This is a genomic window from Nitrospirillum viridazoti CBAmc, from assembly GCF_000730165.1.
GTDB lineage: Bacteria > Pseudomonadota > Alphaproteobacteria > Azospirillales > Azospirillaceae > Nitrospirillum > Nitrospirillum viridazoti.
Genome location: NZ_CP022111.1, coordinates 1,489,393 through 1,604,735, shown reverse-complemented (window position 1 = coordinate 1,604,735; position 115,343 = coordinate 1,489,393). Strand labels below are relative to the sequence as shown.

Below are 115,343 nucleotides of genomic sequence, written 5' to 3'. Positions count from 1 at the left end.
AGGACCTGCCGGCCGGCATGCTGGACGACATCGAGGCCTACGCGGCCAAGTTCGAGAAGTTCGTCGACGACGTGGAAGGCCTGCTGACGGCCAACCGCATCTTCAAGCAGCGCCTGGTCGACATCGGCATCGTCTCGGGTGACGAGGCGCTGGCCTGGGGCTTCACCGGCCCGGTGCTGCGCGCCTCCGGCATTCCGTGGGACTTGCGCAAGGCCCAGCCCTACGACACCTATGCCGAGTACGACTTCGACGTCGCCGTGGGCAAGACCGGCGACTGCTACGCCCGCTACCTGGTGCGCGTGGAGGAGATGCGGCAGTCCAACCGGATCGTGCAGCAGGCCGTGGCCAAGCTGCGCCAGACGCCGGGCCCCATCAAGGTGGACGACCGCAAGATCGCCCCGCCGCCGCGCGGCGACATGAAGCGCTCGATGGAATCGCTGATCCATCACTTCAAGCTGTACACCGAGGGCTATCACGTCCCCGCCGGCGAGACCTACACCGCCACCGAATCGCCCAAGGGTGAGTTCGGCGTGTACCTGGTCTCCGACGGCACCAACCGTCCTTATCGTTGCAAGATCCGGCCGACGGGCATCGCCCATCTGCAGGGTGTTGATTTCATGTCCCGGGGCCACATGCTCGCTGACGCCGTCGCGATCATCGGCTCCATCGACGTCGTGTTCGGAGAGATCGACCGATGAGCGCTTCCGAGACCCCTGCCGGTCCGGCGACCTTCGAATTCACCGCCGACAACCTGGCCCTGGCCCAGCGGATCATCGCCAAGTATCCGGAAGGCCGCCAGGCGAGCGCCGTGATGCCCCTGTTGGACCTGGCCCAGCGCCAGCACGACAACTGGCTGCCCCGCGCCGCCATGGACTACGTCGCCGGCATGCTGGGCATGGCCCCCATCCGCGTGTACGAGGTCGCCAGCTTCTACACCATGTACAACCTGAAGCCGGTGGGTAAGCACTTCGTGCAGGTCTGCACGACAACCCCCTGCTGGCTGCGCGGGTCGGACGAGGTGCTGGCGGCGTGCAAGCGCAAGCTGGGCATCGGCCCGGGCGAGACCACGGCCGACGGCCAGTTCACGGTGGTCGAGGTGGAGTGCGCCGGCGCCTGCGTCAACGCGCCCGTCATCTCGCTCAACGACGTCTATTACGAGGACCTGGACGGCCCCTCCACCGAGGCGCTGCTGGATACCCTGATCCGGGGCGAGACGCCCAAGCCCGGCCCGCAGAACGGCCGCATCAATTCCGCGCCCATCGGCGGTCCGACGACCCTGACCGAGATGGCGCAGCGTAACGGCGTCAAGCCGGCGTCGCAGGAGTAAGGCCGATGTTGCGCGACGAAGACCGCATCTACACCAACCTCTACGGCTATGAGGACTTCCGCCTGGAAGCCGCCCGCAAGCGCGGCGACTGGGACGGCACCAAGGACATCCTGGCCCGTGGCCGCGACACCATCATCGAGCAGGTGAAGGAATCGGGCATGCGCGGCCGCGGTGGCGCCGGTTTCTCCACCGGCCTCAAGTGGTCCTTCATGCCCAAGAAGGTGGACGGTCCCGTCTACCTGGTGATCAACGCCGATGAGGGCGAGCCCGGCACCTGCAAGGACCGCGAGATCCTGCGCCACGATCCGCATAAGCTGATCGAAGGCTGCCTGATCGCCGGTTTCGCCATCGGCGCCACCGCCTGCTACATCTACATCCGTGGCGAGTTCTACAACGAGGCATCCAACGTCCAGGTCGCCATCGACGAGGCCTACGCCGCCGGCCTGATCGGCAAGAACGCCTGCGGCAGCGGCTACGACTACGACATCTACCTGCACAAGGGTGCGGGCGCCTACATCTGCGGCGAGGAAACCGCGCTCATCGAGTCCATCGAGGGCAAGAAGGGCCAGCCGCGCAACAAGCCGCCGTTCCCCGCCAACGCCGGCCTGTACTCCCGCCCCACCACGGTCAACAACGTGGAAAGCATCGCGGGCGTTCCCACCATCCTGCGCCGCGGTCCCGCCTGGTTCGCCGGCATCGGCCGCCCCAAGAACGTGGGCACCAAGCTGTTCTGCATCTCCGGCCACGTGAACAAGCCGTGCAACGTGGAAGAGGAGATGGGCATCCCCCTGAAGGAGCTCATCGAGCGCCATGCGGGCGGCGTGCGCGGCGGCTGGGACAACCTGCTGGCCATCATCCCCGGCGGCTCCTCCGTGCCGGTGATGCCCAAGAGCATCTGCGACACCGTGCTGATGGATTTCGACAGCCTGCGCGAGGTCGGGTCCGGCCTGGGCACGGCGGCCGTGATCGTCATGGACAAGTCCACCGACATTGTCCGCGCCATCGCCCGGTTGTCGAAGTTCTACATGCATGAGAGCTGCGGCCAGTGCACGCCCTGCCGCGAAGGCACCGGCTGGCTGGCCCGCGTCATGGACCGCATGGTCCGCGGCCAGGCCCGCCTGGAAGAGATCGACATGCTGCAGGACGTCACCAAGCAGATCGAAGGCCGCACCATCTGCGCCCTGGGCGACGCCGCCGCCTGGCCCGTGCAGGGCCTGATCCGGCACTTCCGTCCGGAGATGGAACGCCGCATCGCCGATTATCGCCAGAGCATCGCTGCCGAGTGATCGGTGGAAGGATTTGAGACATGCCGAAACTGACCATCGACGGTATTGAGCTTGAAGTGGCGCCTGGCACCTCCGTGCTGCAGGCCTGCGAGCAGCTGGGCATCGAGGTTCCGCGCTTCTGCTATCACGAGAAGCTGTCGGTCCCGGCCAACTGCCGCATGTGCCTGGTGGAGATGGAGAAGGCCCCCAAGCCCATCGCCAGCTGCGCCATGCCCTGCGGCGAAGGCATGGTGATCAAGACCGACACCGACACCGTGCACAAGGCGCGCAAGGGGGTGATGGAGTTCCTGCTCATCAACCACCCGCTGGACTGCCCCATCTGCGACCAGGGCGGCGAGTGCGACCTGCAGGACCAGGCCGTGGGCTACGGTTTCGATCGCGGCCGCTATGGCGAGGAAAAGCGCGCGGTCAAGGACAAGAACCTGGGCCCGCTGATCAAGACGATCATGACGCGCTGCATCCACTGCACGCGCTGCATCCGTTTCAGCGACGAGATCGCGGGCGTGTCCGTGATGGGCGCCACCGGCCGTGGCGAGCATATGGAGATCGGCACCTACGTCGAGGCCGCCGTCTCGTCCGAGCTGTCGGGCAACCTGGTGGACGTGTGCCCGGTGGGCGCGCTGACCTCCAAGCCCTACGCCTTCACCGCCCGCCCCTGGGAACTGCGCAAGACGGAATCGGTGGATGTCCTGGACGCCGTCGGGTCCAACATCCGCATCGACACCCGCGGCGGCGAAGTGCTGCGCATCCTCCCCCGCCTGAACGAGGCGGTGAACGAGGAATGGATCAGCGACAAGACCCGCTACGCCCATGACGGCCTGAAGCGCCAGCGTCTGGACCGCCCTTACATCCGTGAGAACGGCAAGCTGCGTGCCGCCTCCTGGGAAGAGGCCTTGGCCCTGACCGCCGCCAAGCTGAAGGGTGCCGCGCCGGAGAAGATCGCCGCCATCGCCGGCGACCTGGCCGACGCCGAAAGCCTGTTGGCCCTGAAGGACCTGCTGGGCGGCATGGGTGTGGCCAGCCTGGAAAGCCGCCAGGACGGCAGCGCCATCGACGCGGCGTCCCGCGCCGGCTACATCTTCAACAGCACCATCGCGGGCATCGAGCAGGCGGACCAGATCCTCCTGATCGGCACCAACCCGCGCTGGGAAGGCGCGCTGGTCAACGCCCGTATCCGCAAGCGCTACCTGCAGGGCGGCCTGACCGTCACCGTGCTGGGCCCGCGTGTCGATCTGACCTTCCCCATCGAGCACCTGGGCAACGACGCCACGCTGCTGAATGCCATCGCCGACGGCAGCCACCCCTATGCCGAGACGCTGAAGGCCGCCAAGAAGCCCCTGCTGATCCTGGGTTCCGGCGCCCTGGCCCGTCCGGACGGCGCCGCCGTCTGGGCCGCCGCCCGCGCGGTGGCCGAGGCCTGCGGCCTGGTGCGTGAGGACTGGAACGGCTTCAACGTCCTGCACCGCGCGGCCTCGCGCGTCGGCGCCCTGGACCTGGGCTTCTTGCCCGCCAAGGGCGGTCGCGACCTGGCCGGCATCCTGGACGGCGCCCGCAAGGGCGAGGTCGAGGTGGTCTACCTGCTGGGTGCCGACGAGATCGACGCCCAGAACTTCGGCCGCGCCTTCGTGATCTACCAGGGCCACCACGGCGACCGGGGCGCCCATCGCGCCGACGTCATCCTGCCGGGTGCCGCCTATACCGAGAAGAACGCGACCTACGTCAACACCGAGGGCCGCGCCCAGCATACCCGCCAGGCCACCTTCCCGGTGGGCGAGGCGCGCGAGGATTGGAAGATCATCCGCGCGCTGTCGGGCGCCCTGGGCAAGCCCCTGCCGTATGACACCCTGCAGCAGCTGCGCAAGCGGCTGGCCGACGCCAACCCGGTGTTCGCCCAGGTCGACCGCGTCACGCCGGCCGCCTGGGGTGCCTTTGGTACCGCCGGTGCCGTGGCCGCCGCCCCCTTCACCCTGCCGGTGGAGAACTTCTACATGACCGACGCGATCAGCCGCGCCTCGGCCACCATGGCCGAATGCACGGAGGCCTTCGTGTCGCCCGCCGTTGCCGAGAGGACCGGTACCCATGGCTGATTTCCTCGCCCTGCACCTGGGCCTGCCCCTCACCTGGGCGACCCTGGTGGCGATCATCCTGAAGATCCTGGTGATCACGGTGCCGTTGCTGATCGCGATGGCCATGATGACCTACATGGAACGCAAGGTGCTGGCCGCCATCCAGCTGCGCCAGGGCCCGATCCTGGTCGGCCCCTTCGGTCTGCTGCAGCCGTTCGCCGACGGCCTGAAGCTGATGACCAAGGAGACCATCATCCCGGCCGGCGCCAACCGCGCCGTGTTCCTGGTGGCGCCGATGATCACCTTCATCCTGGCGCTGGTGGCCTGGGCGGTCATCCCCTTCGGTGAGGGCCTGGTGCTGTCCGACATCAATGTCGGCGTGCTCTACCTCTTCGCCATCAGCTCGCTGGGCGTCTACGGCATCATCATGTCGGGCTGGGCGTCCAACTCGAAGTACGCCTTCCTGGGCGGTCTGCGCTCCGCCGCGCAGATGGTGTCCTACGAGGTCTCCATCGGCTTCGTCATCATCACCGTGCTGCTGTGCGTCGGCTCGCTGAACCTGTCGGACATCGTCCGGGCGCAGACGCACCTGTGGTTCTGCATCCCGCTGTTCCCCATGTTTGTGGTGTTCTTCATCTCGGCGCTGGCGGAAACCAACCGTGCCCCCTTCGACCTGCCGGAAGGCGAGTCCGAACTGGTGGGCGGTTTCCATACCGAATACTCGGCCATGACCTTCGCCCTGTTCTTCCTGGGCGAGTACATCAGCATGCTCCTGATGAGCGGGATGACCTCCATCCTGTTCCTGGGTGGCTGGCAGCCGTTCCCCTTCCTGGGCTTCATCCCCGGCCCGCTGAACCTGATCATCAAGATTTGCCTGCTGATGTTCGTGTTCATCTGGGTGCGCGGCACGCTGCCCCGCTACCGCTATGACCAGCTGATGCGCCTGGGCTGGAAGGTCTTCCTGCCGTTCTCCCTGGTCTGGGTGATCCTGACTTCCGGCTTCCTTGTCTACTTCGACAAGCTGCCGCACTGAGCGATGCGTCCCAGCCCCGGGGCGGGACTTTGGTACTGACTTGTGACCGCGGGGGGAGCCGCCCCCCGCATCAAGGAATGAGGTGACGACATGGCCTGGCTCGACCGCACGGCGCGCGGCCTGTTCATGACCGAGCTGGTGAAGGGCTTCGCCCTGACCTTCAGCTACATGTTCAAGCCCCGGGTGACCCTCAACTACCCGTATGAGCGCAGCCCGCTCAGCCCCCGCTTCCGTGGCGAACACGCGCTGCGCCGCTATCCCAACGGGGAAGAGCGCTGCATCGCCTGCAAGCTGTGTGAAGCGGTGTGCCCGGCCCTGGCCATCACCATCGAAGCGGAACCCCGTGAGGACGGCTCACGCCGGACCACCCGCTACGACATCGACATGACCAAGTGCATCTACTGCGGTCTCTGCCAGGAGGCTTGCCCGGTGGACGCCATCGTCGAGGGGCCGAACATCGAGTTCGCTACCGAGACGCGTGAGGAGCTTTTCTACAACAAGGAAAAGCTGCTGGCGAACGGCGACCGGTGGGAGCCGCTGCTGGCGGCCAACATCGCTGCGGATGCGCCCTACCGCTGAGCCTTGAGTGCGCCTTTAACGCCTTTTGACGCCTAACCCCGTGACACCCGCGCGCGGGATCGCCCGCGCCCCCGACGTCGAGTCAGGGACCCAGACGATGGGCCCGGTTACCGGAGAGAAATCTTGATCGCCAACGTCCGCAACCCGCACCGGAAGGAGAGCCGCCGATGATACTGCCCGCTCTCGCCTTCTATCTGTTCGCCGCCGTGCTGGTGCTGGCCGGCATGCTGGTGATCACGGCGCGCAACCCGGTGCACTCCGTCCTGTTCCTGATCCTGGCCTTCTTCAACGCGGCCGGCTTGTTCGTGCTGATCGGGGCGGAATTCGTGGCGATGATCCTGGTCATCGTCTACGTGGGCGCCGTGGCGGTGCTGTTCCTCTTCGTCGTCATGATGCTGGACATCAACTTCCAGGAACTGCGCAAGGGCTTCCTGCGCTACCTGCCGGCGGGCCTCGCCGTGGGGGCGGCCCTGCTGGCGGAACTGGGCCTGGTGATCTCCGGCTGGGTCTATGCCGGCCCGGCCGACAGCGTCCGCGCGGCGCCGACGCCGGAAAGCGTGGGCAACGCCCAGGCGCTGGGCGACCTGCTCTACACCCAATACGCCTTCATCTTCGAGGCCTCGGGCCTGGTGCTGCTGGTCGCCATGATCGGCGCCATCGTGCTGACCCTGCGCTCGCGCAAGGGCGTGCGCCGCCAGGTCATCGCCGACCAGCTGGCCCGCCGCCGCGAGGACGTGGTGGCCGTGGTCAAGGTCCAGACCGGGGAGGGCGTGTAAACCATGGAAAACATGATGGATATCGGTCTGGGCCACTACCTGTCGGTGGCGGCCATCCTGTTCATCCTGGGCGTGTTCGGCATCTTCCTGAACCGCCGCAACGTCATCATCATCCTGATGTCGATCGAGTTGATCCTGCTCGCGGTCAACATCAACCTCGTCGCCTTCTCGGTCTTCCTGCACGATCTGGTGGGACAGGTCTTCGCCCTGTTCATCCTGACCGTCGCGGCTGCCGAGGCCGCCATCGGCCTCGCCATCCTCGTCATCTACTTCCGCAACCGTGGCTCGATCGCGGTTGAGGACATCAACCTGATGAAGGGTTGAGGGCCATGGCCGTTATCGCTGCAATCTTCCTGCCGCTCCTCGCGGCGTTCATCGCCGGCTTCTTCGGCCGCCGCATCGGTGACCTGGGTTCCCAGCTCGTCACCTGCGGCGCCATGGTGGCCGCGCTGGTCCTGTCCATCATCCTGTTCATCGACGTGGCCGTGAACGGTCATGCCACCGTGGTTCCGCTGGCCAACTGGGTTGCCAGCGGCGACTTCCACGTCGATTGGGCCCTGCGTGTCGATACCCTGACGGCGGTCATGCTGATCGTGGTCAATGGCGTGTCGACCATGGTCCACATCTACTCCGTCGGCTACATGAGCCATGACCCGGACAAGCCCCGGTTCATGTCCTACCTCAGCCTGTTCACCTTCATGATGCTCATGCTGGTGACGTCGGACAACCTGGTGCAGATGTTCTTCGGTTGGGAGGGCGTCGGTGTCGCCTCCTACCTGCTGATCAACTTCTGGTTCGAGAAGAAGAGCGCCAACGACGCCTCCATGAAGGCGTTCCTGGTGAACCGCGTGGGCGACTTCGGCTTCGCGCTGGGCATCTTCTCGATCTTTATCATCTTCGGCAGCGTCGAGTTCGGCACGATCTTCCCGGCCGCCGCCGGCAAGGCGCACGCCACCTTCAATTTCCTGGGCTGGCACGTCTCGGCGCTGGACTGCGCCTGCCTGCTGCTGTTCGTCGGCGCCATGGGCAAGTCGGCCCAGCTGGGCCTGCACACCTGGCTGCCCGACGCGATGGAAGGCCCGACCCCGGTGTCGGCCCTCATCCACGCCGCCACCATGGTGACCGCCGGCGTGTTCATGCTGGCCCGCATGAGCCCGGTGTTCGAATACGCCCCCACCGCCCTGGCCGTGGTGACCGTGCTGGGCGCCCTGACCGCCTTCGTCGCCGCGACGATCGGCATGACCCAGTTCGACATCAAGCGCGTCATCGCCTATTCGACGATGAGCCAGCTGGGCTACATGTTCTTCGCCATCGGCGTGTCGGCCTACCAGGCCGCCGTCTTCCATCTGATGACCCACGCCTTCTTCAAGGCCCTGCTGTTCCTGGGCGCCGGTTCCGTCATCCACGCCATGTCGGGTGAGCAGGACATGCGCAAGATGGGCGGCATCGCCAGGCTGATCCCCTTCACCTATGTGGTGATGTGGATCGGCAACCTGGCCCTGGCCGGTGTCGGCATCCCCGGCGTGTACGGTTTCGCCGGTTTCTACTCCAAGGACATCGTGCTGGAGGCCGCCTACGGCTCCGGCACCGCCGTCGGCCACTTCGCCTACTGGCTGGGCATCGCCGCCGCCTTCATGACCGCCTTCTACTCCTGGCGCCTGCTGATCATGACCTTCCATGGCAAGCCGCGCGCTTCGAAGGAGGTTATGGACCACGTGCACGAGAGCCCGCTGGTCATGACCGGCCCGCTGACCGTGCTGGCCATCGGCGCCTTGGTCGCGGGTATCGGTGGCTACGAGTGGTTCGTCGGCCATGCCGCCCGCGCCGAGTTCTGGCGCGGCGCCATCCAGGTGCTGCACGCCCATGACAGCATCCACGCCGCCCACGAGGGGCCGGAGTGGGTGGGCCTTCTGCCGCTGTTGGTGGGTCTGGCCGGCATCGCCCTGGCGTATGTCTGCTACATGTTCGTGCCCGGCATCCCGGCGACCTTCACCAAGATCGTGAAGCCGCTGCACGTGCTGGTCTTCAACAAGTACTTCTTCGACCAGATTTACGACGTGCTGTTCGTGAAGCCGGCCCAGGTCCTCGGCTTTGGCCTGTGGAAGGCCGGCGACGGCGCCATCATCGACGGCCTCGGCCCCGATGGCGTCGCCAAGACCACCCGCGGTGTGGCCGCCGGCGTCAGCCGTCTGCAGTCTGGGTACGTCTACCATTACGCATTCGCCATGGTGATCGGCGTGGTCGCGCTGGTCGGCTGGTTCTACTTCAAGCCCTGAGCAGGACGAGGCATCTAAGATGGCTGATTGGCCGATCCTGTCGCTGACGACGTTCCTTCCGTCGATTGGCGCCCTACTCATCCTGCTGGTGCGCGGCGAAGAACAGGCCGTGGCGCGGAACGCGAAGGCGATCGCCCTCGCGACCTCGCTTCTCACCTTCATCGTTTCGCTGTTCATCCTGGTGAAGTTTGACCCCTCCAGCGCCGGTTTCCAGCTGGTGGAGGAACACAGCTGGATCCCGGCATTGGGCATCCAGTACCTGCGCGGCATCGACGGCGTGTCCGTCTGGTTCGTGCTGGCCTCGACCTTCCTCACCCCCGTCTGCGTGCTGGCCTCCTGGGACAGCATCGAGAAGCGGGTGAAGGAGTTCATGATGTCGCTCCTGCTGCTGGAGACCATGCTGGTCGGCATGTTCACCGCGCTGGACTTCATCCTGTTCTACATCTTCTTCGAAGGTGTCCTGCTGCCGATGTTCCTGATGATCGGCGTGTGGGGTGGTCCGGGCCGCATCTACGCCGCCTACAAGTTCTTCATCTACACCTTCATCGGCTCCGTCCTGATGCTGCTGGCCATCGTCGCCATGTACCTGCAGGTCGGCACGATGGACATGCGGGTGATGCTGGACCACACCTTCGATCCGTCGATGCAGAAGATCCTGTGGCTGGCCTTCTTCGCCGCCTTCGCGGTGAAGACCCCGATGTGGCCGTTCCACACCTGGCTGCCCTTCGCCCACGTGGAGGCGCCGACCGCCGGCTCCGTCATGCTGGCCGGCGTCATGCTGAAGATGGGCGGCTACGGTCTGATCCGCGCCAACCTGCAGATGCTGCCCATCGGCTCGGCCACCTACACCAACCTGGTGTTCGTGATGTCGGTCGTCGCCATCATCTACACCTCGCTGGTGGCGCTGGCGCAGACCGACATGAAGAAGATGATCGCCTATTCCTCCGTGGCCCACATGGGTTACGTCAGCATGGGCATCTTCTCCGCCAACGCCCAGGGCCTGGACGGCGCCATGTTCCAGATGCTGTCGCACACCGTGGTGTCGGCGGCCCTCTTCCTTTGCATCGGCGTGGTCTACAACCGCCTGCACACCCGTGAGATCGCGCGCTACGGCGGCATGGCGCACAACATGCCCAAGTACGCCGTGGTGTTCATGCTGTTCATGCTGGCCTCGGTCGGCCTGCCCGGCACCTCGGGTTTCGTGGGTGAGTTCCTGTCCATGCTGGGCGCGTACGAGGCCAACACGTGGGTGGGCCTGTTCGCCTCCACCGGCCTGGTGTTCGGCGCCGCCTACATGCTGCTGCTCTATCGCAAGCTGTTCTACGGCAAGCTGGAGAAGCCGGACGTGATCGCCATGCCCGACCTGAACGCGAAGGAGATCCTCTACTTCGCCCCGCTGGTCGCCATCGTCATCATGATGGGCGTGTATCCGAAGAGCTTCAGCAGCGTGTACGCCGCGTCGCTGGACCACATCCTGTCGCACCACCGCGAGGCCCTGGCCGCCGAGGGTCTGACCCCGCCGGTCGCCAACCCGGCCTCCGCCTTCGTCCCGGCCGCCAACGCCGGGACCCTCTCGGCCCACCCGGCCACCAGCGAGACGCCGGGCACCGAGCCGGCGGCTGAGCCGTCCACCCCTGAAATGCCCGCCGAGGCGCCCGCGCAGAGCGAGCCCAAGGCGGATGCCAGCCCCGACGCCGGCCACTGATCCAGCGGGAAACGATCCATGCAACCTGTCCTTACCGATCTGATCCCGGCCCTGCCTGAGATCTTCCTGGCCGTGGCGGCGCTGGCGCTGCTGATGCTGGGTGTGTTCAGCGGCAAGAATGGCACCCGCCTGGTCAGCGGCCTGTCCGTGGTGGCGCTGGTGGCGACATCCGTGCTGCTGTTCCGCCAGGAAGGCTACGACGTGGCCTTCTCCGGCCTGTTCATCACCGATGGCTTCGCCGTCTTCTCCAAGCTGCTGGTCCTGCTGGGCACCGGCCTGTCCATCATCATCGCCCAGAACTTCATCGCCCGTGAGGACATGGACCGGTTCGAATATCCGGTGCTCATGCTGCTGGCGACCGTCGGCATGATGATGATGGTGTCGGCCAACGACCTGCTGACCCTCTATGTCGGCCTGGAGCTGCAGAGCCTGTCGCTCTACGTCATCGCGGCCTTCCGCCGCGATTCCGCCAAGAGCACCGAGGCCGGTCTGAAGTACTTCGTGCTGGGCGCGCTGTCCTCCGGCATGCTGCTGTACGGCATCAGCCTGATCTATGGCTTCGCCGGCACCACCAACTTCATCACCATCGCCCAGGTCCTGCAGGCCGGCCCGGCGTCCCTGGGCGTCATCGTCGGCCTGGTCTTCGTCGCCGCCGGCCTGGCCTTCAAGATCTCCGCCGTGCCCTTCCATATGTGGACGCCGGACGTGTACGAAGGCGCCCCCACCCCGGTCACGGCCTTCTTCGCCGTGGCGCCCAAGGTGGCCGCCATCTGCCTGTTTATCCGCGTGCTGGAGGGCCCCTTCGGTTCCCTGCTGCCGCAGTGGCGCCAGGTGATCGAGTTCTGCTCCGTCGCCTCCATGGTGGTGGGCTCCCTGGCGGCCATCCGCCAGAGCAACATCAAGCGCCTGATGGCCTACAGCTCCATCGCCAACATCGGCTACGCCCTGGTCGGCGTGGCGGCCGGCACCGCCGATGGCGTGCAGGCCGTGCTGATCTACATGGCGATCTACCTGGTGATGACCGTCGGCACCTTCGCCATCATCATCGGCATGCGCCAGAAGGGTAAGGCCGTGGAAGAGATCGCCGACCTGGCGGGCCTCTCCAAGACCAATCCCATGCTGGCCTTGGCCCTGGCCGTCTTCATGTTCTCTATGGCGGGCGTCCCGCCGGCGGCCGGCTTCTTCGGTAAGCTGTTGGTGTTCATGGCCGCGTGGAAGGCTGGGTTGTACCCGCTGTCCATCATCATGGCGCTGACCAGTGGCATCAGCCTCTACTACTACCTGAAGGTCTGTAAGGTCTCCTGGTTCGACGATGTGAAAGAGCCGCTGGACCGCCCCGCGGCCGGCCTGTCCTGGGTCGTCACCGCCACCGCCCTGGTGGTGTTCCCGGTGGCCCTGGTGATCGGCACCCCGGTGCTGAACAGCGCGGCCGCCGCCGCCGCCAGCCTGTTCCATTGAGCGGGCGGGCGCTGAATCCCGGCGCCCCGTCCCACCGTCTGCCGGAATGGATCCGGCCGACGGTGCTGGAGCGCTGCGGCAGCACCAACGACATCGTCAAGGACATGGCCCGTGCCGGTGCGCCGGAAGGCACGCTGGTACGGGCCGTTCGTCAAGAGGCGGGCCGGGGCCGGCGCGGCCGGTCCTGGACCTCCGAGCCCGGCAATCTCTACTGCACCCTGTTGCTGCGCCCCGGTGGTATGCCCCAGCGGGCGGCCGAGCTGTCCTTCGTCACCGCGCTGGCGGCGGGGGAGGCGGTGGACGGCCTGGTCGCCGCGGCGCCCAAGCTGAAATGGCCCAATGACGTCCTGGTCGGCGGCGCCAAGATCGCTGGCATCCTGCTGGAATCCGAGGCTGAGGCGGACGGCGGCGTCGCCTGGGTGGCCGTCGGCATGGGCATGAATGTGCGGCACCATCCGGACACGCCGGGCTACGCCACCACCTCGCTGCTGGCCCAGGGTGCGGATGTGGAGCCGGACCTGGTCATGGCCGCCTACGCCCGCGCCTTTGACCGCTGGTACCGCCGCTGGCAGGACTATGGCTTCGCGCCCGTGCGCGCCGCCTGGCTGAACGCCGCCCAGGGCGTCGGCGGCCCCGTCACCGTCCGCCTGCATGACCGCGCGTTCGAGGGCCGCCTGGTCGATCTGGACGCCGATGGCGCCCTGCTGGTGGAAACCGCCGGTGGCACGGTGAGGGTCACAGCCGGTGATGTGTTTTTCCCTCATGCTCTTCAGCCGATCGCCTGAGACAGGGAGCCCGCCCCATGCTGCTCGCCATCGACGCCGGCAACACCAACGTGGTCTTCGCCATCTATGATGGCGACACGCCCCGGGGCCGTTGGCGCATCTCCACCGACAGCCGCCGCACCTCCGACGAGTACGCGGTGTGGCTGACCTCGGCCATGGCGCTGAAGGGGCTGGCGGCCCAGGATGTCAACGCGGCCATCCTGTCCTCCGTCGTCCCGGCGACCACACCCGACCTGATCCGGCTGTGCAAGGATCATTTCGGCTGCGTGCCCATGCGCATCGGCGACCCGGCGGTGGATGTGGGCATCGAGATCCGCATCGACAATCCGCGCGAGGCGGGCGCCGACCGCCTGGTCAATGCCGTTGCAGCCACGGAACGATATCAGGCGCCGCTGGTGGTGCTGGATATCGGCACCGGCACCACCTTCGACGTGGTCGATGCCGATGGCGCCTTCGCCGGCGGCATCATCGCCCCCGGCCCCACCCTGTCGCTGGACGCCCTGCACCGCGTGGCCGCCCAATTGCCCAAGGTGGACATCGCCAAGCCTGACCGCGTCATCGGCCGCGGCACCGTGGGCGCCATGCAGTCGGGCATGTATTGGGGCTATACCGCGATGATCGAGGGCCTGCTGCGCCGTATCAAGGCGGAGCTGTCGCCCACCGGCACGCCCCCCGTCACCGTCATCGGCACCGGCGGCATGGTGCGGGTGTTCGCGGAGGAGACGGGCATGGTCGACCACATCGATGCCGACCTGACCTTACGCGGGCTCTTGCTCATCTACCGCCGCAACGCCAAATCAGGGGGCTGACGCCCCGTTCGCCCGTCCCGCCGTTTCCCGTTTTTTAGGTTTCCATGATCGACGATTTGCTGTCCCCCGACGCCCTGTATTTCCTGCCGTTGGGTGGGTCCGGCGAAATTGGTATGAATCTCAATCTCTACCATCACGCCGGCAAATGGCTGATGGTCGACCTGGGCGTCAGCTTCGGCGATGACGCTGCGCCGGGCGTGGACGTGGTCATGCCCGACCCCGAGTTCATTGCCGAGCGGCGGGAAGACCTGGCCGGCCTGGTGCTGACCCACGCGCATGAGGACCATTTGGGTGCCGTGCAGTACCTCTGGACGGAGCTGCGCTGCCCCGTCTACGCCACCCCCTTCACCGCCGCCGTGCTGCGCGCCAAGCTGCGCGAGACGGAGTTCAGCGGCCTGGTGCAGATCATCGAGGTGCCGCTGTCCGGCCGCTTCCAGGTCGGCCCCTTCGATATCGAGCTGATCAGCCTCACCCATTCCATTCCCGAGCCGAACGCCCTGGTCATCCGCACCGCCGGCGGGACGGTTCTGCACACCGGCGACTGGAAGCTGGACCCCGACCCGCGCGTGGGCGCGCCGGTGGATGAGGCGGCGCTGATCGCGCTTGGACACCAGGGCGTCACCGCCTTGGTCTGCGACAGCACCAATGCCACCGTGCCCGGCACGTCCGGTTCCGAAGGCACCGTGGCCGTGGGGTTGGAGGAACTGATCGGCCGCTACCCCGGCCGCCGGGTGGCCGTGGCCTGCTTCGCCACCAACGTCGCCCGTCTGCATTCCATCGCCAAGGCCGCCGCCGCGCACGATCGCCAAGTGGCCTTGGTGGGCCGCAGCCTGCGCCGCATCAACGAGGCTGCGCGCGCCACCGGCTATCTCAAGGACCTGCCGCCCTTCGTCACCGAGCATGACGTGGGCTATCTGCCGCGCGAGGCCCAGGTGCTGATCTGCACCGGCAGCCAGGGGGAGCCGCGCGCCGCCCTGGCCCGCATCGCCGACGGCGACCATCCCGAGATCGACCTGGAACCGGGCGATGTCGTCGTCTTCTCCTCCCGCGAAATCCCGGGCAACGAGAAGGCCATCGCCAAGGTGCAGAACGGCCTGATCCGCCGTGGCATCGAGGTGGTGACGGCCAGCGACGCCGATGTCCATGTCTCCGGCCATCCGGCGCGGGACGAGCTGGCGCAGATGTACCAGTGGGTGCGCCCCTTCCTGGCCGTGCCGGTGCATGGCGAGCAGCGCCACCTGAAGGCCCACGCCGACCTGGCGCTGGAATGCCAGGTGCCACGCGCCCTGGTGCCGGAGAACGGCGTCGTCATCCGCATCGGCCCGGGCGAGCCGGAGATCATCGGTACCGTGCCTTCGGGCAAGTTGTGCCTGGACGGTCGCCGCCTTGTGCCCCTGAGCGGAAATCTGCTGCGTACCCGCAACCGCATGGTCTTCAACGGCGCGGCGGTCGTCACCCTGGTGATGGACGATACCGAGCTGCTGGCCGACCCGAAGCTGTCGGTCATCGGCCTGCTGGATGGGGAAGAGGACGCGCTGTTCATCGAGGGGCTGGTCAAGGGCATCGGCCAGGCGGTCGACAAGCTGGCCGAGGCGGAGCGGCGTGATGACGCGGCCGTGACCGAGGCCGCCCGGCTGGCGGTGCGCCGCACCTTCCATGCGGCGCAGGGCCGCAAGCCGGTGACTGAGGTGCACCTGGTGCGGGTGTAAGCCGGACAGGGGAAGCGGCGCCCCTGGGACGCCGCCAAAACGGCCCGTGCGCGCGTTACTTTGCGCTGATCACGGGCCCAGGGAATGGGAAGCGTCATGAGCCTGGTCACGCTGGTCGCGGTCTATTTCACGCTGTGGTGGGTGGTTCTGTTCGCGGTGCTGCCCATTGGCGTGCGGCGCGATGACAGCCCGCAAAAGGGCAACGATCCCGGCGCCCCGGTATTTCCCGATCTCAAGCGCAAATTCATATGGACGAGCCTGATTTCAGCGGTAATTCTCGGGCTCGTCTGGGCTGTTTTTCATTTTGGCCTCATTAACTACGATCAGCTGTTCGATCCCCCGGGGAACGCCCCTTCTTGAGGCGGGCGGGGTTGGTGCGGCCGGTCGGCGGTTGGTACGGGCCGGTTTGGTCGTCTGGGGAATGCTGATCCAAATCCTGATGGGGTTTTCCGCCCTGCTGCTGCTGGCCGCCATTCTGCTGTGGCTGTGGCGGCAGACCGTGGAATTGCGCCTGCGCAAGTCGCTGGGCTCCTCCACTGACAAGATGCGCGCCGTCTCCAACGAGAAGACGCAGGTTCTGTCCTTTCTGGAGCAGCAGCGCATGGCGCTGGGTTCCAAGCGGGCGGATGCCGCCAAGATGCGCATGGCCATTTCCCAGCTGCGCGTCGACAACAACGAGATGCGCGCCCGCGACTTCTACGTCCTGCACCAGATCGGCGAGCCCTCGAAGGACAAGGAGGAGTACGCCTGCAACCTCATGCCGTCGGCCACGGTGGAACCGGGGCGCGAGCTGCCGCCCGCCCTGCGCGGTATCGACCACCGCGGCAGCATCTGGGCTGAATCGGAAGCCGCCGCCCGGCGCCAGATTGAAATGCACTTCCCGGAAAAGGGCCCCTTGCGCCCTACCGGCTTCCGTCGGGGGGCGTGATGGAACTGGGTTGGTTGATGCTGTTGATGATCGGCCTGCTGGCGGCGCTGCTGTTCCGCCAGTGGCGGGAACTGACGGTGCGCCGGCTGGAACTGAGCCGCCAACTGGAGAAGCGCGAGGCCCTGGTGGCCCAGTTCCGGCAGGAGATCGACGGCACCTCCGGTGAGCTGGAGCAGATCACCAACACCATGGACACGGTGACCGCCACGCTGGAGGAACTGCGCGAGGAACTGGACAACCTGGACAAGGAGCGCAAGGCCCTGCGCGAACGGCGGCTGCAGCCCCTGGTCCTGCTGGATCGCCAGACCCTGAACGCCCAGCATTTCTGGGAACTGACCATCTCCAACCCCGATTTCGGCGAGACGGCGACCGCCCGCATGGCGCCGTCCGATTATGTCGACGATTGGGTGTCCGGCCGTGTCTACCTGGTGGGGGCCGACACGGCGGAGGAGGCGACCAAGCGCGCCACCCAGCGCTTCAGTGCGTCCATGGGGTACCGGGTCCTGGGCGCCGTCGCTTTCCGCCGCCGCTGAGGCTTGGCCGAGGGCATGGAAAAGAGGGCATGGAAAAGGGCGGCACCGGTCTGCCGGATGCCGCCCTTTCTCATTCAGCCGTGGCTGTCGTCAGCGCCAGTGGCCCTCGACCCACATGTGGCGGCCGTCGGGGCGGGTCCGCCAGTGGCCGGGCACCCAATGGGCGTGGGGATGGGGCGGGGCGGCGTAATGGCCTTCCTCCCAGTCCCAGCGGTCATGCCAGGCCCAGTGGCCGCCCACCCAGACATGGCCGGGCTCCGGCGGCGGGGGAATCACCTCGTGGCGCGGTGGCGGCGGGGCCTCCCGCACCCACAGGTCGATGCCCACCTGGGCGTTGGCTGTGCCGGCACCGGCGATGAACAGGCCACCGGTCAGGGCCACGGCCAGGGCGGCGGCGCTGACGGTGGCGCGGGCGGACTTCATGACGGACTTCATGGGGTCACCTCTTGGTTTGATTGGGCCGATATCGTTGGCGCCACCGTTGTTACGAAGAAGACGGTAAGGTCCCGTCGCACTTAACGCAGGTGAACGCCAATCGCTCGGCCCTCATCGCCAATGAGGCCAAGGATTGATGGCAAAATGGTGTCGCCGCGAGCTCCACATTTTGTCCGCTCTACTGGAAAATATTCATATATCGGTGGGCGGTTAGGTCGTCCGTGCTATCCTGTCCGGCTGAGGCGTTTTGCCGCCATGTGGATGATTCAGGGTGCGGTCCAGGAAAACTGCTGTGCCACCTGAAGCAGCATCAGGGCGCCCAGCACCGCCACACCGCCCAGGCAGCCCAGGATGATGGCGTAGCCGCCATAGAAGAAGGGGTGGGGCGGACGGCCGTTGCGGATCATTTGGCGCGCCAGCAGGAAGAACATCCAAACCCCGGAACACAGTGCGCCAATGCCGAATACCAGGCGCAGCACCAGCACCACGGCCATGGTGCCGCCGATAAGCCCCGCCGCCACGCAGACGGCGACCAGGGTGATGAAAAAGGCCAGGACGTTGCGCAGCAGGCGGCGACGGGCGGCGGGCGACAGGGTCGGTGTCATGGTCGGAGGGGACGCTCTCTCAAGGGATCAGAGGACGGCGCTATAGAGGGCCACGGCGTCGTCCAGGGTGACGGGACGGGGGTTGTTGACCAGCAGGCGCTGCACCTTCATCGCGTCCGCTGCTAGCAGGGGGATGTGGCCGGCGGTGACGCCCACGTCCGCCAGGCGCCGGCCGAAGGGCATGGCGCCGACCAGGCGGGTCATGGCGTCCACGAAACCGTGGGAGGCGGCGGTGTCGTCGGCGCCGCTCAACGCCGGGTCGATCAGTCGGCCCAGCTCGGCATAGGCCTGTTCCGCATGGCTGCGGTTGAACGCCAGGACGGGGGCCAGCACCAGGGCGTTGCTGTGGCCGTGCGGCACATGGAAATGGCCGCCCAGGGGATAGGCCAGGGCGTGCACCGCCGCCACCGGCGCGTTGGCGAAGGCCATACCGGCCAATAGGGAGCCCTGCAGCATGGCGGCGCGGGCCGCCACGTCGCGGCCGTCGGCCAGCACGCGGGGAAGGTTGGCATACAGCAGCGTCAGCGCCCGGGTGGCCAGGCTGTCGGACAGGGGGTTCTTCTTCAGCCGGCTGGTGTAGGCCTCGATGGCGTGCACCATGGCGTCGATGCCGGTCATGGCCGTCACCGCCAGGGGCAGGCCCAGGGTCAGCGTCGCGTCCAGCACGGCGGCGTCGGGGTAGAGCAGGGGGCTGACCACGCCCTTCTTCTCATGGCTGGGCGTGGTGACGATGGCAATGGCCGTCACTTCCGAGCCCGTGCCCGCCGTGGTCGGCACCTGGATCAGCTTCAGCCGGGGGCCGCGTGCCAGGTTGATGCCGTAGATATCGGCCAGGTTCTGCGGGTGGCCGGCCAGCAGGGCCACCAGCTTGGCCGTGTCCAGGGAACTGCCCCCACCCAGGCCGATGACGGCATCCGCCTGGGCCGCGCGGGCGGCGGCCACGGCGTGCAGCACCACCGCCTCCGGCGGGTCGGCCTGCACCTCGGTGTACAGAACGGTCTCGATGCCGGCGGCACGCAGGCCGGCCAAGGCCGGCTCCACCACCCCGGCCTTCACCAAGCCAGGATCAGTCACCACGAAGACGCGCCCCACCCCCAGGTCGCGCGCCAGCTCACCCAACCGCGCGGCCCCACCCACCTGGGCCAGGATGCGGGGCGTGGTCTCGAACGTGAAGTCGCTGTGATGGATGTCGGTGATCGTTGGGGTCATTTGGGGTTTCCTCCTGCCGCGTCCCCTTCTAGCATCCGCCCGCCTCATCCTCCTACCCTTCACCACAGGATTACAGCCCATGTCGGGATACTGCGCCATCGCCCCGGGCCATCCCTTCCACGGGCCCTACCATGAGCGGGAACATGGCTTCCCCACGACGGATGAGGCGGTGCTGTTCGAACGCCTGATGCTGGAGGTCAACCAGGCCGGCTTGTCCTGGCTGGTGGTGCTGCGCAAGCGGCAGGCCTTCAACGCCGCCTTCCATGGCTTCGATGTGGACAAGGTGGCGGCGCTCGGGCCTGATGATGTGGAGCGCCTGATGCAGGACGCCGGCATCGTGCGCAACCGTCTGAAGATCGAGGCCGCCATCCACAACGCCCGGGTCATCCAGGGCCTGCGCGCCAGCCACGGCGGCTTCGCCGCCTGGATCGCCGCGCACCATCCCCTGACCAAGGCGGAGTGGGTGAAGCTGTTCCGCCGCACCTTCCGCTTCACCGGCGGCGAGATCGTGGGCGAATTCCTGATGAGCATCGGCTACCTGCCGCTGGCCCATGCCGAGGACTGCCCCGTGGATCATGAGCTGGCCGCGCTGGGCCAGCCGTGGCGCAAGGCGGTGGCTGACGGGTTTGTCTATTAGCTAACCAGCGGCACGGAACGCCGCCACAAGCGTTGCCAGCGCGGCGCGGCTGCGCCGGTCGCTGACGGTGGAACGCAGCACCACCGGCGCGCTGGGCAGGGGCGGCAGGCCGAAGCGCCCGCCCACCTCGACTGCACCCAGCGGGGCCGCCCGCGGCGCCAGGGCCGCGACGCCCAGGCCGGCTAGCACGGCGGCGCCCACGGCGGCGACGCCACCGCCCACGAACACCTCGGTCCAGGGAATGCCGGCGGCGTCCAGCGCCCGCACGGCATGGCCGCGCACGCCGCACGGGGCGGACAGGGTGGCGATGGGTAGCGGTGCGGCCGGGGGCGGCTCCCAGCCCGGGGCGGCGAACCAGCACAGGGGGTCGATGAACAGCGGCTCCCCCGCCTCGGCCGTCAGTTCCGCCGGGCGTCCGTCCAGGGGTGGTTCCAGCCGCAGGATGGCGGCGTCCAGTTCCCCGCGTTCCAGCAGGCCGCCCAGGTCGCGGGAGGCGGCGATGCGCACCTCCATCACCAGGGTGGGGTCGCGGCCTTGCAGACGGGCCAGCAGGCCGGGCAGGTCGCGGCCGGCGACGTGGTCGCTGATGCCGATGACCAGGCGGTGCGGCGCCTCCTCCAGCCCGGCTAGCGCCTGGTCATGCGCCGCCAATAGCCGGCGCGCCGGTTCCAGGAAGGCGGCCCCCTGCGACGACAGCCGCACCTGGCGGGGGGTGCGCTCCAGCAACCGCTGGCCCAGCCTGTCCTCCAGCCGTTTCAGCTTCAGGCTGATGGCCGATTGGGTGGTGCCCAGCGCCTCCGCCGCGCGGGTGAAGCTGCGCAGCGTGGCCACCAGCACGAAGGCGTGCACGGCGTCCAGGTCCAGGGGCCGGAACGAAGCGGCGGTGGCGGTGGTCGTCATGATCACGAACGGCAATGAATAAAGGGCATTGGTATTTTAAACGAAAATCCTGGCGGCCGTCCATGGGAGGGCGGTCTGGCGTCCCCGTGGGCGGCCGATTGCCTATTATTCAGGCTGATACCGCAACCATGGGGGCTTTGCCGTCGTCCTGGGCATTTCTCGTCGGCCGACGGTGCTAGCCGCGACCGACCGACGCGGTCGTCCGGCAGGGGTGATCTCCGCCATTACGGATAGATGGCGGCGCGGGCTTCGGCGTCGCAACATGAAAAGGGGATGATTCGGAGGTGATTCTGTTGCGCTGCGGAGCGTCTCCGAAGCGTCGTGGAGTAGCGCCAGCTTATATATTGGGCAATTGCCAGCCCATAAACTGGGCAATTGACTAGCCATTATGCAAAAGCACAGAAAAAGCACAAAAAGAAAGGCCAGCCCTCGGTTAGGGCTTGCCTTTCGAAAACTCGGCGTAGCATTATCCAAGCGTTGGAGGGTACATCCCCCTCTGACATTGAGTCGCTTGGTGGCGATTCCTCCCTAAACTCAAGGCCGCGCCGCGCTATCGCGAGCGCGGTCTTTTTTATGCCCTTGTGTTTACGAGGGCGGAGTATAGGGAGACGAAATCATTCCGTCATCTGTTTTTTGATCATTTTCAAGGCACGATGCCCGAAAGGCGGCCTTTTCGGTCAAAAACAGCGACCAATCATAAATTTCACTCAACGAAAGCCAGGGAATTCCCTAGTCAGGTCAAGGCCCTGGCGTTTAAGCCAGGGCGAAGCGCAGCGTGAAGAGTGCTGCCAGAATGGGCAGGGCCAAACCCAACTCCCGCCCCTTGCCGGTCAGCAGCTTGATGGCGCAGTGGGCGATCAGGCCGAAGGCGATGCCGTCGGCGATGGAGAAGGTGAAGGGCATGGCCAGGGCCGTGATCACCGCCGGGACCGAGTCGGTCACGTCGTCCCAATCGATTTCCGCCAGGCCGCGCACCATCAGGCAGGCGACGTAGAACAGCGCCGGAGCGGTGGCGTAGCCTGGAATGGCGGCCGCCAGCGGCGACAGGAACAGGGCAGCCAGGAACAGCAGGCCGACCACCACGGCGGTCAGGCCGGTGCGCCCGCCGGCGAAGGTGCCGGCGGCACTCTCGATATAGGCGGTGACGGTGGAGGTGCCCAAGGCCGCGCCGGCGGTGGTGGCCAGGCTGTCGGCCAGCAGGGCCCGCTTCAGCCGGGGCAGGCGGCCTTGGGCGTCCAGCAGCCCCGCGCGGTGGGATACGCCCACCAGCGTGCCGGCGGTGTCGAACAGGTCGACGAACAGGAAGGCGAAGATGATGGCGGTCAGGCCCATGTTGAAGGCGCCGGCCACATCCATCCGCATCAGCGTGGGCGCCGGGTTGGGTGGCAGGGAGACGGGGCTGGCGATCAGCGGCGTGACGCCCAGCGCCATGCCGGCCAGCGCCGTGCCGATGATGGCGATGACCACGGCGCCGGTGATCCCGCGCGCCACCAGCACCACCAGCGCCAGGAAGCCGGCGCAGGCCAGCAGGGCCTGCGGCTTGCCCAGGGCCCCCAGGGTCACCATGGTGGCGGGATGGGCCGCGACGATCCCCGCGTTCTGCAGGGCGATCAGGCCCAGGAACAGGCCGATACCGGCGGAGATGGCATGCTTCAGCCCCGTCGGGATGGCGTTGACGATGGCCTCGCGCACCGGCAGTAGGCTCAAGATTGTGAAGCCCACGCCCGACAGGAAGACGGCGCCCAGCGCCACCGGCCAGGGATAGCCCATGCCGCCCACGACCGAATAGGCGAAGTAGGCGTTCAGCCCCATGCCCGGGGCCAGCGCGATGGGATAATTGGCGTACAGCCCCATGATGAAGCAGCCCAGGGCGGAGGCCAGGCAGGTGGCCACGAACACCGCCCCCGGATCCATGCCGGCCTTGCCCAGCACCTGGGGGTTCACGAAGATGATGTAGGCCATGGTCAGGAAGGTGGTGACCCCGGCCAGGATTTCCGTGCGCACGGTGGTGCCATGGGGCGTCAGCCCGAAAAAACGATCAAGCACGTGTTGCCCCCGCGTTATTCTAAGGCCCGCGTTATTCGAAGGATCGCGCCCATGGTCGGCGCGGACGCCCTCGCCAAGCAAGGACAAAGCCAATGCCGCGGATCGCCGCTGTGATGACCGCCCTACTGGTGCTGGCGGCCGGTGCCGCCTGGGGGCAGGGGGTGCCCCAAGGGGTGTCCCAGGAGGGGGCGCAGAAGGGCACGTCGAAAGGTCCGACCATCGCCGTCGACCCCGCCGCCTGCCAATGGGCGGTGCGGCATGAGCCGGCGCCCGATGTCGCCTATCAGCCGGGCGTGGATGTGGACGGCAACCCGGTGGCGCCGGCCGACCTGGACGGCGGCGTCCGCCTGCCAACGCCCCAACGCATCGAGATCCCGCTGACGGCGCGCCTGGCCCGCGCGCTGCCGCGCGCGCCCGGCACGGCGCGGTCCCGGGCCGATGCCTATCTGGGCCTGCTGACGGTGGAGGGCGATCAGGTGCTATTCAACGGCCAGCCCCTGACCGATCCGGCGGCGGATGAGCTGGCGGCGCTCTGCCGCCAGCAGGGGCTGTCGGGCCGCTGAGGCGCACCGAAGCGGAACCTTGGGCGCGCGCGGAGGGTTTCAGGGGCCCAACAATGGCGCCAACCATCCGCAGAAGGAGCGCACCCATGGCCACGGCCCACAAGACCGCCGCCCACAGCAGCCACACCAAGGCCAAGACCCGCACCAAGCCGCGCCGCACGCGCCGCACCGCCACGCGTGATCCGCTGGCGGTCAGCCTGCTGAAAAAGGACCACCGCAAGGTTGAAGGCTGGTTCGACGAGTACGAGCAGTTGGACAGCGATGATGAGAAGCTGGCGCTGTTCAACCAGATCGCCCTGGCCCTGAAGGTCCACACCGCCATCGAAGAGGAAATCTTCTATCCCGAGGAACGGGGCGAGGTGGAGGACGACATGCTGGACGAGGCCTATGTCGAGCATGACGGCGCCAAGAAACTGATCGCCGAGATCGAGGCCATGAAGCCCGGCGACGAGTTCTACGACGCCAAGGTCAAGGTGCTGGGTGAGTACATCAAGCACCACGTCAAGGAAGAGGAACAGCCCGGCGGCCTGTTCTCGCAGGCCAAGCGCGGCGATGAGGATCTGAACGAGATGGGCGAGCGCCTGAAGGCCCGCAAGCAGGAACTGATGGCGGAGTGGGGCAAGGCCTACTCCTGATGATGCGTGACGCCCGCGACCCTTTCCTCACCGAGGGGCGCGGGCGCCGCCTGTAACCGTTCCGTTACAGGCCCGGCCTTTTTCCCGGTCCCCGGGGGCGGTAGTCTCGCCCATCAAATTATAAAGGGGACTTCATGTTCAATCGTCGCGCCTTCCTGGCCGCCAGCGCCGCCTCGGTCGCCCTGGCCACGGTCCGTCCCGGCTTCGCCGCCGATGCATCCAAGCCCGCCAAGGGGCCCGCCACGGGCCCCGCCGCCGACCTGAACCACCTGCTGGACACCTTCTTCCAGGAAGATCTGCGACGCAGCCCCGAAGGCGCCACCATGGCCGGCATGGACACGGGCAAGCTGGCCGGCCTGCGCGCCAAGCTGGACGACCGCAGCCCCGCCGGGCGCAAGGCCGACACCGCCGCCACGGAAAGCCAGCTGCGCCGCCTCAAGGGCATCAACCGCAAGGCGCTGACCGGCATCGACGCCGTGAACTACGACAGCGTGGAATACGTGCTGGCCGAGGCGGTGGAGAGCGACCGCAAATTCCCCTTCGGCTCCAGCGGGTCGCCGTATGAGCTGTGCCAGCTGCAGGGCGCCTACCAGTCCATTCCCAACTTCCTGGACGTGCACCACCCCATCGAGGCCAAGGCCGACGCGGATGCGTATCTGGCGCGGCTGGAGGCCTTCGCCGGCGCGCTGGACACCGAGACGGCGCAGTTCAAGCATGACGCCGCCCAGGGCATCCTGGCCGCCGACTTCATGCTGGACACGACCCTGACCCAGCTGCGCGCCCTGCGGGTGGACGCGGGTGCGTCGGGCTTGGTGTCCTCGGTGGCCAGACGCGCCAAGGACAAGGGGCTTGGCGACGCCTACGGCGCCCAGGCGGCCAAGATCTACACCGACAAGGTCGGCCCGGCGCTGGACCGCCAGATCGCAGCGGTGGAGGCCGCCCGCAAGACGGCCACGCATGACGCCGGCGTTTGGCACATCAAGGACGGCGAGGCCTGGTACGCCCAGGGCCTGAAGTCCAGCACCACCACCACCCTGTCCCCGGATGAGGTGCACCAGATCGGCCTGGACCAGGCCAAGGAGATCGGCGCGCGGCTGGAATCGCTGCTGGCGGCCCAGGGCCTGACCCAGGGCACGGTGGCGGAGCGCATCAAGGCCCTGCGTGCCCGGCCCGAGAGCACTTATCCCAACACCGACGCGGGCAAGGCCCAGCTGGTGGCCGATTTGCAGGTGAAGCTGGACGACATGGCGTCGCGCCTGCCGCGCATGTTCCGTGACATCCCCAAGGCCAAGGCGCGGGTGCAGCGCGTGCCGGCTGCCATCGAGGCCGGCGCGCCGCTGGCCTACTACGAATCCCCGCCGCTGGAAGGCGACCGGGTGGGCACCATCTACTTCAACCTGCACGACACGGCCGAATGGCCCAAATGGTCGCTGCCCACCACCGTCTATCATGAGGGCATCCCCGGCCATCATCTGCAGGGCTGTATCGCGCAGGAAACCAAGGGCATCCCGCTCTACCGGGCCAACATGTTCTTCTCCGGCTACGGCGAGGGCTGGGCCCTATATGCCGAGCAGCTGGCCGATGAGCTGGGCATGTACGACGCCGACCCGCTGGGCCGCATCGGCTTCCTGAAGTTCCTGCTGTTCCGCGCCGGCCGCTGCGTCATCGACACCGGCATGCACCACAAGCGGTGGAGCCGGGAACAGGCGGTGAAGTACATGGTGGACCTGACGGGCGACACCGAAAGCGCCATGACGCGGGAGACCGACCGCTATTGCGCCTGGCCGGGCCAGGCCTGCAGCTACAAGATCGGCCACACGCTGTGGAACCGCCTGCGCGACCAGGCCAAGACGGCCCTGGGCGACAAGTTCGACATCAAGGATTTCCACCAGGTGGGCCTGAACTCGGGCGCCGTGCCGCTGGACGTGCTGCAGACCATGGTGGGCGACTACATCGCCCGGGTGCAGCGGGGCTGATGCCGGTACCCCCGTGAAACGACGGCCCGGGGAGCGATCCCCGGGCCGTTCGTCTATCTGGCTCAGGCCGCGCGCGCTTCCACCAGGAACGTCTCGACCAGGCCACGCATCTTTTCCGCCTCCCGGGCCATGGAGGTAGCGGCCACCAGCACGTCGTGAGCGGCATGCCCCGTCGCCTCGGCGGCGGTTGACACCCCTTGGATGTTCTGGGTGACGCTGTCGGTGCCAGTCGCGGCCTGTTGGACGTTGCGGGCGATTTCCTGGGTGGCGGCCCCTTGTTCTTCCACCGCGGAGGCGATGGCGGTGGCGATATTGTTGATGTTCTCGATGGTGCCGGAGATGGCACCGATGGCGGCCACAGCCCCTCGCGTAGCCTCCTGGACCGAGGCAATTTGGGTGCTGATCTCGTCGGTGGCCTTGGAGGTCTGATTGGCCAGGCTCTTGACCTCGCTGGCGACGACGGCGAAGCCCTTGCCCGCTTCACCTGCTCGCGCCGCCTCGATGGTGGCGTTCAGGGCCAGTAGATTGGTCTGTGCCGCGATGTTGGTGATCAGGCTCACGATTTCGCCGATCTTCTGGGTGGTCTGCTCCAGGCCGGCGACGATGACGCCGGTCTGAGTCGCCTGACGCACGGCGTCGCCGGCCACCGCTGCCGACTGGGCCACCTGGCGGCCGATTTCCTGCGTGGACGAGGCAAGTTCTTCCGCCGCCGAGGCGACGGTCTGGACGTTGCTTGAGGCTTCGACGGCGGCGGTGGCCACGGCGGCGGACTGGCGGGTGGTTTGCTCGGCGGATGACGATAGCGAGCTGGCGGTGGCCTGCATCTCCGTCGCGGCCGAGGCCACGGCGCCAATGACATCGGCGGCCTGGATATCGAAGGTGCGGGTCAATCCCTCCAGGGTGGCAGCACGGGCGATGCGGGCGGCCTGCTCCTTCTGCTGTTCGGCGCGCAGGCGTTCGGTCTCGCGGGCGTTGTTGCGGAACACCAGGGCGGTCTTGGCGATGTCCCCCACTTCATCACCGCGAGCGGTGCCATAGATGTCAATGTCCAGTCGGCCCTGGGCCAGATCCTGGAGGTTGTGGACGATGCGGTCGATGGGAATTGTCAGGCCGCGGCGCGCAATCAGTATGCCGATGGCGACGCCGATGACGATGCCCGCGATAGCGACGATGGCGATCATCCAGGTCAAATCGCGGGCTAACGTCTGGGCCTGCTGGGCGACGGCGGTTCCGTCTTTGTCCAACTCCTCCTGCAGGGCCTTGATCTTGTCGCTGAGCGTGGTGGCGACGGCGCGCGACCGCATGACCTCGTCCAGGATCTCCTGTCGGGCGGCATCATTTTTCAGATCGGCGTGTTTGCGGCTGACTGACACCGTGGAGTCATATTGTTTTTTATAGTCATCGAAAGTAGTTTTGATGTCTATCAAGGCGGGCTGATATTTATCTTCCGCAAGCTTTTGTAGATTTCTTAAGGTATTGATGAATTCATCTGATCTTTTATTTGTAGTTTTGAAAACCTCGTCCGTTTCCCTGGGGTCGGCAGCCATGCGGAATTCACTGCGGTTCAGCAGAATGATGCTGGCGCCCATTTGGGCGGCTTGATTCAGGTTGGTGTCCATCACCTCCAGCCGATGGGTGGCGGTTGCCAGCTTCGACAGGCCAGTATACCCGGCGATACCGATGGCGAAGGCCGAAAGTGACATGATCGCAATGACGAACAATATCTTTGTAATAATCTTGGTGTTTTCGAGCATTTTTTGCCAAGCCTTTTTGGTGTTGAAGTATTTATAATATGGACATCACGACTATCCAATATTGCCCATGAAATTTGGACATATTGGATTCGATTTAGGTAAATATCGTCGTTTCTGCTTTATTGTGCTTTATTGTTTTCATGTGACACATATAACGACTAGTAGGAAATAGAAACGATTGAATTTCGTGGATGCGCTGACAGAACGAGAATCATGCACTCCAAGAGAAGTGTCTGGCAGATTTTCGTGTTTCCCCAGCATGGTTCGATTTCCAACTTCGGATTTTCTGATGAGGTGCATTTGCCACCGTAAGGCTTCCTATGGGCCGGCATGGCCATTCTTTGCGGGCCGTCGTTAACGCCCCGTGCCAGGTGTCCTTGCCATTGGGCCGACGACGGCCATGTCGGCAGCAGGCCGCCCGTCAGGGGGCGCTGGCCCAGTTCTGTTCTCAAATGTCGATGGGAAGGACTGGCCGACTATGGCCTCTGGCGTGCACGCGAATAGATCGAGGGGGCAACGCCGTACGCAGCGAGGAAGCGCCTGCTGAAATGCCCGGAATTGGTGAAGCCGGCGTACCTGCTTATTTCGGCGATGGATTTGTTTTGGAAGCCGGGCGTGGTCAGCAAGGATCTGGCATATTCGAGGCGCATCGAGATCAGGTCCTTGCTGAAACTTGTCCCGGCGGCGGCGAACAAGGCGTGCAGCGTGCGCTTTGAAATGCCCTGCTGGGCAGCGAAATCAGAAGGTGTCAACGCTGGGTCATGGAGGCGGTCGCGCATGGCCTGACGCAGGCGTCTCAGCGTGGCGCGTGGACCCGTCCTAAGCGCTGGTGCTTCTTGCCAGCCTGCCGTTAACGTCAGCAGTGCGCTGATCTGGTTGACAATTTCGCCAGGAGGCAGGGGTAGTTGATGCACGGTTTCAGGGTTTAGTTCCGCCATCACGCAGGCCAGGGCGCGGCCCCATCCATTCTTGTCGCAGACATCCTTAAGCGCCATTTCCTCCGCACAAGGCGTTCTGGAGGCGAGCCAACTCTTGGGCAAAATCAGGACTTTGGCCTCGGTCTCCGATTCGAAACGCAGAAGATATTCTACAGCGCTGTTCTTGAGGATCCACTGGCCAGGTTTGAGCCCGATCGTGGTGGCGCCATTGTTGCAGGATATGACCGCCGCGCCGCAGACAATATAAAGCAAACAAAAATCATCAATATGATCGCGGATAATAAGGTTTTTTGCCCGTATGACCGTGTGAGGGTCCACATGTTTGGACAATAGTATGGCAGATCCAAGGGGCGCTATGGTTGCTGATGCGGAAAAATTGCCGTGTTGATGGAAATCAAAATGTAATCCAGGTAGGAAAGTGCTGATCTTTTTTGTCCAGAATGACTTTCCGTCGTCAGATTTTTGGTCTCCGGTGGAAAAATTCAAGCATGCGCTCTTAAAATCCCATGCCATTATGGCCCTCTTAGGTGGTAACCCCTTTCTTTTAGAGATTAATACCTAAGCGTAGTAAATTGCATGTTTGTTAGTACTGTCTAAATGAATGGCAGATTTCACCGGGTGTGGCCGGAGCCACAAAGGAACTGATTAAATTTTTTCGTCCGTTAACATTGCGACAAGTTCCTTTCACCCAAGTGATTGCCGGAATTATTCCGCCATATGGCGCCCTTTCGGGACCCTTCCGCCCGGAATGCATTTCTTTCCTCCCTTGAAAGAAGATGGGCCCGGGAATCTCTTCCCGGGCCACGGCGCTGTCTGACGGAAGGAAGGCGGGAGATCACGCCGCCTTGGCGTCCACCAGGAACTGTTCCACCAGGCCGCGCATCTTCTCGGCCTCTCGTGCCATCGAGGTCGCGGCGGTCAGCACGTCGTGGGCGGAGTGGCCCGTCTCATCGGCGGCCTGCGAGACGCCCTGGATGTTATGGGTGACGCTGTCGGCGCCGGCGGCCGCCTGCTGCACGTTGCGGGCGATTTCCTGCGTCGCCGCACCCTGCTCCTCCACCGCCGAGGCGATGGTGGTGGCGATGCTGTTGATGTTCTCGATGGTACCGGAGATGGCGCCGATGGCGGTCACCGCCTCGCGCGTCGCCTCCTGGACCTGGGCGATCTGGGTGCTGATCTCCTCCGTGGCCTTCGAGGTCTGGTTGGCCAGGCTCTTCACCTCGCTGGCCACGACGGCGAAACCCTTGCCTGCCTCACCGGCGCGGGCGGCCTCGATGGTGGCGTTCAGCGCCAGTAGGTTGGTCTGGCTGGCGATGTCGGTGATCAGCTTCACCACGTCGCCGATGCGCTGGGCGGTCTGCTCCAGGCCGGCGACGATGGTGCCGGTGTGGGTGGCCTGGCGCACGGCGTCACCGGCGACCGTGGTCGATTGCGCCACCTGGCGGCTGATCTCCTGGATGGAGGAGCTGAGTTCCTCGGCAGCGGCGGCCACGGTCTGGACGTTGGCCGAAGCCTCCACCGCGCCGGCGGCCACGGTGGCGGACTGGCGGGTGGTCTGCTCGGCCGAGGCGGACAGCGAGCTGGCGGTGGCCTGCATCTGCGTGGCGGCGGAGGCGACGGCGCCGATGACGTCGCCGGCCTGCACGTCGAAGGTGTGGGTCAGGTTTTCCAGGGCAGCGGCACGGGCGGCGCGGGTGGCCTGTTCCTTTTCCTGCTCGGCCCGCAGACGCTCGGTCTCCCGGGCGTTGTCACGGAAGACCAAGGCGGTCTTGGCGATGTCGCCCACCTCGTCGCCGCGCTCGGTGCCGAATATCTCGATGGTCAGGCGGCCGTGGGCCAGGTCTTGCAGGTTGCGCACGATGTGGGTGATGGGGGTGACCAGGCCGCGGCGGGCGATCAGCATGCCGACGATGATGCCGATGGCGATGCCGACGACGGCGACCGCGACGATCATGATGTTCAGGTCGCGGGCGACGGCCTGGGCATCCTGGGCCACGGTGGTGCCATCCTCGTCCAGGGCCTCCTGCAGCACCTTGATCTTGTTGCTGAGCGCGGTGGACGCGGTGCGCGACTGCGCGACCTCGTCCAGGATTTCCTGGCGGGCGGCCTCGTTCTTCAGGTCCGCATGCTTGCGGCTGGCCGCCATCGTGCCATCGAATTCCTTTTTGTAGGCGGCGAAGGCGGTCTTGATCTCCGCCAGCATGGGGCGGTACTTGCCCTCCACCTGCTGGTCCAGCAGGCTCATGTTCTTGGCGAACTCATCGACCCGGCCGGCGACGTTCTTGGCGACGTCCTCGGTATCCTTGGGATCGGCGGCCATGCGGTACTCACCGCGGTTCATGTAGATCACGTTGGCGTTCAGCTGCGCCGCCTGGTGCAGGTTGGTCCCCATGACGTCCAGGCGGTGCGCCGCGACCGACAGCTTCGACATGCCGATGTAGCCGGCGATGCCGATGGCGACGGCGGAAAGTGCCATGACGAGGATGACCAGGTTAATCTTTGTTAGGATTTTGGCGTTGGCCAACATGATTGCGGTCCTTTGGCGGCGGGCTTTCCCGGCGTGATAACAGCGATTGGTTAATGGCCGGTAAAAACCACAAGCCGGATTTCAAGGTCAACGCATGGCCACCATCCATTATTGCTGGGCAGGTATAATTTAGATGTTCTCTAAAAATCGCTCTAAGTGGTTATTTTACTGGAAGTGGAGATGGCGGGCCATGGATGTGTGTGCTGTCATGTTTACCCCACTAGTACTTATGACATAGGCCATGAGCTCTGGGCGGCTCGTCGCAGGGACATACCTATCCTGCGGAAATCAGGTAGTTATACCGGCCATGCGTTTGCGTGGGGATGATCATCGGCGCGACATGTCCGGAATCCCTTTCCGCCCCGCCGCCATGGACAGGGGGGACGTCATTGCCTAAAGTCGCGGCTCCATTTCCGTAATCCAGTTCATGAAGGCGACGGGTTCCCGCGATGCGCTCCTCCCAGTTTTTCCTGCCCACCTTGAAGGAAACCCCGGCGGAGGCGCAGATCGCCTCGCACCGGCTGATGCTGCGCGCCGGCATGATCCGGCAGACCAGCGCCGGCATCTACGCCTGGTTGCCGCTGGGCTGGAAGGTCCTGCGCAAGATTTCGCAGATCGTGCGGGAGGAGCAGGACGCCGCCGGCGCCCAGGAACTGCTGATGCCCACCATCCAGTCGGCGGAGCTGTGGCGCCAGTCGGGCCGTTATGACGATTACGGCAAGGAGATGCTGCGCATCACCGACCGCCACGACCGTGAGCTGCTGTACGGCCCCACGAACGAGGAGATGATCACCGACATCTTCAAGACGTTTGTGCGCAGCTACAAGGACCTGCCCAAGAACCTCTACCACATCCAATGGAAGTTCCGGGACGAGATCCGCCCCCGCTTCGGCGTCATGCGCGGCCGTGAGTTCCTGATGAAGGACAATTACTCCTTCGACCTGGACGCCGAAGGGGCCAAGCTGTCCTACCGCAAGATGTTCCTGGCCTATCTGCGCACCTTCGCCCGCATGGGGCTGAAGGCCATCCCCATGCGCGCCGACACCGGCCCCATCGGCGGCGACCTCAGCCATGAGTTCATCATCCTGGCCGAGACGGGCGAAAGCGGCGTGTTCTGCCACAAGGATTGGCTGAACCTGGACGTGCTGCAGAACCCGCCCGAGGCCGGCAGCGACCTGAAGGACTTCTTCGCCAAGTACACCAGCATCTACGCCGCCACGGACGAGAAGCACGACCCCGCCACCTGCGAGGTGCCGGAGGACCAGCTGGTTTCCGCCCGCGGCATCGAGGTCGGCCACATCTTCTATTTCGGCACCAAGTATTCCAAGCCCATGGGCGCCGTCGTGGCCGGCCCGGACGGGGAGCCGGTGGCGGTGGAGATGGGCAGCTATGGCATCGGCGTGTCCCGCCTGATGGGCGCCATCATCGAATCCAGCCATGACGAGAACGGCATCATCTGGCCGGACGCCGTGGCCCCCTTCCACGTGGGCCTGATCAACCTGAAGGCCGACGACGCGGCGTGCGCCAGCCTGTGCGAGGATCTGTACGCCAAGCTGAACGCCGCCGGTGTCGAGACGCTGTACGACGACCGCAACGAGCGCCCGGGCGCCAAGTTCGCCGACATGGACCTGATCGGCCTGCCCTGGCAGCTGACCGTGGGCCCGCGCGGCCTGAAGGCCGGGGTGGTGGAGCTGAAGCGCCGCGCCACCGGCGAGAAGCGCGAGCTGCCGGTCGAGGCCGCCCTGGCCGAGCTGATCAAGGCCTGACCAGGACAAGAAACGGGACGCCCGCCCCTTTCGCGCATGATAGGGAGCGGGCGCCTTTTTTCCGCCCAGAATCACGCGCATTGCCTCCCCTGAATCCCTCCCCCTCGACCGCCGGGCCCTCATGATCTTTTCCGCCTTCGAACGCATGGTCGCGATGCGCTACCTCCGGGCGCGCCGGCAAGAGGGGTTCATCTCCGTCATCGCCGGCTTTTCCCTGCTGGGCATCGGCCTGGGCGTGGCCACCCTCATCATCGTCATGTCGGTGATGAACGGCTTCCGCACCGAACTGCTGGGCCGCGTGCTGGGCCTGTACAGCCATCTGGAGGTGCAGTCCCTGCTGGGCCCCATGCCGGAAAACGACGCGGTCACCCAGCGCCTGCTGGCCGTGCCCGGCGTCACCGCCGTCATGCCGACAGTGGAAGGGCAGGCCCTGATCACCCAGGACGGGACGGCCAGCGCGGCTTATGTCCACGGCATCACGCCGGAGGATTTCCGCCGCCGGCCCATCGTCTCCACCCATCTGGTCGAGGGGGCGGCCGAGGCCTTCGGCGCCGCCACCGGCGCCACGGGGGATGAGGCCAACCTGGGCGACGGTATCGCCATCGGCAGCCGCATGGCCAAGCGTCTGAACCTGCATGTGGGCGACCAGCTGCGCCTGGTCAGCCCGCGCTTCAACCAGACGGCCTTCGGCTCCATCCCGCGCGCCCGCACCTATCCCGTGGCCGCCATCTTCGACGTCGGCATGTACGACGTGGACAACAGCCTGATCTTCATGCCGCTGGCGGCGGCGCAGACCTTCTTCGGCGTGGCCAACGGCTACACCTCCATCGAGGTGTTCGTGCAGGACCCCACCCACATCGACCCCTACCTGGCCGCCGCCACCCGCGCGGCGGGGCAGGAGTACCGCGTTTATGACTGGCGCCAGCGCAGCGCCGCCTTCGTCAGCGCCATCGACGTGGAACGCAACGTCATGTTCCTGATCCTGTCGCTGATCATCCTGGTGGCGGCGTTCAACGTCATCAGCAGCATGATCATGCTGGTCAAGGACAAGGGGCGGGACATCGCCATCCTGCGCACCATGGGCGCCAGCCGGGGCATGGTGCTGCGCATCTTCTTCCTGACGGGCGCCAGCATCGGCGTGGTCGGCACCGTCTTCGGCATGGTCCTGGGCGTGCTGTTCACCAAGAACATCGAGGCCATCCGCCAGTTCCTGCAGGCCATCATCGGCCGCGACCTGTTCAACGCCGAGATCTATTTCTTCACCCAAATCCCGGCCAAGCTGGACTGGATGGAGGTGACGCAGGTGGGCGTCATGGCCCTGTTCCTGTCCTTCGCCGCCACCGTCTATCCCTCCTGGCGGGCCGCCCGCCTCGATCCGGTGGAGGCCCTGCGCTATGAGTGACGTGTCCGTCATGGAAAAGCCCATCATCCCGGCCACGGGCGATACCGTGCTGGAACTGTCCGGCGTCGTGCGCCGCTTCCAGCAGGCGGGCGCCGTGCTGGAGGTGCTGCGCGGTGCCGCCTGTTCGGTGCGCCGGGGGGAGATCGTGGCCCTGGTGGGGCCCAGCGGCGCCGGCAAGTCCACCCTGCTGCACATCGCGGGCCTGTTGGAACATGCCGACGGCGGTGTCATCCGCATCGACGGCCGCGACGCCGCCACGCTGGACGACGCCGGCCGCACCGCGCTGCGGCGGCAGACCATCGGCTTCGTCTACCAGTTCCATCACCTGCTGCCGGAGTTCAGCGCGGAGGAGAACATCGTCCTGCCGCAGATGATCGCCGGCGTGTCGAAGGCCGCCGCGCGGGAACGGGCCAAGGAGCTGCTGGCCCAGGTGGGCCTGGCCGCGCGCGGCAGTCACCGTCCGGCCCGCCTGTCCGGCGGCGAGCAGCAGCGCGTCGCCATCGCCCGCGCCCTGGCCAACCGGCCCAGCCTGCTGATCGCGGATGAGCCCACGGGCAACCTGGACCACCACACGTCCGACGACGTGTTCGCCCTGCTGACCCGCCTGGTGCGGGGCAGCGGTACCGGCCCGGGGGGACGCAAGGACGGCTTCGGCGCCCTGGTCGCCACCCACAACCTGGACCTGGCGGCGCGCATGGACCGGGTGGTGGAACTGCGGGACGGTGTGCTGGTGGAGTCTTGAGCCAGCAGACCCTGGACCTGCCGCCGGGCTTCGACCCCGACGCCGCCTGGCGCTATCACGGCCGCGACTGGTACCGCGACCGTGACGCCCCGGCGGAACGGGTGGCGGGCCCCGCGCTGACCAAGGCGCTGGAGTTCGACGGCCGGGCCTACCTGCTGACCCTCACGGCACCCGCCGGCGGCGGCACCCTGGTCATGGGCATGGACAGCGACGATCCCTTGATCCTGGCCCGTGCCCAGCGGGTGGCCTTGCGCATGCTGGGCCTGACGCCGGCGTTGGCCGATGCCGCCGCCGGGCTGGAGGCGCGGGCGAGCCGCGACGCGACGACGGCGCGCCTGGTGGGCCGCCGGCGGGGATACCGCCCGCCCCTGGCGGCCACGGTGTTCGAGGCGCTGGCCTGGGCCATCATCGGCCAGCAGATCAACCTGACCTTCGCCGCCGACCTGCGCCGCCAGCTGATCCTGCTGGCCGGCCGGCCGCACCCCTCGGGCATGATCGCGCATCCGGAGGCGGCGGCGGTGGCGGCCCTGGATCCGGAGCTGCTGACCGCCCGGCGCTTCTCCCGCTCCAAGGCGCGCTATTTGATCGATGCCGCCCAGGCGGCGGTGGACGGCCGGCTGGACTTGGCCGCGCTGGAGCGGCTGGATACCGACCCGGTCGGCGAGGCGGCGGCCGAGGCGGCGCTGCTGGCCCTGCGCGGCATCGGGCCGTGGACCACCAACTACGTGCTGATGCGCGGCTGCGGCCTGCCCGACCGGGTGCCGGTGGGCGACGCCGGCCTGGCGGCGGCCCTGCAACGCTTCCACGCCATGGACCGCCGCCCCACGGCTGAGGAGCAGGCCGCCCTGATGCGCCCCCACGCCCCCTGGCGCAGCCTGGCCACCGCCCATCTGTGGGCCAGCCTGGCCTGAGGCCACGCGGCGGAATGCCGCGGGCCTCCCGATCCTTCGATTCGGTTCCTTACACCGCCAGAGGCCGCCTTGCCGACAGGGGCGCAATTCTGAGATAAGGGACTCACAACCTTATGGGAATGGTCGGCATGCGATTCACCCTTTTAGGTGTCTTTCTGATGTCGGCCTTGGCGCTTGCCGCGCCGGCGGCATTGGCCGATCCCGCCGATTGCAAACTGGAGAAGGTGGCCGAACTGCCTCTGCGCCTGGAACACAACCAGGCGCTGGTGGAAACCACCATCAACGGCCAGCCGGTACGGGCGCTGTTGGACACCGGCGCCGACCTCACCACGATATCGAAGTCTGGCGCGGAACGGCTTGGGCTGGAGCTTACCGGCAATGACCGTGTGCACGGCATTGGCGGCGAGGTGCGGATGGGTATGGTGATGGTTTCAAAACTGGCGGCGGGCGACTGGTGGGCGGCCAATACCATCCTTCACGTGGCGGAGCATGACGACCCGGCGGCGGGCGTCGAAATGATCCTTGGCCAGGACATCTTCGCCCAATACGATATCGAGCTGGACGTGGCCAACGGCGCCGTTCGCTTCTTCCGGCCCCGGGATTGCGCCGGCGTGCCGCTGGCCTATTGGGCCCAGACCTACGCCCAGGCGCCCCTGCGCGTCCTTAACGGGGGTGTACGCCGTCACAACCAGGTGCGGGTGGCCATCAACGGCTACGAAACCTGGGCCTTGCTGGACACCGGTGCCGTGGCCACCCAGCTGTTCACCCGCACCGCCCGCCGCGCCAATGTCAATGAGGACGGGGCCGGCGTCGCACGGGGCCCCACCTTTCACGGCGTAGGCAGGAAGTCGGTGTCCACCTGGATCGCCACCTTCGATACCTTCGCCATCGGTGAGGAGACAATCCGGGGCGCTCGCCTGGCTTTCGGCGATTTTTCCGCCGGTTTCGACCCCGATGCCACGGAGATGTTCGGCATGATGCTGGGCATGGATTTCATCAAGGCGCACCGCATCTACATCGCTAACAGCCAGGGCAGCATCTATTTCACCAACGTAGCCCGCCCTGTCTTCGCGCCGCCGCAACAGGCGGCCGCGAATTGAGGAAGACCGGGATACGGTTGGCGGCCCTTCTGGCAGGCATTCTCGCCGCTCCCTTGCCGGCCCTGGCCGCAGATGCGGGCCGCTGCGGCCTTGCCAAGGTAATGGAACTGCCGGTGCGCCTGGAAGGCGGGCGGGTGGTGGCCGAGGGCACAATCAACGGCAAGCCTATCCGCATCATCCTCGACACCGGGTCCTACAAGACCCTGATTCCCCTGGCGGCCGCCCGCCGCCTGGAGCTGGATCCCCAGCTGCTGGCTTCGCTAGGCCACGGCAAGGGCATCGGCGGGACGGCGGCCATGGGGTCGGTGCCGGTACGCTCGCTGACCATCGGCGACTGGCGGGCCGACGCCATGAATATGCAGATCCTGGACAAAGATTTGGGCCCCAACACGGACCTCCTGCTGGGCCAGGACTTCTTCAGCCAGGCAGATCTGGAGCTGGACGTGGCTCATGGCATGGTCCGCATGCTGCGCCCGGAGAATTGCGAGGATGTGCCGCTGGCCTATTGGTCGGACCATTATGCCGAGGTGCCGATGCGCCTGCCTCAGGGGCGGCGCATCGGCAACGAATTGCGTGTCGCCCTGAACGGCTATGAATTCTGGGCCAAACTGGACACGGGCGCGCCCAGCAGCAGCGTCCAGGCCTGTGTCGCCCACCTGGCCGGGGTACACGAGACGGACCCCGGCGTTGTGGCCGGGGCCGACAGCCACGGCATCGGCAAGAAGGCTGTGCCCACCTGGATCGGCACCTTCGACCGCTTCACCGTGGGCGACGAGGTGCTGCGCCCGGTCCGTCTGCGCGTGGGTGATTTCGGCGGCTGTGAGGATGTGCAGCGCGCGGATTTCCACGGCATGCTGCTGGGCCTGGATTTCATCCGCGCCCATCACATCTACCTGGCCAACAGCCGCGGCCGCGCCTATCTCACGCTGCTGGATGAACCGGGGGCGGCGAACCGGGGCCCCATCTTCACGCCGTTCACAAAACAGGCCCCCGGCGGCCCACCGCCCGAACCGGCCCCCGGCGGCCCGCCGCCCGAACCGGAACGCGATCCCGCCGCCGGCGATTGATACCCATCTGGACAGTCCCCTGGCGACCTCGTGCCTGCCGTGGCAGGGTGATGTCGCGAAGGGATGGTGGAATAACAGTTGGGTGGAAATATGACTCAGGATGTGATGCCGGCCGTCGCGGTGTCCCGAGAGCGGTGGCACCAGGTGATGACGGTGGTGCGGGTCGCCAGCGGCAACTTCCTGGAAATGTACGATTTCATGGTGTTCGGCTATTTCGCCGGCGCCATCAGCCGCGCCTATTTCCCCAAGGGCAGCGACACCGCCGGCCTGCTGCTGACCTTCGCCACCTTCGGCGCCGGGTTCCTCATGCGACCCATCGGCGCCCTGGCGCTGGGCGCCTATATCGACCGCAAGGGGCGGCGCGACGGTCTGCTGCTGACCCTGGGCCTGATGTCGGTGGGCACCATCACCATCGCGCTCATGCCGGGCTACGCCACCATCGGCCTGTTGTCGCCCCTGCTGGTGCTGCTGGGCCGTCTGGTGCAGGGCCTGTCGGCGGGGGTGGAACTGGGCGGCGTCTCCGTCTATCTGTCGGAAATCGCGACGCCGGGCCGCAAGGGCTTCTACGTCAGCTGGCAGTCGGCCAGCCAGCAGGTGGCGGTCATGGTGGCGGCGCTGATCGGCGTGGCGCTGACCTTCTACCTTCCGCCCGACACCATGCAGGCCTGGGGATGGCGTATCCCCCTGGTGGTGGGCTGCCTGATCGTGCCCTTCCTGTTCCATATCCGCCGGTCCCTGACCGAGACGGAGGTTTTCCTGGCGCGCAAGCACCGGCCCACGGTGGGGGAGATCCTGGCCTCCGTGGCGGCCAACTGGGGGGTGGTGCTGACGGGCGTGGGCCTGGTGCTGATGACCACCGTGTCCTTCTATTTCATCACCGCCTACACCCCCACCTTCGGCCGCGACGCCCTGCACCTCAGCGACATGGACGCCCTGCTGGTGACCCTGGCCGTGGGCGCCAGCAACCTGCTGTGGCTGCCCCTGTCGGGCGCGCTGTCCGACCGGGTGGGGCGCCGGCCCATCCTTGTAGCCTGCACCGTGCTGGCGCTGGCCACCGCCTACCCGGCCTTGAGCTGGCTGGCCGACGCGCCCAGCTTCGGCCGCCTGCTGGGCGTGGAGCTGTGGCTGTCCTTCCTCTACGCCTGTTACAACGGCGCCATGGTGGTCTACCTGACCGAGATCGTGCCCGCCGCCGTGCGCACGGCGGGCTTTTCGCTCGCCTACAGCCTGGCCACCGCGGCCGGCGGCTTCACCCCCTTCGTCAGCACCTATCTGGTGAAGCACGGCGGCAACGCCGCCATGCCGGGCCTGTGGCTGTCGGCGGCCGCGTTCTGCGGCCTGGTGGCCGTGCCGGTCAGCACGCGCTTCGCCAAGCAGCACGCGGAGGGATGAGGGGGCGGTGTCATCTCCCCCGCGCCAACCACACGGTGTGCCGGCCGCAGTCCGGGTCCTCGGCGCGGTACTCCACGACATCGAAGCCGTGCGCGTCCAGCAGGACGCGGTATTCGGCCGGGTCCAGGCTGGCGTGGTATAGCGGCTCGCCGGCGTAGTCTCCCATGGCCACGCCGTGGCGGGGGCCGCTGGTGAACATCAAGGCCGCACCGGGCAGGGCGTGTCGTTGGAATACGGCGAACAGGGCGCGCTGGTCGTCGAAATCCAGGTGGAAGAAGCTGTTCCATGCCAGGATGCCGGCGTAGCGCCGGCCCAGATCCAGGCCGCGCATGTCGGCCAGGCGCCAGTCCTGCTCCGGCATGCGGACGCGGGCCAGGTCCAACAGGGCGGGGGCAGCGTCCACGCCGGTGACGGCGCGGCCCCGCGCCACCAGGTAGGTGGCCATGGGGTCGCCACCGCCGCAGCCCAGATCCAATATAGGTCCAGGCGGCGCCAGGGCCACGAAGCGGTCTAGCCAGGGGCCTTCCATGTGGGGGCGGCGGCGCTGGGCGGCCTGACGGTCGGCCTCCCACGCCAGGCCGTGGCGCCGGTACAGGTCGATGATGCGGTCGGCGTCGTCGTCCACGGGGCAAATCCTTGGTGCGGCCTGTTTCCATCCTGGCCCATCCAGCGATAGGCCAAGCGGGGCGGCGGCACAAGGGCACCGGTGCCGGTCAGGCGGCGCGCACCGTCGCCAGGAACTCCGCCACCTCCCGCCGCAGATGCTCGGACTCGGTCGACAGGCTGTGCGCGGCGGCCAGCACCTGCGTGGCGGCGGCCCCGGTTTCCCCGGCGGCTTGGGTGACGCTGGCGATGGTGCTGGACACCTCGCTGGTGCCGGCGGCGGCTTGGGTGATGCTTCCGGCGATGTCGTTCGCCGCGGCGCTCTGCTGGTCGACGGCAGCCGAAATCGCGGCGGCGATGCCGCTGATCTCCCCGATGGTGTCGGCGATGGCGGATATGGATTGGCCGGCCGCGTTGGAGGCGCGCTGGATGTCGCTGACGCGTGTCGCGACCTCCTCGGTGGCCCTCGCGGTTTGGGTCGCCAGGGCCTTGACCTCGCTGGCGACGACCGCGAACCCCTTGCCCGCCTCGCCCGCGCGGGCGGCCTCGATGGTCGCATTCAGCGCAAGCAGATTGGTCTGGCTGGCGATCTCGCTGATCAAGGCCACCACGGCGCTGATGTCGGCGGCGGAGCCCTTTAAGGTGGTGACCGTTCCGACCGTCTCGTCGGTGGTGGCGACGGCCGCCGATGCCACGGTCGAGGACCGGGCCACCTGACGGCTGATCTCGCCGATCGAAGCCGACAGTTCCTCGGTCGCGCTGGCGACGGTGTTGACGTTGGCGGCGGCGGCATCGGCGGCGCCGGCCACCGTCTGCGACTGGCGGCTGGTTTCCTTGGCGGTGGCGGCCATGGTCTGGGCCGCGGCCTGCATTTCCGTGGCGGCGCCCGCCACGGCGTCGACCACCCCCTTGACGGAGCTTTCGAAACGGGACGCCATGCCCAGCAGCGCCGCCTTGCGCCGCGCCTCGGCCTCCTGCTTTTCGCGTGCCGCGGCCTCTTCCATGGCGCGGACGCGCAGGGTGCTTTGCTTGAACGCCTCGGCGGCCTGGGCCAGGTCGCCGATCTCGTCCTGGCGGCCCAGCCCCCGCACTTCTACGGTCGTGTCGCCGGCCGTCAAGCGGGACATGACGGTGATAATGCCGCTGATGCCCCCGGTCACGGACCGGACGACGATAAGCGCGAGGATGATGCCGCCGACGATGCCGAGCGCGCTGACGCCGACGGTCAGGATCATGGTGCGGCTGAAGCGCGCCACCGACTCGTCGAAAATCCGTTTCGCTTCGTTGACCTGCAGGGCGGTCAGCGGCGCCAGCCGCTCCATCACCCGATCAAAGGCCTCCCGGTCCTGGGTGTCGCCACCGGCCAGTTGCCGATACGCGGTGTAGGCCGGCTCGAACGCCCGCGCCAGGCCGGCTTCTTCCGGCGTCAGGTAAGTCGACATGTAGTGGGACCAGGCCGCGTCCAAACCCTTGTCGGCGCCGGCGGTGGTCGTGCCGGCGCCGCGCGCCGCGCGCAGCCGGTACAGGTTGTCCTGAACGGCGGTCAGGTCGGCCAGCGCGACCGTGCGGTCCTCGTAAACGCTCTTAAGGTCCTGGTTGGCGGTCCAGGCCCCGCGCAGACCCATGAAGCCGGTCAAGACGGCGACAAGCGCCAAGCAACCCACCAGGAGAGTGAGGCGAACCCCAATCTTCACGTCATTCAGCATCGCAGGACGGTCCCTCGAATATTCATTCGCGGAATTCTGCGGCCTGGACTCTGAAGCGATGCTTAATGGAGTACCTAAAAAGGGGCGCGCGAACGGATAGCGTCAGTTCAGTGAATTAACCACCGACAGCAGCAGCCCCAGCCTGGTGGACGCGATGGCCCAGCGCCACCCTGGTCGCACCCCAGATTCAATATCGGTCCAGACGGCGCCAGGGCAAGGAAGCGGTCCAGCCAGGGGCCTCCCACGCCAGGCCGTGGCGCCGGTATAGGTCGATGATGCGGGCCGCGTCGCTCATGATATCGTTCCGGGAAACGGGGTAGCGTTTATTGGGTACGCCGGCCGGGCAGGGTGCGGTTCGGTGCGGCGACGCTGGATACCCTGAAGGTAGAGCTGCAATAAATTAGCAGAATATCGACTCTGGGTTGTGGTCTGCTGATCAGGGTCAGATGCCCCGAAGAGGGCGCCGTTTTGGCGGTGGAGGCCCCATGTCGATTTCGCCCTATACTCTATATCTGGACCAGTCCGCCCACCTGGACTGGGACTGGCTTTACACCTTCGAGCAGAACTTCTGGTACTACAAGTATGGACAAGGGGTGAAAGCCATCCTGGACCAGGCCATCGCCAACGTGTCCGCCCCCACGGTCGATGACGTCACCTATTATTACACCATCTGCGAGATGGGGTATTTCAAGCGCTACATCGACGTTTCGCCGGACCAGGTCAGCGCGCTGCAGCAGGTGCTAAAGAGCGGCGACACTTTCCAGGTATTGGGCGGCGGCATCACCTCGCCGGATTGCCTGGTCTGCGCGGGGGAAGCCTTTCTGCGCAACTACCTCGTGGGCCATGTGTGGCTGTCACAGGCGCTTCCCTTCATCACGCCCAAGCCGCACTGCTGGATCCCGGATGATTTCGGCCAGGATCCGGAACTGCCCGTGCTGACCCAGGCGCTGGGCTTCACCGGTATCGGTTTCTCCCGCCTGCCGGGAAGTAACAGCACCTGCCCGGTGCCCGACCCGACCCAATCGCCCGCCGGCCAGGACTGGCCGGCCACTCATTTCGACTTCACCTGGCAGGCTTCGGACGGGTCGACCGCCATCACGCACTGGATGCCCGACAGTTACGCCTTCGGCAACCAATTGGGCAGTCCCGCCCAGGCCTCTCAAATCTCGCTGTTCACCAACGCCTACCTGCCGACCCAGGACAGCGACCCGGTCCAGTACGGTGCCGCGGCCACCCCCTACCTTTACATCCCCATCGACAACGATTTCAGCACGCCGCTGACGGGGCTGCAGGCGGCCGTCACCCAGTGGAACGACAACCAGGTGTTCGGCGGCGGCGCCCAGGCGACCAACACGCAGGTGACGCTGGGGACCTTCGACACCTTCATCACCCAGTTGCAGCAGAACCAGGCCGACTATCCCCTGCCCCTGCTGGCGCCCTACAACGGCACACCGTATTGGACCGGCTATTACGCCAGCCGCATGGCGCTGAAGACGCTGCACAACCGGGCGCTGCGCGCGCTGGTGGCGGCCGAGGTGTTCGGGCTGCTGACCCGGCCCAGCGACACCACCTACAACAACGCCCTGCCCACCGGTTTCTGGGACGATCTGGCGGCGGCCTGGATGGCCTTCCTGCCCAGCACGCACCATGATTATATCTGCGGCACCGCCAACGATGCCGTCTACGCCACCGAACAGTTGCCCCTGCTGCGTGGTGTGGCGGGCACGGCGGCCGGTCTGCGTGCCACGGCCCTGAACGCCTTGGCCTCCATGATGGCGCCCAGCGAGGATAAGTATCCCGTGCTGGTGGCCAATTCCCTGGGTTTCGCCCGCACGGGCCTGGTCGCCATATCCGACGTGGCCGTGCCCGGCCTGGACCAGGTCACCTTCGAGGGCAAGCAGAGCGCGGCCCAGATCTCCTCGGAGGGGGAGATGCTGTTCATCGCCACGGTCGACAGCCTGGGCTATGACGCCAGCGGCAGCCTGTCCGCCGGCTTCTCCAGCGGGGCTGGGACGAAGGGCACGCCCCCCGTCAGCATCACGCCGGCCACCAGCGGCGGCGGTTACGTGCTGCAGAACGATTATCTGATCGCCACCATCTCGCCCGCCGCCAACTGGGGTGTGGAATCGTTGGTCGACCAGTCGACCAGCACCGACATCCTCTCGGGCACCGGCAACGACATGACCTTCTATGTCGACCAGGGCGGGCTCTACCAGTTCGGCAACGAATATGTCGATGGGACCTACCCCTTCCACCCCGATACGGACGTCGCCACCACCACCACCGGCGCCTGCTTGGGTGCCGTGGTGCTGGAGACGGGCCCCGTGCGGGTCAGGCTGCGCACCGTCGTGGCGTACGCGGTGAATGGGACGACGATCCGCTACACCCGCGACTATGAGCTGGTGGCGGGAGAGCCGTTCCTGCGCATGGTGACCACGGGCCAGGCGCCGTCCGGCTATTCCGTCATGGCCCGCTTCCCGTTGTCGGCGGCGGTGACCGGCCTGGTGCACGGCACGCCCTATCACTGGACCACGCAACAGCCCCTGCGCACCGATGCCGGCCAGCCCTTCTGGGGGCCGCCCACCTTCCAGGCCACCCACAACTTCGTGCTGCCCCAGGATCAGGCCGGTGACACGCTGGCGGCCCTCTACCACGGCGGCATTCCGGCCTGGGCCCATGACGCGGACGGCGCGCTGGTCGGCTGCCTGATGCGCAACACGCCCACCAGCGGCGGCCACGGCGCCAGCGGGACGGATACCGGAGCCCATACCCTGGCGTACGCCCTGCGTGTGCCGGGGGGGCTGGGCACACCGGACAGCGGCGCGCCCTTGCAGGAGGCGCTGTCCTATAATACCCCGCTGCGGGGCGCCTTGCTGCCCAGCCAGACGGGTGTCACCAACGGCCTGCCCCAGCGGGACAGCATCGCCGCCGTCACCACCGGTACCGCCATCCTGACCGCCGCCAAACCCGGCAGCTTCGCCGCCAATTCGGACAGCGTCGTGCTGCGGCTCTATTCCCCGGCCAATCAGGCCCAGGACGTGACCGTCACGCTGGGGGCCGGCCTGGCGCCGTCGCAGGCGGTGGCGGTCACGGCGGCGGAGGGGCCATGGACAGGGCCGGACCAGGGGGTGAGCCTCAGCGGGGGGACCGTCACCCTGACGATGACCAACGCCCTGACCACCCTGCAGCTCAGCTGAGGCCACCGGTTTTCCGGGTGGGACACCTCACCCCACCGGCAGCAGCAGTTGGGCCTTCAGCCCTGGGCCATTGTCGTCCAGCACCAGGGTGCCGCCGTGACGCTGGGCCACCGCGTCCACCAGGCTGAGGCCCAGGCCGCTGCCGGGGCGGGCCTGGTCGCGGTCCAGGCGGAAGAAGCGCTCGCGCACCCGCTCGCGGTCCTCCGCCGGGATGCCGGGGCCGTTGTCGGCCACGGTCACCTTCACGCGGGATGGACCATCGGCGGTGACGGTCAGGCTGACATGGCCACCCTCGGGCGTATATTTCAGGGCGTTGTCCAGCAGGTTGGCCAGCGCCTGGCCCAGCAGCTGGCGGTTGCCCTGGACCGTGGCGGCCGGGCCGGTGGCCTCCACCGCCATGGTGAAGGTGATGCCCTGGTCCTCCGCCACCGCGTCGTACAACTCACCGGTGCTGAGCGCCAGGGTGTCCAGCGGCACGGGGGCGATGGGCAGGTTGCCGCCGGATTCCACCTCCGCGATGGCCAGCAGGGCGCGGAAGGTGGCCAGCAGATGGTCCACCTCCTCGATCGCGGCCTCCAGCACCTCGCGCGGGTTCTCCACGGTGTCGTGCATCAAGGCCAGTTCCAGGCGCGTGCGCAGGCGGGTGAGGGGGGTGCGCAGGTCGTGGGCAATGCCCTGGCTGACATGGCGGATGCCGGCCACCAGCGCCTCGATGCGGTCCAGCATGGCGTTCAGCGTGTGGGCCAGCTGGTCGAACTCGTCGCCGCTGCCCGTCAGGGGCACGCGGCTGACCAGCATGCCCTCGCGGATGGCCTCCGCCGTGCGGGTGACGCCATCCAGGCGGCGCAGCCAGACGCGGCTCATGGCCAGGCCGCCCACCAGGCCCAGCACCAGGGCCAGGCCCATGCTCCAGCCGATGACGCGCTCCAGCCGCTCGCGCAGCACCCGCACCTCGCCCAGGTCGCGGCCCACCAGCACCCGGTAGCCGCCGGGCAGGACCGCGATCAGGGCGCGCACGTCGCCGGGCCGCACCTGGCCGCTGCTGGGATCCTTCACCGGCAGGTTGGCCCAGCCGGCCTCGTCCACGCCCTTGGGCCAGAACTGGTTGCCGGCCAGGGTGGCGCCCGAGCCCGCCGACAGGATGTAGATGGAGGAGGCGTTGCCCATGCCGCGTTCGTTCACCGCCTCCGCCAGACTGGCCATGCCCCCGGTGCGGTAGCGGTCGGCCAGGGCCTGCATGTCCTCGCGGATGCCGGTGTCGGCCTGGCCAGCGAGGAACCCCGCCGTGGACCAGTAGATCAGCCACAGCACCAGCAGGACGGAGCCAATGAACAGCCCCAGATAAATCAGGGCGAAGCGGAAGGTGGTGGTGCGCAGCAGCCGGCCCAGATGTCGGTGCCGGTCGGACGGCAGGTCGCCGCCCGCCGCCTCTGACGCCGGGCGTTTCACGGACGTAAGCAATACCCGGCCCCCCGCACGGTCTGGATCAGGGGCGGGTCGAAGCCTTTGTCCACCTTCTGGCGCAGGCGCGCGATGTGCACGTCGATGACGTTGGTCTGCGGGTCGAAGTGATAGTCCCACACCTGCTCCAGCAGCATGGTGCGGGTCACCACGCTGCCGGCGTTGCGCATCAGGCATTCCAGCAGCTGGAACTCGCGTGGCAGCAGGTCGATGACTTTGGCGCCCCGCTTCACCGTGCGGGCCAGCAAATCCATCTCCAGGTCGCCCACCACCAGCTTGGTGGCCTGGGCCTGCGGCGCGGCCCGGCGGCGTCCCAGGCTTTCCAGCCGGGCCAGCAGCTCGGAAAAGGCGTAGGGCTTGGTCAGATAGTCGTCGCCCCCGGCGCGCAGGCCGGTCACCCTGTCCTCCACGCTGCCCAGGGCGCTCAGCACCAGCACGGGCGTGTCGTTGCCGGCGGCGCGCAGCAGGCTGACCAGGGACAGGCCGTCGCGGCCGGGCAGCATCCGGTCCACCACCAGCGCGTCGTAATGCTCCGCTCCTGCCAGGTACAGCCCCTGGGTGCCGTCGGGCGCGTGGTCCACGGCGTGCCCCGCCTCCTTCAGGCCTTTCAGCATGTAGGCGGCGGCCTGGGCGTCGTCCTCGATGACTAGGATCTTCATGGGGGGAACCTGGGTTGGGGAGGCGCTAGACAAAGGGCCGGGCGGTGGTGTTCCGCCCGGCCCCTCAAGTCTTCATGGATCGGGACTTGGCATCCCGGAGACGCATCAGCCCTTGGGCGTCACGGGCAGGGGCAGGAACATCTGCTGGTCACCGCGGCGGACCAGCAGCAGGACGGATTTGCGGCCGTCCTTCTTGGCCTTTTCCACCTGGCTGTTCACGTCCGCCGGCGCCTTCACGCTTTCGTTGTTCACGCTGGCGATGATGTCGCCGGGGCGCAGGCCCAGCTCGTCCTTGCCGGGGTCGACGATGACGACGCCCTGGGCGTCACTGTCCAGGCCCATGCGCTCCCGCGTGCGGTCGTCCAGCTTGCCCAGCTTCAGGCCGGCCACGGAGGTGTTGTCACCCTTGCCGTCCGGCGAGGTGGAGCCGCCGGGGCCGTTGTCCTTGTCGCCGCTGTTGGGCGCCTCGCCCAGCTTCACGGAGACGGTGATGGCCTTGCCGCCGCGCAGCACGCCCAGGTCCACGGTCTTGCCCGGGTCGATGCCGGCCACGTTGCGGGCCAGGTCGCGCTGGTTGTCGATGGACTTGCCGTTGATGCTTTGCACCACGTCGCCCTGCTTCAGGCCGCCCTTCTCCGCCGGGCTCTTGGGCGACACGGCGTTGATGATGGCGCCCTTCGGCTCCTTCAGGCCCAGGCTGTCGGCAATCTCCGGCGTCACCGCCTGCAGGGTCACGCCCAGATAGCCGCGCTGCACATGGCCGGTGGCCTTCAGCTTCTCGATCACCGGCTTGGCCACGTTGGACGGGATGGCGAAGCCGATGCCGACCGAGCCGCCGGTGGGCGAGAAGATGGCGGTGTTGATGCCGATGACCTCGCCGTTGGCGTTGAAGGTCGGGCCGCCGGAATTGCCCTTGTTGATCGAGGCGTCGATCTGCAGGAAGTCGTTCAGGTTGGCGGCGTCGATGTCACGGCCGCGGGCCGAGACGATGCCGGCGGTGACGGTGCCGCCCAGGCCGAAGGGGTTGCCCACGGCGATCACCCAGTCACCCGGGCGCATCTTGTCGCTGTCGCCGAAGGCCAGGGCCTGCAGCGGCTTCTTGGGCTCGACCTTCAGCAGCGCCAGGTCCGACCGCTCGTCCTGGCCCACGATCTTGGCCGGCACGTCGTCGGTCTGGTCCTGGAAGTGCACCTTCACCTCGTCGGCACCCTCGATGACGTGGCGGTTGGTGACGATGTAGCCGCTGGGGTCGATGACGAAGCCCGAGCCCAGGGCGGATTCGATGCGCGGGCGGCCGTTGCCGCCACGGCCGCCGCCCGGCAGCGCCTCGTCCGGCAGGCCGAAGTGGCGCATCATCTCCTGCAGTTCCTGCGGCACCTGCGGCGTCGTCACCTTGTGCGCGGCGGTGATGGTCACCACCGCCGGCGTCACCTTCTCCACCAGGTCGGCGAAGCTGGGCAGGGAGGCCGGGCTGGCGGCGTGGGCGGTGATGGCGGCCGGCGGTGCCACCAGCGCGGTGCCGGTCATCAGGCCGATGGCCAGCGCAGTGACGGCCAGACGGGGAAAGCGCTTCTTGGCGGTGCGAACGGTGGGCAGGGAGGTCATGGTCTCAAGCTCGCTTTCACGAATGGTATTTCTTGGTCTTTGAGCGTCCGGAACTTGCCCAGCATGGGCCGGGTTCCGCAGGATGAGGTCAGGGAATTGCGGCCGGATTGCGGATCGGCCGCCGGTGCTGAGATATCAGGGGCTCAGGTATCGATGGAGCCATCGTCGAAACCGCCGTCGTCGGCGCTGTCGTAGCTGGCGTCCTGATACCCGCTGTTGTCGTCGCGATAGGCGTCGTCACGGTAGTTGGCGTCCTGGCGGCCGGAGTCGTAGCGGTCGCCGTTCTCATTAACGATAGTCTCGTTGACGGTGGTGTTGTTGATCACCGTTTCCTCCACCCGGTCGCCGCCATAGCCGGCCCCCCAGGGGGAACCGCCCCCGAAGCCGCCGCCCAGGCCGCCATGGCCGCCCCGGAACAGGGATTCCACCGCGTCGGCCGCCAGCACGCCGCCAGCGACGCCGGCCATGGTCTCGAACATGCCGCGCATGAAGCTGCGGGGCTGGGCGTAGGCGGGCGGCGCGCCGTAGGTCGGTTGGCCGTATGCCGGCTGCGGCGCGGCGTAGGCCTGGCCGTAGGGCTGCTGGGGCTGCTGCTGAGCCGGGTAGGAGGACTGGCCCCAGGGGCCGGAGGGCTGACTGGCGGGCTGCCCCGGAGGCTGGTTGAACGACTGGCCGCTGGACTGGCCGGTGAAGGGCGGGGGCCCGCCCTGCGGCCGGCTGGCGGCGTTCTGCTGCAGGTCGGCCAGCCGGCGCTGCGCATCCACCAGCGCCTCCTGCTGGGCCAGCAGGGCCTGGGCCATGATGTAGGGCAGGGCGGGCTGGCGCGACAGCGCCTCACCCACCAGGCGGTCCGATTCAGGGTCGCGGGGCATGCCGTCCAGTCGGGACACACGCGCCAGCATGGCTGTCAAATCTTCGCGGTCCTTCGGGGTCATGATGGTTCCTCGACTGCTTTCCTTTGTTACCGTCTTAACACGGCGGCCCAACTAACATGGGGCGATCATCGCCCGCCGCAACGAGGATGATCATGGTCGGGACAGACTTTCCAGCCCGTGGCAGCAGGATTAAGTTTTTTTCATGCGGCGGCGGGCCTAAAGCGATAGGAACGCCTCTTCCTTTTGACTTGCCGAGGATGCCCCGCCGGGGCACGCCGTCTGCCCATGGCCATCATGCTCCCCCTGGCGCCGCCCGCCTACACGCCTGACGAGATGCGCGCCCGCGTCTTGTACCAGGACGCCGACGTCCTGGTCGTGGACAAGCCCTACGGCCTGCCGGTGCATTACGGCACCAAGTCCACCGACCATCTGGAACGCTATCTGCCCTGGCTGGTAGCCGAGGGCGCGCCGCCGCCGCGCCTGGCCCACCGCCTGGACAAGGACACCACCGGCTGCCTGGTGCTGGGCCTGAACGAGATGGCGTCCACCCGCCTGGGAAAGCTGTTCCTGGCGGGCCGGGTGGGCAAGCGCTACTGGGCGGTGGTCAAGGGCCGGCCGGAGACGGCCGAGGGGCGTATCGAGCTGCCGCTGATCAAGCGTCCGGTGCCGGGATGTTCCCGCATGATGGTGGATCATGAGGAGGGCAAGCACGCCCTGACCGAATGGCGGCTCATGGCCACCGGTACCGATTCGGACGGGCAGGTCCTGTCATGGCTGGAGCTGACGCCGCGCACGGGTCGTATGCACCAGCTGCGGGTGCATTGCGAGGCCATGGGCTGGCCCATGCTGGGCGATCCCATCTATGGCCGTGACTGGCGGGTGGAAGGCGGCCGCGACCCGGCGCCGGCCATCCCGCTGCACCTGCACGCCCGCTGGGTGGCCTTGCCGTGGTGGGCCCCGTCCGAGCCGCCGCTGGAGGCCACGGCGCCGTTGTCCCCGCATCTGGCCGCCACTTTCCGACGCCTGGGCTTTACCCCGGAACACAGATGACCGAAGCGACGACGGGTTGGCCCGGGGGCGGCGTATAAGCACTGTCGCCGACGGTGCCGGGCGGCCAAAAGAGAAAAGGTCGGTGGCATGGCACCACCGACCCAGTAGGCTTGGAAGGAATTCAAGACAGGACGGCAGCAGACCGCCTTGGCTTGAGGTAGATCCACTACGCGACCGGACAGGCCAGGACGCCGGCCCGATCTCCGCAGGTACGGGGAACGTCCGCCGGGCAGGGTGGTCTAGAACCCCAGCCCGGGTACTTGCCGGCGCCGTTCCCGCCCTCTCGGTTGGGGCAGAAGGGACGGGAAGTCGCTCGCGGTCTAGAACGAGCGGGCGCCGGTGCCACCAGCCAAGGAGACGGCGCCGCGGGCGGGGGGTTGGGGCTCCCGTCCGGGGCTGTCGCCGTCTCCATCGGCTGGCGACAAGGGGACAGTGCCACGCCAAGCTGACCGCATCCTGACAAGGATGCCGGGCATAACGATTTTCGGGCGTCGTCACATTTTTGCCCTTCGGGCGTGCCATAAGCCGCCATAAGCCATTGCCGTGCCCCGCCGGCACCCTGCCGTTCCCGCCGATTCCGACTCCGCTGCCTTCGAGAGGCGCCCTGCGTGACTGTAGACTGGGCGTTAACCTTCCTGGGATAGGGTTGGGGCCGCGGGGGAACGCCTTGGGCACCCGCGGCTTGGCTATTTGGGGTGCCGTTTGGTGCCGTTTGCGTCCGGAACCCTTCCGCATCGCCGCGGATGATGCGATAGAGTTCCGTGAGGCGGACGCCGCTGCATGATCACGTTGTCAGAACCCGAGTCAGATACCGCTCCCATGTTGACCTCCCTCTCGGCCGCGTCCGGTTCCAAAGCGCAGCAGGCGGCGGCACCTGCGGCCAAGCGCCTGTCCATCGTCATCCCCATGCATAATGAGGAAGGCAACCTGGCCGCCCTGTTCCAGCGCCTGGTCCCGGTGCTGGAAGGCATCGGCCTGCCATTCGAGATCATTTGCGTGGACGACGGCTCGCGCGACGGCACCTTCGCCGCCCTCAGGGGCCACCAGGCGCTCGAACCCCGGCTGAAGCTGTTGCGCCTGTCGCGCAACTTCGGGAAGGAGGCGGCCATGTCCGCCGGCCTGCGCCACGCCGTCGGCGACGCCGTCGTGCTGATGGACGGCGATTTGCAGCACCCCCCCGAGACCATCGCCACTTTCGTGGAGCAGTGGCGCCAGGGCATGCAGATGGTCTATGGCGTGCGCGCCAGCCGGCTGACCGACCCGTGGCTGCGCCGCTTCCTGACCAAGATCTATTACCGCCTGCTGGACAATCTGTCCGAGGTGACGTTGCCGCGCGGCGCTGGTGACTTCCGCCTGCTGGACCGCAGCGTGGTCGACGCCCTGAACGCCATGCCCGAGCGCAACCGCTTCATGAAGGGCCTGTTCAGCTGGGTGGGCTTCCGCCAGGTGGCCGTGCCGTTCGAGGTGGCGCAGCGCCATGCCGGCGCCACCTCCTTCAACTTCTGGCGCCTGTTGCGCTTCGGCCTGGACGGTGTCGCCTCCTTCAGCAACGTGCCGCTGCGCGTCTGGTCCTGGCTGGGTATCGCCCTGTCGGTGCCCTCCTTCTTCTACGGCCTGGTCATCATCACCAAGACCATCATGTTCGGGCGTGACACGCCCGGCTACGCCTCGCTCATGGTGGCGGTCCTGTTCCTGGGGGGCGTACAGCTCATCGGCCTGGGCGTCCTGGGCGACTATCTCGGCCGCGTCTTCACCGAGGTGAAGGGCCGCCCGATGTACCTGGTGAACGAGAAGGTGGGCTTCGATGATGCGCCACTCGCGGGTGGCGCCGGGGGGCATCCCTGACCTCCATGCCCCTCCTCCGTTCCCCTGACACGCCGGCCGCTGGCCGTCCGCACGCAGCATCTGGAATGCCGTCCATCGGCGCCGGGCGCATGGTGCCGGCCGGCGCGCGGCTGGGTGCGCCCCTGTGGCGCCGCCTGTCGCTCTGGGATGTCGTCTTCTGGCTGGTCATGGCGGCGGCGGTCGCGGTCGTGTCCTCCACCTTCCCCGACTTCGGCATCACGTTTGACGAGCCGCTGCACGTGGAATACGGCCAGCGGGCGCTGGAATGGTATGCCTCGCTGGGCAAGGACCGCGCGGTCCTGGAATTCCAGAACCTCTACCTCTACGGCGCCCTGTTCGACACGGTCGAGGCGCTGTTCGAAAACCTGCTGCCGCTGGATGTCTATGCCACCCGCCGCCTGATCGGTGGCCTGACCGGCCTGCTGGGCGTGCTGGCCGTGCGCCGCATCGCCAGGGATATCGCGGGTGAAGAGACGGGCGCGCGCGCCGGGCTGATCGCCGGCCTGTGCCTGCTGCTGATTCCCGACTGGTGGGGCCATTCCTTCGCCAACCCCAAGGACGTGCCGTTCGCCGTCGCCGCCGCCTGGACCCTGTCCTGGCTGGTGCGGGTGGGGCGCAGCCTGGACGCCGACGCCAAGGGGCCGTCGCTGCGCTCCGTCGCCATGCTGGGCCTGTGCTTCGGCATGGCGCTGGGCATCCGCGTGGGCGGGGTGCTGCTGGCCGGTCCCATCATGCTGACGCTGCTGGCCCACCTGGCCAAGGGCGTGCTCGCCGGTGACACCGCGCGGCAGACGGGTGCCACGGCCTGGCGCCTGGTGCGCCGGATGTGGATCGCCGCGCCCATCGCCTATGTCGTCATGGTGGCGGCGTGGCCGTGGGCCCAGGTGAACCCGCTGCGCCACCCGATGGAGGCGCTGGCCGAGTTCTCCAAGTTTCCCATGGATTTCACCTTCACCTTCGCCGGGGTGCAGGTGCGCACCACCAACCTGCCCTGGTGGTACCTGCCCGTGGGTTTCGGCGTGAAGCTGCCGGAGGTGGAACTGCTGGGCCTGGCCGCGATCGCGGCCTTCGGTGTCGTGGCCGCCCTGCGCCGGCCCTTCCCGGCGGGCGTGCGCCTGGACGGCGTGGCGCTGACCACCGCCGTGCTGCTGCCGCCGGCCGCCGTGGTGGCGACGGACGCCGTGCTGTACGATGGCATCCGCCACATGCTGTTCCTGATGCCGCCCCTGGCCACGGCCGCCGGCCTGGGCCTGAACGGCCTGCTGACGCGCCTGCCCCTGCGCTGGCCGCGCAATTTCTGGCTGAACCCCTTCATGGCCGCGCTGCTGGTGGCCTGCGCCGCCGTGCAGGTCGGGTTCATGGTCCACCTGCACCCCTATGAGACCATCTGGTTCAACCGCTTCGTGGGCGGCGTGCGCGGTGCCGGCCCGAAGTTCGAGCTGGACTACTGGGGCAGTTCCCTGTCCGAGGCGGCCAAGCGCCTGACCGACACCATGGTGAAGCTGGAAGGTCCGCAGGCCTTGACCCAGCCCTACCGCATCCGCGTTTGCGGCCCGCCCACGTCAGTGTTCCACTACCTGCCGCCGGCCTGGAAGCCGACGCGCCGCAACACCGGCCCGGTCGATTTCTACCTTGCCTTCACCCGCTGGGCCTGCAAGGAAATCCCGGCGGGCCAGGACATCGTGCGCATCGAGCGCGATGGGGAGGTGCTGGCCTATGTGCGTGATTTGCGGGAGCCGCCGCAGTAGGGCGCGGCCCCTGTACAACGTCTCAGCCGGTACTAGGACGCGACCGCGTCCGCCGGAGCGTTTTGGGAAGCGTAGCGGACTGAAACGCGAGGAAGCCAAGGCCACGGATGTGGCCGCCCGGCGATTGAGGGGCCTTTGATCGTCCAAGATCAAAGGCATAAACAAGGGAGATCGCCAGATGAAGCTGTTCGGCCTTGCGGGGTGGAGCGGTTCGGGCAAGACCACCTTGATGGTCCGGCTGATCCCGGAACTGACGGGGCGCGGCTATGACGTCTCCACCCTGAAGCACGCCCACCATGATTTCGACGTGGACCAGCCGGGCAAGGACAGCCACCGCCACCGCACGGCCGGCGCCACCGAGGTGCTGGTGGCCTCGTCCCAGCGCTGGGCCCTGATGCATGAGCTGCGCGGCGCGGCCGAGCCGACGCTGGCCGACCTTGTCGCCAAGCTGTCGCCGGTGGATCTGGTTCTGGTCGAAGGCTTCAAGCGCGACCCCATTCCCAAACTGGAGATCTGGCGGGCGGAAAACGGCAAGGCGCCGCTGTTCCCGGACGACCCCACCATCGTGGCCCTGGCGGCGGACGGCCCGCTGCCGGTGGAGGTGCCGGCGGGCCTGCGGCGTTTCCCCCTGGATGCGGTTGTGGACATCGCCGCCTTCATCCTGGCCCATGTCGGCCTGCCCCCTGGCGGCATGCCGTGCGCTGACTGAGAAACGGGCCATTCCCATGCCAGGCGCCGCCGACTGCTACCCCGACACCTTGCTCAGCGTCGACCAGGCGCGGGAGCGCCTGCTCCGCGCGGTCGCCCCCGTCGCCGGCATCGAGGCCGTGGCGCTGGATGCGGCCGACGGCCGCGTCCTGGCCCGGGATGTGGTGGCGGCGCTGAGCCTGCCGCCCTTCGCCCAGGCCGCCATGGACGGCTATGCGCTGGACCACCGCGATGTCGCTGGGGCGGCGGCCCCGGTCCGCCTGCCCCTGTCGGGCCGGGTCGCGGCGGGGGACGCGCCCCGCCCCCTGGTGCCCGGCACCGCCGTGCGCATCTTCACCGGCGCGCCCTTGCCCGATGGCGCCGACACCGTGCTGATGCAGGAGGATGCGGACCTGGATGGCGACGTGCTGCTGGTCCCGCCCGGCCTTGCCCCCGGCCGCCATTGCCGCGCGGTGGGGGAGGATATCGCGGCGGGCGCGGTGGCCCTGCCGGCGGGGCGCCGGATGTCGCCGGCGGCCGTGGCGCTGGCCGCCGCGCTGGGGGAGCGGACCCTGGCGGTGCGGGCACCCTTGACGGTGGCCCTGCTGTCCACCGGGAATGAGGTGCGGCCGGCCGGCACGCCCTTGGCCCCCGGCGCTATCCATGACGCCAACGGCCCCCTGCTGACCGCCCTGCTGCGCCGCCTGGGCTGCCGCGTGGTGCCGGCCGGCATCGTCGGCGATGACCGGGAGGTCCTGTCGGCAACCCTGTCCAGCCTCAGGGCCGACCTGATCGTCAGCAGCGGCGGCGTCTCCGCCGGGGAGGAGGATCATGTGAAGACGGCGGTAGCGGCCCTGGGCGGCATCGACTTCTGGCGCCTGGCCCTCAAGCCGGGCAAGCCGCTGGCGTTCGGCCATATCAAGGGGGGGCATGTCGGGAACACGCCCTTCCTCGGGCTGCCCGGCAACCCCTTCGCCGCCTTCGCCGCTTTTCTCGCGCTGGGCCGGCCGTTGGTGCAGCGCCTGTCGGGCGAGACCATCGCCGACCCGCCCCGCATCACCGTGCGCTGCGGCTTCGCCCACGGCCGCGCCCCCGGCAAGCGCGAGTATTTGCGCGTGGTCCTGCGGCAGGAGGGGGACGACACCGTGGCCCATCTCGCCGGTGCCGGCGGCAGCGCGGCCCTGTCCTCCTTGGCCCTGGCCGACGCCGTGGCGGAGGTGGAGGAGGCATGTGACAGCCTGCGGCCGGGCGACCCGCTGACGGTCATTCCCCTGCAGGGGCTGTTCTGAAGACGCGGCTCCCATGAACGCCCCCGGGTAATACTAGCGGCGCGAGATTTTGGCTCGTGCCGCTGTAGGATGCGACTGCGTCCGCCGGAGCGAGCACCGCAGGGCGCAGCGAGGATAGCCAAGGCCACGGATGTGGCCGCCCGGCGGCTGAGGGGGCATTTGAGCGATCACGATCAAATGCCACGCATATAAGCGCTATGGTATCGATGTCATTTCCCGTATCCTGCGGCAAAACAAGGCCCAGGGAGGGGACATGACCAGGACGACATCCATCCATGCCATCGCACGCGCAGGCCTCATGGCGGCGGCGCTGCTGTTCACCGGCGCGGCCCAGGCGGCCGATGCCCCGTCCTCACCTGTGGGCGCGGATGGCAGCGTCACCCTGCCGCTGGCGCCGGGCAGCCTGGTCCTGCCCTTCTCCTCCTACGCGTCGCCAGAGGCGCGGGACTGGTTCAAGCGCTATGCCGACGTGCACGCCCCGCCCATCACCGACGTGCCGGCCAGCCGCACCTTCTACGATCGCATGAATACGGACCGCGCCAACCGGTTGCGGGCGCTCTATCCCGTCACCGTGACCGACCAGACCATGGGCGGCGTGCCCACCCAGGTGGTGGCGCCGGCCAAAGGGCCGGCGGTGGCGGACCGGGTGCTGATCAACCTGCACGGCGGCGCCTTCCTGTGGGGGGCGGGGGCCGGCGGGCTGGTGGAAGCCGTGCCGGTGGCGGCCCTGTCCCGGATCAAGGTGGTGACGGTGGATTACCGCCAGGGGCCGGAGCACCGCTTCCCCGCCGCCAGCGAGGATGTGGCTGCCGTCTACAAGGACCTGCTGAAGACCTACAAGCCGCAGAACATCGGCATCTACGGCTGTTCCGCCGGCGGCATCCTGACGGCGGAGGCGGTGGCCTGGTTCCAGACCCACGGCCTGCCCCGGCCGGGCGCCATCGGTATCTTCTGCGCCGGTGTGCTGGACGGCGGCGGCGATTCCCAGGCCTGGTCGGCCCTGTACGGCGGCCAGCTGCCGGGCCCCGGGCTGCGCCTGATCGACCTGCCCTATTTCCAGGGCGCCAACGCCCAGGACCCCCTGGTGCTGCCGGGCGTGGCGCCGGAGGTGCTGGCCAAGTTTCCGCCCACCCTGCTGATCACCGGCACGCGCGACTTCATGATGAGCGACACGCTGCGCAGCCAGGATTTGCTGGAAAGGGCCGGCGCGCGGACGGAGCTGCACGTCTGGGACGGCATGGTCCACTCCTTCTTCTCCGACCCCGAATCGCCGGAGGCGCGGGCCGCCTACGACGTCATGGCCCGCTTCTTCACGCGGGAGCTGGACCGGCCGAACGACAGGTAGTGCCGTGCGAAAGGGCTCAGGCGACCAAGGCCAGCAGGGCCAGCAGCAGGAACAGGGTCTTGCGCAGCATCGCGGTTGCCTTTCGTCCGCCTCGGGCCTTCGTCGTGCATCCTATGGGTAAGCGGATCGACCCAGTCCACCACCCTTGGTGACGGCGCCGAGCATGCCGGTGAACGGCGGCGGCGACAACCTACTGCGTGTGCGCTACCCTGTTGGTTGCCTGTGATAATTCGGTGGTCGAGGCCTGCCGCACCATGCCCGGCCCTCCTGCTCCTCGGTTGCGGACAGGGTATGGTCAACAGGGGGAGGGGGCAACCTATTGCGTGTGTCGCGTCAGCTTGTTCGCCTGAATTCAGCGCTTATGTCGCAGCACCCAGCCGGCCAGCTCATCCAGCGGGGCGGGGTGGCCGTCGCCGTCGCGGAAGCGCACGGTGGCGCTGTGGTCGGGCCAGGCCACGGTCAGCTGGGTTTCCAGGGCGTCCGGGTAGCCAGGGGCGGGGAAGGCGGCGGGCTGCGATGCGAGGTCGGCCGCCTGCACCAGGCGCATCAGGGCCTGGCGGTCGGCCTCATCCAGGCCCGCGACCGCCACGCTGATCGTGGGCCGGCGCAGGGGGAAGGCGATGCCGCCCTGGCGCTGGCATTCGATGAGGACGGGCGGCGCGGCGGCCTGGTCGGTGCTCATGGCGGCAGCATGGATCAAAGGCCCACGGCCGTCCAGGCATCGTCCACCGCCTTAGCGGCGGCGGCTCCGTGCTTTTGGGCCACCTCGCGCGTCGCGGCCGCGGCGTCCTTGAACTCCGACCACAGTTGCAGGCGGGTGGTCAGGGTCTCGTACCAGATCAGGCCCGCCGTCTCCCACGCCTTGCCGCCAATGGCAGTGGCTGCCAGGTAGAAGGCGTGGTTGGGGATGCCGGAATTGATGTGGACGCCGTAGTTGTCGTCGGAGCCGCTGTAATAGTCCTTCATGGTCGCGGGCTGCGGGTCCTTGCCCAGGGTCGGGTCGTCATAGGCGGTGCCGGGCGCCTTCATCGATCGCAGGGCTGTGCGGTTGGTGCCGGCCTTGGGGATCAGCAGGCCCTCGCCGATCAGCCAGTCGGCCTGGTCGGCCGTGTCGCCGGCGGCGTACTGCTTGATCAATGATCCGAAGACGTCGGAGAAGGATTCATTCAAGGCGCCCGACTGGCTGGAATAGGTCAGCCCGGCGGTGAACTGGGTGACGCCGTGGGTCAGTTCATGCCCGATGACATCCAGGCATTTGGTGAACCGGTCGAATATCTCCCCATCCCCGTCGCCATAGACCATCTGCTGGCCGTTCCAGAAGGCGTTGTCGTAGTCGGTGCTGTAGTGCACCGTGGAGTCCAGGCGCATGCCCTTGTCGTCCACGGAGTTGCGCTTCATCACCTCCAGATAGAAATCATAGGTCTGGCCGGCATAGGCATAGGCCTCGTTCACGGCCACGTCCTGGCCGTCCGGCTGTCCCTCCGACCGCACCAGCGTGCCGGGCAGGTCGCCGCCATGCTGGGCGTCATAAACGGTGCGCTGCTTGGTGCCTGTGCCCAAGCCCGCGAAGGCGAACTGGTTCATGCTGGCGCGCATGCCGCGCAGCTGCCCCTGGTGATAGAGGTTGTGCAAGGCCCGCTTGCGCAGGGTGGGATCACTGGCGTTGGTCGCCACATGCTCCATCATGTGCGGCGGGATGATGAAGCAGACATGCGGGGGGCAGCCGGCGTGCTGGCACATGGGGCGGGCCTTTCAGCGCTGGATCGGGGGAACCAGCGTGGCACCGGGCGCCGGATGCCGGAATAGCCGCCAAGGACATATCTACGCCTGGGCCGGCCCTATGCCTGGATCGGTGGGGCTAATCCCTTGGATAGAAAGGCCGCCGCCGCGTCCAGGTCGGCCGGGGTGTTGACGTTGAAGAAGGGATCGACCGGTTGGACCGGAAAGTCCACCAGGGCCAAGGGCTGGCGCGCCAGGAAGGCGCCGACCTTGCGCAGGTCCTCCCCGACCAGCGCTTGGCGCAGGCGATCGGCCAGGCTCACGGGCCACAGCGCCACCACCGGATGCCGCCGCCCGCCTGAGGTGGCGCAGGCCACCCCGTCGGGGGCCGCCGCGCCCGCCAGGCGCGCGGCCAAATCCAGGGGCAGGAAGGGGCAGTCGGCCGGCACGCTCAGCACGTGGGTATGGCCGCCTTGGGTGCCGGCGTATTCCAGTCCCACCAGCACGCCGGCCAGCGGCCCAGGGTAGCCCGGCACGCTGTCGGCCAGGACGGGCAGGCCCGTGTCGCGATAGCGGTCGGGGTCGCCGTTGGCGCTCAAGGTCAGGGTTGACACCTGCGAGGCCAGGCGTTCGCGCACATGGGCCAGCAGGGGCCGGCCGGCCAGGACCAGGCGCGCCTTGTCCACCGCCTGGACCTCATCGCCGCCGAAACGGCGGGCCAGGCCGCCCGCCAGAATTAGGCCCAGAATATGGGTTGTTTCGCTCACGGAATGTAAGCCGCGCGGAAGTCGGCGACGGTGGTGCGGGTGGTGGCCGTAACCACCGGGCCGCCCGAGGCCCAGGTCATTTCGGGGTGTCTCCCGGCGCCGGCTCCGCCGTCTTTCCCGGCGCGGGCTTGGGCTCGGATGTCGCCGGTTCCGCCTTGGGCGCCGGCTTCTCATTCGCCGGCTTGGCCTTCTCCGCCGCCTTTTCCGGCGCCTCGAAGCGGGGCGACTTGGCCAGCAGGCGGCCCTTGTCCAGCGCGTGGGTCAGCACCAGCGATTCCAGGGCGCCTGCTGGCTGGTCCGGGTTCAGGTCCAGCGTGTCCTTGTTCAGGGCGTAGATGGTGAAGACATAGCGATGGGTCTGGCCCGGCGGCGGGCAGGGGCCGCCGTAGCCCTTGGGCCCGAGGTCGTTCAGCGCCTGCACCGCCCCCTTGGGCAGGGCCTTGCCGTCGGCCACCCCGGCCCCGGCGGCCAGGCTGTGCACGCCGGCCGGGATGTTGAACACCATCCAGTGGCGGAAGCCCTTCTTGACGTCCGCGTCCATGATGATCAGGGCGAAGCTCTTGGTCGTCGGCGCCTCCCCGCCCCAGCGCAGGGCGGGGGAGATGTTCTTGCCGCCGCAGCCGTCGCGGTCCCAGGCCTGGGGGGCGGTCAGCGTGCCGTCGGCCGCCAAATCCGGGCTGCTCAGCCACATGCCGGCGTGCGCTTGCCCCGCCGCCAGCCCGCTGGCCAGGCCCATGGCCAGGCTGATGCCCAGGACCAGCCGGCGCCCCATGCTCACACCCGTTCCGTCATGCGCCGTTCGCGCAAGGGGCGCTTCACCCGGGCCAGGTTTTCGCCCAGGGCCGTGCCCTGGCGCAGGGCCACGGCCACCTGCAGCACGTCGATGACGGCCAGGTGCGACAGGCGCGAGGTGCGTGGGGTGTAGATGCTGGTGTCCTCATCCACGTCCACCAGCAGGGGCACGGTGGCGCGCTCCGCCAGCGGCGACCCGCCCGAGGTGATGGCCACCACCGGCGCGCCGCCGTCCAGCGCCAGGTCGACGGAACGCAGCAGCTCGCGCGTGCGGCCGGTGTGGGAAATGGCGATGACGGCGCCGTCCGACCCCAGGATGCTGGCGGCCATGGCCTGCACGTGCACGTCGCTGTGGGCGATGACGGGCACGCCCAGGCGGAAGAATTTGTTCTGTGCGTCCTGCGCCACGATGCCGGAGGCGCCGAAGCCGTAGATCTCGATGCGCCGCGCGGCGGCCAGGATGTCCACGGCCCGGCTCAGGTTTTCCGCGTTCAGCTGGTTGCGCATGCGGGAAAAGGCGCTGATGGCCCGGCCGATGACCTTGGCCGCCACCTCCGCCACCGGGTCGTCGGGCATCAGGTCGGCATCGACGAAGGGCGTGCCCGTGGCCAGGTCCTGCGCCAGGCGCAGCTTGAAGTCCTGATAGCCGCTGCAGCCGATGGATCGGCAGAAGCGCACCACCGTGGGTTGGCTGACGTCGGCCTCACGCGCCACTTCCGCCACCGAGGCGGTGACGACGGCGTGCGGCCGCTTCAGGACGATTTCCGCGATCTTGCGTTCCGATGGACGCAGACTGTCCATCATCCCGCGTATGCGACCCAGCATGAAGCTAACCCCCGACCCTGCCGATGACTTCACGAAGGAACCCGGCGCGCTGCTGCGGCGTTCCTTCCTGTTTGTAGTGAAATTACCGGAAATTATGCGGCCGTGTCACGCGCGCCGTGGCAGCGGTCCCATAAGGGTTAAAGGCCGGCCACGCGCTGCACCGTCCAGAACAAGCCGGTGGCAGCGATGAGGGAGGAGGCGGGGATGACCACGCGGCGGCGGTACCAGGGCTTGTCCTTGTGCCATAAGGCCACGGCGGCATAGGCGGCGGCGATGATGGACAGCTGCGCCAGCTCGATGCCGACATTGAAGCTGACCAGGGCGGGGATGACGTCGCGCCGGGCCAGGTGCAGGTCGGCCAGGGCCCCAGCGAAGCCCATGCCGTGCAGCAGGCCGAAGGCGAACACCACCAGGGGGCGCCAGGGTGTAAGACGCGCCGTCAGGATGTTCTCCACCGCGACATAGGCGACCGACAGGGCGATCAGGGGCTCCACCACGCGCGGAGGCAGGCTGATCACGCCGTACATGGTCAGGCCCAGGGTGACGGAATGGGCCAGGGTGAAGGCCGTGACCTGCACCAGGATGGAGCGCAGGCGGGTGGTCAGCAGGAAGATGCCCAACACGAACAGGATGTGGTCCAGCCCCTCGGGCAGGATGTGCAGGAAGCCCAGTTCCAGGTACTGCGCCGCCAGCCGGGGCAGGGCAAGGGGGGCGGCGTTGGCGGCCAGGGCGAAGGGCGGGCTGGCGGCGTCGCCCTCCAGCCACTGGGTTTGCGGGGTGCCGCCGGCGGCGTCGGTGAAGACGACGCCATAGGTGCTGTAGACCAGACCGTAGCGCCAGGTGATGGCATGCGATCCGGGCGGCAGGGGGCCGCCGGCGTGCAGCACGACGAAGGCGGGCAGGGTGATGTCGCTGGGCATCTCCACCCGTTCCACCGCCACCGTGGCGGGTTGGGCGGCGCCGTCGGCCCTGAGATCCACCTGGGCGGCGATGGCGGCGGCGTAGGCGGGCAGGATGGCGCCCACCCGTTCCGCCGTCAGGTCGCGGCTCAGCGGCTGGCCGGCCGCCGCCTCCAGCTTGTTCACCAGGGCGGTGGGGGCGGTGGTGATGGTGGCGGACCAGGCGTCGCCCGGCCCCACGGTCAGTTGCACCTGCGTGGTGCCGATCTCATGCGCTTGGGTGCCGCCCGCCAGGCACAGCGCCAGCAGCAGGGTCCCCAGCAGCAGGGCCCAGGGCCAGCGGCTCATGGCCGGACTCCCGGCCAGTTGAAGGTCAGCGAGGCCCAGTGGCTTTCCCAGTCCCGGTGATGCAGCCAGTGGGCCAGCATGCCCGCCCGCACCATGTGCACCGACCGGATCAGCCAGACCCCGGGTTGGGGCAGGGGAAGGGAGAAGGCGCCCTGGGCGTCGCTGTGCGTGGCCAGGCGCACCGCCGGCTGGCCCTGCAGGTGGGCGGTGACGACCGCCCCCGCCACCGGTTGGCCCAGGAACAGCACGTGGCCGCGCACCGGGCCGGCACCGGCCACCGTGGGGTCGGCGTCGGGCACGATCTCATAGGTGAAGCCCTGGGGCCGGGTCACCGCCGGGTCGGCCGTGGTGCCGGCCAGCAGGGACTTGGCGTAGCGGTAAAAGCATTCGCGGCCCGGCTGGCGGCTTTCCCCCAGCCGCTCCCGCTCCGCCACGATGCCGTCCAGGCCGTATTGGCGCAGATAGGCGGTGAAGCGCTCGGCCGGCAGCTCGATATAGCTGCCGCCGCCGGTATAGCCGATCAGGGCGGTGGCCCGGCCGTCGGCGCGCAGGAAGCCGGCCGGGTCGATGTTGTCGGCGCCGCCCACCGCTTGCTCCTCCCCCGCCTGGCGGACGAAGAATCGGTCGATCAGGCTGGCGGTGCGGGGCACGGGATCGCCGATGAAATTCTCCCCCACCCTCAGGCCCACCGCCACGGCGGTGCCGGGGCCGGGACGGAAGGTGGACGGCTCGATCCAGAAATCATGCGCCAGGGCGCCGGTGGCCCAGAAGGCCACCGCCAAGCCGGCCAGGCAGGCGTGCGCGGCCCGCGTTTGGCCCCGCATCAGGCGTCAATCCGGCGCCACCACCAGCGCAGCAGGTGCCGGACCAGGCGGCGGATGATCTCCACGATTCCCCAGCTGACCAGCAGCAGCACGATCACGCCCAGGATGACCCAGGGCAGGACGCTGTGGGCGTTGGACGGCGCCGGCGTCTGGTCCGGCCATTGTGGCGCCAGATAGGGCCATTCAGCGCTGAATGGCTTGTCGTTCATCGTGGCGCGCGGGTAGGGCCCCTCGATGAAGGAGATTTCCTGCAGCAGGCAGTCGCCGAAGGCGCAGGTCTGGGCCACGACGTCGTCGGTCAGCAGGCGGCCGTTGGGGTAACCGACGGGGAAGCGGTCGGTGTAGACCATGACGTCGGGCTGCAGGTCATAGGGCCGCAGCTGCAGGGTGAACTGCAGGAAGTCCGCCGCCGCTATCGCCCACCATTCCTTGGCGCTGTGCAGGTAGTTGTAGATGTTGTCCAGCTTGGCCTTGCGCGCCATCAGCGCCTTCAGCTGGTCCTTGGGCGGCATCGTGTTGATGAAGCCGAAGCGCGGCAGCTGGGTGCGGATGGACCGGCCGACATGGTCGATCTCCGTCCCGTCCTTGGCCGTGGTGCCCCACAGGATGAAGTCGTGCTGGTCCGCCGGGAACGCGCTCTTGGGGATGCGCATCACCATGGCGATGACGTTCTTCTTGAAGAAGCGCGGGAAGACGAAGGGATCGTCGCGCACGCCGAAATAGGTCTTGATCTTGTCGGTGTCCTTCAGACCCGTGTAGGTGATGGTGTTCACCGTCACGTCGTCCTGCAGCTTCACCTTGATGGTGACATCGGGATGGATCTGGTCGGGCACCAGCACCGTGCCGCCATAGCGGGCGCGGATGACCGGATCCTGGAAGGACACCGGCGTGGTGAGGTCCATGTGGATCTCATAATCATACGGCGCCAGGTCGTACGGTTTGGGCGCCAGCAGGGCGCGGTTGACGTCGAAGATCAGGATCATGTCGTCCCCGTCCGGGTAGAAGAACAGATCCGTGATGTTGGCCGTCGGGTCGGTCAGGTTGGTCGGGTCGGCATGGTCCGACGCGCGCCCAGGTTGTGGGTTCGCCAAGCCCAGGCATGCAACCAGCACGAGCCCCGCCAGCCGCGCCCGCCGCAGCGCTTTTCCCAGGCTGTTCAGGCCCATGGTCCTGTTGAAGATGCGCCCCATCGTCTTCCTCCGTCAGTCCCGCCAGGTTCGCGCGATGTGCAACATCGCATTGATTTTGAATGGAATTCAGCTTTCTCAGCCACCGATGCCCTACCGGAAGGGTTATGTCGTTCTGAAGGGTGGCCTTACACTTTAGGGGTGGAAGCCGGATATCAAATTCGAGATAAACGGCGTAACAACAGGAACTATATTTCCTGTAGGTTGTATCTTTGGCTTGAGACTAGTTCGCTCTGGATATAATGTCCAGACCAACGAACAACTTTTCAGGGCGCGAGGTGGGGCATGGCGCGGATCGGTCTTGGGGTCTTTGCGACCCTGGTGGCGGCGGTGCTGCTGCTGTCTGGCTGCGGTGACAAGCAGGTGAAGGATGAGGCGATGCGGGCCGGACGGCCCGCCGACACCTTCCCGGCCGCCGACGAGGACTATTTCAAGGACATGGACGGCGGCGTTAAGCTGACCGCGGATGAGGTCAAGGGCCGCAACAACTGGGTGGTGTGGACCGGCGGCAACGACCGCTTCTGGGACGCCATCACCAATAGCGCCTTCGGCAACTTCGATCTGCTGAAGACCATCTCCAGTTATAAGGGTGATAAAGATCATAAAGGCCTTGCCTACGGCCGCCACAACCGATTCGAGCAACTGGGCTTGATGAATGAGCCCTGCTTCGTGGAGCCCAAGGATGGCTCGAAGGACCCGTACGGCCTGTGGTTGGATCAGCGGGTGAGTTCCAAGGACGATCCCAACTGTCCTGACGATCCGTTCGCCAATGAGAAGAAGTATCCCGGCGTCAAGATCGGCGCGCGCGGCGTGACCGTGCCGGTGGGTTCCTACTATGGCTATCCCACGGGTATCGTCGGTCTGCGCCTGTTTCCCAATCCAGACTTCGACGAAAAGGCGAAGAAGCATTGGAACGCCGAGAAATATTACAGTGATCCGGACTACTACAACGACAAGAACCTGGTCCGCCCCTACCGCGTGGGCATGGCCTGCGGCTTCTGCCATGTGGGGCCCAGCCCGACCCACCCGCCGGCCGACCCGGAAAACCCGAAGTGGGAGAACATGAGCGCTGTGGTCGGCGCCCAGTATTTCTGGATCGACCGCATTTTCGGCTGGAACTACGGCAAGCCGGGCTCGCCGGAGCGCAAGACGAGCGAGCAGAACTACCTGATCCAGCTGGTGCACACCTCGCGCCCCGGCGCGTTGGACACCTCGCTGGTTTCCACCGATTACATCAACAACCCCCGCACCATGAACGCCGTCTACGAGCTGAAGGCCCGTATGGAGATCGCCGCGAAGCGCGGGGGGGTGGAGACGCTGAGCGGGGGCGAACTGAACAACGAATTCCTGCCGGGCACCTTTGATAGCGCGACCAAACAGGTGATGACCCCGCACGTGCTGAAGGACGGTTCCGACAGTGTCGGCGTGCAGGGGGCGCTGAACCGCGTCTTCATCAACATCGGCCTGTTCAGCGAGGAATGGCTGCGCCACTTCAACCCGCTGTTCGGCGGCGTGCCCAACACGGCCATCCAGATCGAGGTGGGCCGCAAGAACTCCAGCTATTGGCAGGCGACGGAAGCACAGACCGCCGACCTGGCTGCGTACTTCCTGAACACGGATATCCAGAAGGGCCACAAGCTGGCCGACGCGCCGGGCGGCCAGAAGTACATAACCGCCGCCGCGCCCGCTGCCCAGCTCCAGCTGAACCGGGGCAAGGAGGTGTTCGCCGAGACCTGCGCCGGCTGCCATTCCAGCAAGCAGCCGCCGGCGCCGAAGGAAATCGACTTCAAGACCTGCAACGGCCCCAACTACCTGGCCTGCTGGAACCAGTACTGGGCTTGGGTGAAGTCTGACGAGTTCAAGGCGCAGATGAAGGAGATGGTGAAGGCGCCGGACTTCCTGGAAGGAAATTACCTTTCCACCGACATGCGCGTGCCCGTGACCCTGTTGCAGACCAACGCCTGCAGCCCGCTGGCCACGAACGCCATCGCCGGCAACATCTGGGACAACTTCTCCTCGACCTCCTACAAGCAGCTGCCGTCCGTCGGCACCGTCAAGATCCACGATCCCTTCACGGGTGAGGAGAAGGACTACGTCATGCCGGCCGGCGGCCGCGGCTACACCCGCGTGCCCTCGCTGGTGGCCCTGTGGTCGACGGCGCCCTACCTGGTGAACAATACGGTGGGCTGGCCCGGTGGGTCATTCTACGCGCAGCAGCCGCTGCCGCCGCCGCCGCCCAACCAGAAGCCTTACTACCCGTTTAATCCGTTGGATCCGTCGGTCGAGGAACGCGTGAAGACCTTTGAGGTCTCGATCCGGCAGATGCTGTGGCCCGAGACGCGTCCCCACGACAAGCTGCTGGGCGACAAGGGCGTGTTCCTCATCGACCGCACCAGCGTCGGCAGCTATCTGAAGGTGCCCGGCGGCTTCCTGCCCGGCTTCCTGAAGCCGCTGCTCAGCCCGCTGCACCGTTGGCTGCCCAGCATCTTCGGCGACGGCGACCTGATGGTGGGGCCCATCCCGAAGGACACGCCGGTCAACCTCATCTCCAACACCGAGCTGTACAAGGACGACGCCACCCTGGCGGAGAACCTGCCCCGCTATGTCCAGCTGCTGCAGCTGCTGAAAAAAGCGACCCACGACTTGGCGCAGCTGCCCAAGAACGCGACGGACGAGGAGGCGCGCAAGGTGTTCGCCAACCTCCGGAAGCCGCTGCTGGACTTCAGCAAGTGCCCGGATTTCGAGGTCAACCGCGGCCACTACTTCGGGACCAGCTTCACGCCCGAGACGACGGCGCTCAGCGACGACGACAAGGAAGCGCTGATCGAATTCCTGAAGACCTTCTGACCACCCCGCCCTTCAAACCCCGTCCGGCCGCGTGCTCCGCGGCCGGCGGTTGGGGGCGGCATTCCCACGGGCCAGGCATGGGGGACAGGCTATGGCAGATGTAAACGACGCATCCGTTCAATCCGCTCAATATGATTTCATCGTCGTCGGTTCCGGCGCCGGTGGCGGCACGGTGGCGGCCCGCCTGGCGGAGGCAGGGTATACCGTCCTGGTGCTGGAGGCGGGGGGGGACCCGCGCAAATCCCATGGGGGCGATCCCTATTATCCGAACGAGAACCGTTTGCCGGACGATTACGACGTTCCGGTGCTCCACGCCTTCGCCTCGGAAAACACGGGCATGCGCTGGGACTTCTTCGTGCGCCACTACAGCGATCAGGCGGTGCAGACCTCCGACCCCAAGTATGTGCCGGTGTATCCACCGCCTAACGGGCGGCCGGTCGATGGCATCCTCTATCCCCGCGCCGGCACCCTGGGCGGCTGCACGGCGCATAACGCCCAGATCGTCGTCTACCCCAACAACGAGGACTGGCAGTTCATCGCCGACCTGACCGGCGATATCAGCTGGAAGCCGGAGGCCATGCGCCGGCTGTTCCGCAAGCTGGAGAACTGCCACTACCGCTGGTTCTACCGCCTGCTGTACTGGCTGAGCCTGGGCTTGATCAATCCGTCGGGCCACGGCTTCCGCGGCTGGCTGCACACCCAGAAGGCCATCCCGCTGCAGGCGCTGGGCGACAAGCCCCTGATCCAGGGACTGCTGGATTGCGCCAAGGCCGTGCTGCTGCGCGATCCCAACCCCGACCAGGGCTTCGAATGGCTGCTGGAGGGGGAGGGGGATCCCAACGACGTGCAGCTGGTGGACGCGGACGCGTTCGGCCTGCGCTACGTCCCCCTGTCCAACCGCAACCATGCCCGCACCGGCACGCGCGAGCGCCTGCTGGAGGTGGCGGAGAAGCATCCCGACCGCCTGCACATCGAACTCGATGCCCTGGTCACCCGCGTCCTGTTCGACGAGTCCACGCCGCTGGACGGGCCGCTGGGGGGTGAGCCGCGCGCCATCGGCGTGGAATATGAGAAGGGTGAGAAGCTGTATGCCGCCTCCTTCGCCCAGGGCACGGGTGGAGAAAAACGCGCCGTCTACGCCAAGCATGAGGTCATCCTGTCCGGCGGCGCCTTCAACACGCCGCAGCTGCTGATGCTGTCGGGCATCGGGCCCAGGGAAACACTGGAGAAATTCAACATCCCGGTGCGGGTCGACAGCCCCGGCGTGGGCCGCAACCTGCAGGACCGGTACGAGGTCGGCGTCGTCAACGAGATGACCACGGACTGGGAGGTGCTGAAGGGCGCCAAGTTCGCCGCCGGCGATCCGCAGTACCAGCAATGGAAGGAGAAGCGCGAGGGGGTCTACACCACCAACGGCGCCGTGCTGGCCGTCACCAAGCGCTCGGCACCCGAACGGCCCATGCCCGATCTGTTCTGCTTCGGCCTGCTGGGTGAGTTCCGCGGCTACTACCCCGGTTATTCCAGCCTGTTCCCGGAGCATCTGAACATGCTGACCTGGGCGGTGCTGAAGGCGCACACGCTGAACCGCGGTGGCGAGGTGACCCTGCGGTCGGCCAACCCGCGCGACACCCCCTACATCAACTTCCATTACTTCGAGGAAGGGACCGACAAGTCGGGGCAGGACCTGGACAGCGTGGTCGAGGGCATCCGCTTCGTGCGCGCCGTCACCAAGAAGCTATATGACCAGGGCATCGCCAAGCAGGAACTGCTGCCGGGGCCCGCCATCCAGACGGATGAGGAGCTGAAGCACTTCGTGCGCACCCATGCCTGGGGGCACCACGCCTCCTGCACCTGCGCCATCGGCAGCGCCACGGGGGGTGGCGTGCTGTCCAGCGACTTCCGCGTCCATGGGGTCAAGGGCTTGCGGGTGGTGGACGCCTCCGTTTTCCCGCGCATCCCCGGCTACTTCATCGTCAGCGCCGTCTACATGATCGGCGAGAAGGCGGCCGAGGTGATCATCGAGCAGACCCGTTGCCAGCAGAACCGCCGCCATCAGGCGCGGGCGTGAGAATCAGGGGGCTAGACCAATGACCAATCCGCTTAGCACCATCGAGGTTCTGCGGGCCGAGGCCAAGAGCATCCATGGTGACCATGTGCTCGACGGGGTGCAGGACGAGGACCTGACCCTGGCGCTCAACACCCTGGAATCCACCGCCCTCTGCCTGTCGGGCGGCGGCATCCGCAGCGCCACCTTCGGCTTAGGCATCATCCAGGCGCTGGCCGCCCGGCCGCGGCCCTGCAAGGACTTCCGCCTGCCGCCGCCGGACAAGGCGCTGTTGGGCCAGTTCAACTATCTTTCCACCGTCTCCGGCGGCGGTTATATCGGCAGCTGGCTGTCGGCCTGGCTTTCGCGCCAGCCCTATGCCGACGTGCTGCCGCAGCTGAACACCCGCGGCCATGAGGTCAGCGCCGTTGAACCCACGGCCATCGGCGACCTGCGCCGCGACAGCAACTATCTGACGCCCAAGGTGGGCCTGGTCTCGGCCGACACCTGGGCGGCGGCGGCGATGATCCTGCGCAACCTGCTGCTGAACTGGGTGCTGCTGATCCCGCTGTTCCTGTTGAGCCTGGTGGTGGTGAAGCTGGCTGCCGTGGGCGTGGCCTGGCTGTCGCATCCCTTCGGCGACCAGAAGTACGGCTTGGCCCTGGTCATCCTGGCTGTCATCTCCCTGGCCCTCGTGCTCATAGGACTAAGGTTCACGCTACGCGCCATGAGGCTCAGCGGCACGGCCAGCCCAACACAGGGACAATTCCTCAAGGGCAACCTGCTGCCCATGTTCCTGGCCGGCGTCGCCTGGACCGGGGCCCTGGACACCACCATCGGCTATCAGCTGCTGATCGTCACGCCGCTGGCCGACTTGCTGGTCTTCGGCGGCATCCTCGGCTTCGTCGTCTACGGGGCGGCCCAGCTCATCACCCTGCTCACGACGGGGGAGCTGTTCACCGCGCTGCTGGACCTCAAGCGCTGGGCGCGGCTGAAGCACCGCACCACCTGGGGCTGGCTGGTTGCGGGCATCGCCTACGGCGCCTTCCTGGGCTTCGGCGCCCATATCATCGGCTCCGGCGGTGATCCGGCCGTGCGCCTGCTGCTGTTGCTGCTGTTCGCGCCGCCGTGGCTGCTGGTGTCGCAGCTGATGGCCGAGACCTGCTATGTGGCGCTGACCAGCAACACCCCCCGCTCGGATGAGCAGCGCGAGTGGTTCGCGCGGTCGGCCGGCTGGTACCTGGCGATCTGCATCGCCTGGATCGCCGGCGTGGCCCTGGCGCTCCTGGGGTCGTGGACGGCCGGGCAGGTGGAACTGGGCACGCAGGCCCTGTTCGACTGGATGGTGGCCGGCGGCGGCGCCACCGCCATGGTCGGCTGGCTGACGGGCGGCAGCGGCCGCACCTCGGCCCAGCCGTCCAACCAGGCCCCCAACCGCAGCCCCGTGGCCATCGCCTACAATGTGGCGGCCAGCCTGTCGGCGCCCCTGTTCTTCGCCCTGCTGCTGGTGCTGGGGTCGGCGGTCATCGACCTGGTGGTGCTGCGCGACTCCCTGTTCGCCTACCTGATCTCCTACGGCAACTACCTCATCCTGCCGGACAGCGCCGGGTCGGTGCTGTTCCAGAGCGGCATGGTGGAGGCGCAGGAGCGCAGCATGGTGGTGCCGCTGCTGGTGATCGCGGGGGTGATCCTGGGCATCATCGCCTTCTTCGCGTCCAAGTACATCAACATCAACCGCTTCTCCCTGCACGGCCTCTACCGCAACCGCTTGGTCCGGGCCTTCCTCGGGGCATCGCACATCGGTCGCAAGCCGGACCGCTTCACCGGCTTCGACATGGACGACAATCCCACCATGCAGTCGCTGTGGCCGGCGAAGCGTGAGGACCGGACGGGCGACAACTGGCGGCCCTTCCATGTCCTGAACACGACCCTGAACGTCATCTCCACCCGTAATCTGGCGTGGCAGCAGCGCAAGGGCATGTCCTTCACCATCACGCCGCTGCACAGCGGGGCGGCGTCGCTGTGCCCCCTGTTGGACCAGCCGGGCGGCACCCTGGTGGCCTATCGCGGCGCCTTCCGGCCGTCCTCGAAGTACGGTGGCTCGTCGCACAGCGGCCGCCGGCTCCGCCTGTGGCCGTTCGCGCGCCAGCCGAAATGCCCACCCCGTCCGGAGGATGATCCCACCAACCCGGGCATCTCGCTGGGCACGGCCATGGCCATCTCCGGCGCCGCGGTGGATCCCAACGCCGGCTACCACTCCTCGCCCACCGTGTCCCTGCTGCTGACCCTGCTGAACATGCGGCTGGGCTGGTGGCTGGGCAATCCGGCGCCGGTGGGGGAGAAGTCCTGGTACCGCAACGGCCCGCCGACGGCGGCGGCACCCCTGGTGAAGGACGCCTTCGGCCTGACGACGGACGACCAGCCTTATGTTGCCCTGTCGGACGGCGGCCATTTCGAGGATCTGGGCCTTTATGAGATGGTCCGCCGCCGCTGCCGCTATATCGTGATCAGCGACGCCGGTGAGGATCCCACCTTCACCTACTCCGATCTGGGCATGGCTGTGCGCAAGATCGGCATCGATTTCGGCATTCCCATCCGCTTCCACGAACTGCAGAAGATGCAGCCGCGGCCGGCGCCGGGGGTGACGCTGACCGATGTGCCCTATCACGCCATGGGCGTCATCGACTACGCCATGGCCGACGGGCCGGCGGCCAAGCCGGGCATCATCCTGTACGTCAAGGCCAGCTTCCATAACTGCGATGAAGGGGCGGGCGTGAAGGCCTATGCCAACAGCCATCCCACCTTCCCGCACGAATCCACCACCGACCAGTGGTTCTCCGAATCCCAATTCGAGAGCTACCGGGCGCTGGGCTTTCAGATCATGGACAGCATCCTGGCGGAGGCCCAGGGCTGCGCCACCGATCTGGCCAACCTGAAGCAGATCCTGGACCGCCTGGCGGAACAGGCGCTGAAGGAAGAGTGTGAGGAGTGTGACCCGCCGGTCCTGCAAGGCGCCTGACCGGCCTAGCCTGGAAGCGGGACGGAACAAGGCATCCCGCCTGCATCTTTAAGGGGTGGGGCGAGTGCGCACGCGGGGTGCGGCTCGCCCACCTTTCAAAGGGACAGCGGGGAGGCTAGCCTTGGACACCCTGGAGCCGGGATCGGCGCCATCCGAAACGACAGCCGTGCCCACGCCCGCCCCGGCGGGGCGGGATTCCGAAACTGGCGACGGGGGGCCGAAAAAGCCCCGCACCATCTGGCAATGCCTGGGCCCCGGCCTGGTGACCGGGGCGTCCGATGACGACCCCAGCGGCATCGCGACATATTCCCAGGCGGGGGCGCAGTTCGGCTACGGCCTGGCCTGGACCCTGATCCTGACCTACCCGCTGATGGCGGCGATCCAGGAAATCAGCGCCCGCATCGGCCGGGTGACGGGGCACGGTATCGCCGGCAACCTGCGCCGCCATTACCCGCCGCTGACCATCAACGCCATCATCTTCCTGCTGGTGGCGGCCAACGTCATCAACATTGGCGCCGACCTGGGGGCCATGGCGGCAGCCCTGGGCCTGCTGATCGGCGGGCCGCAATGGCTGTACGTGCTGCTGTTCGGCGGCGCCTCGGCCGCCCTGCAGATTCTGGTGCCCTACTGCCGCTACGTCTCCATCCTGAAATGGCTGACGCTGTCGCTGTTCGCCTATGTCGCCACCGTGCTGGTGGTGCCCATCCCCTGGGCCGAGCTGGGCCATGCGGTGATCCACCCGCCGGTTTCGCTGAAATCGGAGTATCTGGTGGCTGTTGTCGCCGTCTTCGGCACCACCATCAGCCCCTACCTGTTCTTCTGGCAGGCGGACCAGGAGGTGGAGGAGGAAAAGGGCGACCCCGAGGCTCGGCCCCTGAAAAAGGCGCCGGAACAGGCGCCGGAGGAACTGCGGCGCATCCGCCTGGACACCTACATCGGCATGCTGCTGTCCAACGGCGTGGCGCTGTTCATCATCATCACTACCGCCGCCACCCTGCATGTCCACGGCGTCACCGACATCCAGACCTCAAGCCAGGCGGCGGAGGCGTTGCGCCCCATCGCCGGCACCTTCGCCTTTGCCATCTTTGCCCTGGGCATCATCGGCACCGGCCTCTTGGCCCTGCCGGTGCTGGCGGGATCGGCGGCCTATGCGCTGGGCGAGGCACGCCGCTGGCCGGTGGGCCTGGCGCGGCCCTGGGACAAGGCCAAGGCCTTCTACGGCGCCATTCTGCTGGCCATGGCCGTGGGCTCGGTCATGAACGTCATCGACATGGACCCGGTGAAAGCCCTGTTCTGGAGCGCGGTGGTCAACGGCCTGGTGGCCGTGCCGGTCATCGTCATGATGATGCGCATGGCGACCAAGCGCGAGATCATGGGCGACTTCGTCCTGCCACCGGTCCTGCGCGTCCTGGGCTGGGTCTGCATGGCCGCCATGGCGGTGGTGGACACCGCCATGGTGGTCACCTGGGTGATCTAGGGTCACCCGTGCGCCAGCTTCAGGCCCGCGATGCCGGCCACGATCAGGCCGATGCAGGCCAGGCGCAGGGCCGTCGCCGGCTCGTTGAACAGGAGGATGCCGGCGATGACCGTGCCCAGCGTGCCGATGCCCGTCCACACTGCGTAGGCCGTGCCCAGCGGCAGGGTGCGCAAGGCCAGGCCCAGCATGCCCAGGCTGACGCCCATGGCGGCGATGGTGAGGACGGACGGGACCAAGCGGGTGAAGCCGTCGGCGTATTTCAGGCCCACGGCCCAGCCTACTTCGGACAGGCCGGCCAGCAGCAACCATAGCCAGGCCATGGCGGTTCTCCGGTGCGGGTGAAGGGGCGGGGTCTTCCCCGGCCGGCGAAGCATGGCGGCCGACCACCGGAATGCCAAGATCTTAAAAAAGAGAAAGACTTTGGTGTCGCATATCTCTTTAATTGAGATCTTGAGGCGGGGAGGGCGGGCCATGACCGATGGGACGAACGGAGACGGAATCGCTGCGGCACCGGCCACGGCGGGTATGGACGCGCGCGACCACCAGCGCTGGGACGAATGGCAGGACGACGTGCGCATCATGCTGGGCTACGCCGCCGGCCGGGGCCTGGCGCTGGAGCGGACGGTGATCGACACGGCGGTGCGGGTCACCGCCACCCCACCGGAGCGGCTGAGCCTGGAGGACAAGCAGGCGCTGTGGGTGGTCTACCAGGCGCTGTCGGTGGTGATCGCGCCGGCCACCAGCGCCAGCCTGCGCCATATCCGCGAGTTCCGGCGCGAATTGGGCCTGGCGGGCTGGTGGCGCTCCCTGACCCGGGCGGGGCTGGTGCAAAGGACCATACGCAGCGGCGTCCTGTGGCTGGTGAGCGCGGCCCTGGTCACGGCCATCGTGCAGATCCACGCCGCCAACGGCACCAACCTGCTGGCCCAGACCGGGGTGCGCCAGCTGTTGTTCATCGAGGGGGCGGCGGCGCAGCGCCCGATGGCCGACGGGGGGGCGGACACCAACACCCAGGGAACCTCCACCCTGACGGCGGCTCAGGAGCCGCTGGTCCAACTGCGGCGGCAGGCGGCGGCGAAGCTGCTCGCCCCCTGGATCTGCCACCCGCTTTCCCGTGTCGTGACCCTCAGCTTCGATGCCCATGGCTATTGCCAGCGCCGGGACGCGGGGGCGCCGGCCGTCCCCTCGGGGGAGGATGCCGACACCATCCTGCTGCACACGGTGGAATTGGCCTGGAGCGCCGGCACGGCGCTGACGCTGTACGTCCTGCCGGCGTTGTTCGGGCTGCTGGGTGCCTGCGCCTATATCGCGCGGGTGCTGACGGAGGCGGTGGTCAACGCCTCCTTCATGCCGCAACTGGGCTTCCGCATGGTGCTGCGCCGGGCGCTGGGCCTGACGCTGGGGCTGGCCACCGGGCTGTTCTACAAGAGCGTGGTCGCCACCATCGAGCCCACGGCCTCTGCCCAGATCTCCCTGCTGGGCGCGGCCTTCCTGGCGGGCTACAGCGTGGAGGCGGTGTTCGCCATGTTCGATGCCGCGGTGGACAAGCTGCGCGAGGTGTTCAAGCCGCGCGACGCCGTTTCGCGCCCCGCCACCCTTGCGCCCGCCGCCGGCCCACAGGCCGTGCCGAAGGAGGCCCAGGGTTGACGCGGGCTTAGCTGGAGGGCGCCGCCACGGCGGACAGCGGCAGATGGATGCCGCATTCCGTCTTGCCCATGCCGGACCAGCGGCCGGACCGCACATCGTCGCCCGGGGCGACGCGGTCGGTGCAGGGCATGCAGCCGATGGAGAGATAGCCGTCGGCTTCCAGCGGGTGGCGCGGCAGGTCATGGCGGTCCAGATAGGCCACCAGATCGTCACGGTCCCAGTCGGCCAGCGGGTTGACCTTCAGCCGGCCTTCGGCCGCCTCAATGGTCACCAGGTCGGCGCGGGTGCTGGCCTGGAAGCGCTTGCGCCCCGTGATCCAGGCGCTGAAGCCCTCCAGCGCGCGGTTCAGCGGCTCCACCTTGCGGAAGCGGCAGCAGGCGTCCGGGTTGGTGCGCCACAGCAGGCCGTCGGCGTCGCGGGCGGCGACATCTTCGGGCAGCGGCTTGATCTCCCGGGCGTCGGTCAGGCCCAGGCGCGCCACCAGCTCACGGCGGTAGCGCAGGGTTTCGCCAAACAGCTTACCGGTGTTCAGGAAGAGGACCGGCGTGGCCGGGTCGATCTCCGCCACCATGTGCAGCAGCACGGCGGATTCCGCGCCGAAGGAGGAAACCAGGGCGATCTCACCCTTCAGTTCCCGCGTCAGCAGGGGTTCCAGCAATGCCGGGCCCGTCAGGCCGGCGTAGGTCCGGGCCAGATCGGCCGCCCGGTCGCCTGTCGCGGTCACGCTGCATGCTCCGTCTTCTTGTGGCGCGACAGCCGCGCCATGGACAGGGGGCCCGCCACCGACACCTGGTAGGCGGTGCTGATCTCGGTCAGGGCGTGGGCCCACAGGGCCGGGTCGCGGCCTTCCGGAATCTCCACCTGGCTGACGCCGCAGCGGACCAGGGCCAGATACTGGTCGGGCAGGGTGTGGCCGGTGGCGCGGATGACACCGCGATAGCCCAGATGCTCGCGCAGCTCGCGGGCGATGGTGAAGCCGCGGCCGTCGCGGAACTTGGGGAAGTCCAGCGCCACCAGGGCGAAGTCCGCCAGGTGGTCGGCGATATCCTTGGGGTGCTGGCTGCTGGCGAGCCAGATGCCCAGGCCGCCGTTGCGGCCCACCAGGGTGTCGCGGTCCTTGTGGAACCGGGCCAGGCTGACGATGACGGGCACGTCCGCCGCCGGCAGGGCGTCGTCGTCACCCAGGTGCACCCAGGCGTCGTCGACCAGCTTTCCGGTTTCAATGAGCGGCATAGACCTTGTCCTTGAACGGGGTGTGACCGATGCGGGCCAGGGTGTCGAGGAAGCGTTCCCCGTCCTGGCGCCGGTCCAGATAGACGCCGACCACGGCATCGATGGCGTCCAGCGTCTCGTCGGCCGACAGGGCCGGGCCCATGATGTCGCCGATGGCGCCCACCTCGGCGGCCGAGCCGCCCAGCGTCAGCTGGTAGGCTTCGACCCCCTTCTTGTCGACGCCCAGGATGCCGATATGGCCGACATGGTGATGGCCGCAGGCGTTGATGCAGCCGCTGATCTTGATCTTCAGCTCACCGATGTCGTGCTGGCGGTCCAGGTCGGCGAAGCGCTCGGAAATGCGCTGGGCCAGGGGGATGGAGCGGGCGTTGGCCAGGGCGCAGTAGTCCAGGCCCGGGCAGGCGATGATGTCGGTGATCAGGCCGGAATTGGCCTCGCCGAAGCCAATGTCGGCCAGCGCCTTCCACAAGGCCGGCAGGTCGTCCTGGCGCACATGGGCCAGCACCAGGTTCTGCTCATGCGTCACCCGGATTTCGCCGAAGCTGTAGCGGTCGGCCAGGTCGGCGATGACATCCACCTGCTCCGCCGAGACGTCGCCTGGAATGCCGCCCGCCGGCTTCAGGGTGATGGTGGCGATGGCATAGCCCGGTTGGCGGTGGGCGGCGACATTGGTGCGGACCCAGCGGTTGAAAGCCTGGTCCTCCAGCCGTGCCCGGGCCAGGACGCCTGAGATGGGCTCCAGCACCTCATAGGGCTGGCTGGCGAAGCGGGCGCGGATGCCGTCCAGGATGGCCGGCTCCAGCCGGTACTGGGCCACCGGCATGCGGGCGAACTCGGCCTCCACCTCGTCGCGGAAGGTGTCGATGCCCAACTCATGCACCAGGATCTTGATGCGCGCCTTGTAGATGTTGTCGCGCCGGCCATAGGCGTTGTAGACGCGCAAGACCGCCTCCAGATAGGCGATCAGTTCATCCTCGGGCAGGAAGTCGCGCAGCTTCTTGGCGATGAAGGGCGTGCGGCCCAGGCCGCCGCCGACATAGACCTCGAACCCGACGGCACCCTCGGCGTCGCGCTTGGCGATCAGGCCCACGTCGTGGATGCAGATGGCGGCGCGGTCGGCGCTGCTGCCGGTGATGGCGATCTTGAACTTGCGCGGCAGGAACGAGAATTCCGGGTGCAGCGTCGACCACTGGCGCAGCACCTCGGCATAGTGGCGGGGGTCCACCACCTCATCGCTGGCCACACCGGCGAACTGGTCGGAGGTCACGTTGCGGATGCAGTTGCCGCTGGTCTGGATGGCGTGCATGTCCACCTCGGCCAGCAGGTCCAGGATGGCGGGCACATCCACCAGCTTGATCCAGTTGAACTGCAGGTTCTGGCGGGTGGTGAAGTGGCCGAAGCCCTTGTCGTACTGCCGGGCGATGCGGCCGAACTGGCGCACCTGGCGGCTGGTCAGGATGCCGTAGGGCACGGCGATGCGCAGCATGTAGGCGTGCAGCTGCAGGTACAGGCCATTCATCAGGCGCAGCGGCTTGAACTCGTCCTCCGTCAGCTCCCCGGCCAGGCGGCGGGCCACCTGGCGGCGGAACTGCTCCACCCGCTCCTTCAGGAAATCGCGGTCCACTTGGTCGTAGTGGTAGATGCCGGCATGGCTGGGCAGGCCGTTGGCGGGCGGGTCGATCTGACGGGCGGCGGCGGAGGGGCTCATGACGGCAAGCTCGATGTGATCTTCATTCATGCGGGAATTTTGGGGGCGCCGACGTCACGCCGCCGTGGGGATGGCGTCGATGCTGGGGCCGGCGGCGCGGATCCACTCCCGCGTCTTCAGGGGCCGGGGGCCGGTGGCTTCCACCACCACGTCCACGGCATAGGGCTCCACCACCTCCTGCCGGGCGGCAGACGCGCGGGCGATGCCCAGGGCCGTCTCCGCCGAGGGCGCGTCGGTCTGAACCTGGGCGTCGGCCACGCGGGTGGACCACGTACCGGCGGCGGTCAGCCAGACGACGGCGCCGTCCTGCAGGCGGTTGGCGGTGACGACCTTGGGGGCGTCGGTAACGCGGGCCATGGGACTATCCTCTTCAGACGGCGGCTTTCAGCCCGCGTTCCGGGGTCGTGTCGCCGAGGCGGCCCGGGGCGGAGCTAACGGTGGTGAAAATATCGGCGGCGATTTTTGAGGGGTCGGCCAGGGTCACGACCTCCCCCACCAGGATCAGGGCGGGACCGGCCAGGCCGGCGGCCAGCGCGCCCAGGTCGGCCAGTCGGCCCACGGCCAGGGTCTGGTCCGGGCGCGTGCCATTCTGCACCACGGCGACCGGGGTGCCGGGCGCCTTGCCGGCGGCGATCAGGCGCTCGGCCACCAGGCCGGCCTTGCTCAGGCCCATGTAGACGGCCAGCGTGTGGTCCAGGCGGGCCAGGGCCGTCCAGTCGATGGCGGGCTCGGCCGAACCGCCCTCGGCGGCGGCGCCATGCGCGGTCACCAGGGTGATGCCCTGGGCCAGGCCGCGATGGGTCAGGGGAATGCCGGTGGCGGCGGCGCAGCCCACGGCGGCAGTGATGCCGGGCACCAGTTCCACCGCCACGCCGGCGGCGCGCAGCACGGCCATCTCCTCGCCCCCCCGGCCGAAGATGAAGGGGTCGCCGCCCTTCAGCCGGACAACACGGTGGCCGGCCTGGGCCTCGCGCACCAGCAGGGCGTTGATCTCATCCTGGCTGACGGTGTGGCAGGACTTGGACTTGCCGACATAGACGCGGCGGGCGTCGCGGCGGACGTAATCCAGGATGCGGTCGTCCACCAGTTTGTCATGCACCACCACGTCGGCGTTCTGCAGCACGCGCAGGGCGCGCAGGGTCAGCAGATCCGGGTCGCCGGGGCCGGCACCCACCAAGGCGACGGAGCCGCCTTCGATGGCGTCACCGGCATCACCGGCGTTCAGGGCCTTCACCAGCTGCTCATGCGCGCCAGCCTCGTCACCGGCCAGGAAGCGCTGGGCGACGGGGCCGTCGATCACCCGCTCCCAGAAGCGGCGGCGCGCGGTCTCGTCGGATTTCACAGCGCGGACGGCGGTGCGGAAGCCGTCGAGGAAGGTGGCCAGCCGCCCCAGGCCCGGTTCCAGCGCCGCCTCGATGCGGGCGCGCAGGCGGCGGGCCAGGACGGGTGAGGTGCCGCCGGTGGAAATGGCCACCGTGATGGGCCCCCGGTCGACGATGGCCGGCATGATGAAGGTGGACAGGGCGGGGCGATCCGGCACGTTGACCAGCAGGCCCCGGGCGCGGGCGAGGTCGGCCACCCGGGCCGCCTCATCCTCATCCTCGCCGGCGGCGAACACCAAGGTGACGCCATCCAAATCAGAGGCGGCGAAGGGGCGGCGGCGCACCTCGGCGGCCAGCGCGGCCAGGTCCGGGTGCACTTCGGGCGCCACCACCACCAAGCGTGCGCCGCGGCCGTCGCCGCCGGCGCCCGCCACCAGGCGCGCCTTGCGCAGGGCCAATTCCCCCCCACCGACGATCAGCACCGTCTGGCCGGTCAGTGTCAGGAACAGGGGGAAGGCGGCGGACATTGTACGGAATATTCCTGTGAAAGCGTCAACGTTCTCTCATAATGTGTTCGTAAACGGCATGTTTGTCGAGGTTCTAGCGTTCTGGCATCCGGATAGTCCCAGGCCCGGCACCACGGCTGGGGCGATGGCCTCGGGTTATGGAAAACCATTTTCCTTCAAGCTTCTGTGACAAAATTGCGGGAAGGGCGACGGTGACGACGCGGGGAACGGATGGGGGGCCGCAACACTGCCATGCGCCGACATGGTGTGATCCGCTTCCAATTCCACATCGGCATTTTGGTTAATTGTGGCGGATCCAGGCAAAGCCTTGGCTTGGCGGCGCAATCGGGCACCAGGGAATCTGGACGACTCATAATAACATCAATTATTTGTTATTAATGTTTCGGTTGACACAGATTGCGGTGTCGTTTGTCATGGGCGTCAACAGCGCGGGTGGGGTGCGATGTCCTGTCGCAGGGCGGCGTCTTCCTCCGCCGGGGCTCCGGGGTCAGGACATCAGATTCCGGGCCGGGGCTCGCACTACCGAGGGGGAATCCGATGCATCGCAGAACACTGTTGACCGCCATGGCGGGTGCCGCCGGCGTGGCCATGCTGGGGTCGGTGCGTGCGCGCTCCGCCTCGCAGCTGCTGAACGTCTCCTATGACCCGACGCGCGAATTCTACAAGGAATACGGCGACCTGTTCGCCAAGGAATGGGCCAAGGCCTCGGGCGGCGATCAGGTCAGCGTCAACACCTCGCACGGCGGGTCGGGCAAGCAGGCCCGCGCCGTCATCGACGGGCTGGAGGCCGACGTGGTCACGCTGGCGCTGGCCTACGATATCGACGCTATCGTCGAGAATGGCGGCCTGATCAATAAGGATTGGCAGAAGCGCCTGCCCTTCAATTCCACACCCTACACCAGCACCATCGTGTTCCTGGTGCGCAAGGGCAACCCCAAGGGCATCAAGGACTGGCCGGACCTGCTGAAGCCGGGGGTGGAGGTCATCACCCCCAATCCCAAGACATCCGGCGGCGCCCGCTGGAACTACCTGGCGGCCTGGGGCTACGCCCGCGCCAAGGGCGGCGACGCGGCGGCCCGCGACTTCATCAAGGCGCTGTTCAAGAAGGTGCCGGTGCTGGACACCGGCGCGCGTGGCGCCACCACCACCTTCGTGCAGCGCGGCCTGGGCGATGTGCTGCTCGCCTGGGAGAACGAGGCCTACCTGGCCATCCAGGAACTGGGCCCGGGCGAGTTCGAGCTGGTGACCCCGTCCGTCTCCGTCCTGGCGGAGCCGCCGGTGGCGGTGGTGGACAAGGTGGTGGACCGCCACGGCACCCGCCGGGTGGCGGAGGCCTACCTGCAGACGCTGTACACCCAGCCGGCCCAGATCCTGGCCACCAAGCACTTCTACCGTCCGCGCGACCCGGTGGTGCTGCAGGAGGTGGTGAACAAGTTCGCCAAGGTGGAGCTGTTCGACATCACCACGTTCGGCGGCTGGCACGACGCCCACAAGACCCACTTCGCCGATGGCGGCACCTTCGACCAGCTGTACCAGCCGGGCTGAGCCGGCGCGCCATCGCCGTACCGATCAGCGACGCCGCCGTCCGGGATGCCGGGCGGCGGCGTTTGGCATTTAGGCGTAGAGGGCCGCCCCCCATCTTCCGAATCCCGCACCCCTGGCGCTAAGGTCACCTGACATAAGGCCCCGTAGCTATGACAGGGGCCATGACGGGAGGAACGGGAATGCGCAAGAGAATCGCCGCCCGCGTGGCTGGGCTGTACCTGGTGGTCATGATGGTGGCGGCGCCAGCCTTGGCCCAGGTGGCGGTGCCCACACCGAAGGCCCTGGAACTGGCCCGGGCGCTGGCGGACAGGGTCAACGCCGACGACCTGATGCAGCAGGTCCTGGGCGCCACCGTCCAGCCGCTGACCTTCAACCTGAAGGCCGCCAACCCGGGGCGCGAGGCCGATGTCGACGCCCTGTTCGAGCGCACGCTGCTGCCGGATTTCCGCAAGGCCATGGCGCCAGTCATCGACGGTTATGCCCAGGCCTACGCCGCGCGCTTCACCGAGGCGGAGCTTTCGGCCATCCTGGCCTTCTACGACTCGCCGGCGGGGGCCAAGATGCTGAAGGAGATGCCGGGCGTGCAGCAGCGGGGCCGGGCCCGGGCGCAGGCCGTCCTGCCCCAGGCCCTGGGTCCCGTGCTGGGAAACTTCGTCACCGCCTGCAAGGGCAAGGGCCTGGTCGTGCCCCAGGGGTGAAGGGTCGTCCTACCGATGTAATCTTCCCTGCGACATTCAGCCATAAGTGGCGGTTCGCTGTCGCGCCCGACCGGGTGACGGGTTACGCTGGCGGCGCCGAATTCGGCCTTACTGGAAGGGGAATGCGCTTGTTGAAGGGAATTGCCGCCGGCTTGATCGGCGCGTGGGTCATGGTCGCCGTTCCGGCCTTCGCCCAGAATGCCGGAACACCGTCGCCGAAATCGCTGGAGCTGGCGCACAAGCTGATAGAGAAGACGCACACCGGCGACCTGATGCAGCAGATACTGCCTGTGGCCATCGATCCCCTGGTGCAGAAGCTGAAGATCGCCAACCCGGGTCGGGAGGCCGACGTGCAGGGCCTGGTCGACAAGCGGTTGCTGCCGGATTTCAAAACGGCCCTGGCCCCCATGACCGACGCCATCGCCACGACCTATGCGGAGCTGTTCACGGAAGCGGAGCTGGAGCAGGTGCTGGCGTTCTATGACACGCCGGCCGGCGCCAAGCTGATCACCCAGATGCCAAAGGTCATGCAGCAGACCATGGCCAAGTCCAAGGCCATGGTGCCGCAGGTGATAGGCAAGGTGTTGAATGACTTCGTCGCCGCCTGCAGGGGCGAGGGCTTGACCATCCCCCAGGGATGAGGGGCTTAGCGGGTGGCGCTTCACCGCCGCTGCTTATAAGGTGGGACCCGGCCGGCCCGCACCGGTTGGTCCGGGACCATCACCCCGCCCAATCGCCCCGCCCGGCGCCATGCCAAGGGGTGGGGCCCGTCGCGCATCGCGACGCTGGCATGCTGCGACTGCAAACGGCTCTCAATTTTTATAATTGGAATTATTCTAAGATGCCGGTATGGTCCTGTTCGTCGGAAGGGCGAACGCCGCAGGGTCCCGGATGGGGGTCGCGGCCGGGGCGCCCCGCCGAAACCAACCGCGATTCATTAATTCAACAGCCAAGGAATTAACGATGTCTCTCATCAATACCGAAGTGAAGCCCTTCAAGGCGACCGCTTACCACAACGGCAAGTTCGTGCCCGTGACCGAAGCCGACCTGAAGGGCAAGTGGTCCGTGGTGGTGTTCTACCCGGCCGACTTCACCTTCGTGTGCCCGACCGAGCTGGGCGACCTGGCTGACAACTACGCCGAGTTCCAGAAGCTGGGCGTGGAGATCTACGGCGTGTCGACCGACACCCACTTCGCTCACAAGGCCTGGCACGACACCTCTGACACCATCTCCAAGGTGGGGTACCCGCTGGTCGGCGACCCGACCGCCGTGCTGGCCCGCAACTTCGACGTCCTGATCGAGGAAGAGGGCTTGGCCCTGCGCGGCACCTTTGTGATCAACCCCGAAGGCCAGATCAAGCTGTGCGAAATCCACGACAACGGCATTGGCCGTGACGCGGGTGAGCTGCTGCGCAAGGTGAAGGCCGCCCAGTACGTCGCCGCCCACCCCGGCGAAGTGTGCCCGGCCAAGTGGACCGAGGGTGCCGAGACCCTGAAGCCGTCGCTGGATCTGGTCGGCAAGATCTGATCCCTCGTTGGTTGATGCCGGACCGGGACGGCGACGTCCCGGTCCCTGTCCGGGGGCCTTCGGGTCCCCGGATGCCTCCCGGCCTAGCGCCCTCGGAGGCTTAGGTCCGGGCCGCGATGCCGCCGCGACGTCATCGGTGGCGCGCCCGCTTGAACAGTCCGCCTGTGACATTACGTTTCAAAATGCCCATCTGGCCGCCTTTCCTGGCGCCGGTGACCGCTCCCTCTTTGCCCGCCCTTTCCCCCAATCTCCGCCAGAAAGCCCGCCCCGATGTTGGACGCCAATCTCAAGACCCAATTGAAGGCCTATCTGGAACGGGTGAAGCAGCCGATCGAGATTGTTGCTTACCCGGACGATAGCGCCACCTCCCGCCAGATGATGGAGCTGCTGGCCGACATCGCCGAAGCCTCCACCCTGGTGAACATCAACGAGAACGTGGATGGCGCCGGCCGCCGCCCGTCCTTCACCGTCAATCGCCCGGCCGGCGACATCGGCATCCGCTTCAGCGGCCTGCCCATGGGCCACGAGTTCACCTCGCTGGTGCTGGCGCTGCTGCAGGCCGGCGGCTATCCGCCCAAGGTCAGCGACGAGGTCATCGCGCAGATCAAGGCCATCGAGGGCGATTACCACTTCGAGACCTTCATCTCGCTGACCTGCCACAACTGCCCGGACGTGGTGCAGGCCCTGAACCTGATGGCGGTGCTGAACCCCCGCATCCGCCATGAGATGATCGATGGTGGCGTCTTCCAGGATGAGGTGACCCGGCGCCAGATCATGGGCGTGCCGGCCATCTTCCTGAACGGCGAGCCCTTCGGCCAGGGCCGCATGGAGCTGGAGGAGATCCTGGCGAAGCTGGACACCAGCTCCGTCGCCCGCGAGGCCGCCAAGATCGACGCCAAGGACCCCTTCGACGTGCTGGTGGTGGGCGGTGGCCCCGCCGGTGCCGCGGCCGCCATCTATGCCGCCCGCAAGGGCATCCGCACCGGCATCGTGGCCGAGCGCTTCGGCGGCCAGGTCATGGACACGCTGGGCATCGAGAACTTCATCTCCGTCACCGCGACGGAAGGGCCGAAGCTGGTCCGCAGCTTGGAAGAGCATGTCCGCACCTATGAGGTGGACATCATGAACCAGCAGCGCGCCAAGGCCCTGGCCACGGTCGACGGCCTGCACGAAGTGACGCTGGAAAGCGGCGCCAAGCTGAAGGCCAAGGCCCTGATCCTGGCCACCGGCGCACGGTGGCGCGAGATGAAGGTGCCGGGCGAGGAACAGTACAAGACAAAGGGCGTTGCCTTCTGCCCGCACTGCGACGGCCCCCTGTTCAAGGGCAAGCGCGTGGCGGTGATCGGCGGCGGCAACTCCGGCGTCGAGGCGGCCATCGATCTGGCCGGCATCGTCGCCCATGTCACGCTGCTGGAGTTCGACAGCCAGCTGCGCGCCGACGCGGTGCTGGTGACCAAGCTGAAAAGCCTGGCCAACGTCACCATCCTGACCCAGGCCCAGACCACCGAGGTCACGGGCGACGGCAACAAGGTGAACGGCCTGGTCTACAAGGACCGCACCACGGGCGAGACGCACCGCTTGGCGCTGGAGGGCATCTTCGTGCAGATCGGCCTGCTGCCCAATACGGACTGGCTGCGCGGCACGGTGGAACTGACCCAGCGCGGCGAGGTGATCGTCGGCCACCATGGTGAAACCTCCGTCCCCGGCATCTTCGCCGCCGGCGACGTCACCACGGTGCCCTACAAGCAGATCATCATCGCCATGGGCGAGGGGGCCAAGGCCTCCCTGGGCGCCTTCGACCACCTGATCCGCTCCTCGGTCCAGGCCGCCTGAGTCGCGACAGCGTAGAGTACAGCGCCCACCTGGGGTGGTGCCGGACCCGTCCGGCGCCCTCTCCAGGTGGGCGTTTTCATTGGGGGAATCGGGGTTGCCGAGAGGACAGGTGACGCGGCCTTCGCGGCCTTCGTAAACTGCCTATCCCGCCCCTGTCCCGGACCGTTCCGCCCCCATGTCCCATCCCGGCTTCATCCACCTGCGCACCCATTCCGCCTACTCGCTGTCCGAGGGGGCGATCAAGGTGAAGGAACTGGTGAAGCTGTGCACCAAGAACGCCATGCCGGCGGTGGCGGTGACGGACACCGGCAACCTGTTCGGCAGCCTGGAATTCGCCATGGCGGCGTCGGACGCGGGCGTGCAGCCCATTGTCGGCTGCCAGATGTGGATCGGCCGCTGGGGTCCCGTCGCCACCACGCGCGGGCCGCAGCGCCCCGGCACCTTCGGCGCCGACCAGCTGGTGCTGCTGGCCCAGAACGCCACGGGCTACGCCAACCTGATGGAACTGATCAGCAAGGCGTACATGGAGACGGAGCCGGGGCTGGAGCCCCAGGTGTCCATGGCGGCGCTGGACGGGCATAGCGATGGCCTGATCGCGCTGACCGGCGGCATCCACGGCGGGGTGGGGCGCCTGCTGCTGGAGGGCCAGGCGCCGGCCGCGGCCGAGCTGCTGCTGGAACTGAAGCGCCTGTTCCCGGGGCGCCTCTATGTCGAGCTGATGCGGCATGACAAGGACACGGCCATCGGCCGGGCGGAGCAGCGCATCGAGGGCGCGCTGGTCGATCTGGCCTACGCCCACGACCTGCCGCTGGTCGCCACCAACGACTGCTACTTCGCCACCGCCGACATGTACGAGGCGCACGACGCCCTGCTGTGCATCGCCGACGGCGCCTTCATCATGCAGGACGACCGCCGCCGCCTGACGCCGGACCACTACTTCAAGAGTGCCCAGGAGATGCGGGCGCTGTTCGCCGACCTGCCGGAGGCGGTGGACAACACGGTGGTGGTGGCTCAGCGCTGCGCCTACATGCCGCGCAAGATCAACCCCATCCTGCCCAACTTCCCCACCGTGGAAGGCCGGACGGAGGCGGAGGAGCTGCGCGCCCAGGCCCATGACGGCCTGACCTTCCGCCTGAACCGCTATGTCTTCACGCCCGAGATGGGGGAGGAGGAGAAGGCGGACACGGAGAAGCGCTACCGCGAGCGCCTGGATTACGAGCTGTCCGTCATCGAGCGGATGAAGTTCCCCGGCTACTTCCTCATCGTGTCGGACTTCATCAAGTGGGCCAAGGACAACGGCATCCCCGTGGGGCCGGGCCGCGGCTCGGGCGCCGGCTCGCTGGTCGCCTGGTCGCTGCTCATCACCGACCTGGACCCCATCCGTTTCGGTCTGCTGTTCGAGCGTTTCCTGAACCCCGAACGCGTGTCCATGCCCGACTTCGACGTGGACTTCTGCCAGGACCGCCGTGACGAGGTCATCCGCTACGTCCAGGCCAAATACGGCCACGACCGCGTGGCCCAGATCATCACCTTCGGTAAGCTGCAGGCCCGTGCCGTGCTGCGCGACGTGGGGCGCGTGCTGCAGATGCCCTACGGCCAGGTCGACCGCATCTGCAAGATGGTGCCCAACAACCCGGCCAACCCCGTCACCCTGCAGGAGGCGCTGGACGGCGAGCCGCTGTTGCAGGAGATGCGCCGCCAGGATGAGACGGTGGATCGCCTGATCGGCGTGGCGCTGAAGCTGGAAGGCCTGTACCGCCACGCCTCCACCCACGCCGCCGGCGTGGTGATCGGCGACCGCCCGCTGGACCAACTGGTGCCGCTGTACCGCGATCCCCGGTCGGACATGCCGGTCACCCAGTTCAACATGAAGTATGTGGAACTGGCCGGCCTGGTGAAGTTCGACTTCCTGGGCCTGAAGACCCTGACCGTGCTGCAGAAGGCGGTGGAGCTGATCCGGCCGCGCAATCCCGACCTGGACCTGCTCAACCTCGACCTCTACGACGAAAAGACCTACAGGCTGCTGGGCCGGGCCGAGGCGTCAGGCGTGTTCCAGCTGGAAAGTTCGGGCATGCGCGACGTGCTGCGCCGCATGAAGCCCAACCGCATCGAGGACATCATCGCGCTGGTTTCGCTGTACCGGCCGGGCCCGATGGACAACATCCCCAAGTACATCAAGGTCAAGGACGGGCAGGAGGAGCCCGACTACATGCATCCCTCGCTGGAGCCCATCCTGAAGGAGACCTTCGGGATCATGGTGTACCAGGAACAGGTGATGCAGATCGCCCAGGTGCTGGCCGGGTACAGCCTGGGCGGCGCCGACCTGCTGCGCCGCGCCATGGGCAAGAAGATCAAGGAGGAGATGGAGAAGGAACGCTCCAAGTTCGTCGACGGCGCCACGGCGCGCGGGGTGGACGCGGAACAGGCGGGTCTTATCTTCGACCAGGTGAACAAGTTCGCCGGCTACGGCTTCAACAAGTCGCACGCCGCCGCTTACGCCCTGGTCGCCTACCAGACGGCCTATCTCAAGGCCAACTACCCGGTGGAGTTCATGGCCGCGTCCATGACGCTGGATCTGGGCAACACCGACAAGCTGAACCAGTTCCGGCAGGAACTGGACCGGCTGAAGATCAAGCTGCTGCCACCGGACATCAACCACTCGGGCGACATCTTCCGCGTGGAGAATCTGCCCAACGGCGACCGCGCCGTGCGCTACGCCCTGGCGGCGGTCAAGGGCGTGGGCGGGCCGGCCATGGCGGCGGTGGTGGCGGAGCGGGACGCCAATGGCCCTTATCGCGACCTGTTCGACTTCGCCCGCCGCCTGGACAACAAGGTCATCAACAAGCGCCAGCTGGAAAACCTGGCCGCCGCCGGCGCCTTCGACAGCCTGGTGCCCAACCGCCACCAGGTTCATTCCGCCATCGAAATCATGTTGCGCTACGCCCAGGCCGAGGCGGCCGAGCGCGAGAGCGGCATGAACAGCCTGTTCGGCGCGTCCGCCCCGCTGAAGGCGCCGGAACTGCCGCGCGTGGTGGATTGGGAACCGCTGGAAAAGCTGCGGCACGAGTTCGAGGCCATCGGCTTCTATCTGTCGGCCCATCCGCTGGACGCGTTCGCCGCCCCCTTGGCCAAGCTGAAGGTGGTGCGTTTCGCCGACCTGCCCGGCATCGTGGCGCGCGGCGGCGGCTCCACCCGCTTCCGCATGGCGGGCATCGTCGTCGCCCGGCAGGAGCGCACGGCCAAGAGCGGCAACCGCTTCGCCTTCATCGGCATGTCGGACGCCTCCGGCGTGTATGAGGTGACCCTGTTCTCCGAGGCGCTGGCCCCGGCGCGCGAGCATCTGGAGCCGGGCAAGGCCGTGCTGATGACGGTGGACGTGCAGCAGAACGGGGAGGAGCTGCGCCTGACCGGCAGCGGCGTGCAACTGCTGGAGGACGAGGTCGCCAAGGTCGCGTCCGGCCTGCGGGTGACGCTGAAGGACCAGGCGCCGGTGGAAGGCTTGCAGACGGTACTGAAGCGCCTGCCCGCCGGCCGGGGCAAGATCCACCTGATGGTGGAGATCGACCGGCTGGAGGTGGAACTGGTGCTGCCCCAGGCCTACCAGATCAGCAGCGCCAGCCGGTCCGCCTTGCGCTCCATCCCCGGCGTCATCGACGTCCAGGATATCTGATCCCGCATATGAGAAGGGCGGCCCCCGGCTGGGAACCGCCCTTCACGCGTCAGACGCGTCAGACATGGGCCACGTTTAGTTCATGGCGCCCTGCATGGCGCCGGCCTCACGCTGGCTGTCGGTCACGCCGGGCAGGGCGCACATGGTGCTGACCTCGACCCAGCCGCCCTGGCCCTTGTCGCTGACCGGGGCGTCGCCTTCGCCGGCCCGCATGGCCGACTTGATCACCCACTGGCCGCCCTGGTTCTCGACCCAGGTGTCGATGCCTTCCACCCGGCCCTTGCCCTGCGGCATGCCGAACACCACCGGGGCGGTCCACACGCGCGGCTCCGTGCCCTCCAGGCAGGTGGGCTTGGGCACGGTGTCGCCCGGCTTCATGGCGGTGTTCACCTTGCCGGTGCCGGTCGAGATCATGCCCTTGGGCCGCACGATGTAGGTGTGGCTCTCGGTGCTGTAGGACTGGGAAGAGGTCGTGGTGGTGGTCGCCGGGCCGATCATGCCCTCGTCACCCATGGGGGCGGGCGGCGGGGAATTGGCCTCGGGCGGGGAAATCGTGTCGTTCGGGCCGGTGGCCGGGGTATCGGCGGTCTGGGCCAGGGCCGTGCCGCCGATCAGACCGGTGGCCAACAGCGTGGCCGCAAGCAAATGCATCCGCATGTCCATCTCCTTCGTCTTCGATCAGCCGGACCCGCATGGGGCGCGCCGCGTGTGCCTTAACCCCAAAGACCAGGGGAAGGTTCCCGCAATGCCCAGGGCGGCGGGAAGGCGGCGCCATCAACCGGGATCAGGGTCCGGTCTCGGTGAAACTTAGTGGTTCGCTACGCGGGCGTGGATAATACTCAAGTTTGCCCTGCAGTTACTTGTGCCGCCGGATTGTGTCCGCGATTGGGCCGAATCTGGATGGTGATAGGGCTTGTTTGTTACAGCGGCCGGCCGGGCAGCGGGGACCGGTAAAAACGGGGTGGCGGCGGCCGGGCTTCATGCCAGGATGGTCCGAACAAGCCGGACGGGAGGATGAAAATGGGACCATACGCCGAGGCCTATGCCGCGCGCCGCATGGCGGCGGAGGCGGCCGTGGGCCTGATTCCCTCCGGGTCCCGCATCGCCATGGGCCTGGGCGTGTCGCAGCCGCCGGCCCTGCTGCGCGCATTGGCCCGGCGGGCCGAGGCGGGGCAGGTGGGCGATCTCTCGCTCTACTACCTGCTGGCCTTCGCCAACGCCGCCCCCCTGCTGCGGTCCGACCTGCGCCACCGCGTCCGGCCGGTCAGCCTGTTCCACGGCGGGCTGGAGCGCGCCCTGGACAAGGAGGCGGGGTCGCACGACCTGCCGGTGGTGGATTTCATCCCCACCGCCTTCAGCCAGGCGCCGCACGTCCTCAGCCGGCAGGTGGACGTGGATGTGCTGCTGACCACGGTGGCGCCCATGGATTCGGACGGCTGCTTCAGCCTGGGCACCAATACCGACTACGCCCTGGCTGTGTCGCAGAGCGCCCGCCAGGTAATCCTGGAGGTGAACCCGGCCATGCCCCGTGTCCTGGGCAATTGCCGCATTCCCCTGGACCGCGTGACCGCCCTGGTGGAGAACCCGGTGCCCCTGCTGGAGGTGCCGCCCGCCAGGATTCGGGACAACGACAGGACGATCGGCCACCTGATCGCGGATCTGGTGGGGGACGGCGCCTGCCTGCAGATGGGTATCGGCGCCCTGCCCGACGCCGTGTGTGCCGCCCTGCACGACCGCCGGCACATGGGCATCCACACCGAACTGATGACCCCCGGCCTGGCGGAGTTGATGCGCCTGGGTGCGGTCGACAACAGCCGCAAGGCCATCCACGCGGGGCGGACGGTGTTCACCTTCGCCATGGGTGACCGGGCGCTGTACGATTTCCTCGACGGCAACCCGGATTGCGAGGCGCAGCCGGTGGACTATGTGAACAACCCGGCGGTGATCGCCCGGAATGACACCGTGGTCTCCGTCAACGCCACGCTGGAGGTCGACCTGCAGGGCGCCTGCAATTCGGAATGCCTCGCCGGTTGGCAGTACAGCGCCGCAGGCGGTCAGCTGGACTTCGTGCGCGGCGCCTCGGCCTCGAAAGGCGGCAAGTCCATCATCGCCTGCCACTCCACCGCCGCCGGTGGCACCGCCTCACGCATCGTCCCGCGACTGACGGGGCCGGTGACGACGCCGCGCAACGACGTCCAGTACGTCGCCACCGAATTCGGCGTGGTGAACCTGCGCGGCCTGACGCTGGCGGAGCGGGCCCGGGCGCTGATCGGCATCGCCCATCCCGACTTCCGCGAGGGGCTGGAGCGGGCGGCGCACGCCGCCGCCCGCGGGTGCTGACCCCGGGCGTGCTAAAAGGCCCTCAGGAGGCTTTGGCCGGCTCCCCGGCCCCTGCCGGCAGGCCGATCTCCTCCGGCGTGGGGTCGTAGGCGTTGACGTGGGGGATGCGGGCCTGCAGGCGGCCCAGCAGGTTGATCAGGGTATCGACCTCGCGCGGGCTGAAGTCGGCCAGCAGGCGCCGCTCCCGCTCCAGCGCCATGACCAGGATGCGGTCGTGCAGGTCGCGGCCGGCCACGGTCAGGGCGGCCTCGCGGCCCCTGGGCTCCGCCGGGCGAAACTGGATCAGGCCGCGATCCTCCATCAGGGCGTAGCTGCGGCTGACGGCGGCCTTGTCCATGCCGATGATCTGGCAGATGCGGGTGGCGGTGCACCAGGGCTCCGCCACCAGGTGGACGATGATGCGCCACTCCACCACCCCGATGCCGAAGTGCTTGAAGTACAGGCGCGAGGCGCCGCTGGACAGCTTGTTGGCGATGGAATTCAGGAAGGCAGGGACGTAGCGCTCCATATCCAGTTTGGGGCCCATATCCGGCGGGGCCATGTCCAGGGTCAGGTTGCTGACCGGCAGCGCCATCGGCTGCGGGCGGGGAAGGGGCATGGTGGGTCCTGTTCCTCGTGCGTGACCCCGTCTTCGGGGGGTCTTGTTCCCACGGACGCCGGGGCCGGGGCGCTGGCCGCGCCCCTTCCCCAAGCTTGTGATCACAATGACCTTGGCACCACGGGCCCAAATGCACAAGGCCTGGTGCGCGGGACGAACCGTGCACCAAGCCTTGAGGATTACGCTTCTAGCCCGAACGGGAGGGCTTACTTGCTGTCGTAGTCCGGGATGGACGGGAACTGGTCCGGGTCCACCTTGCCGTTGCGGATGTAGTTGTTCTGCCGCTGGCGGTACAGCGAGCGCATGGTGGCGTAATAGTCCACGCTGTTGCGCTTCATGTCGTCCAGCACGTCCAGGTATTGGGCGCGCAGGTCGACGGCGTAGACGCCGGCGCGGGTGTAGCTGGCCCAATCGTCGTGGGTGTTGCTGAGGTAGCGCGACACGGGGTCGCCGTAAGCCTCGACACCGAAGCCCACGGCGTCACGCAGGGTGGAGGGGCCCAGGACGGGCAGCACCAGATAGAAGCCTTCGGGCACGCCCCAGACCGCCAGCGTCTGGTCGAAGCTTTCATACTCGTAGGTCAGGCCGTGATCACCCGCCACGTCGATCAGGCCGCCCAGTCCGATGGTGGAATTGATGAGGAAGCGCTCGGTGGCGACCTCGGCGCCGTCCCAGTCACCTTGCAACAGCTTGTTGGCCAGGGTCAGGGGGGAGCGCAGGTTCCACAGCACGTTGCGGATGCCCGTCTGGGCGAAGTCCGGCATCACCGTGCGATAGACCTTGGCGGCGGGGCGCAGCAGCACCGTGTCCACGCCCTCGTTGAACCAGAAGATGGCGCGGTTCATGCCCTCCAGCGGGTCGTTGGCGTCCTCTTCCTGGGAGGCGGCGATGGCGGCGCGCGCCTCCGCCGTCTTGGCCTCGGCCACCTCGGTGCGGGCGCCGTCGCCGTCCGGCGCCGGGGCGTCAGGCGTAACCGCCGCCTGCGGCGGCTGCGGCTGGGTGTCCTGGGCATGGGCGCCGGCGGGCAACAGCACGGGCAGGGCCAGCATGCCCAGCAGGGCGGCGGCCGTCAGGCCCAGGCGCCGGCGGGACCGGGTGGGAACGGTGGTGGAAGCGACGGGGAAACCGGGACGCAGCATCGGGGGGATGCCTCCAGCAGCGGGATAGGAACGGCCGGAACCGGCCGGAGGGGTGGGATGCCGACTGGACGGGGCGTGCGCGCCCCGCTCATGCGGATGGGACGGCGCGACCCTGTCTCGCCGCCACCGACTTAACCATAACGGTGCGCCCGCCCGGCAAAAATGAGAAAATCGGGGCCCCTGTTGCCGCGCGCGCATGGCGGCTTTGCCATTTAGGGGGCGTTGTAAAAGCGTTGTTTACCAACGGGGCAGGCCAAATCATGCTGCGGATGGTCTGCGTTGCGGCCCGAAGCCCGACAGTTTGCGGGGCCTCAAGCGTGCAAGGGCCGGTTACCAGCGCCGGTCCGGTGCCGGCGTCCCCGTGCCGCCCCGGGGGGCGACGGGGCCGGGGCCGTTTCAAGACAGCGCGTTGCGCGCAACATGAAGGAACACCCGATGCATCGCCACCCAGCACGTCGCCGCACCCTGATTCGCCCGGCCCTACTGGGCGCCTTGGCGCTGACGGCGGCGTGTTCCAGCCACAAGACCTTCTACACGGTCACCACGCCCCTGGGGCAGACGCTGGGCCGCACCACGTCGGAGGACGCGGCCAAGGTGTCGTTGCGCGCCTGGTTCAACCGGGTGGACACCAACCAGGACGGCAAGCTGTCGCGGGACGAATTCCAGGCCGAGGCCGACGCCGTCTTCGCGCATTACGACCTGAACGGCGACGGCGCCCTGAACGTGACCGAGCTGGAGAAGGTGCGGCGGGCGGATCGCATGGCCATGATGGGGCGTGGTGGTCCCGAAGGCGGCCCCGAGGGCGGCCCTCATGGCGGGCCTGACGGCGGCGCCCCGGGCGCCGGTCCCGAGGGCGCCCCGCCTGACGCCCCTCCCGGTGGCGGTCGCGGGCCGGGCGGCATGGGTGGGGGCATGGGCGGCGGCGGCCGGGGTGGGGTCGACCCCATCATGGCCGCCGACACCAACCTGGACTTCCGCGTGACGCGCGATGAGTTCCGCGCCTACGCCCGCGCCCTGTTCGAGGTCATCGACGCCAACCATGACGGCCAACTGACCATCGAGGAGATCGAGAAGGTCGACCTAAGCACCCAGGAACCGGGCGGCGGTGGCCGGGGCGGCGGCATGGGTGGTGGGGGCATGGGCGGCGGCCGGCATGGCGGCGGTCGCGGCGGCATGGGGGGTGGCGGTCCCGGCGGGATGTAGGTCCCGGCACCCTCTCAACGAAGGCGGTCGAAATCGGCCGGCGGAATCGGGTAATGTCGTCGCCGATCAAGCATTTGGCCGCCCGCCGGGCGGTCGCCCTTCGGAAGGACGCCCATGGACCGGTGGATCGAAAGCGTGCTGTTCGCCAGCCGCTGGCTGCTCGCCCCTCTCTATCTTGGCCTGGTGATCGCCCTGCTGCTGCCCCTGGCGGGCTTCATCCATGAGCTGTGGGAGCTGATCAACCATCTGGCCAGCGCCACCTCGCATGAGATCATCCTGGGCCTGCTGTCGCTCATCGACCTGTCGCTGATCGCCAACCTGGTGCTGATGGTGATCTTCGCCGGCTATGAGAATTTCGTTTCCAAGATCAGCGTGGCCAGCCACCACGACCGCCTGGAATGGATGGGCGAGGTGGATTTCGGCGGCCTGAAGCTGCGCCTCATCGCCTCCATCGTCGCCATCTCCGGCATTCAGCTGCTGCGCGCCTTCATGAGCGTCGGCGACTACAGCGACCGCGACCTGATGTGGTCCACCGTCATCCACGTGGTGTTCGTCGCGTCCGGCGTGCTGCTGGCCCTGATGGACTACCTGACGGAAAAGGCCCACAAGCTGGGGCACTGATACGGGTTCCTCACGCGCCGGCAGCCGCATCCGCGGCTTTGGCTGATCCTCGATTTCCAGTCCGCCTTCGGCTCCCCAGAAATCTCCGCCGGCCCCGGTCGGGGCCTACAGCGGTACAGAATGCGTGCCGCTAGGGGTGGCGAGGGCTGCGCGTGCCGATTCCTGCGCCTTCAGGGCGGCCACCACCTGGCGGATGACGGGGGCCCAGTCGCCCTGCCGCTCCTGCCGGAAGAGGCGGGTGGCGGGGTACCAGGGGGTGTCCTGGCTGTTCAGGCGCCAGCGCCAGTCAGGGGCATAGGGCAGCAGCAGCCACACGGGCCGGCCCAGCGCCCCGGCCAGGTGTGCCACCGCCGTGTCCACGGTGATCACCAGGTCCAGCCCGGTCAGCAATGCCGCGGTGTCGGTGAAGCCGTCCAGCGCTACATCGGCCACGCCCAGGGCCGCCAGCACCTCCTCATCCCCCCGCCGGCGGTCGGCCTGCACGGGCCACAGCGTCACGCCGGGCAAGGCCGCCAGCGGGCCGGCCAGGTCGGCCAGGGACATGCTGCGCAGCCGGTCGGCCCGATGCCCGGGGTTGCCTGACCAGGCGAGGCCGACATGGAGGGCGCCGGCGCCCAGCCGTTTGCCACCAAGCCTTTCTGCCCAGGCGCGGACGCGATCGGCCTCGGCCTTGAGGTAGGGCGCCGGCATCACCAGCCCGGCGGCGTCCTGTATGCCCAGTGCGGCCGGCAGGCTCATCAGCGGCACATGCAGGCCGAAGGCGGGCAGGGGGCGCCCCCGCGCCACCACGTCCACATCTCTGTGCGCCAAGCTGCCGCGCAGCAGGGCCAGCAGGGGCGGCTGCACCTCCAGCACGACGCGGCCATCGCTGGGCAGGCGGCTGAGGAAGCGCACGAATTGCAGGGTGTCGCCCAGGCCCTGCTCGGCATGCACCAGCAGGGTACGGCCGGCGAGATCCTCCCCCTTCCACTCGGGTACGGCGAAGCCCCGGTCCGCCAAATCATCGACCCCGCCGCGCCAGCGCCAGGCGTAGGCGGGCCAGCCCCGCGCATCGTCGCCGGCCAGCAGCCAGGCCAGCGCCTGGTTGAAGCGTACCACGCCGTTGTCGGGGGCCAGGGCGGCCGCCTGGCCGTGGACGGCCAGCGCCTCCGTGACTTGGCCTTGCTCCGCCAGGGCCTGGCCCAGGTTGGACAGGCAGGTCGCGTCCTCGGGCGCCAGGGCCACGGCGCGGCGATAGCTGTCCACCGCCGCTGCCCCCTGTCCCGCCAGTTGCCGGGCGGTGCCCAGGTTCATGTGGACATTGGCGGCGTCGGGCGCCAGCTGGGCGGCGCGGCGGTGCAGGGCCAGCGCCTGGTCCAGCTGGCCGTCGGCCTGCAGGGCCAGGCCCAGGTTGGTCAGGGCGTCCGGCCAGTCGGGCGCCAGGTGCAGGGCGCGGGCGTAGGCGGCCGCGGCCTCCGCCGTGCGCCCCTGGTCGGCCAGCACGTTGCCCAGGCCCAGGAAGGCCGGGGCGTTGTCGGCGTCGCGGCGGATGGCGTCGGCATAGGCGGCCAGGGCGGCGGCCGCGTCGCCCGCCGCCTCCAGCGCCATGCCCAGGGTGACGCGAATGTCGGCGTCGGCGGGCTTCAGGGCGGCGGCCATGCGGAAGGCGGCGATGGCGCCGGGCAGTTGGCCCAGGGCCTGGCGCGACAGGCCCAGGCGCAGGTGCGCGTCGGCGTCGCCCGGCTGCAGGAACAGGATGCGCTGGTAGGCGATGACGCTGTCGGCCAGGTGCCCCAGGGCGTGGAAGGCGTCGCCCAGGGCGCGCAGGGCCGGGATGTTGCCGGGCTGGGCCGCCGCCACGCCGGCCAGCATCTCCGCCCCCTCCACCAGGCGCCGGGTGCGGCAGAGGATGACGCCCAGCAGGTGCAGCACGGCCGTCTCGTTGGGCAGGCGGCGCAGGATGACGCGGCACAGCCTTTCCGCCTCATCCAGGCGGCCGGCGCGGTCATGGTGCTGCGCCTGCCCGAACAGGGCCGCCAGTTCCGGCGACACCATCAACCGTTCCTTGGATACCGCCGTCATGTCGCCGCCCCCGCTTCCCCATCCTCCCACTGTGGCGGCAAGTCGGGCGGCCCACCACCGGCGGGGCGGCGGCCGCCCCTTGCGCAAATACCGCGCCTGCTTTGGCGGCCCTGTCCGTGTAGCTAAAATTGAATCTATTTTTGTCGGCGCCGCCCGGGGGGCGGGGGTGCTGGCTCATCCGTGGGGGCGGCGATGCTGAGCAGTCTGGCGATAACGGCCGGCGGGGTGGAGTCCTTCGACTTCCGCTTTTCCGCCGGCGCGCTCACGCCCAACGACATCCTGGACAGCGCCACCACGCCCCCCGGCCGCTATGTGTGGGAGGTGGCGCGCCGCACCCTGGCCGCCTGTCCGGCCGCCGACGCCGTGGTGGTCAGCAACCCCATCCTGCCCATCCGCGCCAGCCGCTTGGCCAAGCTGGTGCTGGCCGGCGGGCCGCTGCCGGCCCCGGCCGTGGTGACGGACGAGGGCACCTTCCCCATCGCCTACATCCTGCCGCGCCGACTGCTGGACGAGGGACTGGGCCGCTTCCTCTGCCTGCTGTCGGTCAGCCGCTCCGCCGCCGACGCCCAGCTGCTGTCGCGCCTGACGGGCGGCGGCTTCGTGCCCCGCCGGCCCACCACCTTGCGCGCCATTGGGTCCCTGCCGGAAAGCACGCCCCAGGGCTTCATCCTGGGCGACAACCTGGAGGCCTGGCTGGTCCAGTGCGTCAACGCCGTGAAGCTGATGCGGGCGCGCGACGATTGGCGCGACCTGCCCTTCGCCGCCCACCACCCGGGCCATGCCGGCGACGTGCTGTTCTTCAGCCTGGCCTCGCGCCTGGTGCCGGACGGGCATCTTGCCTTCCAGTCCCAGGTGGTGTGCCGGGCCTACCTGGACATCTTCCAGGACTGCGGCAACCGGCTGACGCCCATCGTGCTGGACATCCCGCCGGCGCCGCGCAACACCGACGTGGGCGACGGGCGCTATTTCATCGACAGCCTGGCCCACCTGCCGCCGGGGGTGGATGAGGCGAGCTTCATCGTCTTTTCCCGCTATTCCAAGGCCTACGCCAAGTCGCCCTTCAACCTGATCGACCATGCGCGGTTCAGCCTGGGCGACCCGGTGGCCACCTTCGCCGACACGCTCTATGCCCGTCCGTCCGCCGTCCAGCACCGCCCGGCACCCCTGCTATCCAGCGCGCCCCTGCGGGTGCTGATGCAGCTGACCGGCGGCTGGGACCTCAAGACCTATCCGGCCAGGGACAGGCGCGTGCTGATCCGTGCCCTGATCGACCTGGGCTGCGCCGTCACCGTCATCGACCTGCCCGACGCCGCGGCCGACGGGGCCACCGTGGTGACGGCCGGCAGCACCAGCGCGTTGAAGGCCCTGCTGGCCGACCATCACGTCTTCCTCAGCGTCGACAGCTTCCCCCTGCATTTCGCCAGCCAGATCCTGGGCCATCCCACCGTCGCCATCTTCGGCTGCACCGCCCCGGGGAATTCCGATGCGCCCCGGCGCCCGGGTTACCGCCTACCGGCCCCCGCCTTGCCCTGCGGCCCCTGCGGCTGCCTGGACTATTGCCCGGTGCTGATGACCCGCGACTGCGCCAACCAGCCGCGCCCGGCCCAGTTGGTGGCCGCCATCCTGGAGGTGGCCGCCGAGGTCTACGGCGCCGGCCCGGCCTCTGTCCTGGGCCTGGGCCTGGGCGACGCGGCGTAGGGAGGGAGCAGGGACCATGCTGGGCGGCGTCGCAATCACCGGCGGCCGGATGGAGGCCTTCGACTTCCGCTACTCCATGGGCGAGCTATCGCGGGGGGAACTGCTGGACAGCGCCACCTCACCCCCCGGCCGTTATGTGTGGGAGGTGGCGCGCCGCACCCTGGCGCGCGTGCCCGGGGCCGACGCGGTGGTGGTCAGCAACCCGCTGCTGGCCTCGCGCGGCGCCCGGCTGGCCGACCTGCTGCGCGGCGGCGACACCCTGCGCTGTCCCTGCGTGCTGACGGACGCGGAGACCTTTCCCGTCGCCTACGTCCTGCCGCGCGCCCTGTTCGACCAGGGCCTGGGCCGTTTCCTGTGCCTGCTGTCCGCCAACCGCGCGGCGACGGACGCGCAGCTGCTGTCGCAACTGACTGGCCAGATCGTGCCCCGGCGCCAGACGCCGCTGAAGCCGCTGGCGCCCCTGCCCAAGATCACCGCCCAGGGCTATATCCTGGGCGACAATCTGGCCGCCTGGCGCACGCAATGCGCCGATGCCGTGCGGCTGATCCGCACGCGGGCGGACTGGCGCCGGCTGCCCTTCGCCGCCCACCACCCGGGCCACGCCGGCGACGTGCTGTTCTTCAGCCTGGCCTCCCGCCTGGTGCCGGCGGGGCAGCTGGCTTTTCAGCGCCAGGTGGTCTGCCGCGACTACCTCGACATCTTCCGGGATTGCGGCAACCGGCTGGAGCCCATCGTGCTGGACATCCCGCCCGTCAGCCGCACGGGGGATGTGTCGGACGGCCGCTATTATCTGGACAGCCTGGTGCACATCGACCCTGAGGTGTGGGCCGAGACCTTCATGGTCTATTGCCGCTTCTCCAAATCCTATTCCCGCACGCCCTTCAACCTGGTGGACCAGGCGCGCTTCGCCCTGGGCGATCCGGTGGCGACGCTGCAGGACACGCTCTACCGCCGCGCGCCCGTAAAGGCCAGCCGCTGCACCCTGCCGCCGGCGCCCTTGCGGGTGCTGATGCAGCTGTCCGGCGGCTGGCCCCTGAAGGCCTATCCCAGCGCTCAAGCCCGGGTGCTGGTCCGGGCCCTGGTCCGCTTGGGCTGCGCCGTCACAGTGCTGGACGCGCCAGGGCTGGCCGGGGACGGCGCTACCCCGACCAGCGCTGGCAGCACCGGCCGGCTGGCGGCCCTGATCCGCCAGCATCACGTCGTGGTTAGCGTCGACAGCTTCCCCCTGCATTTCGCCAGCCAGATCCTGGGGCATCCCACCGTGGCGGTGTTCGGTCCCACCTTCCCCGGCAATTCCGACGCCCCCCGGCGTGCGGGCTATCGTCTGCCTACGCCGGCGCTGCCCTGCGCCCCCTGCGGCGGCTACAGGGCCTGCCCGTTGGATGAGGGGCCCGACTGCCGCAACCACCCGGCGCCCGCCGACTTGGTGGCCGCCATCTTGGCCGTGGCGGCGGAGGCCTATGGCACCCCCGTCCGTGAAAGAGGAGACGCGGCATGACCCCGCCCCTGAACCTGCGCGTCCTGGCCTTCTTCGACGCCCGCTTTCAGTCGTCCGGCCCGCTGTGGCAGGCGCTGGGCAGCGGTGATCCCTGGGCGCGGGCGCTGGACGCCTACCCCGCCCGCCGTCATCACAGCCCCCTGCTGCAACCGGGCAAGGCGCTGGGGCGCTACGATTTGGCGGACGCGGCCGGCGCCGGCCGGGTGGTGGCGGTGGCGCGCGCCACCGGCATCGGCGGTCTCGTCCTGGATTGCCACCGGTTTGAGGGCGGCTACCTCACGGGGGCGGAATGCCTGGACGTCTGGTGCGATGACGATTTCGGCCTGGCCTTCCGCTGGACGCCGGCGCCGGTGGGCGACCCGGCTTCCGATGCCGCCGCGCTGATGGCGGCTATCGCCGGCTTCAGCCCTTTGTTGGCGGATGGCCGCCAGCTGCTGGTGGTGAACGAGCCCTATACGCTGCCCGACCCGGCGGGCACAGTGGCCCTGCTGCGCCACGCGGCCGTGGCCGCCGGCCTGGGCGGCCTCTACCTCGTCGCCACGGCGGCGGAGGCGCGCGGCGGCCTGCTGGATGCCGGCTTCGACGCCCTGCTGGACCCCGGCCCGGCGCAGTGGCGCTCCTGCAAGCCGGCGGAGCTGCTGAACGGCTACACCTTCCTGCAGGCGGAGGCGGGGCACGCCGACGGCGGCATGTTCGACGACACCATCATGAGCTATGCGCAGTTCGTGAACAGCCGCATGGTCGATCGTCCCAGCCGGGGCAAGGTCTTCCCCCGCGTGGTGCTGGACTTCGCCGACTGGCCCGACCATCCCCAGGGCGGGGCGACGCTGCTGGCCAGCACCAGCTCCGTGCTCTACCGCCGCTTCCTGGCCGGGGCCATGGTCCATGTCGCCCAGCACTTCCCGGAAGCGGAGCGGCTGGTCTTCATCGACAGCTGGAACCACTGGCGCCAGCGCAGCCAGATCGAACCCACCACCCAGTTCGGCAGCACCGTGCTGGATGAGACCGCCAACGGCATCCGCCAGGGCGGCTATGTCGCCCTGACCCGGGTGGGCGAACCCACCCCCGGCAACTCGCCCGGTGTGGATTACGATGCCGTCGCCGCGCTGTGCCGCGAGATTGAGGAGGAGTTATCCGTCTCGGCCTGATGGTTCACCCTGTGAGAAAGCGCCGGCGAAGAAGTCGAGCAAGCCGAAGGGCGCGCTGTCGCCCAGGCAGAGGTCCAGGATGTGGTGCGCGCCGGCCGCCGCTGCCGCGCCACGCGGGAACATCAGGGATTCATACGCGGCCAGCGCCGTCTCGATATTGCCGGGATGGGACGCGATGGCCTGCGCCAGCTCAGCACCGTCCAGCATGGCCAGGTTGGCGCCTTCGCCGGCCGGCGGCGCCAGGTGGGCTGCGTCCCCCAGCAGCGTTACGCCGGGCACCCGGTCCCAGCGGTGGCCGATGGGCAGGGTGTGGAGCAGGCGGGGCACGGGCGGCGTGTCGCTGTGGGTGATCAGCGTGGTCAGGGCCGGGGCCCAGCCGTCGAACTCGGCGGCGAGCCTTGCCTTCGCGGCGGCCGCGTCGCCGAAGTCGATGGCGGCGATCCACTCGGCCGGCCGCCTTAGGCCGATATAGGCGTGCAGCGTGCCGCCCGGCTCACGGTGGGCGAAGATGCCCTGGCCGGGCGCCATGGCGAACATCCCACCGCCGCCCACTGCCTGGGCCGTCGCCGGATACCGCGCGTCGGCATCGAATAGGTAGGTGTCGATGAAGGTGGCGCCGGCATAGGCGGGCGTGGCGTCCGACAGCAGCGGCCGCACCTTGGACCAGGCGCCGTCGGCCCCGACCAGCAGGCCGGTGGTCACGCGGGCCCCGTCCGTGAAGGTCAGTTCATGCCGCCCGTCACCCAGCGTCGTGACGCCGGTGAGCTTCCGGCCCCACCGGACGGTTTCCGCCGGCAGGCTATCCAGCAGCAGGCGCCGCAGCTCCCCCCGCAGCACCTCGGGCCGGCCGCCCCTGCCGTCGTCCGGCTGGTCCATCAGCACGGCGCCCTGGGGGGCCAGCACCCGCGACGCCTCCCCACCGGGATGGATCAGGGCGCGAAACGGGTCGAACAGGCCGGCGGCCTTCAGCGCCAGCTGACCGTCCCGCTCATGGATGTCCAGCATGCCGCCCTGCGTGCGGGCGCCGGCCGACGCCTCCGCCTCATAAACGATCGCGGGGATGCCGTGGACATGCAGCACACGGGCGAGGGTGAGACCGCCCAGGCCGGCGCCGACGATGGTGACGGGTGTCGTCATCTTGCTTCCTCAGAGGGACTGGAACGACGTTCCATAGATATCAATTGGAACATCGTTCCATGAATGTCAAGATGATCCCATGACGAAACGGACTGACCGCCGCGCGGACGCGCTTTCCAGGGAAAGGATCGTGGAGGCGGCGATCGCCATCCTCGACGCAGGCGGCGAGGGCGCCTTGACCTTCCGCGCGCTGGCGGCCCGCCTGGCGACGGGCAGCGGGGCCATCTACTGGCATGTCGCCGACAAGGACGCGCTGTTGGCGGCGGCCACCGACCATGTCGTCACACAGGCCATGTCCGGTGTGGGAGGCGGTGAGGCGGACCCGCGCGCGGCCATCCGGGTCATCGCCTTGGGCATGTTCGATGCCATCGACGCGCACCCTTGGGTGGGCGCCCAGTTCTCCCGCGCGCCGTGGCAGCCGGCGATGCTGCGGGTGTTTGAGGCCATAGGCGGGCGGGTGCGGGCGCTGGGTGTGCCGGAAGGGGCATGGTTCAACGCCTGGTCGGCGCTGGTGACCTATATCTTCGGCGCCGCCGGGCAGAACGCGGCAAACGCGCGCCTGCAGGCGCCGGGGACGGATCGGTCGGCGGCGCTGGCGGACATCGCCGGGGGGTGGGCGCGGCTGGATCCGGCCGACTATCCCTTCCTGCGCCAGGTGGCGCCGCAGCTGGCCGCGCACGATGACCGTGACCAGTTCCTGGCCGGCATCGACCTCATCCTGGCCGGTATCGGGACGGTGCGATAGGCGGCTCCCCGGCGGCGGATCACGACACCATCGCGGCGGCGGCCCAGGCCTTGGTGGCCTGGCAGGTGTCCATGGCCCGCCGATAGGCGTCGCGGCCGCTGGTGCGGGCGATATAGGCGCGCTGCGCCTCGTTGAGGGTGTAGCCGCCGGCCCGCTGGGCGAACTCAAGTGCGTAGGTCACGGAAATGTCGGCCGCCGTGAACGTCTCGCCGGCCATGTAGGGCGCGCGCGCCAGCTGGCGCGTCACCAGTCCCAGCCGGCTCTCGAACACCTCCAGCGCCTTGAGGGCGCCCCAGTTTCGGCGCTCCGCCTCGGGCGCCAGGTTGCGGCTGACGACGACGAAGTACATCGACGCGGCGAGGCCGGCTTCGCCCAGGTGCAGGAATTGCTGATAGCCGGGGAAGGCGGGATCCTGCGCGGCCGGCGCCAGCGGCGTGGGTCCGTACCGCGCGATCAGATATTCCATGATCGCGATGGACTCGACCAGGGTGGCATCGCCGTCCTGGAGCGCCGGGATGAAGCCGGCCGGGTTGATGGCCAGGTACTCCGGATCATTCTCGACGCCGGCGAGCAGATCCACCGGCCTTAGCCGATAGGGCAGCCCCATTTCCTCCAGCAGCCAGACGACGCGAAAGCCCCTTCCTTCGCCGAAGACGGTGATCATCGTCCACGATCCTCCCTGTCTGAACCCGTGCCTGTCTGAACCCGTGGTCCGCCGCATCAGGACACGGCCCGGCACAAAGGACAATCCCCACCGGCGGGGTACCGGTGGGGATTGAACGGACTTCGGAATGCTGAACCCGGGATGCGTGCCTCAGGGCGTGTGATAAATCTCAGCACCCTGCGCCAGGAAGGCCTCCGACATCTCGGCCATGCCCTTCTCGGCTTCGACGAAGCTGCCTTCCACGCCGGCCAGGTCGCGCACCTCCTGGCTGATCTTCATGGAACAGAACTTCGGTCCGCACATGCTGCAGAAGTGCGCCAGCTTGGCGCCGTCGGCGGGCAGGGTCTGGTCGTGGAACTTCTCCGCCGTTTCCGGGTCCAGCGACAGGTTGAACTGGTCGCGCCAGCGGAACTCGAACCGGGCGCGGCTGAGGGCGTCGTCGCGCAGCCGTGCGGCGGGGTGGCCCTTGGCCAGGTCGGCCGCGTGCGCCGCGATCTTGTAGGTGACGACACCCACCTTCACGTCGTCGCGGTCGGGCAGGCCCAGATGCTCCTTGGGCGTGACGTAGCAGAGCATGGCGGTGCCGAACCAGCCGATCTGGGCTGCGCCGATGGCGCTGGTGATGTGGTCATAGCCCGGCGCGATGTCGGTGGTGAGCGGCCCCAGCGTGTAGAACGGCGCCTCGCCGCACCACTTCAGCTGCAGGTCCATGTTCTCCTTGATCTTGTGCATGGGCACATGGCCCGGGCCCTCGATCATCACCTGCACGTCGTGCTTCCAGGCGATCTGAGTCAGCTCGCCCAGGGTCTTCAGCTCGGCGAACTGGGCGGCGTCGTTGGCGTCGGCGATGCTGCCGGGGCGCAGGCCGTCGCCCAGCGAGAAGGCCACGTCATAGGCCTTCATGATCTGGCAGATTTCCTCAAAGCGGGTGTAGAGGAAGTTCTCCTTGTGGTGCGCCAGGCACCACTTGGCCATGATGGACCCGCCGCGCGAGACGATGCCGGTGACGCGCTTGGCCGTCAGGGGGATGTGGGCCAGGCGCACGCCGGCATGGATGGTGAAATAGTCCACGCCCTGCTCGCACTGCTCGATCAGGGTGTCGCGGAACACCTCCCACGTCAGGTCCTCGGCCTTGCCGTTCACCTTCTCCAGCGCCTGGTAGATAGGCACGGTGCCGATGGGCACGGGGGCGTTGCGGATGATCCATTCGCGGATGGTGTGAATGTTGCGGCCGGTGGACAGGTCCATGACCGTGTCGGCACCCCAGCGGATGGACCACACCAGCTTGTCCACCTCTTCCGCGACGGAGGAGGTGACGGCGGAATTGCCGATGTTGGCGTTGATCTTGACCAGGAAGTTGCGGCCGATGGCCATCGGCTCCGATTCCGGGTGGTTGATGTTGTTGGGGATGATGGCGCGGCCGCGCGCGATCTCATCCCGCACGAACTCCGGCGTCACGAAGTCCGGGATGGATGCCCCGAAGCTCTCGCCGTCGCGCTCCAGCTGTTCCTTCAGCGCTTGGCGCCCCAGGTTCTCGCGGATGGCGACGTATTCCATCTCCGGCGTCACGATGCCGGCGCGGGCGTAGGCCAGCTGGGTGACAGCCTTGCCGTCCTTGGCGCGCAGGGGCAGGCGGCCGGCGCGGTCGAACACCGGCACGGGGCTGCTCTCGCCCTCCCTCAACCCGTTGTCCACCGCCTTGATGGCGCGACCTTCATAGCGCTCCACATCGCCCCGCCCTTCGACCCAGGGGCGGCGCAGCTCGGCCAGGCCCAGGCGGATGTCGGTGGTCACCGCCGGGTCGGTGTAGGGGCCGGACGGGTCATAGACGCGCACCGGCGGCTCATTGGCGCTGGGGCTCAGGTCGATCTCGCGCATGGCCACGCGCAGGTCGGGGTGCAGGGTGCCCGGGATGTGGACCTTGCGGGAGGCGGGCAGGGGCCCGGTGGTGACGGCGAAGCCGTCGCTTCCCGGAATCGCGGCCGGGGTCAGGGTATCGGGCATAGGGTCGTGCTCCTCCGTAGTCCGGCGCCCTTGGCTCTCTGGCCGCTGATGCGTCCGGCACGTCACATGTCGCCAACCCGGGGCAACGACGATGGGGAGGAAGGAAAACGGCCGCTGCGGTCGCGGCCTACAGGGCGGATGCGCGTGTGGTCCCGGTGGCGGGTAGATACGCGAAGGCCCCTGTTCCCATCCCTACGCCGGTACGATCCGGATCAGGTTCAAAGGGTCCCCGCGTCTCTCCGCGGATCTCAGCGCCCTCCGGCGCACCCCTGGAACGAAGGCCGCACTGTGCGCGCCCGAGGGTACGGGTGTCAATGGGCGGGAAAATGGGGCGGTGGGGGAATGGTTGGGCGACGTTCCGTTCCGCCGATGGGTTCGCCTCAGTAGATTTGGACGGAGGAGACGGTCTTGATGCTGGGGTGACCGACGCGCACCTGGTCGATGACGTAGCCGGCCACGGGTGTCAGGGAGTCGCCTTGCCCCTGCCAGACGCCCAAGATCATGGCGCCCACCCGCCAGCCCACGGTGCCGGGTGCGATGCGCACGGTCAGCGGCCCATCCGGGCTTTGCCAGGTCATCAATGGTGACGACATCTCGAACGCCGACAAGCCGCGATAGTGCCATCCGGGAAAATCCGGCACATCGTAGGTCCCTTCCGGCCCTGCGCCATCCGTCTCCTGGGGTGTCAGATTGGAGAGGGCGGGGTAGGCGGGCCCGCCAGCCGGATGAAAAGGGCCCTCCGCCACCCACGGGCTGGCGCCCAGCGTGGCCGCCCAAATGGGGGCCGCTTGCCGCAAGGCTTGGCAGACGGGCGCGCTGGCAATGCAGGTGCCTTCGCCCAGACGGTAGGCAGCCTGATAGGTCACCTCGAGGTTGCAGGAATCGCCCCAGCGGTCTTTCCTGGCCAGGCGGATGAACAGGGTTGAGCGTTCGGGGCCGGCTTTGGCCCGGACGCTGTTCGCGTTCTGGGTGAAGAACAGCGGCCGTCCGCCGCCGTCCGTGCCGAAGCCGACGGTTTCCGTCCAGCAATAGGGCTGGGCGCGGTTTTCCGGCCGCGGCAGGGCAGGGCCGGCTTTCCCGTTGGCCTCCAAAGGAAAGGCGGTGACGCTGACGCAATCGGCCGTGCCCCCCGTTGCCGTCACCGCCACATGCGAGGACCCGAAGGGAATGATGGCTATGGCGTCGCCCCGGCGCCGGACCGCCGCCGCCGGCAGCCGATGGCGCCAAGCGGGGCTTAGCTTTTCCTCAGGCGCCGGAACCACGAGCCCGGCGGCGATCATCTGCCGATCCAGGGGAATTTGAAGCGGCGCATCGTCAGCGGTGCGGGCCAGGGTCAGCGTCATCGAAGCGCGAGGGCAAAACGACGGGTCACCTTCCCCTTTGCTCAGGGCCGTCAGCGCCGCCTGGCGTAGGATCATCGTTTGGGACAGGCATTCCGCCTCTGTCGGCCACCCGACCGTCAGGGGCGACGTCGGCTTGGCGGGCCCTTGGCACAGGCGGTCCCGTGTGGCCAGCCATCGACGCTGTTCGCCGACCAGTGCCGCCACGTCCGTGCCGGCCTGGGTCAACACTTGCCCGTAAAGCCGCGCGACCTCCCTATCCTGGTCCGCCAGCTTCGGATCAGCGCAAATCGCCCGCTCGGTCGGCGTCTTGGCGGCGGCGCAGTCAAAGCTGGGGCCGGCGGCCAGGGCGGTGCCGGAAAGAAACAGCGCGGCGGTGATCAGGGCGGGAAGGCGGTTCACGGCGGTAGGCAACCGGTGGTGGAGGTTGCCGACAGAATTAAACATCTTTGCCAGGAACGCCATAGGTGCTGACGGCGGGCCTCAGGGCCGGGCCGCCATCGTCACCGCCGGCACGCCAACCCGCACCTGGTTGATGGTGTAGGCCGCCACCGGGGTCAGGGTGTCGCCCTTCCGCCGCCAGGCGCCCAGGATCATGGGGCCGGGGCGCCAGTTCAGCATGCCGGGCGACAGGCGCAGGATCAGCGGCCCGCCGGGGCTCTGCCAGTGCAGCAGGGGTGCCTCCTCCTCGAAATTGGGCAGGCCGGTGTAGGTCCAGCCCTTGACGCTGGGAATGGTCAGGAAGGCGGGGACGAAGGGGCCGGTATAGGGCGCCAGGCCGTCCAGGGCGGGATAGTCAGGGCGGCCCGGCGGATGGTCGGCGCCGATGGACCAGGGGCTGGCGGCCAGGGCGGTGGCCCAGCGCGGGGTGGCCTCGGCCAGGGCCTTGCAGGTCGCGGCGTCGGCAGCGCAGCGGCCGTCGCCCAGGCGGAACTCGGTCTGGTAGGTCGCCTCGATGCGACAGGCCGCCCCCCAACGGTCGCGATGCACGGCGCGGATGCGGATGTCGGTGCGGGTGGGACGGGCCATGGGGCGGCTGGGGCCGGAATCCTGGGCGAAGAAGACCGGGGCGTCGGTGGCGTCCAGGCCGAAGCCGGCGCTTTCCGACCAGCAATAGGCCGGCTTGTCCGCCGGGCGGGTCTCGGGCGGCGGCAGGGCGGGGCCGCCGTTGCCGGCCGTGTCCAGCCAATGGACGCTGAAGCTGGTGCACGATGCGGCGTCGTCCAGCGCCGTCACCGCCACATGGGCGCGGCCGAAGGGCACCACGGCCATCTGGTCGCCGGCGTCCTGCGTTGCCTCCGGCGGCAGCCGGTCGCGCCACGCCTGGGTCAGTTCCTGCTCCGGCGCCGGGGTCAGCAGGCCGGCACCGATGAGCTGCTCATCCAGGTCGCCCACGGGCGGGCCGCCGTCCAGCCCGCGCGCGGCGGCAAGGGTGGCGGCGGCGCGGTCGCAGAAGGGCTGACCCGGCTTGGCCGCCTGCACCGCCAGGGCGGCGCGGCGCAGGGGCAGGGCGCGCGCCAGGCAGGTCCGCGCCCGTTCGTCATCCGCCGGTGCCAGGTCGCCGCACAGCCGGTCGCGCGTCGCCAGCCAGCGCGCCTGCTCGGCGATCACGGCGGCCGTGTGCGCACCCGCCTTGGCGACGGCCTGCCTGTACAGGCGCGCGATTTCGGCACCTTCCGCCCGCAGCGCCGGGTTGGCGCAAATCATCCGTTCCGTGCGCGTGCCCGCCGTGGCGCAGGGGGCGGCCGACAAGGCCGGCGGCGCCAGCAGGAGGGCGGCGGCGATGGCGGGCAGAACACGGTGTCTGATCACGGTACTGGGCAACCTGGGTCGGCGGCGGGGCCGACAAGATCAGGCATCACGCCCGCGATTGCCACAGGATCGTTTGCCCCGCCCTCCTACCGCTTCGCCAGATAGTCGACGATGGCCGGGACGTCGCCGGCGTCGATGGGCGCCTTGTAGGTCTGGATCATCTTGTTCACGATCTCCGCCCACTTCTCCCGGGGGAAGGGGGGCTGCCTCAACACCATGCCGGCCGAATGGCAGGTCAGGCAGTTGTTGTTGATGGCCGCCGCGTCGGCGCCGGGGAACTCCCGGTCCGACTGGGGCAGGTCCACGGTTACGGACCGCAGGGTGACGCCCCCGGGCCCCATGACCGTGGTGATGTCGGATGCGGCGAAGGCGGGCGTGGCTAGGCCGGCGGTGGCGATAGCCAGAAGAATTCGGGCGCGGTTCATGGTGCGACCTCCTCCGTCAGGCGGCTGTCAGCGTGGTCGTCTCGACCACGTTGCGCATGAAGCCGTTGGGGTTCCAGTTCGCCTCCAGGGGCTGGGTCTCCCCGGCGGTGTTGGTGCAGCGGGCCATCAACCGCACCGGGCCTGCGGTGGGGCCGGGGGCGGCGAGGTGCCATTGGCGGAAGCTGTAGCGTCCCTCGTCCTGGGCCAGCTGGGCCTGCCTCCAGGTCCCGCCACCATCGGCGGACACCTCCACCTTCGCCACCCCCTGGTCGCCGCCGAAGGCCAGGCCGCGCAGGGCCAGGGGCTTGCCCGCCGCCACCTGCGCGCCGTCCACCAGGTTGGTGATGAAGGAACGCGGCACCATGCGGTTGATGGGAACCTGGGCATAGCCGGCCTGCCCCGGCGCCACCGACGCGTGCGGTGTGTCCGGGATGCGGTACGCCATTTTGGTCCAGTACTGGTCGTCGGGCGCCGCCAGCACCTCGATATCGCTCAGCATCTTGACCCAGTAGGTGGAATACCAGCCCGGCACCACCAACCGCAGGGGGAAGCCGTTCAGCAGGGGCAATTGCTCGCCATTCATCTGGAAGGCGATCATGACCTCGCCATCCCGGGCGTGGTCGATGGCCAGGGATTTGGCGAAGGCGGGGGCGTCGGGCACGACGGGCTCGTCCAGGCCCCGGGCGCGGATGGCCACGGCGCCGGCCTTGACGCCGGCCCGGTCCAGCACGGCCTTCAGCGGGACGCCCACCCAGCGGGCGTTGCCCATGGCCCCGTGGCGCCACTGGGCCCCGCCGACGCGGGGGCTGAACAGGCTGCGCGAATTGCCGGAGCATTGGTTGACCGCCGCGTACTCGATGCGCGGCATGGCCAGCAGCTCACCCAGGCCCAGGGTCAGGGGCCGGTCCACATGGCCGTGCACCGTCAGCGTGAAGGTGGCCACGTCCACCTGTTCGGGAATGCCCGCCCAGTGCCAGCGCACGAAGAACCGGTCGTTGGGGGTGTAGACGCCCTGGTCGAACACCTCGAACGGTGTTTCCAGCAGGGGCGGGCGGGTCCGCTGCAGGATCATCCGCCCCTTTTGCGGGAAGGCCGTGGTGAACACGGCCTCGTCCGCGTCGCGCGCCATGGCGCCTAGCGCCCCGGTGGGGTGGTGCAACGCGCCCAGGGCGGCGGCACCCGCGATGAACCCCCGCCTGCCGATCATGGGAACCCGATGGCTTTGGTCCATGGTTCCGACCCTCCTCAATGGATGGCGCCATGGCCGGGACCGTGTGTCCCGGCATGGTTGTCCGGCCTATTGAGAAGCAGGATGACCGATCTATCCAATGCTTTGTCGGCATTGTACCGTTCGGTCTAAAGGAACAATTGTGGCTGGGCCGGCGGCGGGCCGGATGCTCAGCCGGGGTTCTTCTTGTAGGCGTCGATGACGCCGTTCCATTCCTCGATCACGCCCTTGTGCTCGGTCATGGCGTCGGTCTTGGCCTTGTCCAGGCACTTCAGGTAGGCGGTCATCTTGGTTGTGTAGTCGCCCACCTTCTTCTCCGCCGCCTCCATTTCCGGGCCCTTGGACTTCTTGCCGGGGGGCAGCTTCGGGCGGTCGGGGCGGGTGCAGGCGGGACCTTGCGCCGCCGCCGGCAGGGCGGTGGCGGCGATGGGGGCGGCGGCCAACAAGGCGGCCAGCGCCAGGGTGATGCGGCGGGTCATGGCGATATGTTGATCAATGTTGACGATTAATCGGCGGATGGAATCAAGCTCAGCCGCGCGCCAGGCTTTCCAGGGCGCCGGCATAGGGCGACAGGTCATAGCCCTGGCGGCCGGCGGCCTCGATGATCTCGTTCACCGGCGTCCCGTTGGCGGCGGCGCCCAGCGACCACAGGATGGTGCTGCGCGTGCCGGACCGGCAGTGGGCCAGCACCGGGCCCGGCAGATTGGCCAGGGCCTCGGCAAAGGCAGCCGCCGTCTGCGGGCCCAGGTTCGACTGGTTGACCGGCAGGTACACGTAGTCCAGGCCGGCCTCCTTGGCCAACTCGGCCCCCCGGGCGGAGGTCAGTTGCCCCGGCTCTTCCCCGTCGGGGCGGTTGTTGATGATGGTGCGGAAGCCCAGCGCCTTGGCCTGGGCGAAGTCCGCCTCCTCGATCTGCGGGGCGACGCTGAGGCTGTCGGTCAGGGGACGGGGGGTCAGCATGGGCTTGGGGCTCCGGATAAGCGGGCGGGGTCGGGGGAGAAGCTACCCCCATTCGCCCGCCCGGTTCCAGTGTCGGCTTATATCCCTTATGCGCATCTCAGGCCGGCGACAGCCGGCCCGGGCCGGCCCTGTCTCGTAAATGGGCCCGTGAGGCAAGCGGGCGGATGCCCGCGCCCGCCGCCTGAGGGAAAAACTCAGCGCTGGTCCTTAACTACCTCGCCGCCCTTGATCACCACGGGGATGTGCTCCAGCAGGGTGACGTCGGCCAGCGGGTCGCCCTTCACCGCCACCAGGTCGCCGTAGCGGCCCACGGCCACGGCGCCGATGTCCTGGGCGGTGCCCATGGCCTCGGCCGCGTTGCGGGTGGCGGCGCGGATGGCCTCCAGCGGGGTCATGCCCCACTGCACCATCTTGGCGAACTGCTTGCCGTTGTCGCCGTGCGGATAGACGCCGGCGTCGGTGCTGTAGATCATCTTGGCGCCGGCCTTCACCGCCTTGGCGAAGTTCTCGCGCTGCACCCGGCCGATCTTGCGCTCCTTCTCCAGGCTTTCCGGCAGCATGCCCACCTTGGCGCCTTCCGCCAGGATGTAGTCGTCGTTGTAGATGTCCATGCCCAGCCAGGTGCCGCGCTTCTTGGCCATCTCGATGCCCTCGTCGTCGATCAGGCTGGCATGCTCGATGGTGTCGATGCCGGCGCGGATGGCGGCCTTGATGCCGTCGGTGCCGTGGGCGTGGGCGGCCACCTTCATGCCCAGGGCGTGGGCCTCCTTGGCGATGGCGTCCAGCTCCTCCTGCGACAACTGTTGCGCGCCCGGGCTGTCGCCCTTGGACAGCACGCCGCCGGTGGCGCAGACCTTCACCAGGTCGGCGCCGAACTTCTTCACCCAGCGCACTTTCTGCACCATGCCCCAGGGGCTGTCGGCCACACCCTCGCCCACGCGGCCATAGTCGGCGGGCAGCAGGTTCTCATCGCAATGGCCGCCGGTGGCGCCCAGCAGGGGGCCGGAGACCTTCATGCGGGGGCCGGGCACCAGGCCGCTGTCGATGGCGTTGCGCAGGGCCACGTCGGTGAAGGCGTCGGCGCCCACGTTGCGCACGGCGGTGAAGCCGGCCATCAGCGTGACCTTGGCGTTGGCGACACCGGCGATGGCCTTGTCGGCGGTGGTGACGCCCAGCGATTCATAGCCGTTCCAGGTGGGCTGGCTGGTCATGTGGGTGTGCATGTCGATCAGGCCGGGCAGCAGGGTCAGGCCGGGCAGGGCCACCGTGCGGGCGTCGGCCGGCGCCGTCACCGTCCCCTGCGCGCCCACCACCGTGATGCGGCCGTCGACGATCAGCACCGCCGGCCGGTCCACCACCTTGCCCGCCAGCACGTCGACCAGATGGTCGGCCGTCACCAGCACGGTGTCGGCCTGGGCAGCACCCGCCGCCATCAGGGCGGCCAGGCTGAGGCCGGCCAGCAGACGCCGGGCCAGGCCGATAGGCCGCGTCGCGCGATTGGTCATGATGTGGAGCCCCCATTCTTTGGATTTTGGATACAGCATTGGCCGGAAAGTGCCGGTGCGGCCGGGCGGCGTCAACGTGACAATGGGACGTTATGGGCGCCGATCAGGTCGCGGGCGCCAGACTGTCTGCGACGAAAACGCCTTCATTAAAAAAATGTCAGGAATGGGCGACAGGTTGGCGGCGTCCGCGCGTGCAAGGGTCGTGGTGTTCAAAACAGCCACCTGGCAAAGCCCGGCGCCAAAGGCGCGGGCTCACCTTCCTCCTCCCAAATTGGGGTTCCATATCCGTCCGGATGCCGTCGAGGGCGCGACCGGGCGCGACGGGGCATTCCACCGACCGGCCAGTGGCGAGAGGGCCGGGCGGGGGCGCCCCGGGGCGTCGGGGATCAGTCGCGATGGGGTTCGGGGACCTGCCGCCGCCCTCGGGCGGGTGGGATCTGATCCGTGTCGCTGTTGGCGGCGGCGGACGATGCCGGCTGGGCGGGTGCCGCCCCGGAAGACCCAAAAAAAACCGACGCGGACGCGCCCCGGGCCGATGCCGGGGCGGGCGGCTTCCAGTCCTTGAGCGCGGCGCCCATCAGCGTCCGCTCCACCCGCTCCAGCATGCCCGGCGGCGGTTCCAGTTCCGGCGCGCCGTCGGCGATCATCGCCTCCAGGCGGCGCATCTCGCGCACCCGCTCTCTGGCCTGGGGGGAGGCCCACAGCAAGGCCGTGACGGCCCGCTGGTGCTCGACCGGCCAAGCGCGAAGCTGGGCCCCGTACTGGCACAGCAGGTCGTCGAGTTCCTCAGGCGTCATCAAAAGCATCCCGGGGC

The 115,343-nt window shown here is 68.1% G+C and carries 97 protein-coding genes and 1 riboswitch (2 of these 98 only partly in view); of the genes, 53 read left to right on the top strand and 44 right to left on the bottom strand.

From position 1 onward, the window contains the following. From Y958_RS20275 to Y958_RS20195, 17 genes are all read left to right on the top strand, one after another. Positions 1-698, top strand: partial view of an NADH-quinone oxidoreductase subunit D gene (locus tag Y958_RS20275; protein WP_040849816.1) — the 3' portion only. 496 nt of this gene lie to the left of the window's left edge; the window shows 698 of its 1,194 coding nt (coding positions 497-1,194); its start codon lies off the left edge, out of view; the stop codon is at positions 696-698. After that, positions 695-1,327, top strand: coding sequence for an NADH-quinone oxidoreductase subunit NuoE (gene nuoE, locus Y958_RS20270; RefSeq protein ID WP_088873697.1), 633 nt, complete (start codon positions 695-697; stop codon positions 1,325-1,327). The genes Y958_RS20275 and nuoE overlap by 4 nt, the downstream gene beginning before the upstream one ends. Before the next feature lie 5 nt (positions 1,328-1,332). Further along, on the top strand, positions 1,333-2,613 hold the full coding sequence (gene nuoF / locus Y958_RS20265) for an NADH-quinone oxidoreductase subunit NuoF (protein ID WP_040849821.1): 1,281 nt from the start codon (positions 1,333-1,335) through the stop codon (positions 2,611-2,613). A gap of 20 nt (positions 2,614-2,633) precedes the next feature. Continuing rightward, positions 2,634-4,700, top strand: coding sequence for an NADH-quinone oxidoreductase subunit NuoG (gene nuoG / locus Y958_RS20260; RefSeq protein WP_088873696.1), 2,067 nt, complete (start codon positions 2,634-2,636; stop codon positions 4,698-4,700). Then, a complete protein-coding gene (gene nuoH / locus Y958_RS20255; protein WP_040846285.1) occupies positions 4,693-5,712 on the top strand; it encodes an NADH-quinone oxidoreductase subunit NuoH in 1,020 nt (339 codons plus the stop codon). Before nuoG ends, nuoH begins: the two co-directional genes overlap by 8 nt. 90 nt (positions 5,713-5,802) lie before the next feature. Further along, entirely contained in the window at positions 5,803-6,291 is a 489-nt protein-coding gene (gene nuoI, locus Y958_RS20250) for an NADH-quinone oxidoreductase subunit NuoI (protein WP_088873695.1), read from the top strand. A gap of 167 nt (positions 6,292-6,458) precedes the next feature. Next, on the top strand, positions 6,459-7,067 hold the full coding sequence (locus Y958_RS20245) for an NADH-quinone oxidoreductase subunit J (RefSeq protein ID WP_040846282.1): 609 nt from the start codon (positions 6,459-6,461) through the stop codon (positions 7,065-7,067). 15 nt (positions 7,068-7,082) lie between these two features. Next, positions 7,083-7,391 (top strand): NADH-quinone oxidoreductase subunit NuoK, encoded by a 309-nt coding sequence (gene nuoK, locus Y958_RS20240; RefSeq protein WP_040846291.1) that lies wholly within the window; start codon positions 7,083-7,085, stop codon positions 7,389-7,391. 5 nt (positions 7,392-7,396) lie between these two features. Continuing rightward, a complete protein-coding gene (gene nuoL, locus Y958_RS20235; RefSeq protein ID WP_088873694.1) occupies positions 7,397-9,343 on the top strand; it encodes an NADH-quinone oxidoreductase subunit L in 1,947 nt (648 codons plus the stop codon). A gap of 19 nt (positions 9,344-9,362) precedes the next feature. Continuing rightward, the gene (locus tag Y958_RS20230) at positions 9,363-11,048 is read left to right on the top strand and encodes an NADH-quinone oxidoreductase subunit M (RefSeq protein WP_088873693.1); all 1,686 of its coding nucleotides are present in this window, start codon (positions 9,363-9,365) and stop codon (positions 11,046-11,048) included. A gap of 18 nt (positions 11,049-11,066) precedes the next feature. After that, positions 11,067-12,506 carry an NADH-quinone oxidoreductase subunit NuoN gene (nuoN, locus tag Y958_RS20225; RefSeq protein WP_088873692.1) on the top strand — a complete coding sequence of 480 codons (1,440 nt, stop codon included), beginning with the start codon at positions 11,067-11,069 and terminating at the stop codon, positions 12,504-12,506. 62 nt (positions 12,507-12,568) lie between these two features. Next, positions 12,569-13,291: a biotin--[acetyl-CoA-carboxylase] ligase gene (locus Y958_RS20220; protein ID WP_244909483.1), complete on the top strand. Its 723-nt coding sequence runs from the start codon at positions 12,569-12,571 to the stop codon at positions 13,289-13,291. 17 nt (positions 13,292-13,308) lie between these two features. Then, complete coding sequence (locus tag Y958_RS20215) at positions 13,309-14,100, top strand: type III pantothenate kinase (protein ID WP_088873691.1); 792 nt, start codon at positions 13,309-13,311, stop codon at positions 14,098-14,100. Positions 14,101-14,144: 44 nt separating this feature from the next. Further along, a complete protein-coding gene (locus Y958_RS20210; protein ID WP_186291368.1) occupies positions 14,145-15,809 on the top strand; it encodes a ribonuclease J in 1,665 nt (554 codons plus the stop codon). A 96-nt stretch (positions 15,810-15,905) separates the two neighbouring features. After that, positions 15,906-16,169, top strand: coding sequence for a DUF1467 family protein (locus tag Y958_RS20205; protein ID WP_040846278.1), 264 nt, complete (start codon positions 15,906-15,908; stop codon positions 16,167-16,169). Positions 16,170-16,230: 61 nt separating this feature from the next. Then, positions 16,231-16,737, top strand: a complete 507-nt coding sequence (locus Y958_RS20200) for a hypothetical protein (protein WP_088873690.1) — start codon at positions 16,231-16,233, stop codon at positions 16,735-16,737. Next, the gene (locus Y958_RS20195) at positions 16,737-17,270 is read left to right on the top strand and encodes a hypothetical protein (protein WP_145608507.1); all 534 of its coding nucleotides are present in this window, start codon (positions 16,737-16,739) and stop codon (positions 17,268-17,270) included. The genes Y958_RS20200 and Y958_RS20195 overlap by 1 nt, the downstream gene beginning before the upstream one ends. Positions 17,271-17,360: 90 nt before the next feature. Here the strand turns inward: Y958_RS20195 and Y958_RS20190 are convergent, their stop codons facing one another. The 3 genes from Y958_RS20190 to Y958_RS20180 all read right to left on the bottom strand — a co-directional run bounded on the left by Y958_RS20190 (position 17,361) and on the right by Y958_RS20180 (position 19,519). Continuing rightward, complete coding sequence (locus tag Y958_RS20190; RefSeq protein ID WP_211098633.1) at positions 17,361-17,705, bottom strand: YXWGXW repeat-containing protein; 345 nt, start codon at positions 17,703-17,705, stop codon at positions 17,361-17,363. Positions 17,706-17,971: 266 nt separating this feature from the next. Then, on the bottom strand, positions 17,972-18,310 hold the full coding sequence (locus Y958_RS20185) for a hypothetical protein (RefSeq protein WP_088873688.1): 339 nt from the start codon (positions 18,308-18,310) through the stop codon (positions 17,972-17,974). A gap of 27 nt (positions 18,311-18,337) precedes the next feature. Further along, positions 18,338-19,519: an iron-containing alcohol dehydrogenase gene (locus Y958_RS20180; RefSeq protein WP_088873687.1), complete on the bottom strand. Its 1,182-nt coding sequence runs from the start codon at positions 19,517-19,519 to the stop codon at positions 18,338-18,340. Positions 19,520-19,598: 79 nt separating this feature from the next. On the opposite strand from Y958_RS20180, the gene Y958_RS20175 reads away from it, so the two are divergent. Further along, the gene (locus tag Y958_RS20175) at positions 19,599-20,156 is read left to right on the top strand and encodes a DNA-3-methyladenine glycosylase I (RefSeq protein WP_088873686.1); all 558 of its coding nucleotides are present in this window, start codon (positions 19,599-19,601) and stop codon (positions 20,154-20,156) included. Here Y958_RS20175 and Y958_RS20170 read toward each other — a convergent pair whose 3' ends face one another. Together Y958_RS20170 and Y958_RS20165 are read right to left on the bottom strand one after the other, a co-directional pair. Then, positions 20,157-21,056 carry a LysR family transcriptional regulator gene (locus Y958_RS20170; RefSeq protein ID WP_088874123.1) on the bottom strand — a complete coding sequence of 300 codons (900 nt, stop codon included), beginning with the start codon at positions 21,054-21,056 and terminating at the stop codon, positions 20,157-20,159. It abuts the gene before it with no gap. 753 nt (positions 21,057-21,809) lie between these two features. Then, on the bottom strand, positions 21,810-23,102 hold the full coding sequence (locus Y958_RS20165; protein WP_088873685.1) for an NCS2 family permease: 1,293 nt from the start codon (positions 23,100-23,102) through the stop codon (positions 21,810-21,812). A 113-nt stretch (positions 23,103-23,215) separates the two neighbouring features. On the opposite strand from Y958_RS20165, the gene Y958_RS20160 reads away from it, so the two are divergent. The 3 genes from Y958_RS20160 (at position 23,216) to Y958_RS20150 (ending at position 26,276) form a co-directional block, all read left to right on the top strand. Beyond that, positions 23,216-23,665 carry a hypothetical protein gene (locus Y958_RS20160; protein ID WP_145727683.1) on the top strand — a complete coding sequence of 150 codons (450 nt, stop codon included), beginning with the start codon at positions 23,216-23,218 and terminating at the stop codon, positions 23,663-23,665. Positions 23,666-23,751: 86 nt separating this feature from the next. Further along, positions 23,752-24,300: a hemerythrin domain-containing protein gene (locus Y958_RS20155; RefSeq protein WP_244909482.1), complete on the top strand. Its 549-nt coding sequence runs from the start codon at positions 23,752-23,754 to the stop codon at positions 24,298-24,300. A 134-nt stretch (positions 24,301-24,434) separates the two neighbouring features. Further along, positions 24,435-26,276, top strand: coding sequence for a DUF885 domain-containing protein (locus Y958_RS20150; protein ID WP_088873683.1), 1,842 nt, complete (start codon positions 24,435-24,437; stop codon positions 26,274-26,276). Positions 26,277-26,338: 62 nt separating this feature from the next. Here Y958_RS20150 and Y958_RS20145 read toward each other — a convergent pair whose 3' ends face one another. The 3 genes from Y958_RS20145 to Y958_RS20135 form a co-directional block, all read right to left on the bottom strand. Then, positions 26,339-28,030 carry a methyl-accepting chemotaxis protein gene (locus Y958_RS20145; RefSeq protein WP_145727682.1) on the bottom strand — a complete coding sequence of 564 codons (1,692 nt, stop codon included), beginning with the start codon at positions 28,028-28,030 and terminating at the stop codon, positions 26,339-26,341. A 476-nt stretch (positions 28,031-28,506) separates the two neighbouring features. After that, on the bottom strand, positions 28,507-29,481 hold the full coding sequence (locus tag Y958_RS20140) for a helix-turn-helix domain-containing protein (protein ID WP_088873682.1): 975 nt from the start codon (positions 29,479-29,481) through the stop codon (positions 28,507-28,509). Positions 29,482-29,803: 322 nt separating this feature from the next. Then, complete coding sequence (locus Y958_RS20135) at positions 29,804-31,495, bottom strand: methyl-accepting chemotaxis protein (RefSeq protein WP_088873681.1); 1,692 nt, start codon at positions 31,493-31,495, stop codon at positions 29,804-29,806. A gap of 449 nt (positions 31,496-31,944) precedes the next feature. Here Y958_RS20135 and proS point away from each other — a divergent pair, with 449 nt between their 5' ends. The 7 genes from proS (at position 31,945) to tcuC (ending at position 39,875) form a co-directional block, all read left to right on the top strand. Further along, a complete protein-coding gene (proS, locus tag Y958_RS20130; protein WP_088873680.1) occupies positions 31,945-33,261 on the top strand; it encodes a proline--tRNA ligase in 1,317 nt (438 codons plus the stop codon). 121 nt (positions 33,262-33,382) lie between these two features. After that, positions 33,383-34,663, top strand: a complete 1,281-nt coding sequence (locus tag Y958_RS20125; RefSeq protein WP_088873679.1) for a lipoprotein-releasing ABC transporter permease subunit — start codon at positions 33,383-33,385, stop codon at positions 34,661-34,663. After that, positions 34,656-35,405, top strand: a complete 750-nt coding sequence (locus Y958_RS20120; RefSeq protein ID WP_244909480.1) for an ABC transporter ATP-binding protein — start codon at positions 34,656-34,658, stop codon at positions 35,403-35,405. Before Y958_RS20125 ends, Y958_RS20120 begins: the two co-directional genes overlap by 8 nt. Next, positions 35,402-36,316, top strand: a complete 915-nt coding sequence (locus Y958_RS20115) for a DNA-3-methyladenine glycosylase family protein (RefSeq protein ID WP_088873678.1) — start codon at positions 35,402-35,404, stop codon at positions 36,314-36,316. The genes Y958_RS20120 and Y958_RS20115 overlap by 4 nt, the downstream gene beginning before the upstream one ends. A 158-nt stretch (positions 36,317-36,474) precedes the next feature. Then, positions 36,475-37,416, top strand: a complete 942-nt coding sequence (locus Y958_RS20110) for an aspartyl protease family protein (RefSeq protein ID WP_186291367.1) — start codon at positions 36,475-36,477, stop codon at positions 37,414-37,416. A gap of 17 nt (positions 37,417-37,433) precedes the next feature. Then, positions 37,434-38,483: a retropepsin-like aspartic protease gene (locus tag Y958_RS20105; RefSeq protein WP_088873676.1), complete on the top strand. Its 1,050-nt coding sequence runs from the start codon at positions 37,434-37,436 to the stop codon at positions 38,481-38,483. A gap of 105 nt (positions 38,484-38,588) precedes the next feature. Further along, positions 38,589-39,875 carry an MFS transporter gene (gene tcuC, locus Y958_RS20100; protein ID WP_088874119.1) on the top strand — a complete coding sequence of 429 codons (1,287 nt, stop codon included), beginning with the start codon at positions 38,589-38,591 and terminating at the stop codon, positions 39,873-39,875. Positions 39,876-39,885: 10 nt separating this feature from the next. On the opposite strand, the gene Y958_RS20095 is transcribed toward tcuC, so the two are convergent. Continuing rightward, the gene (locus Y958_RS20095; protein ID WP_088873675.1) at positions 39,886-40,500 is read right to left on the bottom strand and encodes a class I SAM-dependent methyltransferase; all 615 of its coding nucleotides are present in this window, start codon (positions 40,498-40,500) and stop codon (positions 39,886-39,888) included. 88 nt (positions 40,501-40,588) lie between these two features. Continuing rightward, the gene (locus Y958_RS20090; RefSeq protein WP_088873674.1) at positions 40,589-42,184 is read right to left on the bottom strand and encodes a methyl-accepting chemotaxis protein; all 1,596 of its coding nucleotides are present in this window, start codon (positions 42,182-42,184) and stop codon (positions 40,589-40,591) included. Between the two features lie 485 nt (positions 42,185-42,669). Between Y958_RS20090 and Y958_RS20085 the strand changes: the two genes are divergently transcribed. Further along, positions 42,670-45,381: a glycoside hydrolase family 38 N-terminal domain-containing protein gene (locus tag Y958_RS20085; protein ID WP_186291366.1), complete on the top strand. Its 2,712-nt coding sequence runs from the start codon at positions 42,670-42,672 to the stop codon at positions 45,379-45,381. Between the two features lie 27 nt (positions 45,382-45,408). Here Y958_RS20085 and Y958_RS20080 read toward each other — a convergent pair whose 3' ends face one another. From Y958_RS20080 to Y958_RS20065, 4 genes are all read right to left on the bottom strand, one after another. After that, a complete protein-coding gene (locus Y958_RS20080; RefSeq protein WP_244410879.1) occupies positions 45,409-46,830 on the bottom strand; it encodes a sensor histidine kinase in 1,422 nt (473 codons plus the stop codon). Then, positions 46,827-47,501, bottom strand: a complete 675-nt coding sequence (locus Y958_RS20075) for a response regulator transcription factor (RefSeq protein ID WP_088873672.1) — start codon at positions 47,499-47,501, stop codon at positions 46,827-46,829. Before Y958_RS20075 ends, Y958_RS20080 begins: the two co-directional genes overlap by 4 nt. 105 nt (positions 47,502-47,606) lie before the next feature. Next, the gene (locus Y958_RS20070; RefSeq protein WP_088873671.1) at positions 47,607-49,106 is read right to left on the bottom strand and encodes a Do family serine endopeptidase; all 1,500 of its coding nucleotides are present in this window, start codon (positions 49,104-49,106) and stop codon (positions 47,607-47,609) included. Between the two features lie 143 nt (positions 49,107-49,249). Further along, positions 49,250-50,041 carry a DUF2076 domain-containing protein gene (locus Y958_RS20065; RefSeq protein WP_088873670.1) on the bottom strand — a complete coding sequence of 264 codons (792 nt, stop codon included), beginning with the start codon at positions 50,039-50,041 and terminating at the stop codon, positions 49,250-49,252. A gap of 225 nt (positions 50,042-50,266) precedes the next feature. Here Y958_RS20065 and Y958_RS20060 point away from each other — a divergent pair, with 225 nt between their 5' ends. The 6 genes from Y958_RS20060 to Y958_RS20035 all read left to right on the top strand — a co-directional run bounded on the left by Y958_RS20060 (position 50,267) and on the right by Y958_RS20035 (position 57,945). Continuing rightward, positions 50,267-51,031, top strand: a complete 765-nt coding sequence (locus Y958_RS20060; RefSeq protein WP_244909478.1) for an RluA family pseudouridine synthase — start codon at positions 50,267-50,269, stop codon at positions 51,029-51,031. Between the two features lie 819 nt (positions 51,032-51,850). Then, positions 51,851-52,876 (top strand): glycosyltransferase family 2 protein, encoded by a 1,026-nt coding sequence (locus Y958_RS20055; RefSeq protein ID WP_186291365.1) that lies wholly within the window; start codon positions 51,851-51,853, stop codon positions 52,874-52,876. Positions 52,877-52,941: 65 nt separating this feature from the next. Continuing rightward, positions 52,942-54,624 (top strand): hypothetical protein, encoded by a 1,683-nt coding sequence (locus tag Y958_RS20050; RefSeq protein ID WP_145727681.1) that lies wholly within the window; start codon positions 52,942-52,944, stop codon positions 54,622-54,624. Between the two features lie 178 nt (positions 54,625-54,802). After that, positions 54,803-55,333: a molybdopterin-guanine dinucleotide biosynthesis protein B gene (gene mobB / locus Y958_RS20045; RefSeq protein ID WP_088873668.1), complete on the top strand. Its 531-nt coding sequence runs from the start codon at positions 54,803-54,805 to the stop codon at positions 55,331-55,333. 16 nt (positions 55,334-55,349) lie between these two features. Continuing rightward, positions 55,350-56,600: a molybdopterin molybdotransferase MoeA gene (locus tag Y958_RS20040; RefSeq protein ID WP_186291364.1), complete on the top strand. Its 1,251-nt coding sequence runs from the start codon at positions 55,350-55,352 to the stop codon at positions 56,598-56,600. A 253-nt stretch (positions 56,601-56,853) separates the two neighbouring features. Beyond that, entirely contained in the window at positions 56,854-57,945 is a 1,092-nt protein-coding gene (locus tag Y958_RS20035) for an alpha/beta hydrolase (protein WP_088873666.1), read from the top strand. Between the two features lie 352 nt (positions 57,946-58,297). Here Y958_RS20035 and Y958_RS20030 read toward each other — a convergent pair whose 3' ends face one another. The 8 genes from Y958_RS20030 to Y958_RS19995 form a co-directional block, all read right to left on the bottom strand. Next, positions 58,298-58,627, bottom strand: a complete 330-nt coding sequence (locus Y958_RS20030) for a protealysin inhibitor emfourin (RefSeq protein ID WP_088873665.1) — start codon at positions 58,625-58,627, stop codon at positions 58,298-58,300. A gap of 14 nt (positions 58,628-58,641) precedes the next feature. Next, complete coding sequence (locus Y958_RS20025) at positions 58,642-59,685, bottom strand: M4 family metallopeptidase (RefSeq protein ID WP_211098632.1); 1,044 nt, start codon at positions 59,683-59,685, stop codon at positions 58,642-58,644. Between the two features lie 98 nt (positions 59,686-59,783). Next, complete coding sequence (gene mobA, locus Y958_RS20020; protein ID WP_244909477.1) at positions 59,784-60,431, bottom strand: molybdenum cofactor guanylyltransferase MobA; 648 nt, start codon at positions 60,429-60,431, stop codon at positions 59,784-59,786. 76 nt (positions 60,432-60,507) lie between these two features. Continuing rightward, positions 60,508-61,203: a YbhB/YbcL family Raf kinase inhibitor-like protein gene (locus tag Y958_RS32150; protein WP_211098631.1), complete on the bottom strand. Its 696-nt coding sequence runs from the start codon at positions 61,201-61,203 to the stop codon at positions 60,508-60,510. Between the two features lie 2 nt (positions 61,204-61,205). Further along, positions 61,206-62,048, bottom strand: coding sequence for a transcriptional regulator HexR (hexR, locus tag Y958_RS20010; protein WP_088873663.1), 843 nt, complete (start codon positions 62,046-62,048; stop codon positions 61,206-61,208). A gap of 137 nt (positions 62,049-62,185) precedes the next feature. After that, positions 62,186-63,295 (bottom strand): HupE/UreJ family protein, encoded by a 1,110-nt coding sequence (locus Y958_RS32505; protein ID WP_244909476.1) that lies wholly within the window; start codon positions 63,293-63,295, stop codon positions 62,186-62,188. Next, entirely contained in the window at positions 63,292-64,119 is an 828-nt protein-coding gene (locus Y958_RS20000; protein WP_088873662.1) for a DUF4198 domain-containing protein, read from the bottom strand. Before Y958_RS20000 ends, Y958_RS32505 begins: the two co-directional genes overlap by 4 nt. Continuing rightward, entirely contained in the window at positions 64,119-65,309 is a 1,191-nt protein-coding gene (locus Y958_RS19995) for a hypothetical protein (RefSeq protein WP_088873661.1), read from the bottom strand. The genes Y958_RS20000 and Y958_RS19995 overlap by 1 nt, the downstream gene beginning before the upstream one ends. Positions 65,310-65,591: 282 nt before the next feature. Here Y958_RS19995 and Y958_RS19990 point away from each other — a divergent pair, with 282 nt between their 5' ends. From Y958_RS19990 to Y958_RS19975, 4 genes are all read left to right on the top strand, one after another. Next, positions 65,592-68,153 (top strand): hypothetical protein, encoded by a 2,562-nt coding sequence (locus tag Y958_RS19990; RefSeq protein ID WP_088873660.1) that lies wholly within the window; start codon positions 65,592-65,594, stop codon positions 68,151-68,153. A 91-nt stretch (positions 68,154-68,244) separates the two neighbouring features. Beyond that, complete coding sequence (locus tag Y958_RS19985) at positions 68,245-70,221, top strand: GMC family oxidoreductase (protein ID WP_088873659.1); 1,977 nt, start codon at positions 68,245-68,247, stop codon at positions 70,219-70,221. 19 nt (positions 70,222-70,240) lie between these two features. Further along, positions 70,241-73,216 carry a patatin-like phospholipase family protein gene (locus Y958_RS19980; RefSeq protein ID WP_088873658.1) on the top strand — a complete coding sequence of 992 codons (2,976 nt, stop codon included), beginning with the start codon at positions 70,241-70,243 and terminating at the stop codon, positions 73,214-73,216. Positions 73,217-73,337: 121 nt separating this feature from the next. After that, positions 73,338-74,693 (top strand): NRAMP family divalent metal transporter, encoded by a 1,356-nt coding sequence (locus Y958_RS19975; RefSeq protein ID WP_244909475.1) that lies wholly within the window; start codon positions 73,338-73,340, stop codon positions 74,691-74,693. 2 nt (positions 74,694-74,695) lie between these two features. On the opposite strand, the gene sugE is transcribed toward Y958_RS19975, so the two are convergent. Then, a complete protein-coding gene (gene sugE, locus Y958_RS19970; protein ID WP_088873657.1) occupies positions 74,696-75,013 on the bottom strand; it encodes a quaternary ammonium compound efflux SMR transporter SugE in 318 nt (105 codons plus the stop codon). Between the two features lie 151 nt (positions 75,014-75,164). Here sugE and Y958_RS19965 point away from each other — a divergent pair, with 151 nt between their 5' ends. Beyond that, on the top strand, positions 75,165-76,340 hold the full coding sequence (locus Y958_RS19965) for a hypothetical protein (protein ID WP_145727680.1): 1,176 nt from the start codon (positions 75,165-75,167) through the stop codon (positions 76,338-76,340). 7 nt (positions 76,341-76,347) lie between these two features. On the opposite strand, the gene Y958_RS19960 is transcribed toward Y958_RS19965, so the two are convergent. Genes Y958_RS19960 through cysG form a run of 5 tightly spaced genes read right to left on the bottom strand, consistent with a single transcriptional unit; the run spans position 76,348 to position 81,130 of the window. After that, positions 76,348-77,064, bottom strand: coding sequence for a phosphoadenylyl-sulfate reductase (locus tag Y958_RS19960; protein ID WP_088873655.1), 717 nt, complete (start codon positions 77,062-77,064; stop codon positions 76,348-76,350). Beyond that, complete coding sequence (locus tag Y958_RS19955; protein WP_088873654.1) at positions 77,061-77,573, bottom strand: DUF934 domain-containing protein; 513 nt, start codon at positions 77,571-77,573, stop codon at positions 77,061-77,063. Before Y958_RS19955 ends, Y958_RS19960 begins: the two co-directional genes overlap by 4 nt. Next, a complete protein-coding gene (locus Y958_RS19950; RefSeq protein WP_425600681.1) occupies positions 77,560-79,311 on the bottom strand; it encodes a nitrite/sulfite reductase in 1,752 nt (583 codons plus the stop codon). The genes Y958_RS19955 and Y958_RS19950 overlap by 14 nt, the downstream gene beginning before the upstream one ends. 24 nt (positions 79,312-79,335) lie before the next feature. Continuing rightward, positions 79,336-79,638: a DUF2849 domain-containing protein gene (locus Y958_RS19945; RefSeq protein ID WP_088873653.1), complete on the bottom strand. Its 303-nt coding sequence runs from the start codon at positions 79,636-79,638 to the stop codon at positions 79,336-79,338. A gap of 13 nt (positions 79,639-79,651) precedes the next feature. Further along, entirely contained in the window at positions 79,652-81,130 is a 1,479-nt protein-coding gene (cysG, locus tag Y958_RS19940) for a siroheme synthase CysG (RefSeq protein ID WP_088873652.1), read from the bottom strand. 537 nt (positions 81,131-81,667) lie between these two features. Here cysG and Y958_RS19935 point away from each other — a divergent pair. From Y958_RS19935 to dnaE, 6 genes are all read left to right on the top strand, one after another. After that, entirely contained in the window at positions 81,668-82,675 is a 1,008-nt protein-coding gene (locus Y958_RS19935) for a sulfate ABC transporter substrate-binding protein (RefSeq protein WP_211098630.1), read from the top strand. 179 nt (positions 82,676-82,854) lie between these two features. Beyond that, positions 82,855-83,373: a DUF2059 domain-containing protein gene (locus Y958_RS19930; RefSeq protein WP_145727679.1), complete on the top strand. Its 519-nt coding sequence runs from the start codon at positions 82,855-82,857 to the stop codon at positions 83,371-83,373. A 122-nt stretch (positions 83,374-83,495) separates the two neighbouring features. After that, entirely contained in the window at positions 83,496-84,014 is a 519-nt protein-coding gene (locus Y958_RS19925; protein WP_088873651.1) for a DUF2059 domain-containing protein, read from the top strand. Positions 84,015-84,336: 322 nt separating this feature from the next. Continuing rightward, entirely contained in the window at positions 84,337-84,900 is a 564-nt protein-coding gene (gene ahpC / locus Y958_RS19920; RefSeq protein ID WP_040844709.1) for an alkyl hydroperoxide reductase subunit C, read from the top strand. A gap of 270 nt (positions 84,901-85,170) precedes the next feature. Then, positions 85,171-86,733: an alkyl hydroperoxide reductase subunit F gene (gene ahpF / locus Y958_RS19915; RefSeq protein ID WP_088873650.1), complete on the top strand. Its 1,563-nt coding sequence runs from the start codon at positions 85,171-85,173 to the stop codon at positions 86,731-86,733. Between the two features lie 175 nt (positions 86,734-86,908). Then, positions 86,909-90,403 carry a DNA polymerase III subunit alpha gene (gene dnaE, locus Y958_RS19910; protein WP_088873649.1) on the top strand — a complete coding sequence of 1,165 codons (3,495 nt, stop codon included), beginning with the start codon at positions 86,909-86,911 and terminating at the stop codon, positions 90,401-90,403. A 75-nt stretch (positions 90,404-90,478) separates the two neighbouring features. On the opposite strand, the gene Y958_RS19905 is transcribed toward dnaE, so the two are convergent. Continuing rightward, complete coding sequence (locus Y958_RS19905; RefSeq protein ID WP_145727678.1) at positions 90,479-91,060, bottom strand: hypothetical protein; 582 nt, start codon at positions 91,058-91,060, stop codon at positions 90,479-90,481. A 363-nt stretch (positions 91,061-91,423) separates the two neighbouring features. Here Y958_RS19905 and Y958_RS19900 point away from each other — a divergent pair, with 363 nt between their 5' ends. Further along, positions 91,424-92,743 (top strand): acetyl-CoA hydrolase/transferase family protein, encoded by a 1,320-nt coding sequence (locus Y958_RS19900; protein ID WP_088873647.1) that lies wholly within the window; start codon positions 91,424-91,426, stop codon positions 92,741-92,743. A 22-nt stretch (positions 92,744-92,765) separates the two neighbouring features. Here Y958_RS19900 and Y958_RS19895 read toward each other — a convergent pair whose 3' ends face one another. Further along, entirely contained in the window at positions 92,766-93,341 is a 576-nt protein-coding gene (locus Y958_RS19895) for a MarR family winged helix-turn-helix transcriptional regulator (RefSeq protein ID WP_088873646.1), read from the bottom strand. Positions 93,342-93,547: 206 nt separating this feature from the next. Continuing rightward, on the bottom strand, positions 93,548-94,480 hold the full coding sequence (locus tag Y958_RS19890) for an MlaA family lipoprotein (RefSeq protein ID WP_244909474.1): 933 nt from the start codon (positions 94,478-94,480) through the stop codon (positions 93,548-93,550). A gap of 435 nt (positions 94,481-94,915) precedes the next feature. Here Y958_RS19890 and Y958_RS19885 point away from each other — a divergent pair, with 435 nt between their 5' ends. Beyond that, on the top strand, positions 94,916-95,683 hold the full coding sequence (locus Y958_RS19885; protein ID WP_186291363.1) for an EF-hand domain-containing protein: 768 nt from the start codon (positions 94,916-94,918) through the stop codon (positions 95,681-95,683). 114 nt (positions 95,684-95,797) lie between these two features. Then, a complete protein-coding gene (locus Y958_RS19880) occupies positions 95,798-96,304 on the top strand; it encodes a TIGR00645 family protein (RefSeq protein ID WP_088873644.1) in 507 nt (168 codons plus the stop codon). A 105-nt stretch (positions 96,305-96,409) separates the two neighbouring features. On the opposite strand, the gene Y958_RS19875 is transcribed toward Y958_RS19880, so the two are convergent. After that, positions 96,410-98,365, bottom strand: coding sequence for a tetratricopeptide repeat protein (locus tag Y958_RS19875; RefSeq protein WP_088873643.1), 1,956 nt, complete (start codon positions 98,363-98,365; stop codon positions 96,410-96,412). 192 nt (positions 98,366-98,557) lie between these two features. Between Y958_RS19875 and Y958_RS19870 the strand changes: the two genes are divergently transcribed. From Y958_RS19870 to Y958_RS19860, 3 genes are read left to right on the top strand one after another with little or no spacing between them, the layout of a single operon-like run. Beyond that, complete coding sequence (locus Y958_RS19870; protein ID WP_088873642.1) at positions 98,558-100,063, top strand: glycosyltransferase family 9 protein; 1,506 nt, start codon at positions 98,558-98,560, stop codon at positions 100,061-100,063. A gap of 16 nt (positions 100,064-100,079) precedes the next feature. Then, positions 100,080-101,561, top strand: coding sequence for a glycosyltransferase family 9 protein (locus tag Y958_RS19865; protein ID WP_088873641.1), 1,482 nt, complete (start codon positions 100,080-100,082; stop codon positions 101,559-101,561). After that, complete coding sequence (locus tag Y958_RS19860; RefSeq protein WP_088873640.1) at positions 101,558-102,709, top strand: glycoside hydrolase family 99-like domain-containing protein; 1,152 nt, start codon at positions 101,558-101,560, stop codon at positions 102,707-102,709. The genes Y958_RS19865 and Y958_RS19860 overlap by 4 nt, the downstream gene beginning before the upstream one ends. Here the strand turns inward: Y958_RS19860 and Y958_RS19855 are convergent. Continuing rightward, positions 102,692-103,846 carry an FAD-dependent oxidoreductase gene (locus Y958_RS19855; protein WP_088873639.1) on the bottom strand — a complete coding sequence of 385 codons (1,155 nt, stop codon included), beginning with the start codon at positions 103,844-103,846 and terminating at the stop codon, positions 102,692-102,694. The genes Y958_RS19860 and Y958_RS19855 overlap by 18 nt on opposite strands. 79 nt (positions 103,847-103,925) lie before the next feature. Between Y958_RS19855 and Y958_RS19850 the strand changes: the two genes are divergently transcribed. Next, positions 103,926-104,591, top strand: a complete 666-nt coding sequence (locus tag Y958_RS19850; protein ID WP_088873638.1) for a TetR/AcrR family transcriptional regulator — start codon at positions 103,926-103,928, stop codon at positions 104,589-104,591. 19 nt (positions 104,592-104,610) lie between these two features. On the opposite strand, the gene Y958_RS19845 is transcribed toward Y958_RS19850, so the two are convergent. The 11 genes from Y958_RS19845 to Y958_RS19795 all read right to left on the bottom strand — a co-directional run. Then, the gene (locus tag Y958_RS19845) at positions 104,611-105,255 is read right to left on the bottom strand and encodes a glutathione S-transferase family protein (protein WP_088873637.1); all 645 of its coding nucleotides are present in this window, start codon (positions 105,253-105,255) and stop codon (positions 104,611-104,613) included. Positions 105,256-105,405: 150 nt separating this feature from the next. After that, positions 105,406-107,259, bottom strand: coding sequence for a phosphomethylpyrimidine synthase ThiC (gene thiC, locus Y958_RS19840; protein WP_088873636.1), 1,854 nt, complete (start codon positions 107,257-107,259; stop codon positions 105,406-105,408). 170 nt (positions 107,260-107,429) lie between these two features. After that, positions 107,430-107,540, bottom strand: a riboswitch (TPP riboswitch). A 99-nt stretch (positions 107,541-107,639) separates the two neighbouring features. Beyond that, on the bottom strand, positions 107,640-109,001 hold the full coding sequence (locus Y958_RS19835; protein WP_186291362.1) for a lysozyme inhibitor LprI family protein: 1,362 nt from the start codon (positions 108,999-109,001) through the stop codon (positions 107,640-107,642). Between the two features lie 81 nt (positions 109,002-109,082). Then, complete coding sequence (locus Y958_RS19830; RefSeq protein ID WP_145727677.1) at positions 109,083-110,411, bottom strand: lysozyme inhibitor LprI family protein; 1,329 nt, start codon at positions 110,409-110,411, stop codon at positions 109,083-109,085. Between the two features lie 86 nt (positions 110,412-110,497). Then, positions 110,498-110,836 carry a cytochrome c gene (locus Y958_RS19825; RefSeq protein ID WP_186291361.1) on the bottom strand — a complete coding sequence of 113 codons (339 nt, stop codon included), beginning with the start codon at positions 110,834-110,836 and terminating at the stop codon, positions 110,498-110,500. Between the two features lie 16 nt (positions 110,837-110,852). Next, on the bottom strand, positions 110,853-112,067 hold the full coding sequence (locus Y958_RS19820) for a molybdopterin-dependent oxidoreductase (RefSeq protein WP_088873633.1): 1,215 nt from the start codon (positions 112,065-112,067) through the stop codon (positions 110,853-110,855). A 167-nt stretch (positions 112,068-112,234) separates the two neighbouring features. After that, positions 112,235-112,543 (bottom strand): hypothetical protein, encoded by a 309-nt coding sequence (locus tag Y958_RS19815; RefSeq protein WP_145727676.1) that lies wholly within the window; start codon positions 112,541-112,543, stop codon positions 112,235-112,237. 49 nt (positions 112,544-112,592) lie between these two features. Further along, on the bottom strand, positions 112,593-113,024 hold the full coding sequence (locus Y958_RS19810; protein WP_211098629.1) for a protein tyrosine phosphatase family protein: 432 nt from the start codon (positions 113,022-113,024) through the stop codon (positions 112,593-112,595). 194 nt (positions 113,025-113,218) lie between these two features. Further along, positions 113,219-114,529, bottom strand: a complete 1,311-nt coding sequence (locus Y958_RS19805; protein WP_186291360.1) for a Xaa-Pro dipeptidase — start codon at positions 114,527-114,529, stop codon at positions 113,219-113,221. A gap of 386 nt (positions 114,530-114,915) precedes the next feature. Next, a complete protein-coding gene (locus tag Y958_RS19800) occupies positions 114,916-115,326 on the bottom strand; it encodes a hypothetical protein (RefSeq protein WP_088873631.1) in 411 nt (136 codons plus the stop codon). Continuing rightward, positions 115,316-115,343, bottom strand: the end of a protein-coding gene (locus Y958_RS19795; RefSeq protein ID WP_186291359.1) for a sigma-70 family RNA polymerase sigma factor. Its footprint extends 668 nt past the window's final position; only the last 28 of its 696 coding nucleotides appear in the window; its start codon lies beyond the right edge, outside the window; it ends in the stop codon at positions 115,316-115,318. The genes Y958_RS19800 and Y958_RS19795 overlap by 11 nt, the downstream gene beginning before the upstream one ends.

Bases quoted from the DNA above. Each gene is read 5' to 3' on its own strand.
- nuoE (WP_088873697.1), top strand. From the start codon at position 695: ATGAGCGCTTCCGAGACCCCTGCCGGTCCGGCGACCTTCGAATTCACC.
- nuoF (WP_040849821.1), top strand. From the start codon at position 1,333: ATGTTGCGCGACGAAGACCGCATCTACACCAACCTCTACGGCTATGAG.
- nuoG (WP_088873696.1), top strand. From the start codon at position 2,634: ATGCCGAAACTGACCATCGACGGTATTGAGCTTGAAGTGGCGCCTGGC.
- nuoH (WP_040846285.1), top strand. From the start codon at position 4,693: ATGGCTGATTTCCTCGCCCTGCACCTGGGCCTGCCCCTCACCTGGGCG.
- nuoI (WP_088873695.1), top strand. From the start codon at position 5,803: ATGGCCTGGCTCGACCGCACGGCGCGCGGCCTGTTCATGACCGAGCTG.
- Y958_RS20245 (WP_040846282.1), top strand. From the start codon at position 6,459: ATGATACTGCCCGCTCTCGCCTTCTATCTGTTCGCCGCCGTGCTGGTG.
- nuoK (WP_040846291.1), top strand. From the start codon at position 7,083: ATGGATATCGGTCTGGGCCACTACCTGTCGGTGGCGGCCATCCTGTTC.
- nuoL (WP_088873694.1), top strand. From the start codon at position 7,397: ATGGCCGTTATCGCTGCAATCTTCCTGCCGCTCCTCGCGGCGTTCATC.
- Y958_RS20230 (WP_088873693.1), top strand. From the start codon at position 9,363: ATGGCTGATTGGCCGATCCTGTCGCTGACGACGTTCCTTCCGTCGATT.
- nuoN (WP_088873692.1), top strand. From the start codon at position 11,067: ATGCAACCTGTCCTTACCGATCTGATCCCGGCCCTGCCTGAGATCTTC.
- Y958_RS20215 (WP_088873691.1), top strand. From the start codon at position 13,309: ATGCTGCTCGCCATCGACGCCGGCAACACCAACGTGGTCTTCGCCATC.
- Y958_RS20210 (WP_186291368.1), top strand. From the start codon at position 14,145: ATGATCGACGATTTGCTGTCCCCCGACGCCCTGTATTTCCTGCCGTTG.
- Y958_RS20205 (WP_040846278.1), top strand. From the start codon at position 15,906: ATGAGCCTGGTCACGCTGGTCGCGGTCTATTTCACGCTGTGGTGGGTG.
- Y958_RS20200 (WP_088873690.1), top strand. From the start codon at position 16,231: ATGCTGATCCAAATCCTGATGGGGTTTTCCGCCCTGCTGCTGCTGGCC.
- Y958_RS20195 (WP_145608507.1), top strand. From the start codon at position 16,737: ATGGAACTGGGTTGGTTGATGCTGTTGATGATCGGCCTGCTGGCGGCG.
- Y958_RS20190 (WP_211098633.1), bottom strand. From the start codon at position 17,705: ATGAAGTCCGTCATGAAGTCCGCCCGCGCCACCGTCAGCGCCGCCGCC.
- Y958_RS20185 (WP_088873688.1), bottom strand. From the start codon at position 18,310: ATGACACCGACCCTGTCGCCCGCCGCCCGTCGCCGCCTGCTGCGCAAC.
- Y958_RS20180 (WP_088873687.1), bottom strand. From the start codon at position 19,519: ATGACCCCAACGATCACCGACATCCATCACAGCGACTTCACGTTCGAG.
- Y958_RS20175 (WP_088873686.1), top strand. From the start codon at position 19,599: ATGTCGGGATACTGCGCCATCGCCCCGGGCCATCCCTTCCACGGGCCC.
- Y958_RS20170 (WP_088874123.1), bottom strand. From the start codon at position 21,056: ATGACGACCACCGCCACCGCCGCTTCGTTCCGGCCCCTGGACCTGGAC.
- Y958_RS20160 (WP_145727683.1), top strand. From the start codon at position 23,216: ATGACCGCCCTACTGGTGCTGGCGGCCGGTGCCGCCTGGGGGCAGGGG.
- Y958_RS20155 (WP_244909482.1), top strand. From the start codon at position 23,752: ATGGCCACGGCCCACAAGACCGCCGCCCACAGCAGCCACACCAAGGCC.
- Y958_RS20150 (WP_088873683.1), top strand. From the start codon at position 24,435: ATGTTCAATCGTCGCGCCTTCCTGGCCGCCAGCGCCGCCTCGGTCGCC.
- Y958_RS20145 (WP_145727682.1), bottom strand. From the start codon at position 28,030: ATGCTCGAAAACACCAAGATTATTACAAAGATATTGTTCGTCATTGCG.
- Y958_RS20140 (WP_088873682.1), bottom strand. From the start codon at position 29,481: ATGGCATGGGATTTTAAGAGCGCATGCTTGAATTTTTCCACCGGAGAC.
- Y958_RS20135 (WP_088873681.1), bottom strand. From the start codon at position 31,495: ATGTTGGCCAACGCCAAAATCCTAACAAAGATTAACCTGGTCATCCTC.
- proS (WP_088873680.1), top strand. From the start codon at position 31,945: ATGCGCTCCTCCCAGTTTTTCCTGCCCACCTTGAAGGAAACCCCGGCG.
- Y958_RS20125 (WP_088873679.1), top strand. From the start codon at position 33,383: ATGATCTTTTCCGCCTTCGAACGCATGGTCGCGATGCGCTACCTCCGG.
- Y958_RS20120 (WP_244909480.1), top strand. From the start codon at position 34,656: ATGAGTGACGTGTCCGTCATGGAAAAGCCCATCATCCCGGCCACGGGC.
- Y958_RS20110 (WP_186291367.1), top strand. From the start codon at position 36,475: ATGTCGGCCTTGGCGCTTGCCGCGCCGGCGGCATTGGCCGATCCCGCC.
- tcuC (WP_088874119.1), top strand. From the start codon at position 38,589: ATGCCGGCCGTCGCGGTGTCCCGAGAGCGGTGGCACCAGGTGATGACG.
- Y958_RS20090 (WP_088873674.1), bottom strand. From the start codon at position 42,184: ATGCTGAATGACGTGAAGATTGGGGTTCGCCTCACTCTCCTGGTGGGT.
- Y958_RS20085 (WP_186291366.1), top strand. From the start codon at position 42,670: ATGTCGATTTCGCCCTATACTCTATATCTGGACCAGTCCGCCCACCTG.
- Y958_RS20075 (WP_088873672.1), bottom strand. From the start codon at position 47,501: ATGAAGATCCTAGTCATCGAGGACGACGCCCAGGCCGCCGCCTACATG.
- Y958_RS20070 (WP_088873671.1), bottom strand. From the start codon at position 49,106: ATGACCTCCCTGCCCACCGTTCGCACCGCCAAGAAGCGCTTTCCCCGT.
- Y958_RS20065 (WP_088873670.1), bottom strand. From the start codon at position 50,041: ATGACCCCGAAGGACCGCGAAGATTTGACAGCCATGCTGGCGCGTGTG.
- Y958_RS20060 (WP_244909478.1), top strand. From the start codon at position 50,267: ATGGCCATCATGCTCCCCCTGGCGCCGCCCGCCTACACGCCTGACGAG.
- Y958_RS20055 (WP_186291365.1), top strand. From the start codon at position 51,851: ATGTTGACCTCCCTCTCGGCCGCGTCCGGTTCCAAAGCGCAGCAGGCG.
- Y958_RS20050 (WP_145727681.1), top strand. From the start codon at position 52,942: ATGCCGTCCATCGGCGCCGGGCGCATGGTGCCGGCCGGCGCGCGGCTG.
- mobB (WP_088873668.1), top strand. From the start codon at position 54,803: ATGAAGCTGTTCGGCCTTGCGGGGTGGAGCGGTTCGGGCAAGACCACC.
- Y958_RS20040 (WP_186291364.1), top strand. From the start codon at position 55,350: ATGCCAGGCGCCGCCGACTGCTACCCCGACACCTTGCTCAGCGTCGAC.
- Y958_RS20035 (WP_088873666.1), top strand. From the start codon at position 56,854: ATGACCAGGACGACATCCATCCATGCCATCGCACGCGCAGGCCTCATG.
- Y958_RS20030 (WP_088873665.1), bottom strand. From the start codon at position 58,627: ATGAGCACCGACCAGGCCGCCGCGCCGCCCGTCCTCATCGAATGCCAG.
- Y958_RS20025 (WP_211098632.1), bottom strand. From the start codon at position 59,685: ATGTGCCAGCACGCCGGCTGCCCCCCGCATGTCTGCTTCATCATCCCG.
- Y958_RS32150 (WP_211098631.1), bottom strand. From the start codon at position 61,203: ATGGGGCGCCGGCTGGTCCTGGGCATCAGCCTGGCCATGGGCCTGGCC.
- hexR (WP_088873663.1), bottom strand. From the start codon at position 62,048: ATGCTGGGTCGCATACGCGGGATGATGGACAGTCTGCGTCCATCGGAA.
- Y958_RS32505 (WP_244909476.1), bottom strand. From the start codon at position 63,295: ATGAGCCGCTGGCCCTGGGCCCTGCTGCTGGGGACCCTGCTGCTGGCG.
- Y958_RS20000 (WP_088873662.1), bottom strand. From the start codon at position 64,119: ATGCGGGGCCAAACGCGGGCCGCGCACGCCTGCCTGGCCGGCTTGGCG.
- Y958_RS19995 (WP_088873661.1), bottom strand. From the start codon at position 65,309: ATGGGGCGCATCTTCAACAGGACCATGGGCCTGAACAGCCTGGGAAAA.
- Y958_RS19990 (WP_088873660.1), top strand. From the start codon at position 65,592: ATGGCGCGGATCGGTCTTGGGGTCTTTGCGACCCTGGTGGCGGCGGTG.
- Y958_RS19985 (WP_088873659.1), top strand. From the start codon at position 68,245: ATGGCAGATGTAAACGACGCATCCGTTCAATCCGCTCAATATGATTTC.
- Y958_RS19980 (WP_088873658.1), top strand. From the start codon at position 70,241: ATGACCAATCCGCTTAGCACCATCGAGGTTCTGCGGGCCGAGGCCAAG.
- sugE (WP_088873657.1), bottom strand. From the start codon at position 75,013: ATGGCCTGGCTATGGTTGCTGCTGGCCGGCCTGTCCGAAGTAGGCTGG.
- Y958_RS19965 (WP_145727680.1), top strand. From the start codon at position 75,165: ATGACCGATGGGACGAACGGAGACGGAATCGCTGCGGCACCGGCCACG.
- Y958_RS19955 (WP_088873654.1), bottom strand. From the start codon at position 77,573: ATGCCGCTCATTGAAACCGGAAAGCTGGTCGACGACGCCTGGGTGCAC.
- Y958_RS19950 (WP_425600681.1), bottom strand. From the start codon at position 79,311: ATGAATGAAGATCACATCGAGCTTGCCGTCATGAGCCCCTCCGCCGCC.
- Y958_RS19945 (WP_088873653.1), bottom strand. From the start codon at position 79,638: ATGGCCCGCGTTACCGACGCCCCCAAGGTCGTCACCGCCAACCGCCTG.
- cysG (WP_088873652.1), bottom strand. From the start codon at position 81,130: ATGTCCGCCGCCTTCCCCCTGTTCCTGACACTGACCGGCCAGACGGTG.
- Y958_RS19935 (WP_211098630.1), top strand. From the start codon at position 81,668: ATGCATCGCAGAACACTGTTGACCGCCATGGCGGGTGCCGCCGGCGTG.
- Y958_RS19930 (WP_145727679.1), top strand. From the start codon at position 82,855: ATGCGCAAGAGAATCGCCGCCCGCGTGGCTGGGCTGTACCTGGTGGTC.
- Y958_RS19925 (WP_088873651.1), top strand. From the start codon at position 83,496: ATGCGCTTGTTGAAGGGAATTGCCGCCGGCTTGATCGGCGCGTGGGTC.
- ahpC (WP_040844709.1), top strand. From the start codon at position 84,337: ATGTCTCTCATCAATACCGAAGTGAAGCCCTTCAAGGCGACCGCTTAC.
- ahpF (WP_088873650.1), top strand. From the start codon at position 85,171: ATGTTGGACGCCAATCTCAAGACCCAATTGAAGGCCTATCTGGAACGG.
- dnaE (WP_088873649.1), top strand. From the start codon at position 86,909: ATGTCCCATCCCGGCTTCATCCACCTGCGCACCCATTCCGCCTACTCG.
- Y958_RS19905 (WP_145727678.1), bottom strand. From the start codon at position 91,060: ATGCGGATGCATTTGCTTGCGGCCACGCTGTTGGCCACCGGTCTGATC.
- Y958_RS19900 (WP_088873647.1), top strand. From the start codon at position 91,424: ATGGGACCATACGCCGAGGCCTATGCCGCGCGCCGCATGGCGGCGGAG.
- Y958_RS19895 (WP_088873646.1), bottom strand. From the start codon at position 93,341: ATGCCCCTTCCCCGCCCGCAGCCGATGGCGCTGCCGGTCAGCAACCTG.
- Y958_RS19890 (WP_244909474.1), bottom strand. From the start codon at position 94,480: ATGCTGCGTCCCGGTTTCCCCGTCGCTTCCACCACCGTTCCCACCCGG.
- Y958_RS19885 (WP_186291363.1), top strand. From the start codon at position 94,916: ATGCATCGCCACCCAGCACGTCGCCGCACCCTGATTCGCCCGGCCCTA.
- Y958_RS19880 (WP_088873644.1), top strand. From the start codon at position 95,798: ATGGACCGGTGGATCGAAAGCGTGCTGTTCGCCAGCCGCTGGCTGCTC.
- Y958_RS19875 (WP_088873643.1), bottom strand. From the start codon at position 98,365: ATGACGGCGGTATCCAAGGAACGGTTGATGGTGTCGCCGGAACTGGCG.
- Y958_RS19870 (WP_088873642.1), top strand. From the start codon at position 98,558: ATGCTGAGCAGTCTGGCGATAACGGCCGGCGGGGTGGAGTCCTTCGAC.
- Y958_RS19865 (WP_088873641.1), top strand. From the start codon at position 100,080: ATGCTGGGCGGCGTCGCAATCACCGGCGGCCGGATGGAGGCCTTCGAC.
- Y958_RS19860 (WP_088873640.1), top strand. From the start codon at position 101,558: ATGACCCCGCCCCTGAACCTGCGCGTCCTGGCCTTCTTCGACGCCCGC.
- Y958_RS19855 (WP_088873639.1), bottom strand. From the start codon at position 103,846: ATGACGACACCCGTCACCATCGTCGGCGCCGGCCTGGGCGGTCTCACC.
- Y958_RS19850 (WP_088873638.1), top strand. From the start codon at position 103,926: ATGACGAAACGGACTGACCGCCGCGCGGACGCGCTTTCCAGGGAAAGG.
- Y958_RS19845 (WP_088873637.1), bottom strand. From the start codon at position 105,255: ATGATCACCGTCTTCGGCGAAGGAAGGGGCTTTCGCGTCGTCTGGCTG.
- thiC (WP_088873636.1), bottom strand. From the start codon at position 107,259: ATGCCCGATACCCTGACCCCGGCCGCGATTCCGGGAAGCGACGGCTTC.
- Y958_RS19825 (WP_186291361.1), bottom strand. From the start codon at position 110,836: ATGAACCGCGCCCGAATTCTTCTGGCTATCGCCACCGCCGGCCTAGCC.
- Y958_RS19820 (WP_088873633.1), bottom strand. From the start codon at position 112,067: ATGGACCAAAGCCATCGGGTTCCCATGATCGGCAGGCGGGGGTTCATC.
- Y958_RS19815 (WP_145727676.1), bottom strand. From the start codon at position 112,543: ATGACCCGCCGCATCACCCTGGCGCTGGCCGCCTTGTTGGCCGCCGCC.
- Y958_RS19810 (WP_211098629.1), bottom strand. From the start codon at position 113,024: ATGCTGACCCCCCGTCCCCTGACCGACAGCCTCAGCGTCGCCCCGCAG.
- Y958_RS19805 (WP_186291360.1), bottom strand. From the start codon at position 114,529: ATGACCAATCGCGCGACGCGGCCTATCGGCCTGGCCCGGCGTCTGCTG.
- Y958_RS19800 (WP_088873631.1), bottom strand. From the start codon at position 115,326: ATGACGCCTGAGGAACTCGACGACCTGCTGTGCCAGTACGGGGCCCAG.